Raw genomic sequence first — 114105 nt, forward strand, 5'->3', positions numbered from 1 at the left:
CAAGAACCAGACCATTGGAAGTGCTTGCGGATTCTGCTTATGATGAGATACAAATCAGGAAATATCTGAGACGCAGAGCGATCAAAAGTAATATTCCTGTTAATATCAGGAATAGGAAATATCCTAAAAGAGGAAGACCTACAAGACTTGAATATGAGTCATATCGGAAAAGAGGGACAATTGAACGATTCTTTGCATGGTTGAAAATGGGATTCAGGAAAATAGCAAGTCGATATGAAAGGCTTAATGTTGTTTTCAAAGGACTACTGGATATTGCATGTTTTCTACTATGCTGGAAAAAGTTTCAAGAGGCGTTTTGAGATAGGTTCTTTCATTAATCTCACCAGCTACCTGGCTCATCAGTACGTCTGCAAACCCAATAACAGAATTAAGAGGTGTGCGCAGCTCGTGACTTATATTGGCAAGAAACTCGGTCTTTGTTCTGTTTGCAGCTTCCGCATGGATCTTTGACTGAATTATTTCCTCTTCTGCTTTTTTCCTTTCCGTAATATCTGTGCACATTGTAAGAATACGATTATCCGGTATTACCAGGGCTTCGATTACAAGATAAAGTTGATTTCCATTCTTGTTTTCCACTGCAAACTCACCAGTAAATCTACCATTAAGTTTCAGTTGCTTGAAATCATTTTCATAATGGATCTTTTCATTTTTAGGGAACAATTCATAGAAATGCATATTAAGTATATTTTTTCTGGAATATCCTGTAATTCTACAAGCTACAGGATTCACATCTATGCATTTTCCTTCAAAATCAAGAATAAAAATAGGTTGAGGTGAGGCATTTACATATGTCCTGTACTTTTCCTCGCTTTCCTGCAACGCTTTTTGTGCTATTCTTTCCCTGTGAATGTCGACAGCCATCTCGAATCTGACCATGCGTCCGTCAGGCCATTCAATAGCTTTGTCGATGCAGCGATACCAGCGTTTATTTTTACTATTCTGTGTTTCCCAGACATGGGCTTTTCCAGTATTTTCTCCGAAAATCAAATGATTTGTACAGAATGAGCATGGAAAATCAATTCCCTGAAGGGCTTTGTAGCATTTTTCACCTACAATATCGTCTCCCATATCTTTTTTAATTGCCCGGTTAGCAAAAAGAAGTTCGTAGGTAGCAGGGTCAGCAACGTATGCTGGGTCATCGAATGCTTCTATTACTGAAAGAAGCTGTTCATGCGCTCTGGCAAGGTCCTCCTCTTCTTTTCTTTGAAGAGTAATGTCCCTGCTTATTCCCATAGTGCCAATGAATTCATTTTTTTCAGTATAAAGAGGTGCCTTATAAGTTTCAAAGAACCTTTTTATTCCATCAGGAAAAGTAACCCACTCTTCATTTCGATTGGGTTGTTTTTCCATGATGACTTTTTTATCAATTATTCGAACTGAATCAGCATCATCTTTGCTGAGGAAATCGTAATCTGTTTTGCCGATAATATCTTCTATTTTCATTCCGAATGATTTTGCCAATTCAGAGTTACAAAGAAGATATTTTCCATTTTCATCTTTCCAATAGACAAGTTCAGGTACTGATTTTAATAGTCCTTCAAGCAAGACATTTTTCCGGGTCAATTCCTCTTCTTTATCTTTTTTAAAGGTATCAAAGGATAACTCTAACTCATTAACCAGTTTCTTAAGATCTTGATTCTCTTTCTCAAGTTTTCCATCCGATAATTCATCCGTTGTCATAGTAATTCCGGGAATAAAATTTATAGCCTATTTCTTTATGAAATCGATTATTTCGATGACAAGTTCCATTGTTTCTTCAATTTTAAGAGCCTGAATGTTTTCTCTTTTAGGGATAGCTCCGAAGCTATGAGATTCCGGTTTTTTCTTAGGTTCCATCGGAATAATAAGTTCTATCAAATAATCGATAGCTTCAGGGTTTATATCGAAGTCCTGTTTTTTTTCAGAGAGCGCTTTTAGCAATTCTTCTGTACCCCTGAAATCTTTTTTCAGATAATCGTAGTAAAGTGACCTGTGGCCTTCACTTGGAAGGGGAAAATTACTTCTGATGAGGTCTACCAGAAGGCTATTTATGAGTCTTTTTGATAATTCAAGACTTGCCATGTAAAATCCCTGTTTAAAACAGGTGTTTATTTCTGTGCGGATAGAATTGTAATGCTCATCAAAAAAATCAAGATCTATCAATTTATTCTGTCTTATAATTGATGATGAGTCCACTCTATGTATCGGGTTAATTTTGACAAAACTTTCCATGTCGAAAGTAAAATCGCTAGTTCTTGCAACGGATGCCTGTAAAATGGATATCTGCTCATTCACTCTTTTAGAGATTATAGTATCTGTATAGTTTTTTGGTCTGTCCTTAAAATAGATTCCATGGATATAGTCCTGTACAGTATATGTGTATTCATTCATTCCTGAACGTTTGTTAGTATGATACAGACTTTCAAATCTGGTAGCCTTGTCCGGCACCATACTACGAATAAGCGGAAGGCATTTGTTATACCATTTTACATATTCCGAAGTGAAGATATTACGATTTTTCTGGTATTCATACTCGTTATTAGCAGACATCTCTTCAAGCAGTTCCAGCAGCCTTTCTCCTGTATTCAAAAGACCAGAGATATCTTTTCTTGACATGTCGATCGAGTTCTGTCCCATCACATAATATATTACATTTCTTATAATATATAATATATATTCACTAAAAAAAGAATGAACAGAGTTTTATTCTATCATACCAACATATTTCATATATTTTGAATAGAAGGAGTGTTGTGGAAATGGATGTTCTTTGGCTTGACCAGTCTGATGTCAGAAGTGTTATAGATATGCCTCTTACCCTGTCTGCTGTGGAGAATGGTTTCAGGGAGCATGGCCTTAAAAAAGTGCAGATGCCTCCGAAATCCTATCTTTATTTTGAGAAGCACAATGGTGATCTGCGTACCATGCCATCGTTTATGGAAGAAAAGGACATTGCAGGTGTCAAAATTGTCAACGTTCACCCTGATAACCGTGAAAAAGGTCTTCCAACGGTGATGGCTGTGATAGTTCTCAATTCCACAGAAACCGGTGCTCCTCTTGCGATCATGGACGGTACGCATGTAACTGATATGAGAACCGGTGCTGCAGGCGGAGTTGCTGCAAAATATCTTGCACGCAAAGATTCACATGTGGTCGGAATGGTTGGCACAGGAGGCCAGGCCAGAACTCAACTGCTGGCATTGTCAGAAGTTATGGATGTAGAGGAAGTTAAGATCACCTGCAGGAATATTGCTCACTGTGAGTCCTTTGAAAAGGATATGAAAAAAGTGGTCAATTGTGACTTTACTCGAAAGGAAAGTATTAAGGATGTATGTAACTGTGATGTCCTTGTAACGACCACTCCTGTGAGAGAACCGGTTGTGAAGGCCGAATGGATCCATGAAGGCACACATATCAATGCCATAGGTGCTGACGCCATGGGTAAGCAGGAACTTGAATCCTCAATTATGAAAAAAGCAAGGATAATTGTTGACGATATTGTCCAGGCATCCCATTCAGGAGAGGTGAATGTACCGCTGTCTCAGGGAATTATCTCTGAATCAGATATCCATGCCGAACTTGGTGAAGTGGTCGCAGGAGTAAAAAAAGGTCGTCTTTCTGATGAGGATATTACTATATTTGATTCAACGGGGCTTGCAGTGCAGGATCTTGTGACTGCAAATATTGCTTATACAAAAGCTGTGGAGCTGGGTATCGGGAAAAAGATGAAGTTGTTCTGATCACTGTTGATTGGAAAACGATATTTTCTATTTTTTATTGAACTCATATCAAAACTATAAATGCTATTTCACAGGATTTTATTGTGGAAATACTAGTGGAATTCAGAGAACTCTCTGATGAGTAATGGAAGCTTATTCGACTGCATTTACCACCATAACCAATAAATGAGAGAAAGAGAGCTGATGACCATAAGGTCATCAATGGTATTCTCTTAATTCTAATAACTAGATGGAGATGGGGGAGATATGCCAACTAGTTATGCTTCTCTCCAGTCATTGACTTGAAAAAGTTTAAAAGATAGTCAAAAGTAGGAGTATGGAGTGAGATAATAGAATACCTAAAGGATTGTCACTTATCAGAAAGGTAAGTTTTCTATGGATATTGTTTGTGTTGATAGTGTTTCATGGAAATTAAAAATGGGAGAGAATTCCTAATGCAATGCATACAAAAAAGAAGGGACAATAGAACTATTCTTTGCATGGTTGAAAAAGGTATTCAGGAAAATAGCAAGCAGATACTAGAAGGCTAAATATGGTTTTCAGAGGACTGCCGGACATTACATGTTTTTTACTGTATTGGTATAAATTTCAAAAAGAGTTTTGAAATTGGTTCGAGTAATAGTTGGTTAATTCAGTAACAGTTTGATAATATGGCCATAAGTTTTATTATAAATTGTGTAAATCTTTTTTTGCTGTATTATAAATACAGTGGGGTTGTTGTCGACTGACAAATCCATAAAAAACCTTCTCTGTATGAAAATCTATAAAGTTATGGGTTTTTGTCAAAGAGGTATGGGGTACTAAGGTTTTTGTCAAAGAGGTATGGGGTACTAAATATGAATACAAAGAAAACAACTTTAAGCACACTGCTTGTTATTATGCTTGTTTTGGGCACTGTATTAATTCCAGCAGTAAGCGCAAAAAACACAAGTAAAGAAAAGAACCAAGAATCCAATATAATATTGGATAAAGACGAAATTGATATAAGTAAACTTTCAACAGATGAAATTCGTGAACTAGCGAAAACAAATGAAAGTGTGAGAAAACTTGTTGAAGAGGATATGAAAATTCAACTTGTCAACATCGAAAGCTTTGAAGATATAAGCTGTCTTCCTGATAACTATCCTGAAGACCTCAAAAACCAATCCATAACTCAAATGAAATCAGATCAACTGGCAAATTCTGATATTTCAACAAGAAGCACAATTAATGTTTATGTATGGATTGTCGCAGACGAAGAATACAGGAGTTATTTTGGTGACGACTGGCAAAGCAAAGCATACAACACAATCGAAGGCGCAGACGATGCATTCTATAGTAATCATGACATTAACTTCATAGTTCAGAAATACTCTGAATGGGATAGTTCATATACAACTGATACATTAGAATTAATGGCAGAAGCACAAAGCGAAATGGGTTGGGATTCTAATCAACAGGGTTGTGATATGATGGCCATTTTCACAAACCAATATATCGATCATTGGGGTCGTGCAGAATCTATCAATTACTATGGAGGCGACGCATGGATAATGAAACATCAAGGAACTGCCTCAACAGATTGGCATCTAGCACAGCATGAAGCTTCTCATAACTATGGTTGTCCAGACCATGGATATGTCACTAGCCCAACTTGCATAATGACCTATACGTACATGTTCTTAACAGATGACTGGTGCAGTACTTGTGATAGTACTATCGAAACAAACAGAAACCACCTTTAAAACCTTTTTGATGTAGAACCCTCTACATCATATTTTTATAAAGTATTGCCAATAATTATGTATCATAATAAATAAAAGAACAAACATTTTGTAAATTCCATCAAAAAAAACATGTATGATGTTTAAACATATTTCCTTTTTATATGTGAGGGTAACAAAATGACAAACAGAAATTTAAAAATCATTATAATCGGGATTATAGTCGTTATTTTATTATTGTTTGTTTTTCTGGCAATACACAATTCAAACCCTGGTCTTTCAATTAAAGCAAAACAACTCTCGGAAGAACCAAGTTCTTTCTTAGAATTAACGCCTGATGAACTAAATACCTACCCCTATATACAAAAAGCGATATCCTCGCCAGGAGAAGAAATTAAAGTACCAATAAAAGATCAAGAAGCCATTAATAGAGTCGAGAATTTTGGCTCCCTCTTAGAAGACAATAATACTCATTTTATCAAAGTTAATGATAAATATTATACTCTTTATGTTGGGTGGGCAACTTAGTCACTATATTTAAATCATATATTGGAAAGATATAGATTCTCATGTTTTCCTGTCAAAACAATGCATAAATTTAAAACTATAAAAAACATTGAATATGATGGTAAATATTCTTATACTTTTTCATACGTGTCTCCTGTAGAAAGGTTCTCGATCTTATAAGCTATCATTACTTTTCCATTGATACCTATATTTCCTCCATATTCCATTGAACCGGCAATACGGAGTCTGTCATTTCTCACCACAGGGCAGATGCCATAATATAATACAACAAGCCTGTGCGCATCATGTTCAACTGAAAAGATGCTCACATATTTGTTTTTAAGCCATCCAAATACTATTATTATCGGAATCCCCCAAAAATATGATATTCTATAGATTATATTAGAGTCTGTGACTGCATAGGCTTCTATTGGTTCGTCTTCATTCATAATTTTTCATCTACGGAGTTTACTTTTTATCAGAAGATGTATGTAAATCATCATTTATAAAATAATTTATTGATTATGCTAATTATTTACATTTATCTTTTTTTTGTGTTTCTTTCAGATTTTCTGATGCATGAAATACTTATACAAAAAACAAACTATGATTATTGTGGAAGAACCTGAAGAAGATAATGAAGAGGATTTCGAAACTGAAAACTTCTCAGAACTTATTAAATATACACTTCCCGGATATGTTGTGGGTTTGATTGCAGGGGTACTTCTGGATGTATATGGTTACCAGCGAAGTCCTGTAGGACAATGGCTGGTAAGGACCCTGGCAGGTGAAGGAGAAAGTATATTCGAGGGAATCTATTCCATACGCCAACATTTCAAACCCAGCAGTCAGACAATGGCAGAAGCTTATGGATGGGGTAAACTTTTTGGTATTGCTGTTCCCTGGGTAATTGATCTTGGAAGCCGGCTTGCAGGGGTTGATGTCTACGGCATTGAAGGATTCTACATACCTTATTTCTATGCTCTCAGTGATCAGATAGGAGCTAACATATCAGGCATGTTTTTCTTGAAAAGAAAGGAAGGTTCATGGAATGAAGCTTTTAACAGATACATTCATCATCCGGTTATGCTTGCAAGTCTTGGTGTTATATTAATTGTCCCGATAGGTCTTTTAAGTGCACGTTTTCTCGGATTCAGTCCTACTACACAGACTTTTACAGCTCTGGAAACAATCACAGCTAACCTCTGCTGGATCCCACCTCTTGTAGGTTGGTATATAGAACGGCAAAAATAATACATTTTCATGCTTTTTTGTAATCTAATTAACCTCTTTTTCCATAACTGCTAAAAACAGGTATAAATTTGCAGTTAAACATAATCTTTATATACTCATCTATCATACATATGTAGCATCAAGGCTACATATGCAGGATGATATATTTCTGCAATTCATGAAGGTGTAAAAAATGAGAAAAACTACAACAATACTCCTTGCTGGAATGCTCATTGCAGCAATTGCAGGGATTGGAATGGCAAGTGCAGCAACAGATGAGAACGGTGACACTACTTTCTTCGGGCAGATGTATGGATGGGCAGGACAATGTGTCGGATATGCTAACGGATATATGAACGGTTATGGATATGCTGACTGTCCGGTATACGGAGCATATGCAACTGACGGGGAAGCAGTTGATATTGCAGTAGGCAATGTCAATGATGCTATTGCGATCGCAGAAGATACAACAGGACAGGCAATATCAGAATCCGATGTCTACCAGATGGGCAGATGGTGGGTATTTTCCTATACTGAAAATGATACTGTCAAGCAGGGCCGTATCGATGCGTATACCGGTGATGTCATAGAAGATTTCTATGCAGGTTCCACATATCAGGGTCAGTACTATCAGGGCGGACGTGGAATGCGTGGGAGCAGCTATGGTGGATACGGTGGCTGTGGTTATAGATACTGATTCTTGCCTGTCGATTCAATAAACGAGTGTGGAAGGCCAAAAAGTAGTAATACTTTTCTTTCCATATACTCTTTGTTAATAATATAATTTTTAAAGGTGAAAATTAAATGATGGGCAGCAGCATGTATGGTTACGGAATATGGGGTCTTCTTTTGAACATACTGATCATCATTGCCATTGTATGGGTGGTGGTTGCAGTTCTCAATAAATCCGATTCCGGAAGTTCTGATAATAATGATCGTCTGGCAAGGGTTGAAAAAGATGTGGAAGACGTAAAGAAGATGGTTCAGGACATTAAAGAAAAACTTGATGAGATCTAGGTCTATTATCTATTCTCTAATTCAACATTACAGAACTAAGTACAGCAGGTTCTCAAATGGCAAAAACACTTCAGCAAATAATAACTATCGGAGAGGCGATTTCTCATCCGGTCAGGTTAAAACTCCTGTATCTGCTCTCGGAGAGAGAGAGATACATATATGATCTGGCGAAGGATCTTGAAATTTCCCGTCAGGTTGTCCAGCTGCATCTGAAAAGACTGGAAAAGGCCGGGTTTGTTGAAAGTGATCTGAGACTTGAGGATAACGACAACCGCGCCAAGAAGTTCTACAAGCTGAAAGAATTCGATGTTGATATCTGCCTCAAAGACCTGAATGAAATATTTGCTTGATTTAAGGTCTTGATTTTATCAATCTGAAAACATCTTTCAGGGCCATATTTTTAACATCAACAACATTAAGACCTGCTTTTTTCACATTCTCTACAGTTTCTCTGTTGATATTCACACCTGTCATTGCAACAGTAAGCGGATTGAGCAGGTCTTCAATGAAAGCAATAGTCCTGTTATCACTTTTCATGTGCTCCAGATTGATGACCATTCCATCAGGTTTGCATACACGTTTCATTTCTTTTAATGCAGAAACAGGATCTGGTATCGAGCACAGGACAAAGGTAGTGATCACATAATCAAAGCTGTCATCCTCAAATCCCAGTTTTTCAGCATCCATCTGGAACAAGGAGATGTTATCCTTATGAGTAGCTTTTTCCTTTGCATGGGAAAGCATCATGTCACTGATGTCAACACCAACAATTTCGCATTCATCCGAATAATAGGGTATATTTTTCCCGGTTCCAATACCTACATCTAGCACTCTTCCAGACAATCCGGATAAAATATCTTTTCTCCATTTACTGAACCATATGTATTCCATAGGAATTTCCATGATATCAAAAACATAGGATACACGGTTGTACTTGGAGATAATTGACATATAATTTTCTTTGATGTTATTACTTAAACAATCTATGCTTGCTTTGTTTCTGATGTTCTGGCATATGAAACCATACTGATCTTTAAGGTGTCTGCTTTCATGCAAACATTCAAATGCTATTTCTGCTGCATTTAATGTAATGAAAGTTTCAGGAAACTTCCAGTTTTGTTAACTTCCCTGCAGAACCGAGTCAGTTGTCTGTTGAGATACGTGAGGAATATTATGAAGATAATCGGTATACAATCAAGCCCAAGAGGCAGGAACAGTAATACTTTGAAATTGTTGAATGCAGCCCTTGAAGGAGCAGCTGCGGCAGGAGCAGATACTGAGATTATCGATGTTGCAAAGCTGAATATCAAATACTGCATAGCATGTGACGCCTGTCATAAGAGCGGTATCTGCCCTATAAAAGATGATTATAATGCTGTAATGGGAAAACTGCTTGAAGCAGACGGGATAATCTGCAGCAGTCCTAATTACATTACAAACGTAACGGCACAACTTAAAACACTATTTGACAGAAGTCCTCTTGTTATTCATGAACAGCTTTTTGAAGAAAAGTATGGCTTTTCTTTGACTACTGCAGGCAGCCTGAATGTGGATTTTGTGCTTGACATCATGAATGCGTTCCTGAAAAGCTGTGGTGCCATTGTCACCGGAGGTGTTGGTTGTGCCATGGTACAGGGTCCTGATGAACTGAAAGCTGCTGTAAGCAGATCGCATGAGATGGGCATGGACCTTGTGGAGGCCATCCGGGAAAAAAGACAGTATCCTGAACAGGAAGCAGAACACAGAGCCTGGAGAGAAGGATTCAAAAATGTAATAATGGCAAACAGGGAAAAATGGCCTCATAATGTGGAACACTGGACGGAAAGAGGCTGGCTGTAAGATAATATTTACTCAGGGAATATTTGCTCAGAGGAGCGGGTTTTATGTATAAAGATGCCATGTTGAGTGTTCGGGAACTTGGAAACTGGCTTGTGGAGGCAGGAAGATTGAAACTCCGGCCGTTGTGTGTGTATGGTACGGATGAGATTCCGCAGGGAGCCATACCTTCATACAAAATAGATCGCTGTATACCGAAGGTCGCCTATACTGCATCACTGATTGAAAAAACGCCTCCTGTATATATAGAGGCGGGTCATAAGCAGTGTTGTGGCGGTGGGCTGGTCTGGATGGGGTTTGCTGAGCCACATCCGAAACTGAAGTATTTCGTAACTGTGGGCACACCGGACTTCCATGGCGGTGCTGCCGAACATCTGAAGGCAACAGCGGAACTATTCGATGAGCAGAAACAGCGTGCCGGAAAGATTACTCCTCCCGGCAGGTACATCGTCCTGGCTCCGTACACCGATAACATACCATCAGATGCTGTAAGGTCGGTAATACTCTTTGCAGGTGCCGAACAGATAAGAAATCTATGCGGCCTGGCACAGTTTCGCAGTTCAGATCCCTTTTTCAGAACACTGGTTCCAGCTGGTTCCACTTGTGCTATGATGATAACTTTCCCGGCGGGAATGGCAGAAAATGCGCCGAAGGATTCAGCTTATGTAGGTTCTACTGACCCCACGGGTAATCTATGGCTTCCGCATGATCTGATGATCATGGGTATTCCGGCATCTGTAGCCTGGCAAATGGCTGCGGATAAAGATGATTCTTTCATAGGCAAAAGGAATAAATTGACATATCCTGATAAACGTATTGAAGTCAATATGAAGGATATAGAACATGTTTGAAAATATATGAATGCTGTAAAGGCTTTATAGAAAACGCTTGCTATTTCACTATTTTGTATATTTATTAATATTCGTTATTTTCTTTGTCAGATAGTTAGGTTAGTGCATTATCTTTCATCTGGACTTGATTTTTATTTTTTGTTGGAGTAATAATGTCATTCAAAACCGGATATTTTTTATACCATTATGTTTGTTTGAACATAACGCATGAAGTGCGGAAAGTCAGGCACACAATGCTATGAATGTAAAAAGGGTACGATATTTCTGACATTGCTTTACTTCTGGCCGTGACATCGTGCATATGCATGTAACCGGCAGACCAGCGGGTTATGCAGGATACAGAATATGCTTAGAGCAACAGTGGAAGCTATAATGCACTTCCTGTTCTCTTGCAGATGCTCAAGTCCATTCATTGCAGATTGCAGACTTACAGGTATAAATTACTTGGAAGGTGGAATCTATATGAATAAAGAAACAAAAGTTCTTCTGATAACCATAATGATGGTAGTTGCAGTCTTTTTTAGTGGCTGTGTGGATAGTAAGTTGGTAAATGAAAGTGATCCAGTTTCTGATAAGATCACAGAAAACAATGATTATGTAGTTGAAAAGGAAAACAGTACAGATCAAAAAATGATGAGTGTCAGAGATGATATTGAGACTGATAAGAATACTACAGACTTTTCTTTAAATAATACCACTTCTGATTATACATCTGCCTCTTCTTATTACACAAGCAGTGGCAGTTCATCCAGTTCCAGTAAATCCACTTCTGATGAAACTGTGTCAAGTGATAATTCTACTACTACAGATAATAGTACGACAACCTGGAATATTACTGATATGGCAGGAAGAACATCAGAGATCCCAACCCCTGAAAATCTTCAGAAAGTAAGCTGCTTGCATCCGATCCCTACTTATATGACATGGAGGCTGGCACCGGAGAAACTTATCAGCATCGATATGGTCTTTAATGCAAACCCTCGTCTTGTGCCTGATGATGCGAATGATTTCCTACATAATCTTCCCGTAACGGGAGTCTATTTTAAAGGCATGAATCAGGAACAGATGCTGGCACTTGATCCGGATGTAATAGTATCCATGACCAAGGATCCAAACATAGATCAGGAACAGATGGACTATGACGCAACAATTGTTGCCATATCCAAAGATAGACTTGGATATTACGAAGAGTCTTTTAGATTCATGGGGGTATTACTTGGTAATGAGGGAGAAGCGAATGAACTTGCAGACTACTGGAACAGTTCAATCACAAAAGTGACGGACATCACATCAGAGATACCTGAGGAACAGCGTCTGAAAGTCTATTATGCATCCCACGACGGCCCTCTTTCAACTGTTGGTCCGGAGACAGTAATGAACTCGATTATCAACCTTGCAGGAGGTACTGGTTTATATGACACGAACAGTTCACTAACATCTGCCGATCTGGTAAACGAGCATCTGGCTGTTAACATCGAGCAGATTATTCTGTGGAATCCTGATGTTATCATTACAAAAACAGAGACAGAGAAAAATTCGATTCTTAATGACACTCAGTGGGAACCTATAACTGCCGTGCAGAATGGCCGTGTCTATGCAGCTCCTCGCTGGGAATCATTGGATGGTGTACAATCTATCATGGGTCTTATGTGGACGGCAGAAACTCTGTATCCGAGCGAGGTTACATTTGATTTCAATACCGAGACACGTGATTTCTATTCAAAGTTCTACCTCTACGACAACATGACTGATGAACAGATCGCGGAGACGGTAGCATGACGGATCTGGCAATGGACTACACAAAGATTCTTCAGAAAGCTCTTGATGAGCCCATTGATTACGATGAGGCTCTTTACCTTTTTAAAGAGACTGAGAATGCTGTAAAGGCACAGGATCTTTTCCGAACCGCACTGGCTGTAAGGAATGCAGAGATCGGTAACACTTTCAGGTGGAGCGGTGGGATAGCCTCTGTTCTTCCATGTAAACTGCAGCCTTTATGTTCGTATTGTCCATACTGGACAAAGGACACAACACAGCCACTGACAATTGATGAGATCAAGATTGGCGTGCAATATATAGAAGAGCAGGGTTTGAAGGAATTCCATCTAAGCGGTGGCACAGACCGTCGTTCAGATGGCAGGGACATTGTAGATATAGTAAGGACAATCGCACCAATGACATCAGCTGACATAACAGTGAATGTAGGTGCTGCCATATCAGAGGCAAACATTCAAGAATTGAAACGACTTGGTGTGAAGCGCATAGGTGCTTCTTTTGAAACTGTTAACCGTGATCTTTTCCGTAAGGTAAAGGCAGGAGATAGTTTTGATGCCAAGGTGGAGCTGGCAGAGATGATCAGCGATGCCGGGCTGGAATTTGGTACGGGAATGCTTGCCGGACTTACAACAGGTCCTGAACGTTACAAGGACTATGCGGATTTCATGTTCTTTGTCCGTCAGTTCAGGAATCTGAAAAGCGTTTATGTAAGCCGTTTCTTCCCTGTCACAGGAACTCCAATGGCAGATCATCCGCGCTGCTCGACAATAGAAGGCTCACGTATAATCGCGATAATGCGTCTTATTCTAAGGAATATTGATATTGGCCCGGCAGCAGGTTGGAGCTACGATGATATTCCCATGTGGGTCATGGCTGGTGGTGGTAATCGCATAGGTGGTGTGCATATCAATCGTGTTCCCGGGTACAAGAATAACTGGTTCCTGCACTCGGCACTAGAATATCGTGACCGTATGGAGTATCGCAATACTATCGCAACTGCTGAAAAGCTACTGAAAGAAGCAGGTATTGAAGAGGTTGTTTATTGAAAATACTTTTTGATAAATGAACATTGATTTTCAGATATAGCTCAGAAATCATGGGACAAGTGGAAATGATAAATATGAAAAAAACGTGGAGCCTGTGTAACGTTACTCTGATCAACCGAGTGAAACTTACTTCACATCTGAGTAAAGCACCTATCAATTTCACTTTGTTCCTGTTGCTTTTATGTGTTCTCATCATAGCTCTCTTTGTTGGCAGATATCCAATAGACCCGGTCACAGTGGTGATTATTCTGGTTGCCGGTATCATGGAATGGATAGGAAATATGATAGCGGTCATTACAGGTGTGAAGGTATCCTTCTTCTGGTCGATACGGCATACATGGCCAACAGCTATGAACACTGTTGTCTGGGATGTGAGATTACCCCGGGCGATGGCTGTCATTCTGGCAGGATCAGGACTTTCAGTGTCGGGTGCGACCTATCAGGGTGTTTTCCGCAATCCTCTTGTCTCAGAGTCCATTCTTGGTGTTTCTGCCGGTGCCGGGGTCGGTGCAGCTCTCGCGATTCTGATGGATCAGGGGAACAGCGTCATCCAGTTATCAGCATTCATATTCGGGCTGCTGGCCGTTGGTATGACCTTTGCAATAAGCCGTGTCTATCGCAGTAATCCTACGCTGGTTCTCGTGCTGGCAGGAATCATCGTGGGTGGTCTGTTTTCCGCAATCATTTCCCTCATGAAATTCGTTGCTGATCCATATAGCAAGCTTCCAGATATAGTATTCTGGCTTATGGGTTCTTTCTCAAAGGCTTCTTCTGCAAATCTACTTCCTATCATGCCGATTTTCATAATTGCTATGCTTATAATCATTTTACTGCGATGGCAACTTAATGTCCTTTCAATGGGTGATGAAGAGGCAAGGTCATTGGGAATCGATACGAAACGTTTTCGTCCAATAGTTATTGTTTGTTCCACTCTTCTGACAGCAGCTGCAGTTTGTATAGGGGGTGTGATCGGCTGGGTGGGACTTATAATTCCTCATATTTCCAGAATGGTTGTCGGTCCTGACCACAAAGATATGATAATTGCATCCATACTGCTGGGAGGTTCCTATCTGCTTGCTGTAGACACAATATGCAGGACATTGGCATCTGTGGAGATACCCATCAGTATAATCACTTCTATCCTAGGTGCTCCGATATTCCTGTATTTGTTATATAAAGCTAAAAAGACGTGGTCATGATGTGTGCAAGACTTGAAGTAAAGAATGCCACTTTTTCCTACGACGGCAAAAGGAATATCTTTGAGGATATCTCCTTCTCTGTCGACCCGGGAGACGTGTTCTGCATTCTGGGAACAAATGGTACCGGTAAATCCACATTGCTTCGCTGCTTATGTAATTTATATAAATTGAATGCAGGCAGTATATGTATCGATGGAAAGGAGATAACTACATATGCACCTAAAACCCTGGCCCGGAAGATAGGTTTCATTCCTCAGATCCACACACCCACTTTTCCATATTCGGTACTGCAGGTGGTCATGATGGGCAGAACACCACATCTGAATACTTTTGCAACGCCTTCAATGAATGATATGGATATTGCACTGGAAGCTCTCAGAACGGTAAACATCGAACATATAAAAGACAAACCATATACCGAACTCAGCGGTGGACAAATGCAACTTGTGCTCATGGCCCGTGTGCTTGCCCAGGAACCCGAGATCCTGCTGCTTGATGAACCGACTTCTCATCTGGATGTGGGTAATCAGATCAGTACTATTGAAATGGTCCGCAAATTATCACGTAAAGGTCTGTCTCTGATTATGACTTCACATTTTCCAGACCACACTTTCCTTTCATCCAGTAAGGTTGGCATCATGAAGGATAAAAAATTCCTTGCCATGGGGCATGCCGATGAGGTTGTCACCGAAGAAAACCTGCAGGAAACCTATGGAGTACCTATAAAAATTGTCAGAATTGACGGAGAGATCAATCGCAAGATTGCAGTACCGGTAATAAGAGAATAAAGCCGTAACTATGTTCATTATTATTTTTTAAAAATCCTTTTTGAAAAAGAACTTAAACCATCAGATAATTGGTTTGTTTGCATAATTTCAGGAAGGATAGCATGGTTACAAAGCAGGAAGAATTCTGGAAAAGAGACAATTTCCTTGTTATAACAGATGGTACAAAGCCTGCCATCAAGTGGACAATAGATGAACTCAGGAAAAAAGGAAAAAGTGTATGTGTACTTGATTACTCTGATAAGCCCCTTGAAGGCTCAGTTCAGGATACATCAGAGGTTCCAGAAAGCGTGGAAAATGCAATAATTGGCATTACAAAAAGAGAACCTGCCAGAATAATTGAAAAGCTGGCTGAAAAAGGTATTGTTAACTTTTGGGTTCACTGGAGAACAGATACTTGTGATGTCAATCATCTGGAGTATAAGCAGGATCTGAAGATAATAACTGGAAGATGTCCGATGATGTATCTTGGCAGTAGTGGAAGTATTCACGGTTTCCACAGGTTTGTTTCGAAAGCTCTTGGAAAATACTGAGTTAATTAATCATCCAGCACCCTGCAAAAATATAAAAAGAAATAGTGCCATCTTTTATACTGGGTGAGGATGACAGGATGGTAAATACACTGTCCCATCTGGGAATCGGGTTACTGATAGCATCAGTTGCAGGGTTTAATAGACGACAGATCAAGATAGTTGCTTTTATGTCAATACTGCCTGATCTGGATTTCATATTGAATGCATTGTTCCTTGCAATAGATGGACACCTTGATCACCAGATGTATAATGGTCTCTACTACATGATGGGTCACAGAGAGTTCATGCATTCACTCATTTTTGCTTTGATCGTAACTTTCTATATCTGGTATAGAGAAAAGGATCGCATGCTTACTATCGCTTCCGGTGCTGCCATATTCAGCCATATTTATCTGGATTATGTCACAAGCTGGAAAATGAGGCCATTTTTTCCTTTCATAAAAGAAACTTCAACGATAGGTGCAATTGATTTCTTTGATCCCATGGTTACGGTCATCTCATTTATACCATTGTACTATATTCTGGCAGGCCGTGTCCGTGAAAGCAAAAACAATGGTGTTCTAAATGGGAATAATATCTCTTCGCAAGTAAATGGTCATATTAGCGCATTTTTTCAGGGCAATGGTAGCTGGCTTACCGGTATTTCAAAAGGTGAACACAGATCACTGTACAGGAAAATGCTGGTGATCTTTGTAATATGGTGTGCTTTTAATCCATTGGCAAAAGCAGTTTTAATATCAGATATTGAAAGAGCAGAAGGTCATGATATTAGCTATCAGGATTCTTATCCTATATTACCGGGGATCTTTCTCTCGGCCTATGAATTCAATGATACTACATACAGGATATTGACTTTCAGCTACTGGTCTGGTGTAGAGAAAGAAGGATTTGTGGAAAAATGTTATTGTGACAATGCTTCTTCTGAGCCATACATACAAAGGACACAATTCCTGTACAGTTCCAGTCTTCCGGGTGAGGTGGATTATCCGGTTTATAATGTGTCTAATTATGGTTCTAATGTCACAGTGGTACTTAGCGATGCCCGCAACCCATTTGCTCAGTACTGGGCATACTTTAAAACTGAATATATATTTGTATTTGATACTGCTAGTGAAAATTATGAAGTTTATGTGAAAAGGGATGTTCACTATAGTAAACCAATGCCTAAAGGCATGTTCGAATGATTCTGTGAACATGATATTCCGTATTAAGTACATGCTAATTTTATTCGTGTACATCATTCTATATATAATAACAAACTACTTTTATATGAGTTCATGCAATGTAGTGATTGCAATCAATTACAAGGAGATTGTGACATTGAGGGAAAATGAGAGCAATTTGGTTATGGATATTAAAATTCATGAGTTCGTTGACAAGGACACATGGCATTTGCATCTTGCCTTGCACGCAAACAATCTGTTGCTTGGCGTAGCATTTGCAAACCTTGGCAATTCGAAGTATGATAACGAAACCGTGGTAGCGGCAATACAGAGCCTTAAGAATGAATATTACAAGGCTATCGGATCTCCTATGAGATACAAGAATGGAAGTCTTATATTCCTGCCTGCTGACCCGGGAATCGTCGCAAAAGAGTCACAAAAAGCATCTGAAATGGAGATAAAACATGTCTGCCATCCGGAAAAAGCAGTGGCTTGATCACATTAATATAAATGCTGGCACCAACGATCCCCTCAGATAAAATGCACCCTCTTGCATTAACAAAATTGTTTGCTTTCAACAACAAGCCAGCATTTATATTCTCCTAAATATTAAAGGAATATGAAAGCAAGCACCTGAATTATTTTCAATGAATTATTATGGATCTGATTTTCTAGATATTCTATTCTGTGGCTTCTGATCACATCCCGTTCCATCATTCAAAAGTATTTCCTGCACAACACTTTTTACACTATACTTGCATACTGAAATTAGGAGGAGTAGGAAATGCTGGATGATGATCTTGATGACTTGCCTGATGTACAGCCTTCTGAAAGAGAACGGGTCAAAGCAGAGCATGAGCTTGCCCACAAGGCAGCTTCACACCCAATCAGGCGCCAGCTTATAAGAGCTATCGGCGCATTCGGAGCTACAAGGAGTGAACTTCTGGAAAGTACAGAACTTGATGAAAAGGTGTTCAAGTATCACACAGAGTTCCTTATTAATGGGGAATTTCTAAACATAATCGAGGATAAATATTTCCTGAGTGACAGGGGAATAGAACTTCTTGACTGCATTTGAACCGGAGGTTAGTTCATGGCTCAACTCAGGCAATATAGTTTCTTAATTTACTGTCTAGTAGCCTTAATTCTTGTTTTAGCTGGCGGATGCGTTGAAAATTCACCCCAGGAGGTTAATACTTCCGGCGAAGCTACCGTTTTTGAAGGACAGGAACTGACCCCTATCTCAGAACAGAGAAATAATGCTATTCAAGGTACTCAGTACATAGATCCGGATACATATGAGCTAAGAATTTATGGCCTGGTTGATAATCCTGTCAACCTGAGCTATGATCAGTTGCTTGCATATCCTTCAGTTTCAAGATTCGTGCGCATGGACTGTGTTGAAGGCTGGGGATTCGATGCAAAATGGACCGGTGTTACGCTGAACACATTGTTCAATGAAACTGGCATCAACAGTAGTGCAACGACGGTCGTATTCTATTGTACAGACGGCTATTCAACTTCACTTGAGCTGGATTATCTTGTGGACAATGACATCATGCTTGCCTATAAACTCAATGACATAACCCTGCCTGCAGACAGAGGATTCCCTCTGCAGCTTGTGGCCGAGGATAAGTATGGTTACAAGTGGGCAAAATGGATTACTGCCATTGAAGTTATCAATGAACCCTACAAGGGATACTGGGAAAGCGTGGGTTACAACAACAACGCGGATGTTGGTGGTCCAGCGTTTGAGAGAAAATAATTCTGAAAATCAGTTTTTTCCGTTTTGTCCTGAAATCAACACTTCTGGACAAAACGTTAATCTATATAACCAATAAATATAGCTCCAATGGACAGTATCATCTCTATCACCGGTCTTTCAAAGAGCTTTGGGCGAAGGCAAGCATTGAACAATATCGATCTTGAGATCAAAAAAGGTGAGTTCGTTGCCGTATTCGGTCCCAACGGGGCCGGAAAGACCACTATTCTAAAGATAATGTCCACGATCATCAATCCTTCCAGAGGAAGTGTGCTTGTTAATGAAATTGACGCCAAAAAACACCCTGAGAAAATAAGGGGTATGATAGGTGCAATCTCTCATGAGACTTACCTTTACGATGAACTGACAGCAAGAGAAAACCTTGTTTTTTTCGGACGCATGTATGGAATTGAGAACAATAATATTGATGAAAAAGTTGATTCCATACTCAAAAGTGTAAATCTCCTTCAGCGTGCAGATGAACGTGCCGGTTCATTTTCAAGAGGTATGAAACAGAGGCTTTCTATTGCAAGGGCATTGTTGCATAAGCCTGAGATTCTGCTCATGGATGAGCCATATACCGGACTTGATCAGCATGCTGCTGCTAATTTTGAGCGTGTGCTCATGAGTACCGGAGATTCTGATGTTACAAGGATAATGATAACCCACAACATCGAGCGTGCCTTTGAACTATGCGACCGCATGCTCATAATGGATAAGGGAGAAATACGCTTTGATAAACTAAAAACTGAAATTGAAAGCGTGGATGATTTCAGGGAACAGTACCTTTCCATAGTGGAAAAGGATACCGATGCAGAGGGAATAAGTAACGTTTAATCTGCCTGTGGTGAGATAATGAAGAAAAGCCTCTACATTGCAGCAAAAGACCTGAAATACGAGTTTCGCACAAAACAGATGCTCAATTCCATGCTTATCTTCTCGCTTATCGTCATAGTTATTTTCAGCATCTCGTTCGTTGATGTTCTCAGTCAGACAGAACTTGTAGGAAAACTCGCACCTGGTGTTCTTTGGGTGGCTTTCACCTTTGCAGGCACTCTGGGACTTTCACGTTCCTTTGCAGGTGAGATGGAGAACGGCTGTCTTGAAGGTTTGAAACTTTCACCAATTGACAGGAGCTCGATCTACATCGGGAAGACAATATCAAATGCTGTCCTGATGTTCATTGTGGAATTGCTCACAATACCAATCTTCATAGTTTTGTTCAACTACAATATCAGTGGCATTCCGGGACTTGCACTTGTAATTTTTCTGGGAACGTTTGGTTTTGTCAGTGTGGGAACCCTGCTTTCAGCATTGTCAGCAAGCACAAGGGCAAGGGAGATCATGCTTCCGGTGCTTCTGCTTCCGTTAATTATTCCTGTGATCATTCCTGCTGTTATGGCAACCGGGACGATACTCACAGATGGCGGAATTAGTAGTATTTCTTCGGAACTCAGGTTGCTTATAGTGTATGATCTGATATTCTTCGTTGTAGGACAGCTTGTGTTCGAATATACTGTGATGGATTAAGACACTCTGAAATTCACTTTCAAAAGCCTGAGAAGCAAATGTCATTTACACATACCTTACAATCGTTCCGATTAGTTGTCATATAGGTTCAAACGCTACCAATATTAATTAATGGATACAATATCTCTAGTAATGGGGTAAAAGGGAGGATTATGGTTATGGCTGAAAGCAATTGTGCAAACTGTAAGTTGAGACAAAAATATGATGAAAAATCAAAGTCGTTTCTAGGACGATTCTGGCGCTGGCACATTAACTTTTGTCCTGGCTGGAAAAAGTATTTTACTTCACTTCCATCAGAGGAAAAATCGAAAATTGCTGTTAAATACTATTTTAATAAGTACCAATAATAAATCACACCTGATCTGTTAAGTGACTCTAATCAGAGTCACTTTTCATTTTATTCAGAGTTCTTGTTGTATCTGCCGTTTAAGTTAAAATTCATGGAGGAAAAATGGAAAACAATCTGATATATTCCGATAAACTTGTAGACGTAGATGATAAAGGTATACGTCTTAAGAAATACTATTTTCCATTAGGACAGGCAAAGTTCGTGAAGTTCCAGGATATTTTTAAGATGGAGAAAAGACAGGCAACTTTAACTACCGGTAAATGGCGAATTTGGGGATCCGGCAATCTTATGACCTGGTTCCCTCTGGATTGGTTAAGGCCAAAGAGAGATATCATATTCTTTATCCAGATGGCAACTCAAAGTACACGAATTGGTTTTACTGTAGAGAATACAAAGGCTTTTATTGAAGCTGTTGAGTCAAAGGACATTAGGATCGAAAATTCATAACAAGCTATTTTGAGAATCTTCAATAATTTTCTGACTCATGTTTGATGTATGAAAAGCATTTAAACAAGGAGTTTTAATAAGGCAGAAGAACAACCATGCTCATTGACAGGAAAAAAGAACGGATACTTGCAATCATCACAGCTCCTGTTATGCTAATTGCCATCGGGATGATCTTTTTCTATCTGCCCCAGATGAAAGGCAATGCCAGTGAGATACTTGACAGCAGTTTCAAGATATTCTATTTCCACCTGCCAATAGCTATGGTATCATATCTTGCGTTCACTGTTGTTTTTATTGCCAGTATAATGCACCTTAAAGGAAACAGCAGCAAATGGGACATCGTTGCCCATTCTGCCGCTGAGGTAGGCGTAGTATTTGCATTCCTCGTACTTGTCACAGGTTCGATATGGGCCAAAGCAACATGGGGCTGGTACTGGATATGGGAGCCGAGGCTTACAACTTCACTTGCACTGTTCCTTGTATATCTTGCCTACCTGATGCTGCGTCAGGCACTTGAGGAACCTGAAAAAAGAGCTCGTCTTGCGGCTGTATTTGGAATTGTAGGATTTATCTCTGTCCCACTTAGTTTCCTGTCTATCAGATTGTGGCGTTCAGCCCACCCACTGATGTTCGGTGGTTCTTCATACGGAAGCAGCGGCGGTGGACTTGAAGGAACTTCACTTCAGCTTACACTTGCTGTTAATATGCTGGCTTTTGGTTTGCTATTTGCATCAATGCTTGTTTACAGGATCAACAATGAATCATTGAAGGAAGAGCTTGAAGAAATGAAGTACAGCTCTTCTTAAGCTAAGAAAAAGCATATAAGCTCCTGCTATCAATATTCCTGCATGTTGTTCGAACCTATTATGCTGGGGAATATGGAAGTTCCCAATCGTTTTGTACGTTCTGCTACCCATGAGTGGATGGCAGAGCCCGATGGCACGCCAACCGACAGGATTGGTGACATGTATGAAGAGCTTGCCCGTGGAGAAGTGGGGCTTATAATCACCGGATATGCATATGTCAATCCTAATGGGAAAAGTGATACTCTTCAGCAGGGAATCTATGATGATAAGTTCATAGAGCCTTACAGGAAGATCGTCTCAAGGGTACATGAGCACGGAAGCAAGATCGTTATCCAGATAGTTCACGGTGGCAGGCAGACCATGATGACTGCGGATAATCCCGTGATTCTTGCACCATCTGCTGTGACCAATAAAAAGAACGGTGTGACCCCTGAGGAAATGACCGAAGAGGAAGTTCTTCAGACGATCGAAGACTTTGCCAACGCTGCAAGGAGAGCAAAGGAAGCAGGTTTTGATGGTGTTCAGTTACATGTTGCTCATGGTTTCCTGCTCAGCAATTTCATTTCTCCATACACGAACAGGCGTAAGGACAGGTGGGGAGGTTCCACAGAGAAGAGAACACAAATCATCCTTGACATTATCGACAGGATACACGAGATGATAGGTGATGAGTTCCCGATACTTGTCAAGCTCAATGCAACCGATGGTTTTCCTAAAGGAACGAAGAATGTCCTTGATGCTCCTGAATGCGTTGAGATTGCGAAGATACTTGCTGCAAATGGTGTGTGTGCAATAGAGGTCAGCGGTGGAATTGTCGAAGCAGGACAGGAGATGTTCAGGACTAAAATAAAGAGTACTGATGCAGAGGCTTATTACAAGGACTATTCCAAAATGATAAAGGAAGCAGTAGATGTTCCTGTAATGGTTGTAGGCGGTATACGCTCAAAGGCTGTCATGGAACAGATGCTTGATGAAGGATATGCCGATATGGTATCTCTTTGCAGACCTCTTATTTGTGAACCTGACCTTGTGGCAAAGATTAAAAATGGCGAGACAGAGGTCGCAAAATGTGTATCATGCAACCTTTGTTCCGATGAGAGTGGTATAAAGTGCAATTATAATTTTAACCGTGCACAATCATAAGACGGTTCCAGTTCATTCAGGAACTCTAAAAGGCGGGTGTGGTTCTCAATGACCATGTCTGCCTGATGGAATTTTTCAGCATCAAGGTATGTGGGAACTGCCAGACAACACAAGCCTGCTTTTTTGGCAGACTCAACTCCCATGGGTGCATTTTCGATAACAATAGCTTCATGGCTTGAAATCCCTAGCATTTCTATTGCTTTTAGGTATGGATCCGGGTCTGGTTTTCCACGCTGTACATCATCGGCTGTGACAAGTTCTCTGAAAATTCCGGGATATTCGGATTGAATGATATCCTGAACAATAGGTTTGTCAGAACCTGATACTACTGCAAGGTTGAATTTATCTTTAAGACCGAGGAGACACTCCGGCATCCCTTCAAAAACCCTGAATTCTGCTATCCTGTTAAATTCTGCAATGTATCTCTCAACGATATCCAATATGTTAAACCTGGATGCATCTGCGCTTCCTTTCTCAAGCAGGAATCTCATGATGTCAACAGTTCTTTCTCCTTCTCTCTCATAGATATCCTGTTTATCCATTTCAACGCCAATTTCGTCAAAAATATGCTGGACAGCTTCTGCATGATCTGACATAGAATCAACAAGCACACCATCCATATCGAATATTACAGCCTTTAACAAATCATCACCATTGTGGATGAAGCATCGGTTTGCATTCTATAAACTTGTTTTGTCATTGTCAGATGACCAGTAAGCAGCAAGAGCAGACCCTGCAATATTATGCCATATACTAAACAAAGCACCCGGAAGAGCTGCAAGCGAAGAGAAATACTTTACTGCAAGTGCAACGCTCAGCCCGGAATTCTGCATTCCAACTTCAATTGCTATGGTTCTTGCATCCTTCTCGTCAAGTCCCAGTGTCTTTGAGAACAGGTAACCGCTGGCAAATCCAAATCCGTTGTGCAGTATGACTGCAACTATTACCAGTTTTCCGGCAACAAGTATGTTGTCTTTGTTCAGGGCGATTATAATTGCAATAATGAAGACTATCGTAGCTACTGACAATGCAGGGAATGCGTGTCTGAATCTTTCGATGTGTTTGCCGAAGAATGTGTTCAGGAATATTCCAAGTGCCACAGGCACAAGTACTATTTTCACAATACTCAGCATCATGCTTCCAACTTCTACGGGCACTGCCTGGCCTATGTAAAGCCAGGTGAGTGCAGGTGTTAGTATGAATGCAAGCAGTGTGGACACCGATGTGAGTGTAATTGACAGTGCTACATCTCCCTTTGCAAGATAGCATATCACATTTGATGCAGTTCCTCCGGGGCAGGTTCCAAGCAGCACCATTCCTGCCATTATTTCAAGAGGGAGGTTCAGGGCGTATGAAAGGATGAATGCGATAAGCGGCATCAGGATATATTGCAATGCGGTTCCGATAACAATCACTTTTGGTCTTTTGAGTACCAGCAGGAAATCATTTGCAGAAAGGGTGATGCCCATTCCGAACATTACAACTCCCAGCAGTGGGGTTATAGCATCCTTATATGGTGAGAAGATGGAAGGATAAGCAAAGGCCACAACCGAAAGCAGGACCGCCCATAATGGGAAGAGTGAAGTGAATTTCTTTATCATAGTATTGTTCATGAGAACCGCATCTCTGAGTAAAATTTACCGATATAGTCTGGAACTGATACTATAAATAGTACGTTTCCTTATTAATTGAACCATGAGACTGGACGCATACCTTGTTGAAGCAGGACTCTTTAAGTCACGTGGGCGGGCCAAGACCGCCATACTCAACGGAAGTGTCAGGGTTGACGGCACAGTCGTCAAGAAACCATCAAAGGACATCAGTGCTGATTCTGAGGTTGATGTGGATGAGGGGCTTGATATGCCACGTGGTTACTTCAAGCTCAAAAGGATACAGGATGCAACAGGTGTGATATCTCCGGGTGACCGGGTGCTTGACCTGGGTTCCAGTGCAGGAGGATTCCTTATGATGGCATCTGAGATAGCCTCATCTGTGAAGGGTGTGGAGTTTAGCAGGGATTTTGATGACGAACTTGGCAAAGTTGTCAGTGAAAAGGAAAATGTCGCTGTGATGTTTGGCGATGTGTTCCGGATTCCTCTGGATGAAATGTCACCGGAGCTTGTTGATGTGATTCTCAGTGACATGACACTTGAACCAATGGACTCACTGGCAGCTCTTGAAAGAGTGTTGCCGCTTCTAAGGGACAATGGTAAATTACTTCAGGTCATCAAAATGGGGAAAGAGAAGAACAGTAAACCCATAATTGCTAAAATTGAGTCTCTTGGTGTAAAGATACTGGACATTCTGGGATCTGACAGGCAGGAGATATACATAATAGCACAGAAAAAATAGCACAGAAAAAAGTGCGATCATCAGAGAATGGATCTGAAGTATTAAACATAAGTTGAGGTCAATATGACATACAGGATACTTGGAGAAGGAAAACCTGTCAGGTTATTTGTGGCGGGCCTGCATGGTGATGAGTGGAAAGATACTTCAGACATCCTTGAAAGTATAGAAGCACCGCAAAAAGGTACTCTCGCTGTAATTCCGCTTGTGAATAATGGGAACTATGTCTCTACTCTTGATGACAGTTATTTTACTGATATAGGAACAGTTATCATAGAAGCTGTGGAAGAACTGGAGCCTGAAGTCTACATTGAGATTCATTCCTATTCTGCTGAAAACCTCGAAAAACTGACCGGTGCTGAAAGACTGCAGCGCATCGGTGTGCCAGCATTCAGCAAACTTGACCATGATGTGCTTCTTGGCTCAGTGGCACCTTATATCCGCAGGAAATACTTCCCACAGGATGCACTTTGTCTTACTTTTGAGATTCAGAAAGAGAATCCTTCATCAAAGGAATATGCAACAAAGATTATCAACAGGATGAAAGAATTCACTACAAGGGATGAGTTCCTTAGTTGCATGCTTGAAAAGTATCCTAAGCAGGCAAAAAAAGCAATTGATGATTATAAGAAGTTCTATGGTCTTTCAGATGATCAGATATGATATATTAAATCAATTAATACCAATTAATGTTTTTATGGTTCCCAGTTTGGCCAAAGTGGGTTTGGAGGAAAGAAATTATTGTAATTAAAATGTCTTCATGGCAGATTCGAGATCATGCCATGAAGGAATAGTATCCTACCATCGTAGCGGCAAGAGCTGTCAACATCGCTGCAAACTTACTGAGATTTATGTTGTTGTTGTAGTAGTGTTCTGTCATGATTTATCATGATATACTACATATCAATAGTATATATACGTTTCGCCATTTATCATGATTAATCATTTTAGTCATGTGTTCTAATAATTTCAACCGCCTATTGCTATCGATTCAATGAAAGGTTAATGTTTCTTAAATCCTGAAACAGGGATAATCAATATGAGAGTCAGGAAGTTCCAGGCGAATCTAAAATGGACACCACTATCCAAACTATCAATCGGTTGTCTTCAGAAGAAGGCTTAGCCTGTTTTTTACATTGGACAAATAGGAACTGAATAACTGATAAGAAAAAGAAAAGAGAAAAAGAAAGAATGTAAGAGGGCTAACCTCTTTACAACATTCCTGCCATATCGTAGTTGTGTACGTTGTGCTCAGGCTTGACATCCATCATGGCCTGTTCCTTTGCGCGGAGCATATCATCAACACGAAGCACAATAATTGCTGCTTCTGATGCGGACTTGATAGCCTGTGTCTTGACTCTGAGAGGATCTATAATGCCTTTATCCAGCATGTCAACAACATCTCCGGTCTCAATGTCCAGACCTGCGTTCTTCACAGTACCGTGTTTTGCACGGAGATCGATAATAGTGTCAATTGTGTCGAAACCACAGTTCTCAGCAATTGCTTTTGGAAGCTCTTCAATTGCATCAGCAAATGCACTGATAGCAAGTTGTTCACGACCTTCAACACTTGATGCATATTTCCTGAGTGCCTGTGCAACCTCTATCTCAGAAGCACCGCCACCAGCTACGATAGTACCGTCCTCGTAGACTGATTTGACCACATGGAGCGCATCATCGAACACACGCTCGATGTTGTCGGTAACATGCTCAGAACCTCCTTTAATGAGGATTGTCATGGTCCTTGCATCCTTGAAGCCCTTAATGTAGGTCTTCTCCTCATGCTCGTCTTCCTGTTCAACAAGTTCTGCGTATCCAAGGTCATCAGCTGTGATCTCATTGACATTTCTCACAAGAGCTGCGCCGGTTGAGTATGAAAGTATTTCCATATCCTCATCCTTGACACGTCTTGTTGCATACATGTTAGCTTCCTTAAAGAAGTGAAGCGCGTAATCGTCCATCTTCTTTGAACAGAATACAACGTTTGCTCCTGTGTCTATGATCTTCTGGATAACTGCCCTGAAGTTTGCTTTTTCCTGTTCCTTGAAATCGAACAATTGTTCAGCACTGTCAACATGCAGTTTTGAAGTTGTGTTTGTCTTAGCAAATACAAGTTCAGTGTCAATAAGAGCGATCTTTGCATTCTCGATGCGGCGTGGCATCTCATTGTGAAGTGCTTCTTTCCTGATGGAAATACCGTTAATGAGCTCAGTGTCGTGAATGGTTCCGCCGACTTCCTTTGCCATTACAATGTCCTTATCAACATCAACCTGTCCTTCATGCTCAATGGCATAGATAGCATCAACACATATCTTTGCAAGATGGTCGCCTGCCATTTCGGATGCTTTTCCTGTGATGGATGTGTTTGCGATCTTCTCAAGCATTTCCCTGTCTGTTTTCTCAACGGTGACTGCGTAGTTCTTGAGTGTTTCAAGGGCTTTCTCGGTTGCCATTGTGTAACCTTTCACAAGGACTGTTGGGTGAACACCGGTCTCAATGAGTTTCTGTGCTTTGTCAAGAAGTGCGCCTGCCATTACAACAGCACTGGTTGTACCGTCACCTGCCATCTTTTCCTGTGTCTTTGCAACCTCGACGATCATTCTTGCGGTTGGGTGTTCGATCTCCATTTCCTCAAGAATTGTTGCACCGTCGTTTGTCAGTGTAATGTCACCCATGATGTTTACCATCATCTTGTCCATACCTTTTGGACCAAGGGTTGTTTTCACAATACTTGCAACTGCTTTTGCAGAGGCAATATTCATTGATAATGCGTCTTTACCTGTTGTGCGCTCTTTACTTGGATCAACGATAATGATTGGTTGCTGTTGTTGATTACCATATCCTGCCATGACTTCGGACCTCCAATAGTATAAATAAATTATAGTAGTGTAATTTGTCAGTATAGTATTATATACGAGTGAAACTAACTGTATGTAGTTCTATAAAAACATTGCGACTCTTGTTTTCATTTACACTCACTCAACTGCCTCTCAGGCTACACATCTATAGTTCTTTAATTGTTCCCTGTGCATTCTCAAAGCATTTATCACATAAGGACATATCTGCGGATTATGCTCACTTTCATAGGACTTGGCCTTTTTGACGAGAAAGATATCTCCCTGAAAGGACTTGAAGCTATAAAAAATGCTGATATGGTATTTGCTGAATTCTACACATCAAGACTGATGGGTAGCTCACCGGAAGAACTTGAATCACTATACGGGAAAAAGGTCAATCTACTTTCCAGGGAAGACGTGGAAATCTCTCCTGACTGGCTTTCAGAGGCTAAAGATAAGAATGTGGCTTTCCTCACAGGAGGGGACACCATGGTTTCCACAACCCATGTTGACCTGAGACTGCGTGCAAAGAACCTTGATATCGAGACCAAACTTATACATGGTTCATCTATTGCCTCAGCTATCTGTGGACTCTCGTGTCTCCAGAACTATCGATTTGGAAAAGCATCAACAATTCCCCATCCATATACCAGCAGTCGTGGAGTCACAGTAGTATCCGAAACACCTTATGATACTATTAAGCTTAACAAAGAGAACAATATGCATACCCTTGTTTTCCTTGACATCGACAAGGATAAAGGTTACATGACAGTTAACCAGGCACTTTCATTGCTTCTTCAGGTAGAGGACAAACGAGGCGAAGGCATCATGGAGAATGCAATTGCTGTGGGTATTGCCAGAGCAGGTTCAGAAGCTCCAATTGTTAAGGCAGGGTATGCTCATGCTTTAAAGGACGAGGACTTCGGAGAACCTCTTCACATACTGGTCATCCCTGCATCTCTTCATTTTATCGAAGCAGAAGCCCTTGTGGAATTACTTGGAGCACCAGCTGAGATACTTGAAGGTCTTGATGACTGAGGGAAGATATAATAATACATAATAAACATAATACCGAAGACCATGAATTTGAGGGATGAAAAATGGTAAGAGGTTCAGTAGGCGTTATTTTTGGAGAAACAGGAACCTTTGAGTTCAAAGTAATGGTTTTTGACAGTTCCAAAGTATACAGGGGCGCATACGTCAAAGTATGGCATGATGCGTCATCGGACGAGAAAGATCACACATGGGTACTTGGTCAGGTAATGGCCATCAAACGATACAGTGATTCATTTTCTATCGAAGAAGCCATGAAGGGGCAGCGTGCTGATAAAAGCGATGATAAAATAGTTGCCGAGGTAGTGATCATCGGTTCAAGGGATGAGACCGGAATGCTTCGTGCACCTGTGATCCCATTCAGTCCGGGAAGCCCTATATTTGCAGCAGACGAGGGACTTACAAGATCAGTGCTCGGACTTACAGGCAACGAAATGAATATCGGTATGCTTGAAGGTACCAATATCAAAGTACAGTTAAGTGTCAACAGTCTTGTGCAGAAGCATTGTAGTATCCTTGCAAAGACCGGAAGTGGTAAGTCCTATACAGCATCCGTACTGCTGGAAGAGCTGCTCGATCATAATATTCCAATGCTTATTCTGGATCCTCATAGTGAATATTCATCTTTGAAAGTAGAAGGTGAAGGCAGTTCTGAGGATTTCGCTCGGTTCGGTGTCAAACCAAAAGGTTACGGCAACAGTATTAAAGTATATACTCCTGCAAGCAAGGCAATAAACCCTGATGCTGATGAGCTTTTCAGACTTAATGGAATGAACCTTACTGTAAGGGACCTGACATCAATTTTCCCTGATAATTTCTCTACCACGCATACCGGAATATTGTATGAAGCTATACAGAAACTACGTGTGGAAATGGAGACATATACCATCGAGGATATTATTTTCGAAGTGGGCAACGACAAGAGCAAGGCAAAGTGGAATGTTATCAATGTTCTTGAACAGATAAGGGATACAAATATCCTATCGCCAAATCCTACTTCCATAACCGAGTTGTTCCAGAAAGGAAAAGCTGCTGTAATAGACTTTAAGGGAGTTGCTCCTGAACTGCAGAGTATGATAGTTGCCAGCCTTTGTTCAAGTCTTTTTGAGGCTCGTAAGCTGAATCAGATCCCACCTGGAATGCTTGTTGTTGAGGAAGCTCACAACTATGCACCTGAAAAAGGTTTCAGCAAGACGAGCAGTACGGATATTCTCAGGACTATTGCATCCGAGGGACGTAAATTTGGTCTTGGAATGATGGTTATATCCCAAAGACCTGCCAGGGTTGACAAGAATGTGCTCTCACAGTGTGGAACGCAGGTAATAATGAAGGTAACAAACCCTAACGACCTTAAGGCTATAAGCAAGGGTCTGGAGGGTGTTACATCCTATGTTGAGGAAGAACTTATGCGTCTGCCTCCCGGCGTTGCCATGCTTGTGAGCAATGAAATAGAAAGGCCAGTGCTTGTTGATATCAGAATTAGAAAATCCAAGCATGGTGGTGAATCTGTCAATGTTCTCAAGGCCGCAAGGACTCCAACTCCCCCACCCCCTGAGTTTGCAGCAAACCAAATCCCTGAACCGGTAACTCCTACTCCGGTTCGCAGGCCTGTACCGGCTGTAAACACAGTTGAGATACATGAACATGATGTTCTGGACATTCCAGTAGTCGATTCTCCGGGACAGGACACAAATTTCACACCTCCTCCTAAGAGACAACCTTCAAGACCACCACGGGTTGAAGCCACAAATGGTGAAGAGTCTGAGGGTGGAGGTAAATTGTTCAAGAAGCTTTTCCGGGCGAACAGATAATAACTATGAATACCGTTGAACAGGGTGATCGATATGGCTGCTGACCTGAATGAAAAAGTTAAGAGATATGAGCGACTATTAAGGGAAGCTCTGGAAAAGGCTAAAGTTGCCCCGATCCCGCAATCTCATATGTATACAGTGGCCGGAGATTATCGTAATATGGCAAATTCATACTATAATGATGGTCTTCACTTTATTGAAATTGATGACCCTGTCAATGCCCTGGTCTGTTTCAGTTACGGACATGCATGGCTTGACGCAGGAGCAAGACTTGGCCTGTTTGACGTCGATGATGACGTGTTGTTTACGATATGAAATATTAAATTGAAGAAGAAATGAAGTATAAATCGGAGAGATCTAATGTCAAATTATCATGTTACACTTGAAGCCGCCTGGTTGGTTAGAGACGTAAAATCAGCAGATGATGCAATAGGAGTTGCTATTTCTGAAGCAGGAAAGCGCCTAAATCCTAAACTGGATTACGTGGAAGTGGATATAGGAACAACCTTCTGTTCTGCGTGTGAAGAACCATTAAGCAGTGTTTTTATTGTTGCCAACACTGCAATTGTCGGTCTTGTTCTTGAAATGAAGGTATTTGATGCTGAAAGCCCTGAGCATGCATCAAGGATTGCAAAATCCGTCATCGGCCGTGCATTAAGAGATGTTCCTCTTGCCGTTGTCGATGTTCAGGAATTCGAGTAAGGTGTTCACATGGACCGGGCAATCACTGTTGTAGGACATGCAGCTATTGATCTTCTTTTTGATGTAGAGAATATTGCAGTCCACAATGAATCCCATCCTATAATAGATTACAACCAGTACTATGGGGGCGGAGCTGCCAATATTGCAGTTGCAATAGCAATACTTGGCGGAAATGCCCAGCTTATATCCGCTGTTGGAGGTGATTTTGCTTCTTCAGGATATGAGGCTGAATTTGAGAAATACGGTGTTGATCTTTCACTTCTCTACAAATTCCCTGAGCACAAAAGCACAAGAGCTTTCGTGTTCACTGACAGAGAGCACAATCAGAGCACATATTTCCACTGGGGAGCATCCATTAAGCTAAAGGAACTGGAACCACCGGAAGTGGATTTCGTACATCTTGCAACATCAGATTCAACATACAATGCAAGGATTGCTAAAAAGGCAAAGTTCGTTTCATTTGATCCGGGACAGGATCTTATAACATATTCAAGAGAAAACCTTGAGAGCATTCTTGAGAACACCAATATCCTTTTTACGAACAAGCATGAGATTCAGCGCGTCTGTGACATGACCGAAAAGTCCATGGACGATATTCTCAGCATGATCGAGACTGTAGTTGTCACTTATGATGCAAGTGGCAGTAAGATCTACAACAAAGGAACTGAAGTAACGATTCCTGTGGTCGCCGTGAAAGCACTCGACCCAACAGGTGCAGGCGACGCTTATAGAGCCGGATTCCTGCTTGCTTATACACGTGGCTACCCACTGGAAGTATGTGGCAAGATCGGTTCCACAGTTGCTTCTTTCGCTGTTCAGAGCATCGGATGCCAGACCGACCTTCCAACATGGGATGTCATGAAGGCACGTTACGAAGAGAATTTCGGCAAACTTGAACTTCCGGCTTAATTTCAGGATAGTTCTTTTTATTTTCCTTTTTACTCTTTTTTAATCCACATTTATGCTTTTTTATGCAGTCTGTAAATTAAAACATCAATGTTACATATGTAATTTATTCCGGGCATATTTAAATAATTTCAACTTACTATTTACTTCATTGTAGTGTGGAGTGGAGTTAAATAACATCTAAAAATATTCCTTTTTCCTTAATTGCAATTGTATTGGTCATATTTGCAGTTTCAGGACTTTTATACACAAATTTCTCACCTGAAAATAAAATCATCAATGATGCAGATTATATGATAGCTGAAGAAGATGTGCAAGCTAATTGGGACGAATATAAAGCCGTTACTGTGGATGTTGACAGGTTAAGGGAATCATTGGATAGTGGCAATTTTAGTCTCATGCTGCTGGATGAGGATGTAAATATTATGATCTTTAAATCTGACAAAACAGAAGGTTACTACCGTGGATATGCCAATGGGGTGGCTGCCAATGAAGCTGAATTTTACTGTGGAGATAATTTATGCTCTTGCTATGTTGATTTTGGTACACATTTCTATCAGATATCACCTACTGGAGACACGGCTGGTAATGAAACAATATACGTTCTTTACATGACCGATTATGAGAAAGAAAAGCAAAGGCATGACAAGTATCCTATCGATCCGTTGACTTTTGAGATAAGCAATGAGGATAGTCTGGGACATAATATTTCCATTGAGATATTCGATCCTTCAAACTCATTGATATTCAGTGAGAATTATTCCATATCTCCGGATGAGATTATAGTATCTCCAGATATTAGTGAAGTTCTGGGAAGACATCGATATGTTGTGATATTAGATGATGATCACAGATTTGAGGAATTTGCAACCGTAGCCAGAGCTGCAGAACTGGTTTCATCTGAGAAATTATACTTCAATATCGTCAATAATTCGGAATCTCCTATGGACGTGGCTGTTGCAATAGCTTGATCATTTGATAATAAATCCATTCCACAATGATTATAATAATAAATAACAAAGACTTTTTATATACTAGGGATTATATAATAATCGATGATGGAACCCCGGGATCTAATTATTGAGGAAACAATTCCAGTTGAAAACGAAGAAGTCTATAAAAGAGAAAAAGACCCTTCCAGATTATCCACTTTAGTTACTAATATCAAGTCGGGAATCCATTCAATCAGACACCCACGTACCAGGCTTCCTGATTATGATCCTGAATTACATGGACCTTTAGTGGAATTTGAAGTTCCTGATGGCTATCAAGAGGTTGAACGTTACTGGGTAAATGAACCTTATTCATTCATCATTATATTAGAACGAGGAAACATCAATTATTATCATGTGATTGAGCCAAAGCTAACCTTATATGAAAAGGACATTCTTGAAAGGGTATATGATGATCTTCAGGACATTCTCAGTCTTGGAGGTGTCAGCACAGATAGAAACAAAGAAACCGTGCTCATTGAACATGCTCTAACTCTTTTCAACAGGTATCATGCAAGTCTGGAAATATCTTCAGCTTACAAAATATTCTATTATCTGAAACGTAATTTCCTTGGTCATGACCGTATAAACTCACTGATGCTGGATCCTGGTATAGAGGATATCTCATGTGATGGAATAGATATCCCGGTTTTCATGTATCATAACAAGTACCGCAATATCAAAACAAACATTTCTTTTAGCGAAGAGGAACTTAATTCTCTTGTAATAAAGCTCTGCCAGAAAAGTGGTAAGCATATCTCTGTTGGTGAACCAATGGTAGATGCAACCCTTCCTGATGGTTCTCGTCTTCAGGCAACACTTGGAAAAGAGATCACAACAAGAGGCAGCTCTTTTACTATCAGGAAATTCCGTGGCGATCCTATCACACCTATCGATCTTGTAAATTATAATACATGTAACATTGAAATGATGGCATATTTCTGGCTTGCAATGGAAAACGGTGATTGTGCCATATTCGCAGGGGGTACCGCATCAGGAAAAACATCTCTGCTCAATGCAGTTTCGCTATTTGTCCCGCCTTTATCAAAAGTTGTATCTATTGAAGATACGAGAGAACTCACACTTCATCACGATAACTGGATAGCAGGTGTCACACGTAAACCATTGAATGCAAACAGTGCAGGCGAGATATCCATGTATGACCTGTTGCGTTCAGCCCTCAGGCAAAGGCCGGAATACATACTTGTGGGAGAGATCAGGGGAGAAGAAGCCCTCACATTGTTCCAGGCCATATCCACAGGACATGCAACTTATTCCACAATGCACGCAGGTGATGTCCAGACCGTTGTCAACAGGCTTGACAGTCCACCGCTTAATGTTCCTCATGTGATGCTTCAATCACTTGATATCCTGAGTATCCAGATGCAGACATTCGTGAATAATAAAAGGGTTCGCAGAACACAGAGTCTTGTGGAATTTACAGGTATAGATGCCAAGACCGGCTACATAAGAATAAACGAACTCTATCGCTGGGACCCAATTAGTGATACTTTCATTAAGACCGGCGATTCGTACACCCTGAACAAGGTTATGATCGCCAGGGGATGGGACAGGAACAGACTTGCAGATGAACTGGATAATAGAGTCCGCATCCTCACGTATCTTCGCGAGAAGAACATGAGGGATTATGTAAGAATATCTCTTGTAGTGCAGGCTTATGATGCAAATCCTGATAGTGTTATTGAAGCCATGGAAGCAGATACCCTGCAGACAATGATAGAACAGAACATGTAGGAGATTCTGGTATGGATATCATTGACTCAACTGCCCACTTTATATTTGGAAAATATGTGAGGAGAAACATCGATCGATATGAAGACCAGCGTTTGTTGATACGCAAAGCAGGACTGGGTATGCTTGTTGAGCAATATATTGCCCAGACCTATTTCTTTTCCCTTGTCATGGCACTGTTTGCAGGTTTTGTAGGGCTGTTTGCCGGATACTATCTTCTTGGGAACGTAAGGCCATATATGTTAGGTATTGGAACTGGAATTCCATGGATCTGGTCCAATTTCCATTTGTTGCTAAGTATAGGAATGGCTGCTCTTTTTTCTGTGATAGCCTGCTCATTGACATATTACATTTTCATGTCTATACCTGAAGTTCAGGCAAATGTAAGAAGCTCTCTTATAAATCAGTCCCTTCCCCACACAACTGCATATCTTTATGCAATGAGCCACGGCGGTGGAATGAATCTTATTGATATTATGAAATCACTGGCACAGAACTATTACATATATGGTGCTGCAGCAGAAGAAGTTGGTTATATTGTAAAGGATATGGAATACTATGGGACCGATCTTCTTCATGCTTTTGACCGTGCAGGACAGAGAAGTCCTTCCAAGAAATTCAAGGACTTCCTGGATGGAATGACATCCATTGTGAACAGTGGTGGTGATGTAACCTCATATCTCAAGGCTAAGAATGACCAGTATCGTCTCACAGCTACAAAGGAACAGAAAATATTCTTTGAGACTCTTAGTGTACTTGCAGAAGTATACATCTCAGCTTTTGTTGCAGGTCCGCTATTCTTGATAACTATCCTTGTAGTTCTTGGACTTATTAATTCAAGTTCAGCCGGCATTCTTAATCTAATAGTTTATCTGATAATCCCAATTGGAACAGTGATATTCCTTCTTCTGTTAAATTCACTTACAAATGATAATCCCAAGATTCCCGATTTCTATATGGTAGAAAAGAAACTTGATGTTTTTTTCCATGTGGAATTAATGGAGGGTGAACCTGATGAGGAAGTTAAAAGGAAAAAGATGCGCAATTATGCCAGGATCGTAAAGTTCATGGACAAAGTCACTCATCCGCTGGCACTTTTCACAAATAATCCCTCTTATGTCCTATTAGTCACTGTACCTGCTTCACTATTGTACTTGTTCTATACAGTTAATCAATACATAAATATTGCAAATATTCTCTATATCAACAGCTTCAATGTTCTGACATTAAGCATAGTCGATGATCAGATATTTATTGCCCTCATCATTCTGCTTGTGCCTTACATCATATTTGATGAGTTACGGAATTATCGCGTAAACCAGATAGAAGCTCATATTCCGGATTTTCTCAATAATCTTGCAAGTATAAATGAGGCTGGAATTCTTCTTGTTGATGCTATTGTCATGAGTATGCAGCTTAAGATAGGAATCCTCCATTCAGAAGTAAAACGTCTTGTCAATGATATTTCATGGGGAGCAAAACTTGATGATGCATTGAAAAAATTCGAGTTCCGGATACGCACTGAAATGACCAGACGCATCATTAACCTGATAATTAAAGCCAATGAGGCAACCGGTGACATAAAAAGCGTACTTGCAATTGCAGCTCATGATGCTGATATTCAAAGACAGCTTAAAAAAGAACGTAATGCAGAGATGTTTGTTTACGTTTTTATTATCTACATTGCTTTTATGGTCTTCCTGTTCATTGTTTATATACTGGCAGCTTATTTCCTGCCGGCAATGCCCGCATCTACTGAAGGTACTATTTCAGGTTTGAGTCTGTCAAATGCTTTTGACCTTGAAAAATACACTTTGATATTTTTCCATGCTGCTATGATACAGGGTTTCTGTTCAGGTCTGGTAGCAGGAAAAATGGGAGGGGGAACCATTCATTCAGGTTACAAGCATTCCATCATGATGATGTCTATTGCTTACCTGCTGTTTGCATTCTTCATCTGAGGTGAAATACATGGGAGCACAGCTTGATAATGTAAAATCCAAAGTCATGGAAATCTTCCATGATGAAAATGCAGTATCCGAAATAATCGGTGAGGTTCTTTTGACAGCCATAGCCGTGCTTGCATTTTCAGTAATAGCTGTATTCGTGTTCTCATATCTTCATGCAGATAATGTAGTGCATGCAGATGTTGATGGTTGGGTGGATGTCAATTCAGATACTGTCTACCTGAGACATTCAGGCGGTGAGAATATTGACCTCAATAAAGTGAAAATAATTCTCAATCTGAACGGTACACGCAGGGACATGTCCTCATCTCAGCTTAAACAGATAACAGGGGACAATAGCTGGCATCTTGGACAGACAATAGCTATTGATACGGATGTCCTGTGGAATACCACGATCAATGAAAATGATTATGTTGGAATGATACTACTTCAGACCGATTCAAATACCATTATTGAAAGCGGTTCTCTTCTTGGAGAAGAAATAGGAATGGTTTCAGGATCAAATGGAAATGTAACTGGGCAACAATATGCTCCAGTTGCTGATTTTACATATTCACCTTCAAACCCCGGCACATTTGAAACAGTTACCTTCACCGATCGGTCATCTGATGCTGATGGAACTGTTGTTGGCTGGTCATGGAACTTTGGTGACGGAGGAACTTCCATCAGCCAGTATCCTTCATATCATTATTCTTCAGCGGGAACCTATACAATAACTCTTACTGTTACTGATAATGATGGCAAGACAGATGTTACTTCTCAGAATGTGGTTGTAGTGGCTCCTCCAGGTATCTTTGCAAACCAGATAACCCTGAACAAACCATCAAAGGGTGGTGTAATTAAAAATGGAGGATATATCAGTTTTACAAATGATGGTAATTACCGATATGTAGACATAGACAGCATCAGGTATAATTTGAACCAAAACGATGAGGTCAAACTTGAAGTTGTAAATGACCAAACATCAGGTACCATTTCTATGAGTATCACTAATTCCCAGATATCAACATTTGATCTGAATGTTAATCTGTACATAAATGGTGTTTTGCAGGATACAGGCCAGGTTACTAATATCTATGTCCAGCCAATATCAAATTACTATTCAACTTTAAAGTATGAGCTTCCATCTGATTCCAGCCAGACTTATCTTGAAGCAGAAGGTAATACGATCATTAACTGGGAAACCAATAATTCCGCGATTAACATTTCGAATATAGGTTTCTATGGTTCAGGCAACACTCAGGTCAATTTCAATCCTTCAAGCACATATATTAAGTGCAGTGGCTATTACGAGCTTTCATCTCCTGAAGTGTTGGCAACACCATCAGTTATTCCTGTTTCAAGATGGAAGTTCGATGAGAATTCAGGTTCTATTGCTTATGACAGTGTTGATGGTAACGATGCATATATCAACAATGCTCATTGGTCCAGTACAGCAATAAACGGAACCTCTATGAGGTTTGACGGAAATGGTGCCTATCTTGTGGTCTCCGATAATGATTCACTGGATTTCGATCAGAATATGAGTCTGGTTTTCTGGTTGAGGCTTAATACCAACAATGATGTGTGCTTAATTGGAAAGGGAATGGATGAAGTGGATAATTTTGACCTTTTTGCCACAGGTGGAGAACTCTATTTCGAGTGGACAAATGCAGGATATCATTATATACAGACATCAGCTATGAACCTTCAGAAAAATGTCTGGTATCAGATTGGTGTTGTTGTTGATGGAAGCGATGTGAAATTTTACAAAGATGCTACATTTGTCGAATCACTTTCAATGGACGGTTTCCCTCTTGTACCCAATAATCACGATCTTTGGATGGGGAGGCAGAACTATGGCAACAATGACTATTATTTACGCGGTTATCTTGATGAGGTCGAGATATACAATGTAACGCTGAGTGAGTCTGATATGGCTGCTTATTATGCGAGGACGAACCCATGAGTAAAATGGAAAATGATTCTTGTAGGAGCAAGCAAATGGGTGTGAAAGATTTCCTGTCCAGTGAACAAGCAATCTCTGCTGCTGTCTCTGCTGTCCTTCTATTTGGTATAGTGGTATCTGTGATCACACTTGTTTATGTCCAGTACATACCTGAATGGAAAACCTCTGCCGAGCAGTCACATATGGATGATGTCTTTTATGATATGTCAGGAATGAAAAATGAACTGGATATCCTTTCAGGTTATGCCAGGACTGATCCTTACATAAGTCTTTCTGTAAGTGTTCCGATTAAAATGGGTGGAGCTTCATTGCCCATATTCAGCCCGGAAAAATCGAGTGGAAGACTCACTGTGAATGAGGATAATTTTGGAATTAATATTGTGGGAACTACTCCAGGAATAGATTATAATAGTGATTCTCTGCTACTTAACCTTGGAACCGTGAGTTACAAGTCTGACAATAATTATTTTGTCAATCAGAAATATGCTTATGAGGGTGGCTCTCTCATTCTGGCACAGAACAGTTACTCTTTGATGCGTCTTGGTCCCCAGATGGATATCAGAAGGACTGATAATTCCACCAATATTACTGTGGAATTTAATGTAATTGATCTGAATGGTCCAAGAAAAGCTATCAGTAGTAATTCTATAGAGGAGGTTAATTTCAGAACAAATGGTTCTGATTCCCTGTATTGGGATGGTGTCATGTTTACTGATATGACAATGACAATCCAGACCTTATATCCTTCTTCCTGGAAAAGTTATTTTGAAACTTTGGCTGCTGATGCAGGACTTGGCGATACAGAATACTCTGTCAGTTCTAATGACACAGCAGTTGTATTTTTTCTGGCGGGAAGTTCCGGGGAAGATATCAAAATAAATGTTACAAAGACCTTTTTTGATGCAAGGCTGAATCTTTTGTCCTGATGATTTATTTATGATTCCCGATCTTAGGCAACGATTAGTTTTGGAAATACTTAGTTTCATCAATGATGAGATCAAATATTTAAATGGGGATTTTTGATGATAAAGGAAGCTATGCTCTATGAGAAACTTGATGACGATAAGGTCCAGTGCAAACTATGTGCTCACAGGTGCAGGATATCACCTGAGAAACGTGGTTTTTGCGCAGTGAGAGAAAACCGCGAAGGAACTCTTTATACGCTGAATTATAATGTGGTCTCAAGTGAAGCTCTTGATCCTATTGAGAAAAAACCTTTGTATCATTTTTACCCTGGTTCAGTTGTTTATTCTCTTGGGACGATCGGATGCAATTTCAGGTGTAAGCACTGCCAGAACTGGACAATTTCACAGATAAGCATAGATGAGGCAGATGCTATTGAGATTACTCCTGAAATGGCTGTAAGAAGGGCAGTAGCTTCCGGTGCAAGATCAATAGCATGGACTTATAATGAGCCGACAATATGGTTTGAGTACACCTATGATTGTGCCAGGCTTGCAAAGGAAGCGGGACTTGCTACAGTTTATGTTACAAACGGATACATCACTCAGGAAGCTCTGGAAACGATTGCTCCATATCTTGATGCTTTCAGGGTGGATATCAAGGCTTTTACTGAGAATTTCTACAGGGATATTACAAGTGCAAAGCTTGCTCCGGTTCTTGAGTCTGCAAAACTTGCAAAGGAGCTTGGAATGCATGTGGAAGTTGTGAATCTGGTTATTCCAACTCTTAATGATTCTGAGATTGAGATACGTGAAATGTCTAAGTGGATCTTTGAGAACCTGGGCGCAGACACTCCTATCCATTTTACACGTTTCCATCCATACTACAAGTTGCAGGATATTCGCTCCACCCCTCTGGAGACACTTGAGATGGCTTATTCTGTTGCCAGGGAAGAAGGCATGAGATATGTGTACATAGGCAATGTCCCGGGAAATGGTCACGAGCATACTTTCTGTCCAGAATGCGGAGAACTTCTTATAAAACGAGGAACGTTTGGGCTGGACACATACAAACTGACAGGTAAGGGTACTTGCCCACGTTGCGGCACTCCAATCAGTGTTGTGTTGGATGATTAGAGCAGGTTAGGGCATTTTCTCTAATATTATCTTTGTGAAAATAATGTTCCTGTAACTGTATGGTGTTACTGTATATTAATACTATACTGCTCTCGACCCCTTTGTTTCTACTGGAACATATATTTTGTATGATATATAATCATTATCATAATGATGAAGTAAAATTTACGGATAAATATTGAATGAAAATTGGGTCAAAAATGGTTCAAAATAGGACCAAAAAAGCCCTGCAATCAAAAGGTTTAAAAGCAATAAGTGCATTAGAAGGATTCGCGCGTGAGCGCCATGCTGAGAGCCGCAATAACTCAGTTGGTAGAGTGTCTGGCTGTTAACCAGAATGTCACAGGTTCGAGCCCTGTTTGCGGCGCTTCAAACTTTTCTCGTATTGGGCCTGTAGCTTAGCCAGGTTAGAGCGCTCGGCTCATAACCGAGCGGTCACCGGTTCGAATCCGGTTAGGCCCACTTAAAAACATTATATTCTCTCTTAATAATTGTGTTACTCGCTTTTTTCAATTAAATAAAATTACAAAATGAGCATTCTACAGAGTTTACGCAGAGAAGGACCAATTCATATACAAAACGCTTAATATGTAAGTTCATCCAATGGAAGAGAAATTGTGAAAGTACTGCCTTTTCCAACTTCACTTTCTACCTGAAGAGTTCCTCCATGCATCTTTACATATTCTTTTACAAGAGTAAGTCCAAGTCCAGCACCTCCATATTTGCGTGTGGTTGAATCATCTGCCTGTACAAATGGCATGAATATCTTCTTTATATCTTCATCTGTGATGCCAATTCCACTATCTATTACGGATATTTCAAGGCTGTTATCTTTTTTTCTAACAATGATATTAACCCTGCCATCTTCCGGTGTGAACTTAATAGCATTCTCGACCAGATTAAAAATGATGCCTCTGAACTTGTTGAAATCAGCTTTTATAATAGGTATATTTTCTTCGATGCTGCTATCTATTGATATGTTCTTTTTTGAAGATAAGAATTTAGCTCTTTTTTGTACGTCTTCGATAACATTCTTGATAGTAATCAATTCTGGTTTGAATTCCAGACTTCCACATTCGATCTCAGATAGATCAAGTACCTGATTAACAAGATTTAATAGTGATTTTCCACTGTTATATATTATCTGAAGGTATTTCTCCTGTTCTTTATTAAGTTCTCCAGTAGTTCCTTCTATCATAATATCTGAAAAGCCTAATATGGAATTAAGAGGGGTCCTTAATTCATGGTTCATGTTCGATAAAAGATGTGATTTAAATCTGTTTGCATCTTCAGCACTTATTCTTGCAAGCAACATTTGTTTCTCTGCTTGCTTACGCTCAGTGATATCAAAAACGAAACCATCAACTATGAAAGAATCTCCATTTCTTTCATCACTCATCTTTATGTTGATCAGTATCCAAATTTGTTTTCCATCTGCCCTTAAAGCCTCATATTCATAATTTTCTACAAATCCCTGTTCTTTAAGTATGCCCAATATTTCTGTTCGAGACCTTGAGTTGTGATCTATTTTTCCCATATATTCTAAATAATCAATAGTTTCTTCAATAGTATCCAGCCCTAGAATTTTTGTCATTTCAGGATTTATCTGGATTATTGTACCATCTGAATTTATGCGAAACATGCCTACTGGAACATTATTGATAAAATCCTGAAGCATACTCTCTTTTTCTTTTAGAGCATCCTGTGTTATCCTACGGGATAAATGATTCTTCAAAAGATTTCCTAGTAACATTGTTCCAATAGGATATATCAACATCACTGGAAAACTTATATTTTTTAAGACTTCAAATGCAAATGGCCAGGGTAACAATAACATGCAAAAGAGCATGACTATGTGAACAAGAAGACCAAAAACGTAGAAATCAAAAATACCTAAATATTTTTGTAATTTCTCATTGTTTCGCTTCCAAAACAATCCAAGTATCACAGAGGTCAATGTTACGGAAATACCAGCTAGTGTTCCCACACCACCCAGGTAAAGACGATATAGGGCTATGATCAGTGCTCCTGTTATAGCAGGAACAAAGCCAAAAAAGAGACTTACGACAGATAATAGAATAGAGCGTGTATCGAAGAATAATCCAAAGGAAAGTTCCCATGGATTTAGCATCAATGCAATACCTATCAGGCCAATAAGAATGCCAGAAATTATACTTTTCAAATGAGTATTGATCTCCACATTGGAGACAAAAACATCATATAGAACACCTATGGAAAGAAGTAATGCTGCATTATTTATTAGTGCGATTATCATTTCGGAATTCATAATAATCCTTGTTTTGAACAAAATTAAGAATCCAATATTTTTTTATGTATATACATTTTATTATCATTTATTGGATATATTCTATAGTTAGCATGAAGTTTTTAATTTAAATAGTAATATGTTATATTATACATTTTCCGTAAAAACCAAATAACTTTTTCCAGAGTCGAAGATTACTCAATGATTACTCATATTCCAAAAAAATGATAGCCAATACATATGTGGACCTTAATCCTTAGTTAGTATAACATTGGCATAAACAGGTGAAATAACTCATGTTGCAGGGAACTGTTCATTATCCAGATAGTAACTGACGTAATCCACGATTCTTACATCTGCTTTACAATTTGAAAAGCACGATCTACTTCCACAATAGGAGGATTGGCCAATTTTAATGGAAGGTCTTGGTACATGAATTGGCCAATATCAACAGGTCAAACAAAGCAGTTACGCTTGAACTGCCTGATTTGTTATACAGAATATATTTCGGAGAACTTTCTAGTTATTGTTGTAGTAGTGCTTGACATGTCTAGTTGTTAATAGGAATTCTTTGTATATCAATATTACGAATCTCTTAAAAAATAACAACTAATAACTATTTATTAGTTTAAGTTATTACTAACAATCGTAAATCAAATGGTGATACATATGGAATTAAAACCATTCAAAAGAGAATCAGTAATGCCTCTGCCAGTTGCTTTTATCTCTACAAAAAGCACGGATGGGGTAAGGAATATCGCTCCCTATGGCTGCGTTATGCCGGTGCTCAGGCCTCTTGACCTTATATGCATAGCAACAGCAAAAAGAAGGGACACACTTGACAACATCAGGGAGACCGGAGAATTTGTTGTTAACCTTGCAGGCGCAGACTTTGCAGACAAGGTTATACCAACTGCAAAAGCTATTCCTGCAGACCAGGATGAGTTTGAATTTGCAGGTCTTGAGGAAAAAAGCTCAAAAAAGATCAGTGCTCCCGGAATAAAAGGATGTTATGTCTGGATGGAATGTGAACTTTTCAAGCTGTATGAAGAACCCAGCTACATACTTATCATGGGTAAAGTTGTCCATCTGGAAGTTGCAGATGAAGTATATGGTGAAGACGGATTATGCAATGTGGACAAAGCCCGGCCTTTAATGATGATGGGTGCTGATAATGGCATGCATTTCTGCACGGTTGAAGAAATCGGCAAATTTGAGCCTTTTGCTGCAATGTTCCCTGAAGGAAAAGACCCGCTTGCCAAAATGTATAAGGAAAACGATTCTGTTTAATATTTCCTGAAATTGTTTTAGCCATTTACACTTTTTACCTTTCTTTTTATTGGTATTTTAGTAAATTACAATATTACTGATGTCACATTATTTGCTTTATCATATGATGAATTCCATTTGAAGTCCGATTATAGTTGTCATTATAATATTCACGTAGAAACAAATAACACAAAAAGTATTATATGTATTACTACATTTTACAGTCAGTGATTATCATGTCATCAGATTGTTCTACCGAAAATACAACAAGAGAATTTGCTTCTTTTGAAGATGCTGCAAAGTTCCACGGACATGTCTGTCCAGGCCTTACTATTGGTTACATTGCAGCAAAAGCAGGTATTGAGAAACTGGAAACAGAAAGGGATATTGACGAGGAACTTGTAACCATCGTAGAAAACGATGCCTGCGGAGTAGATGCAGTACAGGTACTTACAGGCTGCACAATAGGCAAAGGCAACCTCATCTACAAGGACCATGCCAAACAGGTATTCACATTCATCTGTCGTGAAAGCAAAAAAGCCGTAAGAGTCGCTCTCAAAGCCAGTTTTAATATTGACAGCATCGATCCAAAGGTCAGCGAACTTCGTCCTAAGGTAATGTCAGGCACTGCAACCGAGGAAGAAGTAAAAGAGTTCAGGGAAAGAATGGATGGCATCTCCGTAACAATGCGGAACACTCCTGTTGAAGAGATGTTCGAGGTCAAATTTGTTGATGCAAAGATTCCTGGAAAAGCAAGGATATTCAATTCTCTTCAGTGCGCCAAATGCGGTGAAATGATGGCAGAATCACGGACCAGAGTCCAGAATGGTGAATATATCTGCATCCCATGCTATGAAGAATATAACAGAGGATGGTAAGGATGAAATTGAGTGAACGATCAATTTCTCTTTTCATATCATTACTTCTGGTCAGTACAATATTATTCGTACCTGCATCCGCTTCAAGTGAAGACAGTAGTGAAGAAAGAGTATTTACAGCCAGCTGGGGCACAAGTTCAACAGCTGACTGGGGTTTTCCTTCCCCATTGACATTCTATCCACGTGGTCCCGGATACATCATGACAAGCTATTGTTTTGATGCACTCGTATGGCCTGAAGAATCAGGAGATTTCACGGGTCTTCTAGCGGAGTCATGGGAAAGTTCCGATGACGGCCTTGAATGGACATTCCACCTGAGAGAAGGAGTTACCTGGCATGACGGCGAACCTTTCACAGCAGATGATGTTGTTTTCACAATGGATTACATCAAAGATAAGGCTGCCATAAGTCCGATAGGCTCAAGCTGGTACAATACTGCGGTAATTAAAAGCGTTGAAGCTACTGATGATTATACCGTAGTAATTACCCTGAATTACCAATATGCACCTTTCATACAGCAGGTTGCAGCAGTCATCCCTATCATGCCAAAACACATATGGGAAAATGTAGAAGACCCAAGCAAATACATGGAAGATGAGGCTGCAATAGGTACAGGACCTTTCATTCTTGAAGATTATGATACGGATCAGCAGTCTTACAAATACACAGCAAACAAAGACTACTTCCTTGGCGAACCGATCATAGACACACTCATCTATGTCAAAACATCCGATGCTGTTATTTCCCTGAAAACCGGGGAAATAGATGAATCAGGTCTGACTCTTGATCAGGTCCAGGCACTTGACGAATCTGATAACATGGAAGTTATCAGCGGACCAGGATACTGGGTTTACCGCCTGAGGTTCAATATTCCTTCAAACACAATACTAAATGATACAACAGTTAGGCAGGCAATCTATTATTCACTGAATTGTTCTGATATCGAGAGCAGAGTACTCCACGGTGGTGGAATCGGAGGAAACCCCGGATATGTTCCTCCTTATTCAAGCTGGTATAACCCAGATGTAACTCAGTACGAATATGATATCAATAAAGCCAATCAGATGCTCGATGATGCAGGCTATTCCGAAACTAACAGTGATGGAATAAGATTGGATTCAGAAGGAAATCCACTTGAGTTCCAGCTGTTGTATTCATCTGATCAGCAGAGCCAGAGGATCGCGGAACTTGTCCAGACCTACCTGAAAAAAATAGGTATTGGAATCACTCTTAAACCGGGAGATACCAAGACCGTTGACGGACTTGTCACAGCAGGCAACTTTGATCTGGCAATATACTCACATGGTACATCCACTGACCCTGCCAGAATGCTGAACTCATTCCCGACATCAACCGGATGGAACAATTCAGAGTTCATGGCTCTTGCAGAAGAGCAGATGAGCACAATGGATGAGAACAAGCGCAAGGAACTGGTTGATGAGATGCAGGTCCTTATCGCTGACAACGTGCCAACAATCCCACTCATGTACAGAAACGTTTACAGTGCAAGCAGCAAGGACACAGTAACCGGTTTCTTCTACACGGATGGTGGAGTAGGTGGCGGTGTGCCAACCGAATACAACAAACTTGTTTTCATCTATGGAACCTGGAACGGGGACAGTGATGAAACGACTACAACGAACACAGAGAATTCAGTTGACAGCATAGGAATACTTGAATCAGTTGCAATTCTTGCATGTGCTTTTATCCTGATACTCCACGGGAAACGCTAAACAGGGAAAACGCAAGGGAGATTAAGAACAATGGACAGGAAAAGGTCTGGGCATATAATATCCAGAGGGTTGGAGTATGCCATCACTTTTTTCCTGATCCTTGCAATCAATTTTTTTCTTCCCCGGGTAATGCCCGGCGGACCACTACTCAGTATCACAGGCAGCCAGAGTTCTGATCTTCCTGTGGTCATTGACGAAGAAACAAAATACAAGCTGATGGAATACTATCATCTTAATGACCCTCTTCATATCCAGTTCATACATTACATCTCAGATGCGTTGCATCTTGATTTCGGTTATTCTATTTTCTATAATGTGCCTGTAGTTGACATTCTGGTGGGAAGGCTTCCCTGGACCATACTTCTCATGGGTACTGCTCTTGTATTTTCAACTATTTTCGGGATTATAATTGGTCTTGAATCTGCCTGGAAACGCGGGGAAAAACTGGACCATGCACTACTTGTAATAATGCCATTCTTCAGGTCGATACCTGCATTCTTCCTTGGCGCTATAATGATATTTGTCTTCGGATACAAAACCGGGTGGTTCCCGACGTCAGGTTCAATGACTCCGTATATGAATTATGCAGGATTCATAGATCATGCACTGGATATCATTTCCCATCTTGCACTGCCGATGCTCTGCCTTGCCGCCTTTGAAATGCCGGGTACATACCTGCTTGTGAGAAATATCTGTGTCCAGCAACTCGGAAAACCGTATGTATTGATGGCAGAAGCCAGGGGACTTAAAGAGAGAACAATAAAAAAACATGTGCTTATCAATTCAATTGTTCCCGTGATAAACCAGATAGCAGCGATGCTTGGTTTTATGGTGGCAGGTACAGTATTCATAGAAACCGTATTCTCATATCCGGGAATGGGAATGCTGGTATACAATTCTTTCATAGAACGTGATTATCCGGTACTGCAGGGAGCTTTCATATTCATGTCACTGGTGGTGCTGGCATGTAACTATGTAGCTGACATTGCATGTTCATATATTGATGGAAGAACGGGGCAGGAGTGAAAATGCACGAAAAAACGCTGTTTCAGAGATTGAAAAGTCCGAAAGGTATTACCGGACTTGCCATACTTTGCTTTTTCATTTTTATTGCCGTAGCAGCACCGTTTATAACATCTTATTCACCTGCCGACGTGTCCAGCAGTCCTTTACTTGAACCAGGCAGTGAACATCCTCTTGGCACCGATGATGTTGGAAAAGATATATTTTCCAATCTCGTCTACGGGTCGAGAACTTCGCTGATGGTTGCCCTGCTGGTTTCTTTCGGCGTGCTCATCATTGGTACTCTTGCAGGTGTATTTTCAGGTTATACAGGAGGGAATCTTGACAGGGTCATGATGCGAGGAGTTGATATTTTCCTCATGATACCTGACCTCCCGCTCATTCTTATCCTTGCAGCGTACCTGAGTCCAAGTCTCTGGAATATTATTTTCATTCTTATCTTAATGGGATGGCCGGTTGGCGCAAGAATCACCAGAGCACAGACAAAAACATTAAGAGTATCAGGTCACGTGGACTTTGCCAGGGTCTCAGGTGCAGGTAACTGGTATGTAATCAAAAAACACATTATTCCTGACCTGTATCCGATTATGATTACAACAGTTGTCATGCAATCTATCCGGGCCATACTTTCCGAATCAGGACTTGCATTCCTTGGGCTTGGAGACCCTTCGTATCCAAGCTGGGGAACCATGATAAAATATGCTATTTCGTATCCGCTGGTATTTTTCACGGATGCATGGATGTGGTGGCTAATGCCTGCCGGATTATGCATCACTTTGCTTGTACTCTCTTTTGTGCTTGTGGGACAGGCACTGGAAGGTGATAAATGATGTCATTACTCGATGTTCAGGGATTAACTGTAAATTTCTCAACAAAGGAGGGCATACATTATGTTCTCAAAAATGTGGATTTCAACATAAACAAAGGCGAAATTGTAGGTCTTATCGGTGAGTCCGGTTCTGGAAAATCCACACTTGCCATGACAATTCTGGATATAAATTCCCGCAGTCGGGAGATGTCAGGAAATATTAGCTTCAGTGGAGAGAAAATCGATAATATCAAAAAGGAAAAGATGCGTCAGCTCAGAGGAAAACGCATCGGATTTGTGCCACAGTCTTCCATGAATGCACTTAATCCACTTGTTAAAATAAAGTCACAATTCTTTGAAAGTATTAAAGCCCATACAAATATGTCACGGGAGGAAATGCTTTCTTTAACTACAAGATCACTTGAAATGGTAGGTATCACTCCTTCAAGGATGAATTCATGTCCCTATGAATTCAGTGGAGGACAGCGACAGAGGATAATGATTGCACTTTCAATGCTCCTTTCGCCTGAACTCATAATTGCTGATGAGCCAACTACCGCGCTGGATGCAACGGTACAACTGAAGATAATCGAGTTACTAAAAAATGTGGTACAGCAAAAACAAACTTCCATGCTTGTGATTTCCCATGACCTGCATACGATTTCCAAAATCTGTGATCGGATTTACATCATGTATGCAGGAAGAATCGTTGAAACGGGTACAAGGGACGAAATTCTTAACAATCCTGTTCATCCGTACACCCAAAAACTTCTGGCTTCGAGATTGCCACTGATGTGTGAGCCTGTGCGGGTAAAAGGAATATCAGGCACTCCGCCTTCAACTTTGAAGAAGTATGAAGTCTGCGAGTTCATGGAACGTTGTGACAGGGTTTCAGAAATATGCCGGACAGTCAGGCCTCCTGAGTGTACAGGTAGTATGAAAGTGGCCTGCCATCTGGGGTGTAATTTAGAGTGCCATCCGGAGTGATGATAATGGACGATTTCTGGCTCATAAAAATAGACAACGTCAGTAAGGTGTTCAAAGGTAGAGGCATGTTCAGGAATGAACCTGAGGTTAAGGCTCTTGATAATGTTTCCCTTACTGTTAAAAAAGGTGAGGTGCTTGGAATTATTGGTGAAAGCGGAAGTGGCAAGACTACTCTTGGAAAACTGATACTGGGACTGCTGAAACCGACTTCGGGAAATATATCTTTTGCCGATATCAACAATAATTCTACAGAAAACAGAAAACCTCTTGTCCAGGTGATATTCCAGGACCCTTATGATTCACTGAGCCACATGATGACAGTTGAACAGCTTGTGGCAGAACCCTGTATTATCAATAATGGCAAAAATGTTGACCGGAACAGGATTATTCGTGCTCTTGAATCGGTGGGGCTCACACCTGTTGAAAGTTTCCTTCGTAAATATCCACATACACTGAGCGGGGGGCAGCGTCAGAGGGTTGCGATAGCAAGGGCAATGATTAGCGAACCTGACATGATAATTGCCGATGAGCCTATATCCATGCTGGATGCATCCATTGGAGTTGACATCCTCAACCTGATGCTTGATATGAAGGAAAGGACAGGTATCACTTTCCTGTTTATCACACATGATATTGCAGCGGCGGCGTATATATCAGATAATATTGCTGTCATGAAAGAAGGAAAGATCGTTGAATACGGTTCCAGAAAACAGATCATTTCTGATTGCTGTCATGAGTATACGAAATCACTGCTCTTGTCTGCAACCGGTGCAGGAACAGAAAATGAATATTTCTGTTCTGAATTCTGATTTTGACGGTTTTTTAACCAGTATATCTATTTTCTAGTTATTTCCTTCCGCTTAAGTAAACAAATCTATGGCTCTGTAGAAATCCTACCATTAAAACTTTAAAGTAACTAAACCAGTTTTGTCATGTCAATAAATCTGTTCTATCGTAGGTCATGAATTACTAGAGTGATCCCGGAGGGTCCGGCGCAGCCGGCGCTTTCCCACAATACAAAACAAAATAATCTGCAAATCATTGTACTTTCTTCTCAGTACTTCTGTAGAATTCTCTGTAAAATACAATCTTCTTTGTAATTATCTTCTGTGCAGCAGCATTGGAATGTGCCGCCTTTGGCGGATGATTACTTTGTTTTTAGCTTGCAAGTTGTTTTTGTGTCACTGAAAAAGAGCAAAGTTTGTGTTACTTGTATAAACAGGAATTCTACATAGGCAAATCTATTGTTATTTAATCAAGCAACCTGCTAACAGACATTGAAGCAAGGACTATGAGGAAAAAAGTGATCACAGACAGAAATGCTATGTCGTTAGGGATATTTGAATAATCTCCTGTCAGAAGCAAGGCTCTGAGTGCGTCAACTACATAGGTTAACAGATTTAGTTTAGATATAGATTGGAGCCATGATGGCATCAGGTCTATAGGATAGATTGCGTTGCTGCCAAAAAAGAGCGGCATGGTTATCATCTGACCTATACCCATCATCTTTTCCCTTGTCTTAAAAAATGATGCAAGGCACATTGAGAAACTTGAGAAGCACATTGCAAGCAGGATAACTACAACAAAAACGCCTATCATATTCAAGAGATTGTGCCGCAGGTTCACACCAATAAACACTGCCAGGGTAAAGAACATTATTGCCTGGAATACGCCTCTTACACCTGCAGCCAGAGCTTTCCCAACTACTATTGAAGAACGGGGTGAGGGAGTTGAAAGCAATTTGGCCAATAATCCCACATCCTTTTCCCATACAAGGGTTATCCCATAGAATATTGCAATGAACAAAACAGACCAGACTGTGCCAATACGCCAGGAGTGAGAAACTGAATATAATCATAACCAGGGATTGATAGGTCACGAACCCTGTTGAATACTTCACCAAATAAGAGAAGCCATAGGGCAGGCTGGACTCCTCTTGTCCAGAGTTCAGTTGAATCATGGCGGATTTTTCTTATCTCCATTTCAACTATTGAAAGAGAACTGTATGCAAAATTATAGATGTCATTTGTATAGTTCATCTTCCACGCCTCACAAAACTTCTGCGTACAGAGCGGATATCCTTCATGGAACTCTGGGACTGAAGGCTGGATTTTGCATACTTCATAAAAACATCGTCCAGTGTTTGTTTGTTAACAGTTACAGAACTGACAACAATTCCATTGCCTTCAAAATGCCTTATTATCTTAGGAATAGCAGTTTCGGCATTGTCTGTAGAGATAAGGAGACGGTTATCATCGTTGCCGATTATCATTCCTAAATCATCAGGAATCGATACATTCAGGGCACTTTCCATTAAGCTTAGCGATATAATATCTCCACCAATAGATTTCTTCAAAAGGAAAAGTGTATCTATCACTGCTATTTTCCCGGAATTCATTATAGCTATCCTGTGACAGAGTTCATCTGCTTCAAGCATATCATGGGTTGTAATAACTACGGTCATTCCGAATTCTTCATTCAGTCTTTTAATGTATTTCCAGACCTGCCTTTTAGAAGAAGGGTCCAGTCCTATGCTTGGCTCATCAAGAAAAAGTACTTTAGGTCTGTTTACCAGAGCCTGGGCGATCTCAAGTCTTCTCATCATACCGCCTGAATAGTGTTTTACAAGATCATGACTTCTGTCTGAAAGGCCCATGTACTCAAGGGCATTGTTTATCCTTTTGTCACGTTCATTCTTATTCACGTAGAATAATTTGGCAAATATGAGAAGGTTCTCATAACCTGTAAGGTCTCCATCTGCAGATACTGCCTGTGGAACATATCCAAACATCTTCCTGGCTTGCTTTGGTGATCTTACAACATCTATACCAAAAGCTGTGATCGAACCAGAACTTGGCTTTCCTAAAGTTGTTATTGCTTTGAGGGTTGTAGTTTTACCAGCGCCATTTGGTCCCAGAAGACCAAAAATTTCACCACGATTAATATGAAATGAGACATCATCCACTGCAGTGAAATCCCCGAATTTTTTAGTCAGGCCGTTAATTGATATTGTATTCATATTAAGCAAGACGTTAAACAGAGATCTTTGAACCAACAAGTCTTTTTGTGTACTCATGGGAAGGTGAAAGCATCACATCATGGGAATTACCCATCTCTACGATCCTTCCATGATTCATAACACAGATTCTGTCAGCAATTTTCAGCGTCATAGACAGATCATGTGAGATATAAATCATTGCAAATCCTCTCCTGTTCTGAAGTCCCTTTAAAAGACGCATTACATTTGCAGATGTCGAAACATCCAGAGCTGAAGTAACCTCGTCTGCAATAAGGAGTTTTGGCTGCATTACCATGGCTCTTGCAAGTGCGACTCTCTGTCTCTGACCACCACTAAGTTCACCACAGTATTTACTGAGGAAAATATCATTATTCGGAAGATGAACAAGCTCAAGGCAGTCTTTTGCCATTTGTACCCGTTCTTCCTCAGATCCTATCTTATTGATATCAAGAGGTTCTTTGATAGCATCAATCACGGTGAACCTGTTACTGGTTGAGTTGAACGGATCCTGAAATACAATCTGTACTCCATTAAGCCTGCTTCCATAATTTTCAGCGTTGGTGTTCTCACCCATGAACGATACGTTCCCTGTCGCTGGTTGTATCACGTTTGCAAGAATGTGTGCAAGCGTTGATTTGCCTGAACCTGTCTGTCCGACAATTGCAAGCACCTCCCCTTCCATTATTTCCAGATCAACATCATCAACTGCTTTCAGGTATTGTCCGTCCGGGAGACGATAACTGTAACTCAGGTCGCTTGCCTGCAAAAGTCCTGCTATTCCTCCCCGGTGGCAGGCGATTTCCCTTCCTCCGCCAACAGGGATCAGAGCAGGTGTTGTTTCATTGCATTTACTGGTCTTTTGTGTGCATCTTGAGAAGAATGGACAACCCTTGAAACCGCTTCCAGCAGAAATATCACCGGGAATTCCCCAGAGGTCTTTATATACAAAAATATCTGGTGTTGAATGTATGAGTCCTCTTGTATATGGGTGTCTGGGTGATATCAGAACATCCTTTACAGGACCTGTTTCCACGACCTTTCCGGAATACATGACAACAACTCTGGATGCCACGGAAGAAACAAAAGTGATATCATGTGATATCATCAACATTGTGTACCCGTTCTTCTCCTGAAGTTCAACCAGAAGGTCCCTTATTTCCTTCCTTGTGAATGCATCAAGTGCTGAAGTCACTTCGTCAAGGATGAGTAATTTAGGATCACATGACAGGGCCATTGCCAGAATAACTCTCTGTCTCATGCCTCCTGAAAGCTGATGAGGATATGAATCCATCCATTTAGGGTCAAGATGAACGGTCGTGAACAGATCAGCACATTTGCTACGTGCTTCATCGGGACTGATATCGAGGTGCTTCAACATTGGTTCTATTACCTGAACCCCAACTCTCATAACAGGATTCAACACTTCAATCCCATTTTGAAAAACAATTGCAATATCCTTCCATCTGAATCTGTCCATTTCGGCTTCAGATAATGAGGAGATCACATTATCCTTGTAGGTTATTTCACCTGTAATCGCCGTGTTTTCCGGCAGAAGTCCCATGATACTAAGTGCAGCAGTGGTCTTTCCACTTCCTGATTCTCCCACAATGCCGAGAATCTCCCCTTCTTCTATTTCAAAAGAAACACCGTCAACTGCCTTTACAGTGTTGATCTCAGTTTGATAGTGACATTTAAGATCATTGATTTTAAGCAGACTCATGATTAAACCCCTTTCTTTATCTTTAATTTGGGATCAAGTATTCTCTCCATATCCCTGCTAATAAACGCGAGACACAGCAGGAGGAAAATAAGTATGAATAGCGGAGGCAACAGCCACCATTTCCAGTAAGGTGTGAAATATATCGCGCTAAAACCGGTTGCACTATTAAGCATCATACCCCAGCTCTTGGATGTTGGATCGCCCAGTCCCAGAAATGCAAGTCCTGCCTCGGCTATGATTGCATGTGAGGATATGCCGATGATAAGCACGAACAGAACAGGCATAACCTCAGGGAAAATATGCCTGCGGAGAATGTAAAGTGGTTTTGCGCCGTAGTTTTTGGCAGCAATAATATAGCTGTTCTTCTTTATTGCTAGTGTCTGTGAGCGCGCGATACGTGCGGGTTTTGCCCAGCTGAATAGAACGAGTATAAGAATAACATTAAGAATGCTCGGCCCGAGAAAAGCAGATATTACGATCAGCAACGGAAAACTTGGAAGTGCCATTGTAACATCGATAATTCTCATAAGTGCCTGATCAACGTGTCCTCCGATATATCCGGCCAGTATACCGATAGCTCCGCCGCCAAAACCCGAGATAAATGCCACTGCAAGACCTATTGTAAGGCTCATTCTTGCACCGTAGCATATCTGTGACCAGATATCCATTCCAAGCTCATCGGTACCGAGTATGTGAACCGATCCGGGTGATTCAAGGGAGTCGCCTGTGATCTTCTGTGGTGGATAAAGTGTTATCATTGGGGCAAAAACAGCCATCAGGATTATTACAAGAATTCCAAGGACGCCGATCTTACCTTCTGTACTGAACTTCGAGAATGTATTGTTCAGACTGAGACTGATTCTGTAAATACTCAAAGCCTGAATATAAACTATTATTCTGGCATACCCGGAGACATTGACATTCTCGATCATATTGCAACCCTCGGATCAAGTTTACTGTATATTTTGTCAACCAGCAGGTTGCAGATAAGTATGGAAACTGCAATTACCAGTAGAATTCCCTGAATGAGCGGATAATCACGACCAACAACGGCACTTCGCAGTGTCATTCCAATTCCCGGATAAGAAAAAACACTCTCAACCAGCACAACACCTCCCATCATTATCCCAATCATAAATCCTGCTCTGGTCACCACCGGAAGCAGTGCGTTTCTGAGTGCATGCCTGGTCCATACAGTCTTTTCACCCAGTCCTTTGGCTCGTGCGGTTCGGATATAATCTTTCGTGGTTACTGTGATCAATGTATTTCTTGTGAGCAGGTAGACTCCGGTTAGCTGTGCCAGTGACAGGGTCATAACAGGCAGGAAAGCATGGTATAAGATATCCCATAGCTGTTCCACAGGTCCGCTATAGTGTGCGAAGGGAGTAATAGCACCTGCAAGTGGAAATAATCTGAAATGTACGCTAAAGGCCAGAAGAAGTATCAGTCCGAGCAAAAATGAAGGAATCTCAGCAAAGGCTATCATGCCAGCCATCATTAGCCTGTCACTGCCTTTTTTACGGTTCTTTGCCGAAAATGTACCAAGAATCACACCGGCAACTGTGCTGATAACTGTTGATCCAAAGACTATCATCATAGTCCAGGGAAGATGCAGCATTATCACATCGCTGACCGGCATTTTGTAATATATGCTCCTGCCAAGGTCAGCCTTTAGCAGGTTCTTCAAATATACTAGGAATTGTTCGTGCACTGGTTTGTCCAGTCCGTAGTAGCTCATGTAATACAGTCGCTGTTCTTCTGTCATTATAATGACCTCATCTCCTGAATCATCTTCGGAAGTTGTGGAGAATGGGTCACCCGGCATAATTCGCGGAAGGAAGAAATTAATGGCAAGAATTACAAAAAGGGTTATCACTAACCTGAAAACAAATGAATTCCTGTCATTTTTCATAATATCATCCTGCCGTTAAACTTCCCAGACCATCATGCCAGTGTACACATCTGACTCTGAAAGGTACATTCCATCAGTCGCAGCGTTTTGATAATAATCCATTATCTTTTGTTTTGTCTCATCATCAAAATCCCGGCCACGCCCAATGAAATCTATTGCACGGTCTGCTGTTTCCTGCCAGCTTGCTTCTTCTTTCCATTCGGCATGGTTGATTTTGACAGACGGCCTGTATCCTGCAAGATAGAGATACATGAAAGGGAAGTTCATTCCTCCATTCATATTGTTCTCTGAACTTTCGCCAAGTATTGAGCTTCGGATATCACGATATGCTTTATCTTCCTCTCTTCTCAGGAAGTTGCTGTAATAACAGAACTTCTTTGAGCAGGTCATCATCCGGTCAAAGTTCTCAGCATCCTTTATTCCAGGGGTCATGGAGGCAATTACAAGATCGAATTCATTCCTGAATCCAAGCTCATCTATGTCCGCGGTCCACCAGGAACATTCAATAATGTTTATAGGAAGTGATTCTTGCTTTACTGAATCTTTAAGTCTGTCAAGCATTCCGGAAGATATGTCAAGGGAAGTAACATCTGCTCCCATTCTTGAAAGAGGAAGGGAGAGGGTGCCGGGTCCGCACCCGATATCCAGAACCTTTGCTCCATCTGGCTCAAATCCACATTCATCAAGAAATTCAAGAATTTGGTCCGTTTTCTTCTGTCTTCTATCCTGTTCCATATTTCTGGCATAGCTCACTGAACGTTTGTTCCAGACCTCTGCCATCCTGCCTTCGTCCTGTATATTCTGACGGCTGCCGGAGGCTTTATTCCAGCAGTCGACCAGATTTTTGATATTATCTCTTTGCTGCAATTCCATCCCTCTCAAGATATGATAGAATACTGTGTGTTCTTGCGTGATGGTCGTACATATTTATCCATCCGTCATAGGTAGAGATGCGCCATGCATCGTATTTTGTGGTGTAATAGAGTGGTATTGCAGGTATGTCCTCAGCAAGTACGGTCTGCATTTCGTAGACAATCTCCTTGCGTTTCTCATCGTCAAGTTCCTGCATCTCATGAGCTCCAAGAGCATTCAGGGTTTCATTGTGATAACCAAACACTGATGCGCCGGATGATACACTGTTTGTTTCTGTAGTGTCATCACAGTATCTTGTACGGAGGTAATCCGCATCTTTTCCCCATCCCCCAAAACCACTTATTGCAAGCTCGAAGTCTCCGGTTTTCAGATTTGCATCACGGGATTTACTTTCAAGAGCTTCGACCTGGACATCAATTCCTACTTCGAGGAGTCTTGCTTTTATAAGTTCTCCAATACGGACTTCGCTGCTTCCAAGTGACAATACATATGACAGTTTTTCACCATCTTTATCACGTATTCCGTCGCCGTCCGTATCGGTCCATCCTGCTTCGTCCAGCAATTCACCGGCTTTTTCAGGGTTGTATGCATATTCCGGTTGGTCAGGGTTGTACCAGATGTGGTCTTCAGAAAGTATACCCATTTTACCAGCTTTTCCTGCGCCTCTGCCAATCTTTTCCACAAGTTCTTCACGGTCAATTGCATAAGCAAATGCCTGTCTTATTTTTTTGTCATCAAGCTCTGTGCATTTGTTCATGTTGAAATAGAACTGGTATCCCCAGAAAGCAGGCTGCTGTTCAACTCTTATTTCAGGATCTGATGTGAAGCGTTCAAGAGTATCAGGTGATATACTTGTGAAATCGATCTCACCCTGTTCAAAAGATACCAGCGCATCACTGACAGGAACGAATTCGACTGCTTCAACAGCTGTGTCCGGCCCCCAGAAGTTCTCGTTTGTTACAAACCTGTATGTTCCATGCTCCTGATTATATTCCTCAAGAAGGAATGGCCCGGTACCTGTAACAGCTTCCGGCTCAAGGTAACTGGCAGGATCTGTTACATCTTCGTATATATGCTGAGGTATGATCCTAAAACCGGTCATCTTGTAAAGGAATGTGCAAACCGGCTGAGTAAGTATGAATTTGACAGTATTGTCGTCCACAACCTGGACGCTGTCTACAACTCCATTTTCCATACCGCCTGATATAGGCACATATTCCTGCTCATAATCAAAAGTAAATTTAACGTCATTAGCTGTGAATGGCTCTCCATCACTCCAGGTTACGCCTTCGCGGAGATTGAATGTGTATTCTGTTCCGTCTTCATTAACATCCCAGCTTTCAGCCAGCCATGGAATTATGCCAACCTCATCTCTTTCTACCAGACTGTCGAAGATCATTCCAACCTTTGATGATCCAGGACCTCTCGGATATATCGAGAATGGTTGCGGATAACCATAATCTCCACCGCTCAAACGAACAACATCCACTTTCTCTGATCCTGCATCAGTATCATAAGTCGTAATGCTGGACTGAGTATCTTCCTGATCAACACAACCTGCTGTCATTAAGACCAAAGATATCAGGAATGCTGAAAATAGTACCAATAACCTTTTTTTATCCATTATTTAAACACCTTGTATTTGTGATATATCTAAAAATCAACTGTAATTCTAATTGAACATATGAATGGGAGTTGATAATACATTCTTCTATAAAAGTATTACTTATTAGCTACTAATTAGAATATTATGTGAATTAATAATTTTTCTAGTCAAACTATATCTACTTTTTACCGGCAAATATTTTCATTTTAACAATATTAAACCCACATTTATATAATGAAAAATCTAAATCCCGAAAGAATTCGGGATGAAACGGCAATTTTGGAACTACTTATTGTTCTTTCATTTCCATCAAAAAAGATGCAATAGAGTTAACATCAGGTGAATCCACATCAAATTGTTCACCAAGCAGTCCTGCCTTAAAAACCGAAACCATTACAGGCAGGGTTGCCAGAATCCTTTCTTCCGGGATTTTTTCTCCAAGAATCGTTTTGCTTTCCCCTTCAACCCTGTTAAGTACATAGTAGAGGTCTTTTCAGGCAGTTTCTGCCAGACCGCTTATCTTTTCAGAAAGGCAGATTGATTCATAAGAAGGATCAATGACCATTAGCAGTGCATCGCAGCCTTCTTCCACTCCCCTGCCGAAATGTTCGATTCCGGCTTCAGTGTCAACTAAAACAATGTCGTTACTTCCGACATCTATATTCTTGAGAAGATGCTTAGAAAGAACTCCCATGGGGCAGGCACATCCTTCTCCAAAATCGTGTATTTTTCCAACAGCCATCAGTGAAATGTTATCTGTTTTTGAGACATACTCACCGGGTATGTCTGCAATCTCCCATCTTTTATCAAAGAACTTTACTTCTTCACCTGTTGAAAAAGAAGCTTTCATTCTTTCAACAAGGTCTTTTTTCCCGCCAAAGAAGTTCAGGAAATCTTCAGGCAGTTCGAGTCCCAATTGCCTGTGAAGTCCGAAATTGGATTCATCGTTGTCAACCACCAGTACATTATATCCTTCTCTGGACATTGTCTGTGCCAGTAAAGCTGTTAATGTACTTTTTCCGCATCCGCCTTTTCCGCATATCAGTATTTTCAAAATATCATCTCCTAGTTGTTTTGTTTCTTTTCCCAGCAGATCCGCACGCGGGTTGAATTACCTTTTTCAGAGATCTGTCCGTTGTTCCATGAGAGTTCGTCCCTGAGGTAATTGTAAAGAATAGTTTCCTGCTCAGGTGTCTCGATCATGTATCGTGATCTGAAGAAATCCATGGCTTCATCCATGGATGCAAAATTGTTAGTGTATTCCAGAGGGAATACCTGCATATCAGGATATATTCCCATGTCGTAGAGAACGTTGTACAACACATCGCATTTAGGACCACATGTATAATTAATTCCGTACAGGTATGGCCAGAGATTTACAGAATGCTCTTCCCATGGAGTTGTTCCTGCAAACCAGTAGAGATAAACATGTTTTGAAGAAGCCTGTTCCATTTTCCGGATTGCATCTTTTATATCCGGCATACCAAGGGAGAATGATGCAATGACAATATCATAAGAACCATCGAGGTCATTCCCGACGTCGATATCTTCCCAGCGTTTGCTTACACAGTCCAGATTAGTTATTCCTTTTTCAGCGACATTTTCAAGGAGCAGATTTTTCATGCCTTCTGCAGGTTCTACAGCGGTTACATGTGCAACCCTTTCTGCAATAGGTATTGAAAGCCTTCCGGGTCCTGCGCCGATATCCAGTACTCTGGATTCTGGTGTAAGAGGAAGCTCTTCCAGAGTTAGCCGTGTTCTCTCTGAGTTTTCCTGTGTTCTTTTCCAGAACCTTTCTGCATTATCTTTTTTGTTCCACAGGTTCTTTTCTACTTCTTTGTTTGCTGCCTGCTGGGCAGCCATGAGTTTTTTCCATACTTCATTCCAGTCTATTTTTCCGTGTTCCATTTAGAAATCCTTCTTTTTGTTTTTATATTGAAATCGAGTAATGTTTGTTTTTCAGTATTATTAATATCAATAATATTCTATTTTCATGCTACTTTCTAAGTTATTCGTAGCACAATACATCATGTAATATATACTTATGTATTAACAACGTGAACCATAAAAAAATAATATTCAGTAATAAACAAAATAAAAGGACACTAAATTGAATATTTATTTTATATGTGGTAGCAAATACATGCAAAAAAGAATAAACTTCAGGATATAGTCCCTGAAGTCATACTGACAAAGTAAATTGAGATACTTCTTTAATAAATCAATTAACTCAGGTCAACTTTCCCATTTAGCTCCTCATACTTTGCCACAGCATTCGGAGTATTAAGCAATATCTTTCTTATCCTGTTATACACACTCGGGTTGTTCTCAGGGTCGAGCTTGTTCAGGAAACCAAGCATCATTTCCACAAGTGGAACATGATATTCTTCTTCCATCCTGTCGATGTTGGCAAGCACGTTGAGAGTGTTTACAGTATTATATTCATTCACCGTAGCCAGTTTTGGAATAATTTCAGTTAGAAGTTCCCTTCCTTTTTCAGTTTGCAGGGATCTCTTCCTGTTGAAAGAGAAACTTGCAAAAAGAGCTCTCTGGTCATTTGCCTGCTCAATCCTGAAAGTTTCCGATTTTTCAACCTGCCTTACAAGGTCAGTTACATCATCTCCGCTGCTGCTTCCAATAACTCTCAGGTAAGCTTCCCAGCTGACCGGATTCTTTTCAGCTTCTTTCTGGTAATTCTGCATAAGCCCAATTTTGTCAGATGCGGAACTATCAAGGTAAAGACCAAATGCCACCAACTTGTCAGTGGCATTTTGTGCAGTTTCGAACTGCTTTCTGATAATCTCATGGATGACCGGAGTATCAAGAGTTGAAAGAATAGACAGGCATTTGTTCTTCAATTGTCGACACTTGATTTCATGAACCTGCTGCTCAAGGTAATCTAAACTATCAACTATCTTTGCATTGCAAGCCTCATAGAGTGACATGAGACTATCTTCATGTTTGCTTGCTATTGCTTTGAGTAGTTTCTGTTTTACTTCATACAACAACTGGTAGCTGTGTGAGAACTTCTCATCTTCCACAGATTCAAAGATTGTCAGGAACTGTGCACCTGTCCTCTCCATCAGATCAAGATCCATAATGAGTTCGTGGAAAAGATCTGTGAACTCTTCAGATGGCAAATCACTGCCATCTTTGATCAGCTTCATCTTCTCGGAATCTACTATCCTGTAGAACGCAAGGAACCTGTTAATAAGGTCTGAGTCTGTTTTAGCTTGCAGTATCAATTCATCGATAGTTGCATCATGAACGAGTTTTCCAAAGAACGAATAGTTACGGTTAAGGGACAGGAATGCAGGTTTATCAACATTGTTGATAATAATTTCCTGTTCCTCGGCTGTCATGCGCTCCATGACTTCAGCAAGGTCATTACCGTTCTCATCCACAAGTGCAGCACATATTGGCAATTCCCAGAAGGACGCTCCTTCCGGAACTTCCTGTTTAAAGGATAAGGTGCATTTTCTTTCCTCTTCACTGTATGAAGAATCAACATGAAGTACAGGGAATTGTGTCTGTTTCAACCATATGTCCGCCATATCTTTGAAATCTATGCCGGAAACTTCTTTCATAACATCGATCCATTGCCAGCTTGTAGCATTAGAATGCTTATATCTGGAATGATAAGCATCCAGAGCTTTTACAAAAGTCTCTTTTCCCATCATGGTCTGTATCATATTCACAAATTCAGGAGCTTTGACATAGGTAACTGAACTAATGAGATCATCAGGGTCATTGAACCCATCAGGGATGATAGGCATTGAAGCTGCTCCCCTGTCAAGTGCAAAAGTTCCGGAACCCGGTGCAAGAAGTGTAAGCACTTCACCAAGACGGCTGTATTCCTCTCCGAAATGATATGCATGGTACATTCTTTCAATATGGACGGTAACAGCTTCGTTTAGCCAGATTTCAAAAGGGCTCCATCCTGTGACTTCTGAACCGTTCAGGTTGTGGTAGAACTCATGCACCTTAACTCTCATGAGATATTCAAAAGCATTGTCTGTCATCGCAGGGAATGGCATAATACGATTGGTGCTGATTGTGGTATTTCCCACATTTTCCATTCCACCGAAATTAGAATTCTGCATGCCGATCTCTCTGTAAACAGTACCGGTATATTTGTATCCAGGTTTAATTGACGCAATTGCCTTTTTTAGTTCTTCCCTTATCTTTTTCAGCTTCTCACCGGCAGCTTCTCCTTCGTTTTTAAGAAGATCCCTTTGCTTGACCATATCCATGATCTCTTTGCGCTTTTCAACCTGATCATATTGTTCAGGACCAGTGAACAGGTGGATCCACATAATTGAATCATAAAGTGCATCCAGTGATTTTCCGGCAATTACAGGATCAGAGTTGGGTGGTACAAGCAGTTCCAGATCAAAGGTATCGCCATCCGGGTATTCAAATTCCTTTTTGAACGTATCATATGTACCTACGCCAAGGAAGAAAAGATAAGTTGCCATCGGGGTTACAGAGTTATCGTAGACAATCTTATCTCTGCCATTTCCGACAGAGTGTCTTTCTATTATGATATCTCCGTTTGTGATGAGATTTGTGTATCTCTCATCAGCAATGATGGTGGTAGTATAGGTGCACTTTGCGGTCATGTCATCAATGCATGGCACAATACGCTGGAATCCCCACTGCTGGCATTGGGTGATCTGTTGTGGTGGAGCACCTGCAGGTGTTTCATCGTAATAGAGTCCTTCAAGTATGTTGTCTGTTGGCCTGCAGATAGTTTCCGTACTGATTACTATTTCAGTGTTCTCAGGTACGGTTTTCTTGAATTTGATAAGAAGTATGTCCTCTTTTATTTTGTATTCGTGATCAATTTCACGTTCATTGCAGCTTACTGATAGTATCTCCAGTTTCTTGCAGTTAAGTTCAAGTTCATCAATGGGTTTGCCGAGGGTTTGCAATTTCAGATCAGATGTCACTTTTGTATGTTCATCAAAGACATCGAAAACAAGATCCATATGAATGACTTTTACACTCAGTTCGCCAAAATCTTCAGGATAATATTTGTATATTCTTTTCATCAAATTCCCTCTTTTATGCTAATCCATTGGCTTTTTAACATTATAAAGTAATCTTCAATTCCAGTATATGGTTAAAATAGGGTTTTAAAAATAGCGCTTTCTTATTAGTTTTTCACAATGGACAGACCTTGATGCACATTCCGCACCTGAGTCCTCCAAGTGTGTTGAACATGTAATCAGCACACTTATGCTTGTCAATTGTTCCATCTTCTGACAATGCGCCTGCCGGACATATCTTTATGCATTTCAGGCAACTGCTGCAGTGTTCATGAACAAAAGGTAATGTGATCTCAGTCTCATTATCAAGCTCAGCATCTGTGAGTATTGCAGTCATGCGGACCTTTGGACCGTATTCCTTGCTTATAAGCAGATGGTTCATGCCGAAATTACTGAGTCCTGCATAATATGCAGCATATTTGATTGACATATTGGCTTTCAATGTCTCTTTATTGGCATACCAGTACCCAAACTCACTTCCTTCGGATGGCAATATGGTTGCTTTGTAGCCTTTTTTCTCAATAAGCTTTGCAAGCTGGAATGCTATTACTCTCAGCGTTGCAGTGCCTGCCATGAGTGTATTTGTGTACTCTGCTCTTCCAGCAGGTAATGTTTCAAATGCACCATGTGGAACACTTACCCCAAGAACAATAACCGATCTGACATCAGGCATAACATCCTGTGGCTTGTTTCCTGTATAATCAGGATTCAAAAAACATGTTGGATCTGCAAATCCAATAATGTCGGCATTCATTTTAAAAGCGCTATCCTTTAGTGATTTTGTCAGATCTCTGTCAGTCATGTTTTTTCTCCTTTCCGGGTTGATTCTGAATTTTTGAGTCCGTTATCGGCATATATGTTGTAGCCAATCCTACTTTAAAACTTGTAATGACAACCGTATGCATTTTTTCACCAAAACACCTAAGTAAAGTCCCCACGTCCTTGAGCTAAATGAGTGCTAACTTATTTTTATAAACTGAGTTGATATTTTTGGCAATAAAAGACGGAGATACAATAAAGATTTCATATACCGGCACACTTGATGACGGTACTGTTTTTGATAGTTCTGAAAACCATGATGCACCTCTGGAATTTACCGTAGGTTCAGGTCAGGTCATTTCAGGTTTTGATGAGGCTGTTAAAGGAATGGAAGTCGGGGAAGAGAAGACATTCAGGATCGAAGCTGCAGATGCATATGGTGAACCAAATCCTGCTATGACACAGACAGTTCCAAAATCCATGCTTCAGTGTGACACCGAGATAACAGCAGGTATGACGATTGTGGTGGGTACTGCAGATGGTCAGCAGATGCCTGCAAGAATAAGTGAAGTGACAGACGAAACACTCACACTTGACATGAACCATCCTCTTGCAGGAAAGGCACTTACTTTCAGCATTAAGATTGTTGAAGCATAAATTTACTCAAATTAGTCTGAAATTGAACTCATCGATGGGTTCAATTCTTTTTTATCTCTGGTTATTGATTCATTGATTCATTCATTTTGTTCCGCAGAAATCCTGTTTTTATGATTTATCGTAGATCATAAATAACTTGATGAATCCCGAAGGGTCCGGCGAAGCCGGCGTTTTCCCACAAGATGAAATAAAAAAATCTGTGCAATACTCTGAATATGTCTTTTTAGAACTCCTGTATTATTAGAGCATAAATGCAATAATCTAAGGAATACTCTTCTGTATAGTATCATAGGAATGTGCCGCCTTCGGCGGATGGTTACTTTATTTTTAGATTGCATATTGTTTTATTTTGTAATTTTGGAAGCAGATTTTTCCCTGAGTTCTTTCAGTTTAGCATCATCAGGCTTTTCTTTAAGTGCTTCATCGAACATCTCTACTGCACCAACAAAATCACCGAGACGGTGCAGAGCTATTCCCTTGTGCTTCCATACAACGCTTTTTGCATATCCCTGACTTATGAGTTTGTTAAAAATTGTCAATGCCATCTGGCTCTGTCCCAGTCGCAGGCATGTCATACCTTTATTCATAAGTGCTGTTGCGTTTGAAGGCTGAAGTTGCAGGGCAGCCGAGAAACACTCAAAGGCCAGTTCATGGTCTTTTCCCTTTCCGGCTTTGATACCTTCCCGGATCCACTCATCAGCACTCTTACGGTCACGTTGCCGGAGTTTTCTCCTTGCTCTGTTAAGTGCTGCAGTATGGTCAAATGGCCTGTCTTTAGGATCTCTTTGCACAGGCACGTAAGTTTCATCTTTCAAAGGTCTTTCAACCTTTCTTAGCACTTTCTTCTTCTGCGGTATATATGCTGGTTTATCGAGCATCTTTCTCAGGATCATTATTGCAGCATCCTTATCCAGCGGATTGTTGTTGTTCCCGCATTTTGGAGACTGGATACATGAAGGACATCCATCATAGCATGGACAGCTCTCTATGGATTTCAGTGTGACCTCTAACATCTCTGAGATTCTTCCATAACCACTTTCAGCGTAGCCTACACCACCGGGATGTCCATCGTAAACAAAAATACCGCTGTTTCCTGAAATATCAGGGTGTGATGGCGTTGAAACTCCGCCAACATCATTTCTGTCAGCTAACAGATGCAACGGGTACATTGCAATAATAGCGTGTTCTATTGCATGAATTCCGCCGGCAATTTCACGGTCATACTCATTCACAAGCTCGGTGAATGAATATGGAAGCTCAAGCCATATGGCCTCGGTCTCAAGCTTAAATTCCGGCATATCAAGTGAATGTTGTCCTAGTTCTGTGTCTGACCTTTGCTGTATTTTTCTGTAACCTGTTACCTGTTGTGTGACATCAACATCACCAAAACCTACCTTTACTTCAGGACATGTAAGCAGGTCTTTTGTTTCAACAACTTCCTTTACAACAATATCTGAATCGACCATGGCCCTGGTATAGTATCCATCACTTGCCTGTTCCACATGGATCTCTTTTTTATCGTGGTCAAGTTTTGTGACACAATAGGGCTTACCTTTATTGATGTAGACTGCACCTTCAAATGCTTCTCTGTATGCTCTCAACCTTTCGATATCTTTCTCAAGTGGTTTTCTATTAGTTTTATCAATTATGGTGTAACTGTCATTTTCAATATTCCTTATAGATATTTTCATGTGAGGTGCAGGGTCACGTGAACGCTTCTCAAGTTCTCCTTCCAGCAATCCTTCCTCTTCAAGAACCTGCACAATAGTATCAAATTCAGGTCCGAAATATTCTTTGTCTTCGGGTTTCAGTGGTAATTCCCTTGCTGCACAGAGAAGGTGGCCTGCCTGTATATAACGGTTTGATACATTTATGACAGCTTCCTCACATTCCCGCCTGAAAAAATCTCCGGGATTTCTCATGTAGTACTGGTCAAGAGCGTTAGAATCTGCTACAAGGGTAACTATGCTTTCCCTGCTTCCACGTCCTGCTCTTCCTGCCTGCTGCCTGGCACTCATAATAGTTCCTGGAAAACCATCCATAATACAGGCATCAAGTCCGCCGATATCAATTCCAAGTTCAAGGGCGTTGGTGGAGATGACACCATCGATCTCTCCGGAAGCAAGTGCTTTTTCGATATCTTCACGTTCGTTGCCGTGATAACCTCCGCGATAGGGGCTGACATTTTTATCGATTCCTCTCTCTGCAAGTGTATTTCTTGCCTGTACGTACATTCTTTCAACTTTCTGTCTGGACCTTGCAAAAACAATTGTCTGAAGGTTGCTCTGTACAAAGGTTGTAAAAAGGTCCACTGTTTCCCCAAAACTGGCTTTTCTCTGGGTGAAATTTTGTGCACGTGAGTACAGGGGTGGGTTCCAGAACACAAATTTCTGTGCACCCTGACCAGAACTATCGTTATCTATTAGTGTCATTTTCCTGCCTGTCAGAGCAGAGCTGTGTTCTACCGGATTTCCAATTGTGGCGGTACAGCAGATGTAAAGTGGGTTAGCACCATAATTGTCACATATACGATTCAGTCTCCTGAGAAGGTTTGCCATATGACTTCCCATGACACCACTGTATGAATGACTCTCATCAATGATGATATAATTAAGATTGGAAAGAAACTGCCTCCATTGTTGTTTCCATTGCAGGAAGCTCAGGTGGAGCATTTCAGGGTTTGTGAATATTATCTTTGTATTTCCATACTTGACAGCATCTTTTTCGGCTTTTGTCATTGAGCCTACGAATCGGTCGATTTTTACATTCAAACCCATTGTATGGCTCAGTTCCCTGAAAGTATCAAGCTGATCGTTTACAAGAGCGTTCAGGGGTGATATATATAGTGCAGTTGCATGTGGTTCCTGCAAAAGGCTTTCAAAAACAGGGAGCATGTAGCATAATGATTTTCCACTGGCGGTACTGGTAGAAAGAACGATGTTTTCCTTACTTCTTGTTCTTTCAACTGCTTCTGCCTGATGTGCGTATAGTTGCTGAATTCCTTTTTTATTCAAAGCGTATCTTATAAGTGGATTCATTTCCAGCTCTTTGTAAGATGCTTTTCTGGCGGGCACATCTTCTGTGTGTGTAATTTGTCCCTCATACCTTCGGGATGATTTTATTTTTTCTATCAGCTGGGAAATGTCCATTTTTAGCTTGCTCCGCCCTCTGTTAAGGAACTCATCCTTTAATATATTACACCTAAATACATCAGTATCCAAAAAATGACTCTGATTCCATGAAACAACATTTAAAATCTCTTGAACTGCCCGGTTCTATATAAATTATTTTTAATAGGAAACTATCTCCTATTATTGTTTTTCGGGCACTCATAATCTTCTTATATGAAGATACAATTTCAAGTATGATTGTGGATTGATGATATCAGTTTATATTCGAAAACGATAAATTTCTGTAAAACAGATGCATAATATATTAAACGATGATTGAAATGGTTCCAAAAAAATGCTTTTTGACCAAAGGTGTTGGTGTTCACAAGGATAAGCTTGCATCTTTTGAATTGGCACTGCGCGAGGCGCTTATTGAGAAATATAATCTTGTTACCGTTTCCAGCATACTTCCACCAAATTGTAAACTGATATCCAGAGATGAAGGAATTGGATACCTGCCTGCCGGGGAGATCGTACATTGTGTAATGGCACGCAATGAAACAAAAGAACCTCACAGGCTTATAGCAGCAGCAGTGGGCACTGCAGTTCCTGTAAATGAAAATAATTATGGTTATATCTCCGAGCATCATTCCTTTGGTGAGGATGAAGAAACAGCCGGAGAATATGCCGAAGATATTGCAGCAACGATGCTTGCAACAACTCTTGGAATAGAATTCGATTCAAACTGTGCATGGCATGAAAGGGAACAGGTCTACAAGGCAAGTGGCCATATTATAGATACTACACATTATTGCCAGACTGCATATGGCGACAAGGATGGCAAGTGGACAACTGTTATTGCTGCCATGGTATTTATTGAGTGAAAGGATTCAGCTTTTACTCATGGTTATTTTTTACGTTCTCTTTCTATTTTCAAATCACAAGTCTTATTGAAACATGCTTAATTCCTGCATCATCAAAATCTTTTAGTCTTTCCAGCCACATGCTCTTCAGATTCATTTGATCCAATTTAGAGTTTCATATGAGTCTATTTTATATTTACCTACTACGTCTCTGCATGTTTTTTCTACTTTAAATATGGCATCAGGAACCATCATTTATCGAAAAACTTAAGTAATTTATGGTTTATCCGTAGACGTCTATAGAATATATAGATCAGTAGTGATCGGAGACGTAACATGAAGAAATTCTTAAGTATACTTATGGTTTTCCTGATGATCGGACTTGTAGCCGTATCAGGTTGTGCAGACACAACAAAAGAAGCAACAACAGATGAAAATACAGCAGAGAATGTTGCAGAGAATGTCACAGAAGATGCAGAACATGCAGCAGAGAACGTTACTGAAGAAGTAGCAGATGTAGCAGAGAATGCAACTGAAGATGTAGAAATGGTAGCAGAGAACGTCACAGAAGACGTAGAGATGGCTACAGAGAACGTTACTGCAGAAGCAGCTACAAACGACACTGCAACTGAATAATCTCTTTTATTTGGATCACACCTGGCATTACATGGTATTTACTAAAATGCCAGGATACATGATCTCTCTCAAACCACGATCTTTGTTTTATTTTTGATTAATTTATTTCATTTAACTTTCATTATCACAGAGTAGATATAATTCTTTACTTTGGAAAGTAATTGCTGCCTATTGTTCTTTGCTTTTATTTCTAAATTTTTATTTCCGTTCAGCAAGTTCTTCTATGCCCTTTTCATCCAGTCTGTATAAAAGCCACTCTTTCTGGTGCTCTCCACCCATATGTTCATAGAACTTTCTGGCAGGATTCCAGTCAAGTACGCTCCATTCCAATCTTCCGCAATTCCTTTCCCTTGCTATTTTTCCACAGTGAACCAAAAGTGCCTTGCCAACACCTTTACCACGATACTCAGGATAGACGAATATATCCTCAATGTAAAGTCCCGGTCTTCCTACAAAAGTAGAGAAATTATGGAAGAATACAATAAATCCGACAGCTTTGCCGTCCATCTCTGCAACAATCGCTTCTGCGTATTTGTTCTTTCCAAACATTCCTTCTTTGAGGCTCTCTTCAGTTGCAAGAACATGGTCATTCAGTCCCTCGAATTCAGCCAAAGCTTTTACAAGTTCCATAATAAGAGGGATGTCATCTATTTTTGTTGTTCTCACGCTTACGGAACTTGTGTTTTCGGGTTGCATACTCATATTTCCTCTCTGATTTTATTTGTTGGCATATAATTTCATACTTCAAGAAGCGTTAACTTCTCATTCTATCAGGTTACTAGTATTTTTACTAAACCAGTGAAGCGACAATCTATTGTAAAAAGTCATGAAATTGAGGATTAAGAGATAATATGCATATTGTAAAAATGGTTATAATAAGTCTCATCATTTTTGTTCTGGTTACTATATTGGTCACTCAGGCATTGCAGGATAAAATATTTTTCTCACTGTTTGTAGGAATACCTTCCGGAATTGTAGCTTTTGTACTGAGCTTTGTATATATGTACAGGCAAAAGAGTGAATAACCAATAACATGTAGGGAACATTATGCCATTACTGACGATACTGTCGTGCAAGATACTTCAGGATGAGATCGTGCACATACTTGAAAACGATAGTTCTGTAGATGAAATTCTCGTAGTTGGTAACGGTCAGGAAGATGACTTTGTCTCAAAACTCAGGAAAGCTGGTCTGGAGTTTCGTTTACTTTCACCTGCAAAACTCCGATCTGATACTGAGACTTACAGGAACGATCCTGAAAAGTATACAGTAATGATCTATATGGTTGAACTTGCACTTCATGAGTTCCCCAAAATACTCAAAGCTGAGATATACAAGTTGATAGATGAGCTAAGTACATGTTCAAATGCTATCCTTATGTTCTACGGTCTATGCGGTAATGTGTTTGATAAGATAGGAGTTGATTTTGCACATCTTGAAGAAACCTGTCCTGTCAGGATATTGAAGGACGATACACGTACAGTTGATGATTGTGTTGGTGCAACTCTGGGAGGTTGCGCAGAATATCTGGCTACGCTGAAAAAGTTCAGCGAGCATGGAACGTTCCTTTTTACGCCGATGTTTGCTCATGCCTGGCGTGAGATCATGAGAGTTGATCCTGAGAAGCCTGAAAAGACCATAAAGATGCTTAAGAAGGTCAATAAGGTCACAGGATATAAACGGGTTGCAAAGGTCCAGACCGGACTTAAATATACTGAGAATTTTGATGAAAAGGTGGATGAGTTCGCAGAAATATTCGATTTTGAAGTTCTTGAGATCGAAGGTGGACAAAGCCTTTTTGAGAAATGCTATTTAGACATTAAGGAAGAAGTTCTTGGTAGGTCCCAATAACAGAAACATTTATGGCTTATGTCTGCTCACCATTTCATAGGTGATGAGATGTTGTCACAAGAGGAATTACTCGGCAAAGGCTATGAAAAAGCAACTTTTGCAGCAGGTTGTTTCTGGGGTATAGAAGCAGTATTTAGAAAAGTGCAGGGTGTTGATTTTACACAGGTGGGTTATACCGGGGGAGACAAGGAAAATCCGACCTATAAGGAAGTCTGCATGGGTAATACGGGACATGCGGAGGCAGTGGAACTTCTTTTCAATCCAAAGATAGTTCCATACGAGAAGCTGCTGGAGCTTTTCTGGGAAATGCATGATCCTACAAGTCTTAATAAACAGGGCCCTGATGTAGGGACTCAATATCGTTCTGCTATATTCTATCATAATGAAGATCAGAAGAACAAAGCTATGTCTTCCAAAAAAGAACGCGAATATTTGCACCGTTCCAAAAAGCCCATAGTAACACAGATACTACCTGCAGGTCCGTTCTACAGGGCAGAGGAATATCACCAGCAATATTTTGAAAAGACAGGTAATGAAGGCGGTTGCATACTAAAATATTAAATCTGTAATTTCATACGTAAATATAGAAAATACCCAAAAGTCTATTAATTTGAAGGATGATTCTAGAGTGGTGAGGATATGAAGGAATTTACACTTGAAGAAGTAGCCATGTACAATGGTACTGATAATGAGAAAGTTTATGTTGTTTATGCAGGACAGGTCTATGATGTGAGCGAAAGTGAGTTCTGGGAATCAGGAGAGCACATGGGCTTGCATGAAGCAGGAACCGATCTGACCGAGTCTCTGGATCTGGAAGCCCCACATGAGGTAGATGCACTGGACAATTTCCCGATTGTCGGAAAAATTAAAGAGTGATTATCAGTCCTTTTTTAGCTTATTTTTGAGAACTGCCATAAATAGGCAATTCAAATATGAATGCTGAACCTGCATCAGGTTCGCTTTTAACCCTGATAGAACCTTTTTGCATTTCAAGATACTTTTTGACAATTGCAAGTCCTAATCCAGAGCCTTGATAATTTCTGTTTAGTGCAGAATCAACCTGTCTGAAAGGTTCAAAAAGATTATTCTGGTCCTGCCTGGATATACCGATACCAGTGTCCTTTACCTCTACTTCGATTCTGTTAAGGACTCTTTTTGCTGTTATCTTGATACTTCCACCTTCCATTGTGAACTTAATTGCATTGCCTATCAGATTGTACAATATCTGTTTGAATTTGAGTTTGTCTGTATCTATAACAGTAACATCATCTGCAACATCATATTCAAATGTCAGGTTTTTCTGTGCAATTAGTGAAGACACATTTTTCATGATCTCATCCATGATCTCAACAACATTTGTCTCTTCAATTGAAAGGTCCATTCTGCCAGCTTCTATCTTAGAAATATCCAGAATATCATTGATAACTTCAAGCAGGTGTTTCCCACTATTGGATATGTTGTTAAGATACCTTGTTTGTTTCTGGTCAAGTTCATGTTCTCCAATATGGAGCAACATATCTGAGAAACCGATGATAGAGTTTAAAGGTGTGCGAAGTTCGTGGCTCATATTTGTCAGGAACTCGCTTTTAGCTCTATCGGATGCTTCTGCCGCCATTTTTGCCTCAATGAGTGCTTCTTCAACTTTCTTTCTTCCGGAAATATCGTAGAAACTTTCAACAAGGTATTCTCTTCCTTTAAGTTTTACAGAAACTACGGATTTTATAACAGGTATTTCATTTCCGTCTTTGTCCAGAAGGATCCTCTCTGATTTGTCTACTTTTTGGTGCAGATCAATTATAGGACATTGATTTTCAAGTGCAGTACAAACGAATTTGTGGCAGACATTGCCTATTATCTTCTCTCTGGGCAATCCTATCATTTTAGCAGCAACAGGATTTACATCTGCTATCGTCTTATTCTCTTTGTCAATAAGAAGTATGCCGCTGTTGATATTGTTGATGATAGTTGTCAGTCTCTCAAGAAGCTCATGTTCCATCTTATCGATCTTTTTTCTCTCAGTAACATCACGTATAATAGCTACTGCATTCCACGATCCGTCTGAAAGCTGCATGGAAGACAGGGAAAGCTCAATTGGGAACTCAGTTCCATCCTTGCGTTTACCTTCCAGCTCAATAGTATTGCCGATGACATCTCCATGTCCGGTTTCTGTAAAATTCTTAAAACCTGCTTTGTATCCATCTAAATATCTATCAGGTGCAATGAAGGTATGTACTTCCCGATCCATGATCTCATTCTCAGAATATCCGAACATTCTGGTGGCTGCTTCATTCCAGAATATTGTTTTACCCTCATTGTTGACCATTATTATTGCATCTTTGGCTGACGTGGCAATTTTTGAGAATTTCTCTTCGCTAAGCCTTAACTTTTCTTCAGCATCTTCTCTTCTGGATATTTCATTTCGAAGTTCGTTCTCATGAAGAAGTATTTCTGTAATATCGTTATGGGTATATATCCTGCCATAGATTTCGTTGTTAACTACAAGTGGAATTGAATATGTCTGAATTGTTCTTCCATCTTTGAGTTTCAATAATGATCTATTAGAACTCGTTGAATATCGTCTTTTATTGATTTCATTTTCAACAGCTTCAGGATTTTCGGCCAATTTTAAGATCTCATTAAGTATTGTGTCTCCGTTAGTTCTTGGTCCGATATCAGATGGAAAATTAAATATACGCCTGTATTCAGGATTCATAAAAAGGACCTTTAAGGACCTTTGAATTTTTATCAAATGCAACAAGTCCGTAGGATACAGATTCAATTGTTGACTGGAATATTATGCTTTTTTCCTGCAATGAATCCAGCATCGAATTGATATTTTCTGCAAGTTCAGAAAGCTCATCATTCCCCTGAATTTTTATTCTGGAATTGATGTCTCCTTTAAAGTCAATTTCATTGATTCCATTACGCAGGAACGTAATTCTTGAAAGCAGATTCTTTTTTAGGAGGAATGACAACAAAACGGCAAACAAAATAGAGATCAGAAGTGTAAGGTAGAATGTGACTGATATGGCATCGAGTCCTTCTTTATAGATAAGCCTGGGCATTTCAGTTCTTGCAATTAAAACAGGTTTCCCATAAATATCTTCAATCAAAAAGTAACCTGATACTCCATTCTTGTCTTTATTGACTCTGGTGACATATTTTTCATCCAGTAATTGATTCCTGACTTCCGCAAAGTCATAAGGCATATTATTATTGTTAAGTGGATATATTTCAATTGGAAGTAATATCTGTTCTTCCATTGGATGTATAAAGGACCTATCAAGGAAACGTCCCATGATTAGTGTTCCATGAATAGGGCCAGAGTAGTCACTTTTTATAATTGGTTTTGATGCTATTATTGTTGGTGAATCTCCAATCATGACAATTCCTGATACAGTGGAATCAATAGATGAATGGTTTATCAGGATGTTATTTTTGGGAATAGCGTCCAGTATCTCTTCACTGAGTGGCACTTGAATTCCGTTCTCAAGATCACAGGCTTGTCCATACACCAGAGTACCATTTGTGTTGTAGTAAAGTACAAAATTAATGTCAAGAGTCAGGAAAGTTTCAATATCATCCAGATTTGAGATTATGTAATCCGAATTGTTATTTGTCATATACTCATAGGTTGCATCCCATGCAGCCCAATCGTAAACAGTTGAATCCATATGTGATATTTCATTATCAAAGGCTCTATGTACTCTGAGTGTATTATCATTCAGGACATTACGTTCTATTTCTTCGGTATGAGTTAAAAACACATAATAGGTTACGGAAGCTGTAAGCAAGAATAGAAACACAAAAACAATTCCAAGTGTGATGGCAGTTTTTCTATAAATTCTCATGTGGTCACCAGTGGTTGAAATTATGATTCTGATTATTCTTGTCCGAAAATGTTTATCAAAATATTATAAGTGGTTAAGAGAGCACTTAAAAATCATATTTATGCAAATGTTGCATACTTGGATACTTTTATATTGATTATATACTATATTAATATTAATGTTGTTTATATAATAGCTCCGATAAACATTTGAACATATACTTTTTTCCGGATGAGCTATTTTACAAAATAAAATTATTTTTTTATTTTTTAGATTTAAGCAGTTCATTTTCTGGATATTTTTCTGGGTGGAGCTACCTTTATAAAAGATGCTTGTTTATAGGAGGCAGCACACAGGTGATGTTTTGGTAAAAGTACTTGCAACAGGAACATTCGATCTGCTTCATCCGGGACATATCCACTATCTGAGCGAAGCAAAAAAACTCGGTGATAAGCTTTACGTAATCGTTGCCAGAGAGTCCATGATAAGACATAAACCAAGACCAATAATACCGGATGAGCAAAGACTGGAAATGGTCAGTTCCCTGAAAATAGTGGACAAAGCTCTTCTTGGTAGTGAATCTGATATTTTTGATCCTATTATGCAGATCAAGCCGGATATCATTGCACTTGGATATGACCAGGGTTTTGATGCAGGTCAGCTTGAAAAGGACCTGCACTTGAGAGGCTTTGATTGCAAGGTTATCAGAATAGAGAGTTCACTTACCTGTTCTTTATGCGGCAGTGCCAAAATTGTGAAAAAGGTGCTTGAAAGATATCAGGAGTAATCTGTAAACTTCTGAATTAACTAGAAATGAATATGGATAAAAAGAATCAGACAAGTGCTGCCTTGATCCTTTCCAGTCCTTCCTGTATCCTCTCGATTGATGTGGCATAGGAAATTCTGATGAAGTTCTTGCCACTTTCTCCGAAAGCTGATCCCGGAGTGACTGCTACATGTGCATCCTGCAGGAGTTTTTTGGCAATGATGTTTCCATCCCCGTACTCACTGACATCTGCAAATGCATAGAATGCACCGCCAGGTTTCTGACATCTGATTCCTATTTCATTAAGGCCATCCACAAGAACATTCCTTCTGGCCTTGAACTTTGCAACCATTTCAGCTACAGGTTCCTGTGGTCCTTCAAGTGCTGCAATACCGCCGTACTGCACAAAACTTGTTGCACTGCTGACTGAATGTGACTGTATCTTTAACATGGGTTTGATGATATCTGATCTTGCATGAACATAACCAAGTCTCCAGCCTGTCATTGCATAGGCTTTTGAGAAACCATTAACAGTGATGGTCCTGTCCTGCATTCCTTCAAATGAACCGATGCTGACATGTTCCTGGTCATAGATTATCTTTTCATAGATCTCATCTGAGAGTACAAGGATGTCATTGTCAATAGCAATGTCAGCTATATTTTTGAGGGTCTGTTTATCGTAAACAGCACCTGTTGGATTCCCGGGACTGTTGACAACAATGAGCTTGGTTTTCTCGTTGATATACTCTTCAATATCAACAGGTTTGAAACCATTTTCAGTATCAGTTGGAACCCATGTTGTATTTGCACCTGCAAATTTTATGGCAGGATCATATGAGACCCATGCAGGATCAAAGAGTATAGCTTCATCATTATCATCAAGAACTGACATCATGACTTCAAAAATAGCCTGTTTTGCACCGGGTGTTACAATAATTTCTGAAGCTTTTGCATCCAGTTTATTCTCTGTGCAAAGCTTATCTGCTATAACCTTTTTCAATTCGGAGATTCCTGCTCCGGGTGCATAGTGTGTCTCCCCCCTGTACATCGCATCTGCGGCTGCATCACAAATATGTTTCGGTGTATCAAAATCAGGTTCACCTAATGTGAAACTGATAACATCGATACCATCCTCTTTCATTTTGTTGGCAGTATTTGCAGCTTTCATCGTTGCTGATTCTTCCACCCTCTTTAATCTTGATGATGCCATGCAATTAACACAACCATTTTTTAGTTTTGCACTTTGAAACTCTTATCATGTAATTTTGTAGTTATTTCATATTTACAAGCGCTGCACCAGTTTGACAGCTGCTTCAACACCACGCTTTGCATAATCAACACGCTGGTGTGCTTCCATCCTGGTCATTCCAGGTCCTGCAATTCCCAGTGTGACAGGCTTGTTGTATTCCAGTGAAAGATCTGTGATCTTTCTTGCTGCATGCTGGACAACGATTTCATCGTGCTGGGTTGCACCTTCGATGACAATTCCCATGGTGACAACAGCATCGATGTCATCGCGCTGGCAGAGTTTCTTGATAGCCAGTGGCATATCATATACTCCTGGAACCAGGATCTTTTCTACAACCTCTGCTCCGAGGAACTTAGCATGCTCTTCACCAAGCATTTCCATCTGGAATGTAAGATCCCTGTTAAATTCAGCTATTACAAATCCCAATTTTATGGTCATAATAATCACTTAAAGTTTAGATTTAAATTTAATATTAATCTTCTGTTGATTTCTTCCGGTATTACATCCTTGCAGGGCCAACGTCTTCAAAGCCCTGTCTCTGACCGGTACCCGCTTCCTTAATCATTTTCTCAGGTCTGCACAGCATTTTTACAACATTGAGTGCATGTTCCCTTGATCTCTGGTCCATGAGGAACACAAGTTCATTCTCGTCCTTTGCTTCATCCTCATGGACAAAGACCTCTATGATATGGGTGTTTGTCATAAGCTGTGCCTGGATTATTCCAGTGGATGCTTCGTGGGCACAGATCTTATCCTGTTCTTTTCTGCCTGGCATACCAAGAGCCATGACTATATCGCATCCTTCTTCTTCTATGAGCTTCTTAGCTGCAACCGGAAGATCCTTGATACCGGGAACAGTCCTGCGTATAATCTTTGCAGAGATGTTCTGCTGTATCTCATCTATGGCTGCTTTTCCCATATTGAAGCGTGCAAATGTTGTGTCAACGACTCCTATTGTTGCCATGCTTTACCTTTTTATTAATTATCAGGATGTTTAAAGAAGTGTGTCCAGCACTTCGCTGGCAGCTTCTATTCCTGGGCCGAGATCGGATACTACTCCTCTCTTCTTAAGAACGACTTCAAGTTCCTGTATTGTCAGCATGATGTCCTTTGGCTGAACATTACCCATGCTTCCTATCCTGAAGATCTTACCACTAAGGTGTGACTGTCCGCCTGCAATGGTAATTCCCCTTGCCATCATGTCCTTCTTAATATCATTGCCTGTAACTCCCTCTGGAGCCTTCATGGCTGTAACTGTATTGGAATAGTGACTGTACTTATCGTTAAGCTGGGGGAACATCTCAAGACCCATTGCAGTTGCTGCTGCACGGATTGCCTTTGCACCGGTCGCATGGCGTTTGATCCTTGCTTCCATGCCCTCTTCTTTTACGATGTGCAGAGCTTCCTGCAGACCAAAGAATAAAGGAACTCCTGGTGTGTATGGTGTTTGTGACTTGTCAGCACTCTTCTTGTGTGCCTTAAGATCAAGGTAATATGGAAGTGCATCTTTTTCGTTCATTGCTTCAAATGCTTTTTCACTGACTGAGATCATGGAAAGTCCTGGTGGTGCAGCAAGGCATTTCTGGGAACCCACTACTGCAATGTCAACACCCCACTCATCAACTTTTACAGTGTCTCCTCCAAGGGTTGTGACACCATCCATGATGAAAAGTGCATCGTATTTCTTTGCAAGTTTTCCTATTTCTTCTGCAGGGTTCTGTATACCTACAGATGTTTCATTGTGGACAAGGGTGATTGCCTTTGCTCCTTCCTCAAGTTTCTTTTCAACATCTTCGAGGTTAAAGGAGTGTCCCCATTCGTTTTCAAGAGCATTTACCTTTCCGTACCTTGCAGCAATATCCTTGAATCTTTCACCAAACTTACCGTTTTCAAGGGCAACTACTACATCATCTTTGCCTACTGTACATCCAACAGCTGCTTCCATTGCAGCTGTGCCTGAGCCACTTAAGATAAAAATATCATTTTTTGTCTGGAAAACATCGGCAAGAATTTCACGGCAATCATCAAACATTGCTGAAAACTCTGCTCCCCTGTGATTAATCATGGGCTTTGACATTGCCCTGAGAACGCGAGGTGCGACCGGAACCGGTCCTGGCATCATAAGAAGTGTATCTTCAAGATCCATATTAATCTCCTGATCATGTTAATGTAAATGAAATCTGAAATTTATTTGCCTCTGGGTACGTTGTCCATACGGCAACTTTTGCCTGATATGCAACCCTATTATATAAACCTATTATGAACTCCAAGTTAAAATCTGCTCTATAAAGGGTAGTTCTATATTTCAGTCAATTTCCATACAGCAAATAACATCATAGAATCTTTAAATTTATAAGAAACATTCGCTTTGCAAGCAATTATCTTTGGAATGAATTGTTTTTCAGATTTAAAAAATACTCCACAGGATAGATATTGAAAAAAGGTTTGTGAAAAATCAAAAAGAAAAAAGAAGAATGGCAGAGAATTACTCTCTCCATTCGTATATGTAGTTTGTTCTGTATACTCCACCATTGAGGTATGAGTAAAGTATTCTGAACGAGCCACCATATGCATTTGCTTCCGGTGCATTCGCTTTGAAAGTACCTTCTTTGACATCACCTGTCGTGTCTTTCCAATCCATTGTGAAGGACTTTCCATATGTTTCATCTTCCAGCTTATAATGGCTTGATGAAACTCCATCAACTCCGATATCTGCCATGTCTATGTCTATGTTGCTCGTATCACCAAGTCCGAGACCATCGGTTGCTATAAATACAGCTTCTTTTCTGACTTTAATTGCAATCTCTTCTTCAGCAGCGTAGAAGTCTTTTGGTTCTTCACTGATCGTTCTTACCTGTGCTGTTTCGCCTTCGTCTCCTGTATCAATGGTCAGGACGTTACCTCTTTCGTATTCGACATCGTATGTGTAGTAGTCATTTGTGCTGATTACTTTGTCTCCGTAGTCTTCAACTTTAACTAGATACCAGCCAGGTTCTACGCCAGATGATGTTGTGGTTGTTTCAGTTGTTGATTGTTCTACTCTGGTTCCTGTCCAGCCGCCGCTCCATGATGAGCTACTATCAGATCCATATCTCCAGTTTCCTTCGAATGAATTACCGTCTTTACTTAGTTTAAGTTCTACGTCGCCTGAATCGTTCGGTTCTGCGTATGAAGGGCTTTCTGACCAGGTTCCTATGAATACGTCGCCATTTACAACACCTTCGAGCTTACCTTGATCATGTGTGTATTCACCGACTATTTTGTTACCTGATTTCCTGAATGTCATGTCACCCCAGTTAGAGGTCCAGTCTCCGATAAAAGTGTATGTTGTACTTTCTGCTGTAAATCCGCTTTGCGGAGTTGGGAGTTCTCCTGTTGTTGCTGTATTTTCAGTTCCAGATGTCTGGATGTCTGTTGTTGTACCGTTTGAAATATCCAGCGGAACTGAAACAGTTGCTCCGTCTATTATTTCAAAGTCAACTGATTTTTCGACACCTGCACCACTTATTATTACTCTGTAGTTTCCAAGAGGCCAGCCATCATCTGGCTTTTCGAGTATGAACGTTCCACGTCCGAAGTCTTCACCGGTTTCAGATTCGAAGGTGTAAATGGAATAGTCATTATCAAGGTAGATCCATTCCACACTAATTATGTCATTGTCAAAATTGTCATAGATGAACCATGCATACAATTTTTCAGAATCCTTTGAGTATTTCAACACCTTATCAACAGGTATGAAGTTTTCAGTTGATGATGTCATCATAACTTCAAGGAGCCTTGGTTCTCCACTGGCTGTCATGTCGCCATATTTTTCAGTAACTGCAGCTACAATCTGTTGTTCTTCTGTGGTTGCTCCGAAACTTCCGGGTTTGTAGGAGTCAGTGATATCAGTACAACCTGAAAGTGCCACAATACCTATCAGGAGTAGTGCTATTAATAGTTTTGATTTCATTTTTTTATCCAGCCTAAAAAATCAATCATTTAGATATAATTTAGTCAGTTATCCGTTAGACTTCCTTATATTTAAATTTATTAGAATTTGCCAGAATGTATCAAATAACCCTTATATCTATTAGTATCGTGAAGATAAGGAATAAAATTCTTTTGCTATAGCACTAATATCTACTATATGTCATTTTAACCAGCTGTTCTTCTCTGTTTGCGTTGCCGTATATATATAATGCAATAAGAAGTAACCAGAGATCAGTGAACAGACCTAAAATACCTAGAAGCACTGCAAATATCTTTCCAATTAAAACAGCTTTTTCAGTTGCTTTTACATAATCCATGTATATTGAAAGAAATGCACGGAGTACTCGTCCTCCATCCATTGGGAATGCTGGGATCAGGTTGAAAAGCCCCAGAAAGATATTTACATATCCGAGGATGAAAACTACCAGAAACAAAGAATTTCCATCTTTGAGGGATACCGGATTTAATGCAAAACCTAAAAAAAGAAGCATCACACCCAAAACGATGCTTGAAAGTGGTCCCGCAGCTACAATCATTATCACTTTTAATGGTTCATGCACCTCTTTTCTCATGGCGGCAACACCTCCCAGCAGATGAAGCCTGATCTCCTTGATACTTCCTCCGAATCTCAGGGCGAAATATGAGTGGGCAAGTTCGTGTATCAATACCGATGCAAAGAGAAGGAGTGCAGTTAGCAATGAAAGGATATATTTCATTATTTCAGATTGGATACCTGCAAATCCAAAGGGTTCTGACTGTATGGAAAAGAACCATGCAAATAAAGGCAATACTATTAGAAATGAGAGATCTACTTTTATTGGAATCCCTATTATTTCTCCTATTCTGTAAGCTTTACTCATCATTTCTCCTGCAACCTGTCCTAAACAAAATCATTCACTCAGCAATTTCAGGATATCATATTTGGTAACAACACCTGCAACCTGTCCTTTTTCCAGCACAAGGACAGCAGGATGTTTTTCAAGCATGTAAGATGCGGTCTTGATATCAGTGCCGGGAGAGAGCGTTGGAAATGAATCTCCCATTATATCTCCGATCTTCATGTGGGAAACCTCTGAAGCTTTTTTATTAGACATGGATCTGACGATCATGTTTTCTGATATACTGCCAACTGAAATTCCATTCTGTATTACTGGTATCTGTGATATGTTGTATTTCTCCATGATACTGACAGCTTTATCTATACTCTCGTTCGGATCTACGGAAATGAGTTCTATGTTCATTATATCCCTGAGATAAATATCCTCTTTTTCGATATCATTGAAAACATCAATTATTTTCCTGAGAGTTGATAACCTTGGATCTACATCACCTGCTTCTATTCTTGCAATCAGTGGCTGGCTGACACCTGCACGTTTTGCAAGATCACTCTGTGTCATGCCGAGATCGATCCTTTTCTGTTTCAGTTCATCTGGGGACGGTAATTGCATAGTTATTACTCATGGTAATTATCATATTTAAAATCAATTCAGGAATCATTAAAGCGTAATAAAATAAGTTTAAACGTTAGCATCAAAAGATAAAATAAGGGAAAATAATTATTCTCCCATTCCCATAGTCATATCAAAAGTCTCACCGTTCTCGTCTGTCATGGTCATTTTACCATTCATGAATTTCATTTCAGACAGAACATTACCATCCACATCGTAATAGGTCATAATGAAGCTTTCATCGTTCTCATTGATCGGAGTGTACATCTCTATTTTAGCTACATTATCATCTGCAGGCACAGTTATTTCAGCCACCATATGGCACATCTCTATTCCATCAACGACCTCAGTACCCATAACTTCCATCACCATACCTTCGCCGGTGTTTGGATTGCTCATTGTAATAGTTGAACCTATGGGGCAGACATCATCTTCTGCACCTTCCGTATAGGTAACATCTATATCCTGACCATCTTCATTTTGAACAGTTACAGTCTGTTCTTTGTCGCTACATCCGGATACTGCCAGGGACAGCACCAACAACATAATGAATATCAGATACTTATTTTTCATAAATATACCACCTTTTTTCATAGTGATGTAGCTAAAATCCGAATTTAAATCTATCGATTTATCATTCTATTCTTCATTAGTTGAATAGCGTGAACAGACCAGCTACATATCCGAAATAGACTCCGAGAATAATTGCTCCTTCCCATCTTTCCAGCTTCTTTCCGGTAATACCGAATATTATAAGAATTATCATTAATGCGATCATGAATGGAAAATCATAATTAAGGGACTGGGGAAGTATTGTAAGAGGTCTTATCTGTGAAGATGCTCCCAGGATCAGTGCGATATCCATGGTATTTGCACCAAGTATGTTTCCTATGGATATGTCCTGATGTCCTTTTAAAGTGGCTGAAACCGCAGTTATCAATTCCGGTAATGATGTCCCAAGTGCAACAAGTGTTAGGGCGATGATCATTTCAGGAACTCCAAGCCACTCTGCAATAGTAATTCCGGCATCAACAAGGATGCGGCTGCCAATTACTACAAGTAATGCACCTGCAATAAAAAGAAGTATATCTTTCTTTAACTGACTTAAAGGTACTTTTTCCCTGAATTCCTCATTTCCATCAAAAACAGCACTCTGAAGGCGGTAGTTATAATACAGGAATCCTATGAACACAAGTAACAGCAGTATTCCGTCAAATGAACTTACCACTCCATCATATGAAACAGCAAATAACAACAAAGCAGAACCAAGCATGAATCCGCTCTTACGTGTAAAACCATGAAGCTCTACTGGTATTGCTTTGATGACAATTACTCCTCCAAGCACAAGTCCGATATTGCATATTGCAGAACCAACTGCATTACCTACTGTCATTTCAACATGGTTAAGATAGGCTGCCATAGCTGAAACGGTGAATTCCGGTGCAGTGGTGGCAAAGCTGACAATAGTAGCTCCTATTATTATTTTCGGGATCCCGCTTTTCTCGGAAATAGTTACAGCAGACTCAACGAACCAGTCTGCTCCTTTTGTGATCATCACAAGGCTTACAAGCAATAATGCAACCGTTTCAAGCATGAGGCTCTCTATATATGTCCATGTAATTTAAACATGAGTGAAAAACTGAAAAAACAATATAAAAAAAAGCCAATAGTGAATTTCACTATCAGATTATGTTGAATTTGTTTTACTCCAGTCCAAGTATAGTAACTGCTGCAACGATCATTATGCCCAGTCCGACCATGCGAACTGAATGTTTTATCATACTCTGCTTTGCAAGCTTACCCGAATACACTCCAAGTATTGAGAGGATCGCTATACTCAGTACGACTGCCACTTCAAGTGCGTGTTCTTCCAGAAGCAAGAAAGGAAGTATAGGGACCAATGAGCCGCAGAAACTTGACCCGCCGTGAAATATGGAATCGCTCCATATTTTCTTTTTAGTTTCTTCCTCTATCTTTGTCCTGTTAAGGCTTCGTAGTAGTGGTTTTTCAAGTTCTGCTAATTTGCCGAACTCAACGGCACTTTCAGCAAGATACGATCCTACTCCGTTTGTAAGTGCCAGGGCAACTGCTCCTCCGAGCGCTGCATTTATGACAATTGCCGGGTCATCTGCCACATGGGAAGTACCTATGACTACGCCCAGAATTGCGAGTATGCCATCTATGCTGCCAAGTATAATATAACGTCCGTGTTCGGTTTTTAATTTGAAACGTTTGAATTTAGTAATACTTTTGTAGTTCATAATTATCTTAAATCCTGATCAGGTTATAGATACACACAAAGGTTTTTTTCTTTTTCGGATATTAAACAAGGTTAAGCTTATAGCAGATGATAAAAATACACACCCGACAACTCACACAGGAATGGTCCGATGAAAGTTCACCCAAGATGTTCATATTGCCTGCTTTCCAGGGTTCACCAGGAAGCGGAACTGTCAACCGATGACGAAGAGCTGATACAAAAAGCAATTCTCGGAGGAATAAAAGTGCTCAATTCCCTCTATGAACCGGGGATGTCTGCGGCAGAACTGTCAACCCCAATGCACAGGAAAGCCTATGAGATCCTGGATGACAATGATCCGTACAAAAGCATGAAAGAACTCAGTAGTAAAACCGCTTCCAGATTCATGCCTGTGATACGTTCACATGTTTTCAACGGTGATGGGGATGATGTTGCAACTTTCAAACGTGCGGTGCTTGCTGCAGTCATAGGTAACTATTTCGACTATGGTGTAATGGGCCTTGAAGTCCCTATTGATGTGTTCGATGAAACTTTTAAGGAACACTTCCAGCGCGGACTGGATATAGATGATACTGATAAAATACTTGATAAACTCAGCAATGTTGTCTATCTTGCAGATAACTGCGGTGAGATCCTTATTGATACACTTGTCTTTGAGATTATCAAAAAGATGGGTGGTAACATCACCCTTGTTGTAAGGGGTGCACCAATACTGAACGATGTGACCATGGAAGAGATTGAAGAGTTCGGAATTGCTGATAAGGTCGACCGTGTTCTGACAACCGGATCTAACGCCATAGGTGTCCGTTTGCAGGAAGCTCCACAGGATCTTAAGGATGCCCTTGATAATGCTTCACTTATAATCAGCAAGGGTATGGCAAACTATGAGACCATGTCAGAAGAGAATTATAGACCAATAGCATATTTACTAAAGGTGAAGTGTGATCCCGTTGGAGAAGATATCGGGGCTCCAAAGGGCTGTTCAGTGGCCCGCTTATTTGAATAAACAATTAAGGAGGGAAAAAGTATGTGTGAGCTAAAGGTCATCCTTGTTGACGGTGATAACCGTGAAACAGTTATGGAATCTGTAACAAGACTTGTCGTTGATGGGGATTCGGTCACAGTCTACGGCATATTCGGAGAGAGCGAGACTGTAAAAGGATCTGTAAAAGAGATCAACTTTGGGACAGGTGAAGCTATACTTCACAAATGATTTTATTATACATAAAAGACATTGTATATTTAAGTGGATTTTAGATTTCACTCACAATTATTGAGGTACTAATATTAAAATTAAGGACGAAAAGATAGGAAGGAACTGAATATGTCAAAAGTAAAAGTTGCAATAAATGGGTATGGTACGATTGGTAAACGTGTTGCTGATGCTGTTACCATGCAGGACGACATGGAAATAATAGGTATTGCAAAGACAAGACCAAATTATGAGGCTTTCGTTGCACACGACAAGGGCTACAATGTCTATACCTTAGCTGACAGGGTAGATGATATGAAGAAAGCAGGAATTCCTGCTGCAGGATCAGTAGAGGACATGGCAGCAGAGGCAGATATTGTTGTGGATTGTACGCCTGGAGGGGTTGGGGAGAAGAACAAAGCACTCTATGAGAAAGCAGGTGTTAAGGCGATCTGGCAGGGTGGCGAAGATCATGAACTTGCAGGCTGTTCATTCAATGCAGAGGCAAATTATGCAGAAGCACTTGGCAGGGACTTCGTAAGGGTTGTATCCTGTAACACAACAGGTCTGTGCAGGGTTATCTATCCACTTGACCAGGAATATGGAGTAAAGAAGGTAAGAGTAACGCTTATGAGGAGGTCTGCAGATCCGAATGATATAAAGACCGGACCTATAAATGCTATTATACCAAATCCTATCAAACTTCCTTCACATCACGGCCCTGATGTAAAATCCATCATGCCTCACATTAACATTACATCAACAGCTGTAAAGCTTTCAACCACACTGATGCATGTCCATACACTTAACATGGAACTTGAGAAGGACTGTACAAGTGAAGATGTAAAGGATCTTTTCGCAAAGCAATCCCGTATACGATTCATAGAACAGGGTATCAGTTCAACTGCCGAAATAATGGAACTTGCAAAAGATATCGGACGCCCAAGAGGTGACATGTGGGAGAATTCAGTCTGGAAGGATTCTGTTACAATGTATGAAGGAGAACTTTACTTCTTCCAGGGTATTCATCAGGAATCTATTGTCATTCCGGAGAATGTGGATGCTATCCGAGCTATGATGGAGCTTGAAAAGGACGGCGCAAAGTCTATAGCAAAGACCAACAAGGCAATGGGACTTTAATTTAGTCTTACCAAACCTTAGTAGTTTACATGCACGTGCGCAGTGATTTCCTGGAACTGAGTGAAAGGATAGCAGAAGCGGTGCATGTCTCTATCAGGGATATTGTCGGCACATCTGAGGCCGGCAAAACCCTTTATACCGGTGCCGATGGCACACCTACGAAACTCATAGATGACGTTTCGGAAAAAGCTATTTTTGAAATTCTGGGAAATGAAGATAGTCCTTTCAGAATTATCAGTGAAGAAGCCGGAGAAAAGATCGTAGGTAAGTCTCCTGAGCTTCCAGAACTGACAATTATAATCGACCCTATAGATGGCACTTATAATGCTGTACAGGGAATTCCATTTTATAGCGTTTCACTTGCCATAACATCAACTGACCTTAACAACATAATATTCGGATACGTTCAGAACCTTGCCAACGGGGATACATTTTATGCGGAAAATGGTAAAGGGGCTTATTATAATGGTGCAAAACTGAAAGCATCTGATAATTCGGATATTCGTAAGTTCTGTGTCAGTGTTTATGGTTACAGACGCAACATTGTGGCTGCATCAAGTATTTCCGGGAATGTAAGAAGGACCAGGTCATTTGGAAGTGTAGCTCTGGATCTATGTTATATTGCGGCAGGAAAAATTGATGCTTTTGTAGATGTCAGAGGTACAATGCGTATTACTGATATTGCAGCTGGCAAGCTCATTATAGAGGAAGCCGGGGGAATTGTTACCGATGGAGACGGTGACTCTTTAAAGTTAGAGAACCAATTATTAAACAGGGTTTGTGTGATTGCATCTAACGGACGTGCACATGAGAGTATCTTAAAGCTTTCAACAGGGATGATAAATGAAGGTAAGTAAAATAGGTATCGTATCGCGATTTGACCAGCAGGATGCTCTTGATATGGTCAGGAAGATCTATGATGAGTTCAACTCAAAAGTGGAAATCTTCTTTTCACCAAAGACTGGAAAACATCTTGGTATCACAGAGAATTGTCTTCCGGTTGAGCAGATGCAAAGTGCAGGTGTACAGCTCATTATTTCAGTTGGAGGAGATGGTACAGTACTTCGCAATATTTCAAAGATGAAAGACCCTCTCCCTGTTCTGGGAATAAATATGGGAACACTGGGTTTTCTGGTAGATGTTCCTCCTGAGGATGCCATAAAGGATATTGCTGATGTTCTAAAAGGTTTCAGTTACACGGAGCGTTCACGTCTGAGTGTTCATTTAAATGATAGACGATTGCAGGATGCAACAAATGAGATAGTTCTTATCACTGCAAGACCGGCAAAGATACTCACTTTCAGAATTGCGATTGATGATTCGGAAATAGAGGATATGAGGGCCGATGGTATTGTAGTTGCAACACCCACCGGCTCAACGGCCTATGCAATGAGTGCAGGAGGGCCAATTGTAGATCCACGTGTGGATGCTTCGATCATTGTGCCCATAGCTCCTTTCAAGTTGTCTTCAAGACCATGGATCGTACCTGGAAATAGTAATATCAAAGTAGAAATGACAATTCCTGAAAAAGAAGCTGCACTTGTAATCGATGGGCAGCATTCTTACAATATGAAGGAAAATGATGTTGTTACAGTTACCAGGGCTGAGAATCCGGCAAGGTTTGTGAGCAGTTCTATTAACGGATTCTATGAAAAGGTGCAGAGCAAACTATCATGAAGTTTAAGTTTGCGCAACCTTTGGTGTGACTCTCTTTTAGATAGAAAATACATAAAATCAGCATAAAACTGCCTTCTAATTTCTAAATAAACATTGCTCTTAGACATTTGAGGAAAAACCGGAAATTATCTTAAAAAACCTAACAGTTATATAATGGAACTGGAAATTGACCAGCAATCAATGGAGTCAAAAGCATGTCAGAAAATAAAGATTACTCAAGAAACAAGCTTATGGATTATTTGAATTTGCCACCTCTTGATATTGAGATCTGTGATGTGACACTCAGGGACGGTGAGCAGACACCTGGAGTGGTCTTTACAAGGGAGGAAAAGATTGCCCTTGCTACAAAGCTTGACTCAGTTGGCGTTGATATTATCGAGGCAGGTTTTCCGGTGGTTTCTACATCTGAAAAGGATGTTGTGAAAGAGATTGCCAATATGGGACTCAATGCCAGAACATGCTGTCTTGCCAGGTCAAGGGTAAGTGATGTTGAAGTTGCAGTTGACTGTGATGTCGATTTTATCAGTATATTCATTGCAATGTCAGACCTGCATCTAAAGTACAAATATCATAAAAGCTGTGAAGAGATGTTCGCAGCTGCAATGGAAGCTGTTCAGTATGCAAAGGACCACGGAGTTGGTGTTAGATTCGCAGCAGAAGATGGTACCAGGACTGATATTGAAGTTCTCAAAACGGCATTCAAGGCCGCTGAGGAATACAAGGTGGATTATGTGAGCATTGCAGATACAATTGGTATACTGAATCCAAGCAGCGCATACTATCTTGTAAGTGAGATCAAAAAAGTCGTAAACACTCCGATCTGTATCCACTGTCACAATGATCTTGGAATGGCAACGGCAAATACCCTTGCTGCAGCAGAGGCAGGTGCCAAGCAGCTTCATACAACTGTAAATTCAATTGGGGAGCGTGCCGGAAATGCTTCACTTGAAGAGGTGCTTGTTGCACTCAGGATACAGTATGGAATTGACAGGTATGATACTACTAAACTGACAGAACTGTCAGAAATGGTGAACCAGTATTCCGGTCTCCGACCTTCAGTTACCAAGGCAATTGTTGGCGAACATGCATTTTCACATGAATCTGGAATCCATGTTTGCGCTATTCTTGAGGAACCACGTACCTATGAACTGTTCAGTCCTGAAATGGTAGGTGGAAAGCGTCATCTCATTGTAGGCAAACACACAGGAATGAAAGCCCTGAAAGGTATTGTAGAAGAGATGGGTCATAAACTTTCCAAGGAGGAGCTTACCGTACTTCTTGACAGGATCAAGAACTGTACCGATACGAAACATGGTATTTCTCCTTCCAGACTGGAAGCTATGATCAATGAAACTAAAAATCAATAAAAAGCATTAATAATCAATTAATGCCTCTTTTTTTCTATGAGTTTTTCGGCCGACATCATTGTCAGCAGTATACTCAATATCGTCATCATCTTCCTCCTCGAAATGTGAATCATCGTAGTAGTTCATTTCATCATTTTCCAGTAAGATGACATAGTCTGCTGAATTTCTAAGGGCAGTGGAAAATCCGGGTTCTACGCCAAAAATGATTGTTTCTTTTCCATGTTCATTGGCTTTGTTCAGAAGCGGTTTGAAATCCGCATCCCTGGTAACCAATGCCATGGTGTCGATCGTTGGATTATAGACAAGTTCCATTCCTTCCACGGCAAGCCTGACATCCACATCGCTTGAACATATGATAGGTTCAAATCCGTTGTTCTCAATGGCTTCCACAAGTTTATCAGATGCGTACTGGTTCAGAAATACTCGTCCTATTTTGACATTACCGTACTCCTTCAGCACATCCCTGATCTCTTCCAGATTTACATTGAACTCCTTGCGGAGCACGTTAGGGCCATCGACAAGAAGACCAATACTTCGCCTCCCGGTCTCTTTCTTTGTACTAAGGTATTTGACTATTGAATTAAGTCCTGTTTTAACATTGGCCATGATGCCTCACTATAATTATGAATACATGTCATTACCGGAAAATTGTTTTCCGATAGTTTTGATAATTTTGATAATATACTAGGCTTATATTGATAAATATTATAATTGTTAATAATGGGGTAACATCTAATTTAATATAATAATTACTGATATGCCCCTGTAATGGCACTATTTAATAGTTTACTATAATATTATCCGCTTTGTTGCAGCAAAAGGGTCTTAATGATCCATAATCTCTGCAAGATAATGCTTTTTAATATCTGATCGTGACCTGGTTTCATCACCAAGGATGAAGTAGTTTACAAACCTCCCACCAATTCTTTTTCTTGTAAAAAGAATTTCACCGCCATCTTTTATAAACATATCCATTACTTCTTCAAACCGGGCTTTTTCCATGTCTGAAAGTTCAATAAGACTTTCACCATCAAGAAGCCAGTTGTAAACTCTAAGTAAGTGTACTTCCCTTACACGTTTCAGGCCATCGGTATCTTTAAAATCGTCTACATAGACCGACCTTTTAAGTTCAGGTGACCAGCCAGCCAGTTTTTCCTGCATGTCAATGAACTGGATAGGTATTACCTCGCCTTCTTCCGGCCGTGGGAAAAGTCTGGCAAGGTGAGAGGCTGCAGCCAACAGATCACCTTCTTCTGTAGTACATATTGTCATAGTTATAGCGTATCTGCGCTCTTCTTATCCTGCTTCCCAGAAGAAGTCCCACCAGGGCCCCACTAAGATGGGCTGTATGGGCGATCATATCATTTGATCCCAGCAGGAAGAAGTCCAGAAGTACGAATAATATAAGTGCATACGTTATCGGCATCGGGATGAAGTATACATATACTTTTATGTCGGGCGCTATAATTGCAAGGGCTGCAAATATTCCCATAATTGCACCACTGGCTCCGACAACCGGGGTATAGGGGCTGCTACTGGTCAGTGTATATGCAATGGCAGCCACAAGGCCCGCAGTGAAATATACATATATGAATATTTTCTTTCCGGCTCTTCTTTCCAGTTCCGGTCCGAAGAAAAACAGGACCAGCATATTGAAGAATATGTGTGTGAAACCTGCGTGGATAAACATGTGGGTTACAAGAGTCCAGGGTCTTTGCAATACTAATGCCGGTACCAGCTGGAACAACTGCGTATATCCGGGTATCACTTGCTGAAGTATGAAGGAGAAGATGCACAGATATATGATGGCCATTGCGGGGCTGCTCTTCATGGAGTACTTAATGTTATTTCCAACACCTTTCACTGCGCTCTTTGCTGCATATTTTGCAGTGCTCTTTAAAGCGTCTTTGAATATGTCATCAGTACTATTATTAGCTCCATAGCCAGAACTTCCGCTACTAAATCCATCTTTTTTTAGCTGCTCCAGGCCTTCACAAGCATGCTGCTCAGGGAGTCTGTGTCTGGAACAAAACGTTTTACCGCAAAAACGGCATTTAAAAGGAATAGCTTCTTCTTTGCCACATATCCAGCATTTTTTGTCCAAATGATTCACCGTGATTTAAATGCTTCTTAAATGCTCCTTTATGGTAGAACGGCATTAAATAAAACCGTTTCCGAAAAACACACGATTACAGGGTATCGTATATCAAGAATAATCGTGACAGTTATCGGAACACTTATATGTTAAAATCGTATATTGTTGTCACTTATTACTCATATGTACGTATATACCCTTTTGGCCAGACTCTTGATGTGAAACATTGGAGGAATGGTAACAAATAATCATGATAAATTCCAGAAACTTTTTTATAGGGGATAGTGTTATTAGAATATCCTACACTACAGTTTCATAAATATTACGAATTGTTAAATTGGTAATAATCTATAATAATATAGTGTTTTTTCGTAGCACTTCTACATCTACAAAAGGAGGACAAAACAAACATGAGCGACTTAGAAACTGGACACTTTTCCATTGATGATTTGGAAAACGTTCAGATCACAATCGGCAAGATCGTAGGTGCCATTGAGAAAAAGGCGAAAGAAGAAGGAGTTGAAGTAGGTCCAACTCCAAAGCCTGGCATCTCTGGTCTGAGAGACTGGGACTATACACTTCTGTCACGTTACCAGCCAGTTTACACACCAGTCTGTGACCAGTGTTGTTACTGTACCTTTGGTAAATGTGACCTTTCAGACAACAAGGAAGGTGCATGTGGTATCAATATGGAAGCACACCAGGCACGTGAAACCCTGCTCAGGGTAATTACCGGTGCAGCTGCACACGCAGGACACGGACGTCACATCCTTCACCACCTGATACACCTATACGGTGAGGACAAGCCCATAGAGGTAGGTCCTTCAAACCTGATAGCACCAAATACACAGGCTGTAACAGGTATCAAGCCTGAGACACTTGGTGACCTTGAAGAAGTTATGGACTATGTTGAGGAACAGCTCACACAATTGCTTGCAACAATCCATGCAGGTCAGGAAGGAGCAGCAATCGACTTCGAGTCAAAGATCCTTCACGGTGGTATGCTTGACCACGTAGGTATGGAAGTATCAGACCTTGCTCAAATCTCCTGTTTAGGAATGCCAAAGTCAGACCCTGAAGCTCCTCTTGTAGAGATCGGAATGGGCTGTATTGACTCAAGCAAGCCAGTACTTGTCGTGATTGGTCACAATGTAGCAGGTGTTACTAACATTATGGATTACATACATGATCACGGTCTTGAGGACAAGATGGAACTTGCAGGACTTTGCTGTACTGCGATCGACATGACACGTTATCAGACAGACCAGGGCCAGAAGCCACAGGCAAAAGTCATCGGTACCCTTGCAAAGGAACTCAAGATGATAAGGTCTGGTGTTCCTGATGTAATCGTTGTAGATGAACAGTGTGTCAGGGCAGATGTCCTTGATGAAGCTAAGAAACTCTCTATCCCTGTAATTACTACTAATGAAAAAATCATGTACGGCCTGCGCAACAGGTCAAAAGACAGTGCTGCAGACATTATTGAAGACCTTTCAACCTTCAAAGAGCCGGGAGCACTCATTCTTGATTTCGATGTTCTCGGAGAAGTTGCACCTGAGCTTGCAATAAAGATGTCAAAGATACGCGAGGAAATGGGCATCAAGGCACTTCCAAGCGAGGAAGAGCTCCAGGAGCTTTCTGCAAAGTGTGTCCAGTGTGGCGCATGTGAAATGGACTGTCCGGACAACCTTCCGATCATGGCAGCAATGAGGGCAGGAGTTGACAAGGACTTCAGCAAGTTCGAGTATTTGCATGACAAATGTATCGCCTGTGGACGCTGTGACCAGGCATGTCCAAAGGATATTCCTGTACTTAATATGATAGAGAAGGCATCCCAGAAACTCATCCGTGAGGAGAAGGGCCTTATGCGTGCCGGAAGAGGTCAGATCAGTGACCCTGAGATCCGTGAGGAAGGTGTAAACCTTGTACTGGGAACAACACCTGGTATTGTTGCAATGGTAGGATGTTCCAACTATCCGGATGGAACAAAGGACCTCTACACTGTAGCAGATGAAATGCTCAAGAGAAACTACATCGTTGTAATGTCAGGTTGTTCTGCAATGGACCTTGGTATGTACAAGAACGAAGATGGTGAGACCCTTTATGAGAAGTATCCGGCAAAGTTCCTTGCAGGTAACCTCATTAACGTAGGTTCATGTGTTTCAAACTCACACATAACAGGAACAGCAATCAAAGTAGCTGCAATCTTCGCACAGAGAAATGTGTCCGGTAACTACGAAGAGATTGCCGATTACATCACAAACCGTATCGGTGCTGTCGGTGTTGCATGGGGTGCATACTCCCAGAAGGCAGCATCTATCGCATCAGGATGTAACAGGCTTGGTATCCCTGTAGTTGTAGGGCCACACGGTTCCAAGTACAGAAGGGCGCTTATAGGTAAGCCTTACAAGGAAGATGACTGGAAGGTATATGATGCAAGAGATGGTTCTGAAATGCCAATACCTGCATCACCTGAGTTCCTGCTCACAACTGCAGAAACTATAGAAGAGCTTCTTCCAATGCTTGCAAAGAACTGTATCCGTCCATCTGACAACAATATGGGAAGGATGATCAAACTCACTCACTACATGGAGCTCAGTCAGAAATACCTTGGTCACAGACCGGATGACTGGTACAAGTTCGTAAGGACAGAAACAGACCTCCCACTTGCAAAGCGTGAAGAGCTACTTAAGATCCTTGAGGCAGAACATGGATGGGAAATCGACTGGAAGCGCAAGAAGATCCTTTCAGGCCCATCAATGAAATCAGATGTTTCAGCCCAGCCAACAAATGTCAAGAGACTCTGCAAGGAGGGATGCTAAAATGGTGGACACAACCAAGAACACCCAGATATACACAACATGGGGAAGAAAAATGGCAAAACCTGTCAATCCAAATGTGGCAGGCAAAATGATTGCCAAGGCAAAGAGGCCTCTTCTTGTTGTAGGTTCAGAGATCCTCAAAGATGAGAAGCTTGTAGAGAAGACAATTGCCATTGCAAAGAAGGGTATCCCGGTAGCTGCTACCGGTCACTCTATCACTGCATTGGTTGACAAGGATGTCGATGCAAAATACATAAATGTTCATTCACTTGGTCACTTCCTGGGAGATAAGAACTGGGCAGGTCTTGACGGACAGGGTCCTTATGACACAGTTATTTTCCTCGGACACAAGAAATACTATCTTGACCAGGTGCTTGCAGGTCTTAAGAATTTCACAGATCTGAAGAACCTTGCAATTGAGAGACATTTCATGCAGAACGCTACACTGTCCTTTGGTAACCTGAAACCAGAGGTGCACCTTGAAGCGCTTGACGAATTAATTGAGAATATTTAATTTTTTGTGACAATACGGAGAACTAATCATGGCAGATGAATTCCCTTTTGAAATATCTCCTATGTTTGAAGGAGAGAGGATTAGAAAAGACGGTATGTACGTGGAACTCGGCGGTCCTAAATCCAAAGGATTCGAGCTTGTAAGGGCAGCAGAGATGAGTGAAGTTGAGGACAACAAGTTCACACTCATCGGTCCTGACCTTTCAGACATGGAAGAAGGTTCAAGATATCCTCTTGCAATGGTCTACAAGATCGCAGGAGAGCTTGTGGAAGCTGACCTTGAGTCAATCGTTGAAAGAAGGAACCACGAATTCCAGAACTACATACAGGGTTTCATGCACCTTAACCAGAGAGACGATGTCTGGATGAGGGTAAGCAAGGATGCTGTTGCAAAGGGCATGACCTCATTCGAGTCCGTTGCAAAGGCTATCATGATGCTCTTTAAGAATGAGCTTCCATTCATAGAGGCTGTAGAGGCTATTTACATTACAGATGAAGCTGAGATCGACAAGGAGATCGACAACGCAAGAGCAGTTTATAAGGCAAGGGACGAAAGGACCCGTGACCTTCACGATGAGGATGTTGACACATTCTACGGATGTACTCTCTGTGCATCATTCGCTCCAACCAACGTTTGTGTCGTTACACCGGACAGGATCTCACTTTGTGGTGCTATCAACTGGTTCGACGGAAGGGCAGCTGCTAAGGTAGACCCTGAAGGTCCTCAGTTCGCAATTCCAAAGGGCGATGTCATTGACGCAGAATCCGGAGAATACACCGGTGTCAATGAAGCAGCAAAGAGACTTTCAAGTGGCGAATACGACCGTATCAAGCTCCACTCATTCTTCGAGTACCCACACACATCCTGTGGATGTTTCGAGGTAGTAGGTTTCTACATCCCTGAAGTAGATGGTATCGGATGGGTAGACAGGGACTTCGCAGGCACAGCACCAAATGGTCTCCAGTTCTCAACCATGGCAGGACAGACAGGTGGAGGTAAGCAGGTTGTTGGCTTCCTTGGAATCGGTGTCAATTACTTCCGTTCACCAAAGTTCATCGAAGCAGATGGTGGTTGGGACAGAGTTGTATGGATGCCAAAGATGCTCAAGGACAAGGTAGTCAACGATATTCCTGAAGATATCCGCGACAAGATTGCAACCGAAGAGGATGCAGCAGATGTTGAGAGCCTCAGGAACTTCCTCAAGGACAAGGAACACCCAATTCTTGAGAGATGGGTAGAGGAAGAGGAGGAAGCACCAGAAGAGGAAGAGGCAACTGAAGCAGCTCCACAGGCTGGATTTGCTGCTCCACAGATGATGCAGATGCCAGGCAACTTCATGCCGTCCATGCCTATGATGAGCGGCGGTGGATCAGGCGGCGTCAAGATCGTCCTTAAGAACGCAAAGGTAAGCATCGAAAAAGTGATCATTAAGAAACAGGACTAAGAGAGGTCTTCTGTGGCTAAGATTATTGCAGTAACAGGTAAAGGCGGAACAGGGAAGACGGCAACGACCAGTCTTCTCATTCGCCACCTTACAAAGGGTGACAAGGTAGTCCTTGCCGTTGATGCGGACCCTGATACAAATCTTCCGGAAACTCTCGGGTGTGATACTACCAAAACAATTGGTGACATCAAAGAGTACATGCATGAAGAACGTGATAACCTTCCTCCTGACATCAACAAGGAATCAATATTAGAAGGGAAACTCTATGAGATTCTTGAAGAGATGCCGGGATATGACCTGCTGGTCATGGGAAGGCCTGAAGGTTCAGGATGTTACTGTTATGTTAACAACCTGCTTCGTGGTATCATGAACAAGCTCGTGGCAAACTATGATATACTTATCATCGATGCTGAAGCCGGTCTGGAACATTTCAGCAGGAAAATTTTCAGGAACGTTGATGACCTTGTAGTTGTTACGGATGGTTCACGCAGGGGTCTTAGGACCGCTGAGCGTATCAGGGAACTTGTGAACGAGTTGGAAACCGATGTTTCCAACATCTATGTTATTGCAAACAAGGTCACAGATGCAAACCGTGAGAGGATCTCCAGTACTGCTGAAGAACTCGGTCTTGAACTAATAGGAATGATTCCTGTGGACGAGATGATAGTGGAAAGAGATCTCGCCGGGGAACCTTTATTTGATCTTCCTGACAATTCCGTTGCAGTACAGGAAGTTGAAAAAATCGCTCAGAAACTTGGTTTGTAACAAATATATCATAAGGTGGAATGCACATGACAAAGAAAATGAAATTATCACAGCTCAGTGATATGTTGCAGGACCTCAATGTGGAATCACTTGAAGGTGTGACCATTGAAGGTGACATTGAGCTTAATATAACAGGCGGTGGCGGACTTAACCCTGCACTTGCCTATGCTATCGGAAGTGAGATATCACAGATCTCTCTTCACATGGCAAACATTGGAAGGATACTTGGATTCCCTGCTGAACAGCTGTTCGCATCTGCTTTTGGAATGGCAGAGGCACCACAGGCAGGACAACTCCCAACTTCTCCTAAGATACAGGAACTTCTTGCTTCCAAATTCGAGGTTGCAAAGGTAGATAACTGGAAGAACCCGATCCAGGAAGTAACACTTGGTGCAACATCAGGTGACGGTGGTTCAAGAAAGAGCACCGTAACCATTGGTGGGGAGAACGCACTTCCATATTACTTCGATGCTGAAATGCCACACAGAAACTACGTCACAATGGACGTTTTCGACATGCCAATCGGTATGGCAAAGGCAGTAAAGGGGAACTATGAAGATGTTATCAACGACCCTGCCGAATGGGCAAAGAAGGTCGTGCGTGACTTTAACGCAGACATGGTAACAATTCACTTAATTTCAACTGACCCGCTCATCAACGACACCCCTGCAAAGGAAGCAGCAAAGGTTGTCGAGGATGTACTCCAGGCAGTTGACGTACCAATCGTTATCGGTGGTTCAGGTAACCCTGAGAAGGACCCTGAAGTACTCGAGAAGGCAGCAGAAGTTGCAGAAGGAGAAAGAGTACTCCTTGCATCCGCAAGTCTGAACCTTGACTACGAGAGGATTGCAAAGGCAGCCATGGACTACGGACATAATGTACTTTCCTGGACACAGCTTGAGATAAACGCTCAGAAAGAGCTTAACAGGAAGCTTATGAAGCAGTGTAATGTCCCAAGGGAAAGAATTGTAATGGACCCAACCACAGCAGCACTGGGTTACGGTCTTGACTACGCTTACACTAACATGGAGCGTATAAGACTTGCGGGTCTTATGGGCGACGACGAACTGACATTCCCAATGTCATCCGGTACCACCAATGCATGGGGTGCCCGTGAGGCATGGATGGTCTCATCACCACTCAACCAGGATTCTGACTGGGGACCAAGGGAATACCGTGGACCTATCTGGGAGATTGTCACAGGTCTTGCACTCTCACTTGCAGGTAACGATATGTTCATGATGATGCACCCAACATCCGTACAGGTGCTCAAAGAGATCACACAGACACTCTACGGCTCCATCGAGTCCGAAGAGATAGACATTACCAACTGGATTGGAGCGGAGGTGTGATAAATGAAAATTAACAGTCCACTCGAAGCTTACAAATTCCTGCCAGCCACTAACTGTGGAGAATGTGGTGAAGCTACATGTATGGCTTTTGCAGCACACCTTATCGACAGGTCACACAAACTGACCGACTGTAAGCCTATCCTTGAAGAAAAGTTCAAGAAGAAATACGAAGAGCTCGATGCACTCCTTGCTCCTGAGATCAGGGAAGTCGAGATCGGTGTCGGTGACAAGATCGCAAAGATCGGTGGAGACGATGTTCTCTACAGGCACAAACTTACATTCTTCAACCAGACACAGTTCGCATATGATGTAACCGACAGCATGGATGAGAAGGACCTCGTTGAGAGGGTGAACTACATCCAGGACTTCAAGAAGTTCTATGTAGGTAACTTCCTCACCGTGGATATGATCGCAGTACGCTGCACATCCAAAGACCCTGCAAAGTTTGCAGCAGCTGTCAAAAAGGTTATTGAAACAACAGACCTGCCAATTATTCTCTGTTCATTCGATCCTGCAGTCTTAAAGGCTGGTCTTGAGGCATCCAAAGGAAGAAACCCACTGCTCTATGCAGCAAACAAGGACAACTGGAAGGAAGTCGGGGAACTTGCGCTTGAGTACGATGTACCTGTAACACTCTTTGCACCAGATGACCTTGACATGCTTAAGACACTGGCAAAGACCTTTGCAGCAATGGGTACCGAGAAACTTGTACTCGATCCTGGAACGTATCCGACCGGCAAGCAGCTCAAAAAGACCTTTACAAACTTTATCAAGGTACGCAGGGCTGGAATTGACGGTGACCGCGAGATCGCTTACCCGATTATGGCAGTTCCATTCACAGCATGGATGGCACACGATGACCCTGTAAGTGCTTCTTACTGGGAAACTGTGGTTGCTTCAGTATTTACCATCAAGTATGGTGATATAATGATTCTCCACAGCACAGAGCCTTATGCAATGCTCCCTGAACTGCACATCCGTGATACTATCTACACTGACCCGAGAAAGCCGGTCACAGTAGATCCGGGTATGTACAAGGTAGGAGAGCCAACTGCAGATTCACCAGTTCTCGTCACAACCAACTTCGCTCTTACATACTACACAGTAGAGAGTGACATCGCATCCAACAAGATCGACTGTTTCCTCTGGGCAATCGATACCGACGGTATCGGTGTAGAGGCTGCAGTAGCTGGTGGACAGCTTACTGCTGAGAAGATCAAGAAGGGAATCGAGGAATCCGGATTTGATCTGAAGAAGGACACAACACACAACACCGTTGTTATCCCTGGACTTGCGGCACGCCTGCAGGGTGATGTGGAAGATGCAACAGGTGCTAATGTGATGGTAGGTCCTGCAGACTCAGGTAGGATCCCTGGCTGGATGGAAAAGAACTGGCCACCACAGAAGAAATGAAATTACAACTCTAAAATGCTTTGGAAGATGCTATGATCTTTGCATAGCATCTATTCCTTCATTTTTTGTCTATCATTTTTGTATTTTGATCAATTTGAAAATAATTTTTGAACAATAATTTATTATACTATTTGTATGTCGTTTTATCTTGGGATAAAATGGACTTGATTGTAAGAACTCACAACAGCATCGAACTTACACGTAATGGGATGCATTGTGTCATTATGGGTGACATTGAGGATGTGAAAGATGAGCACATTGAAAAGATGGCAGAATGGGCAAACTGTTTGTGGGATTATTCTAAAATAAGCATGTGGAAAAAATCAGAGTCAATGAGTTCTGGTTATTTTATACGTGACAGTGAGAAAGGGCAATATAAAGTTCATGTTCTAGATGATAAGCAAAAAGCAGATATCTTTGGTGGTGCCAGGAAGAATAGTCCTCAAAAGCTTGATAACTGGGATAAAAAAGAACTACTTGCTTACGTGGACTGGTTCATAGAATAATATAAACAGACTGCGGTTTTGTTTTGTATTAAAAACCGCAATCATCGATCAATATTTCCTGGAAATATTCATTGTTCAGATCTGCAGTTATCTTTGATTCAAGATAATTCAGGAATTCACATTTTCCTGTTCTCTGGAAAATAATGCAGCTTGTACAATAGATCTTTTTGTTCTCCTCAGAATACCCAAGTTCTTCTATCATACACATGCTTTTACTCCGTCTTCATTTATTCTTATCGTTACCATATCTTTTGCGGCAGTGATCCTTCCACAATCCTTACAGTAGTAGAATACATTTGATCCTATCAACTGTCTTTTAAGTTTGGTATTGCAAAATTCACAGCACAGATTTTCTTCTCTTTTCATGTTTCTTCCACGCTTAAAATTGGCAATTATAGGCCGATATGTCTGCTTTTACTTTGCACCCATTCCACCTATCATGAAACGTGCAAACTCTATGTCTTCTTCATCCATGTTGTTTCTATAATGACCGTTCTTTATCAGCTTGAGCCCGGTTTCAGGTGTGTCTGCTGTGAGATTTGTATTATTTGTATATATTTCCATACACTTTTTGATATTTTTCATTTATTTCTCTCCTTTTTTCTTATCTCAAGCTCTAATACTCCACGCACAGATATATACAAGATGCATGTAATCTATTTATATATGTGAAATATATATAGATTATTGTTTTTCGGCATTTTTTTGATAAGCAAATTATAAACTTTGTTGATTTGTTTTTAAGAATATCTTTGTATTTGTACTGCATCTGCCACTGAATAATTCATGGGGCCTGCATAAGCACATATTTAATATATTTATTATTATGTATTCTATTATATATAATAACTGGTCAGTTCACATAATTGAATTATGTATAAATAGTGAGATAGCACATCCTATACTGGAGAATTATCATGAGTCAAGTATTTTTCAAACCCTCAGAAAATATTGGTCCGATGAACACACAGATCGATCAGATAACTGACCTGTTCCCGGCAATATCGCCAGTTTCTGAAGGTGATATAGTTGCCATAAAAATACATCCTGGAGAATTAGGAAACACTACTTATGTTCGTCCGGTGATTATAAAAACGGTAGTAGACCTCGTTAAAGAAGCAGGTGGCATTCCCTTTGTCACAGATACTACCGTACTTTATCCCAGTAAGAGATTTAATGGTGCAGATGTTCTTTATACGGCTGCGACCAATGGTTTCACTTTAGGAACTATGGGTGCTCCATTTATCTGTGCTGATGGTCTCCGTGGCGATGATTCTGTTTCTGTTGATATAGGTGGGGAAGTGATTGACAGTATTACAGTTGCATCTGCAATAGCAAGCGCAGATTCCATGATCGTGATATCTCATTGTAAAGGACATCCCGCATCAGGTTTTGGTGCTGCTGTTAAGAACTTAGGGATGGGATGTCTGGACAAGGCAGGAAAAACTGCAGTGCATGAGGTTGGAATACCATCAATTGATATTGAGAAATGTACAGGCTGTAGAAAGTGTGTTAAAACATGTCCCTGGGATGCAATTTCTATGGAAGATGGCAAGGCCCGTGTTAATCGCGATCTTTGTCATGGTGAATTAGCATGTTTTGCCAGTTGCAATTTTGGTGCAATTATCCCTCCTGCGGATGCTCCGGTAAGGATGCAGGAAAGACTTGGTGAAGCAGCTTTTGGTCCTGTAAAGGTCCTTCCTGAGAAAATAGGGTACATAAACTGGATATTTGACCTGACACCGGGATGTGACTGTTTCAATTTCTCATCTCCTGTTTTTGCAGGTGATATTGGAATTACTGCATCTAAGGATCCTGTTGCTCTTGATAAGGCCAGCCTTGATCTTGTTAATGAAAGGATGAAGCATGACGGAGGAGGTTGTGTCAACAACGTGTGGGGAATAGATCCGATGATCCATCTGGAATATGCTGAGAAGATAGGCGTTGGAAGCATGAAATACGACCTGATACGTAAATGATGTTTACCTGGGATATAATCAGAAAATAAGAAGAAAGATGTCAGAACAGAAATATATCTAAGCGAAAACAATATCTAACTAAGCATGGTATCAGAGCCGATGAACAATACCGTATGTCCCAAATGCGGAAAGCCGACGACAAAACTGTTTCAGGGTAAATGCAAGGAGTGTTTTCTGGAGAACTTTACTCTTGCTGAAATTGCACCTGTGCTTCATGCAAAGCTATGTCCTACCTGCGGTGCCCGTAACGTAAAGAACAAATGGGTGGACCAGGGCAGTCTTGAAGAGATAGTCATTCACACAGCAGAGGATGCTCTCTTTGTGCATGAGATGGCAGAGGACATAGAGATATATATTGAGCCAAGGGCACTGACACCTTACATGTATAAGGTGCACATTGAAGTCGATGCTTTGTTACTTGATGAGATGTTCCATCAGGAACTTGAAACAGAAGTTCGTGTGGTCCGTGAATCATGTGACATGTGCAGCCGCATATCCGGCGGATATTTTGAGGCTATCATACAGATCCGTGCAACCAATCGTATTCCTGGTGATGAAGAAAAACAAGAATGTATCAATATAGCTAATTCCGTTCTTGAAAGACTTGTTAATAAAGGAGACAGGCTTGCTTTCATCTCCAGTTCACTTGAAATCAAGGAAGGTGTCGATCTTTATGTCGGCTCTTCCAATGCTGCGAAGCATATCTGCAAGGAAATAAATTCCCGTCTGGGTGGCAGTTTCACAGAATCTGCCTCTTTGCAGGGAAGAAAAGATGGAAAGGATATGTATCGTATAACCTATTCCCTGAGGCTTCCGGAATTTATGCCACAGGATATTATCGATTACAAGGGCAGGATCATAGAGATACGGAAATTCTCTAAAAATGTGACAGGAATGGATGTCGAAACAGGTGCTCGTTTTACAGCTACTCCTGATGAGCTGCAGGGAGCAACACTAATCGCAAAGAGAAATGATCTTCCAAAAACAATGCTTGTTGCAATAGAAAATGATGACCTGATGGTACTTGATCCGGATACATATGAAACGGTAACAGTCAAGAGACCTGTTATGTTCTCGGCAGAACCTGGAACTGAGGTACCTGTTGTCAAGACAGAAAAAGGTCTTCTTGCCATTGCCGATCTGTCGTGATCAAGAGTTGTCATTCTTTTGTTTGTGGGAATATGATAAATATACTTGTAATTGGTTTCAGCACCCGTAATATTGTATGTTCCGGTTCCAGGGCCGGTTACAATATGTACGCTATCGATGCTTTTTGCGATCATGATCTACAGCAATGTGCCAGGGATTTTGCAAAACTGGATATTGATGAAAGTTTTGACGCGAGCAAAATAAGTCTGGATGAGATCTCAGAGCTTATCGAGGGGTTCGGTGTGGAATTCGACGCTATTATCCCTGGTTCAGGTTTTGAGACAATAGGACTTGAAAGACTTCCATATTGGATTCTCGGAAATGATCCCCGTATAATGGCAGAGGTATCTGACAAACATCTGTTTTCTATTTTTCTGAAAAAAAGAGGGGTAGCACATCCTGAAACCGTGCTTCTTCATGATATTGGAATGCTTGAGTTTCCGATAATGGTAAAACCTGCCTGTTCTGGTGGTGGAATATTCAACATGAAAGTCGAAAGCCCGGAAGATCTGTTGCTACTGGGGAATAGACTGAAGAAAGCAGGAATGCCGCCCGGAAAGAGCAAAATAATAGCTCAGGAGTTTGTAGAAGGGCTTCCTGTTAGTGTTTCAGTTTTGTCTACAAAGGACAGGGCCGTTGCAATCGCTGTAAATGAGCAGCTTATTGGAACAACCTGGCTTACTGAAATGCCGTTTGCATATTGTGGTAACATAACTCCCTTTGACACGCCGTATGCTTCTGAAATGAAACAGGTAGCTGAAAATATAATACTTGAACTGGGACTTGTGGGCTCTAACGGTGTTGATTTTATTATTACTGAGAGCGGACCTGTTGTTATTGAAGTTAATGCACGTTTCCAGGGAAGTCTGGACAGTGTTGAAATGGCAACAGGAATGAATCTTCTGGAATCTCATCTGAAAGCATTTGAAGGAATTATTGAGATACCTGCTGAAATCACAAGTCTAAAAGAAAAAGGCAGTGTAAATAAGTATGCAGGGCGATGCATTTTGTATTCGGAAAGAAATATGGTGATGACCGAAACTGTCCGGGATATGCTGCTTGAAAGGGATGTATGTGATATTCCTGTTGCAGGTCAGGTTATCGGGCCTAATGAACCTGTAATATCTGTACTAAGTTTTGGAAATGATCGTGATGAAGTTATTTGTGGGATGAAAGATAGCGTCATGTTTATACGTGAATCATTGAATTTACTTGAATCCTGAATAATGACTTCAAACAGGTATTGATGTTTTGTATCGGGCAGAATTTCCAAGCAAAGGTTAATATTTAAGTAAATTGCATTAAACATGCACATCATGAGGTGAAATTTTTTGATAGATTTGAATGATCCGGTTGTCAGAGGTTATCTCGTTCGGCTGGTGGGTGAAGACGGACTGCAGATGATTGAGAATATGCCTGAAGGCGAGGTTACGGATGAACAAATAGCTGAGGCAACAGGGATTTTGCTTAACATTGTCAGAAGAACCCTTTTTATCCTTAATGAGAACAAACTTGCAATATGCAGGCGTGAGCGGGACTCCAGCAGTGGATGGCTTACTTACCTCTGGACACTTGATATGACCGATATAGGACCCCAACTTCTTAAAGAGAAGAAAAGACTTGTAAAGAATCTCAAGACCAGGGTTAAGTTCGAAGAGGATAATGTTTTCTATGGATGTCCTGAAGGCTGCATCCGCATGAACTTCAATGAAGCTACTGAATGTGAGTTCCTTTGCCCTTACTGTGGTGAGGATATGATGTATGAGGACAACGCTGAATTTATCAATAAGATAGAAAAGCGTCTTGCATTCCTTGACAGAGAAAAATGATTTCCCGAGAGGCTGCTATTAATATCCTGAATAAATCAGGTTGCAATGAAAAAGTTATAGCTCATTGCATTGCAGTTTCTGATCTTGCCCTTGAGATAGCAAGCGTTCTAAAAGCCCGGGGAAAAGATGTTGATCTGGATCTTGTGGAAATAGGAGGTCTTCTTCACGATCTTGGCAGAGCTCAAAGCCATGGCATCGATCATGCGATCCTTGGTGTCGAACTTGCAAGGTACTATGGTCTTGAACCTGAACTGCAACAGATTATCAAAAGGCATATCGGTGCAGGAATTTCCCGGGATGAAGCAAAGGAAATGCATCTTCCGGATGACGATTACATTCCTGTAACACTGGAGCAGAAGATTGTGGCCCATGCTGATAACCTTTTAGTTGGTACTGAAAGGATATCCATTGACAGGCGTATTCGTAAAATGGAAAAGAAGAATATCAAAAGGGAAAGTATCGAGCGTGTAAAGGCACTTGCTGAGGAAATTGGTATTATACCTGGCAAGGGATAAATATATATATAAAAATTGCTAATGAGTAACTGATGCATTATCATGCATAGCGCATTTTTCAAATTTATTTTCTCATTTTTGTATGAGGTATATTAATGGTTAATGATAAACATTACAAAGGTACAACCACTGTAGGGATAGTTTGCAAAGACGGTGTTGTTCTTGCAACCGAACAGCGTGCAACAATGGGGAATTTCATTGCAAGTAAAACTGCAAAGAAGGTATACCAGATCGATGATAGGGTTGCAATGACCATTGCAGGCTCCGTGGGAGACGCACAACAGATCGTCAGGGTCATGAGTGTGGAGTCTAAGTTGTACAAAATGAGGCGTAAAGAGTCCATGACCATTAAGGGTCTCACAACACTCTTATCCAACATGCTCAGTGGACAGAGATACTATCCTCTTATGGTGCAGCTTCTTGTTGGTGGATATGACAAGAACGGACCTTCAATTTATTCACTTGATGCCCTTGGTGGAAGTATCGAAGAAACAAAAGCTGTGTCTACAGGTTCAGGTTCTCCTTTTGCATATGGTGTACTTGAGGACAGATACAGAGAGAACATGTCCACAGAAGAAGGTGTTGAACTGGCTGTAAGGGCACTTCACAATGCAATGAAGAGAGACTCTGCATCCGGTGAGAACATTGACGTGGTTGTAATTACAAAGGATAAATATACAAGACTTGATATGGATGAAGTTAAGAAAATGAGGGAAGAATTCTAAATCAATTCTAAATCCTTTAATTTCTCATTTAACTAATATTTTCAATATAGTTCTTTTAACTATATCATTTTTTACTTTTTTATAAGGAAGGCTGTTTTAATGGCGGTAGAAGAAGTACTATCTGATCTGAAGAAGAAAATAGAAGAAAAACTACCTAGCGGTACTACTATTTCTAGTGTTGAGTTTGAAGGCCCCCAGCTAGTTGTTTATACAGAAGAGCCCAAAAAGTTTGCAGATAACGGTAATATTGTCAGGAACCTGGCAAAAGCACTGAGGACCCGTATTGTTGTACGTCCTGATCCAAAGGTGCTTATGCCTCCTGAGGAATCAATTGATAAAATATTACAGACCGTTCCGGATGAGTCAGGTGTTTCCAATTATCACTTTGACCTTGATGTGGGTGAGGTTATCATTGAAGCAGAGAAACCTGGTCTTGTAATAGGAAAACATGGAGAGACTTTAAGAGAAATAACTAAAAAGATAGGCTGGACCCCAAAAGTAGTAAGGACGCCCCCTATCAAATCACGTACTGTACAGAACATACGTGAGTTCATGCGTACCAATCATAAAGAAAGGAAGGACATCCTCAAATCTGTTGGAAGAAAGATCCACAGAGGATGCACTTCTAAAGATGAATGGGTAAGGGTAACTTCTCTTGGTGGTGCAAAGGAAGTAGGAAGAAGTTGTTTTATCATCTCAACTCCTGAATCCCGTATAATGATCGATTGTGGTGTCAATGTCGGTTCTGATGATAACATGACTCCTTATCTCTATGTGCCTGAAGCATACCCGATCAATCAGATAGATGCTGTGGTACTGACACATGCTCACCTTGACCATCAGGGTCTTGTGCCACTGCTTTACAAGTATGGTTTTGAAGGACCAATTTACTGTACTCCTCCGACCAGGGATCTCATGGCACTGTTGCAGCTTGACTACATCGATGTGGCTGCAAAGGAGGGCAAGAGACCTCCATACAGTTCAGCAGATGTAAGGGAAGGACTGAAACATACAATTGTCCTTGATTATGAGGAAGTAACTGACATAGCTCCAGATATCAAACTTACATTCCACAATGCAGGACACATTCTTGGTTCAGCGGTATCTCACTTCCATATTGGTGACGGTCTTCACAATGTTGTTGTCACAGGTGACTTCAAGTATGAGAAGACAAGGCTTTTTGATGCGGCAGTTAACAAATTCCCGCGTGTTGAGAGTGTTATCATGGAATCCACATATGGAAACTCCAATGCAACACAGCCATCACTTCAGGAAGCTGAGAAGAACCTGCAGAACATTGTAAATTCCACATTGAAGAATGATGGAATTGTTCTTATCCCTGCCTTTGCGGTAGGTAGGAGTCAGGAAGTAATGATCGTTCTTGAAGATGCTATTCGCAAAGGAATCATACCAAACGTTCCTGTTTATCTGGACGGTATGATCTGGGAAGCAACTGCTATCCATGCAACATATCCTGAGTATCTTAACAACGACCTGCGTAAGCTCATTTTCCAGAAAGGACAGAACCCATTCCTTTCAGAGTGCTTCAAGCCTGTTGATTCTAATGAACTTCGCCAGAAGATCATTGAAGAGCCACATCCATGTGTGATCCTTTCCACATCAGGTATGATGAATGCAGGTCCTGTTATTGAATACTTCAAGGCATTTGCTGAGAATGAGAATAACACTCTTGTTTTCGTAGGTTACCAGGCTGACGGAACTCTTGGTAGAAGAATCCAGAAAGGATGGAAGGAAATCCCACTCTCTACAAGAGAAGGTACCCATGTTGTTAAAATGAACATGAATGTTGAGGTTGTTGACGGTTTCTCAGGTCACTCAGACAGGAGACAGCTTATGTCTTACATCCAGAAGATGAAGCCACGTCCGGAAAGAGTCTACACCGAGCACGGTGACGAGCGTTCATGCATAGACCTTGCAAGCTCCATCCACAAGAAAAACAAGATGGAAACAAAAGCACTTACAAATCTTGAAACAGTACGGTTGGTATAACCGTACAATCTTTTTTTAACCTTAATTTACGCATCAGTCTGTAGATGACAAATTTGTAATATTAAACTCATTAAAGTCTGTGATATTGTACCAGTATACCGGTGCTTTTATAGTTCCACAACGAACAAATCTCACAGGCACATTATAAATCCCTTTCTTTCTTGCTTCGGTGTCATAGATTTGGTAGATCTCGTTCATTACATCAGTGTCAGGTTTCACATCGCTTGAAATCTCTATATACCCGCTTTTGATATTATAATCAATCAGAATAGATGTAGCATTTTTAATATATGGGTAAGTACCATCAGCTCGATATGCACCTTTTATTTCACTCAAATTGTTCCTGTAGACTCTTTGTTCTTCACTCAAAGGGTATGGAAGCTTTCCATAGCTTGCATAAACGTTTTCTTTATTACCTTCGATCTGATCAAAGACATATGCAGCATGGTAGAGGATAAGTCCGTCATCGCCATAACTCAGATTTCCAAGAGAATAGATCATGGTTTTGTTGCCAATCTCTCCAAGAGCAATTATTGATGCCATCCTCACTGTTTTCTCTTCTCCTTCGTCCAGGGAAATGTTAAGCAAAAGTTCAGATGCATTGTTATTTCCAGTTGTACCAAGGACTTTGATTGCATTTTTCCTTTTTTCAACTGTGTTGCTATTATTATTGGCCGCCTGCATCAGGGATGAAATTGTGTCCTCATCATCAATTTGTGAAAGATTCTCTATTGCAGCATTCCTTATACTCACATTTTCATGGTCCAGGTTATTTATCAGAGCATCCACAGAACTGTCTTCAATGCAGCCGGACAATATTGCTAATAGAGTACACAGAATTAGTATGGTGGGATAATACTTCATGCAGGGATTAAAATATGCAAACTAAATAAACTTTATGAGCAAACGTTTTGTTTTTTTTAATTTATGCGAAATAGTCTCTCAAACCTGTCAGGCAATCTATAAGTTCAGCATGATTTTTAACTACAAGATCAGCTTGCTGAAGTTTTATTTCATCAAGATAGGTCGGAACTCCTACACAAAATACACCTGCATTCTTAGCAGATTCAACTCCTAAAGGTGCATTCTCTACAACAAGACACTCATCTTTACTGAGACCTAATTTTGCAATTGCTTTTTCATATGGTTCCGGGTCAGGTTTTCCATTTTTAACATCTTCTCCGGAAATAATGACATCGAATATTCCGGGATAGAACTTATCCATAAGTGATGTAACAATTGTCCTGTCAGCACCTGATGCGACTGCCAGTTTAAAATTGCCTTTCAATGAAAGGAGACATTCATACATGCCTTCAAAAACTTCGGCACGGTTATTTTCAAGGAAATGAGTCCTCTTCTTTTCGAGTATTTCATCATATATTCCGGGTTCAGGAGTCCTGCCAGCCCTGCCAAAAAAGATGTTAATGACTCCCACATGGTTTGATCCTTCTATCTCATATATGTCTTCCTCAGTCACTTCTATGCCATATTCAGCAAAAACTTCAACCCATGCCTTTGCATGAAACGGCATTGAGTTAACCAGAACTCCATCAGAGTCAAAAACAATTCCTTTGAACATAAGCCTTTCTTGAAGATGTTTTCTGATAAACGTTTTGGATATGTCATTCTTTTTTTAGTAATGTGCTTCACTTATTACAACACTTCTCTAACAGGTTCAAGAATATCATTCACGTATTGTGCAGCACAATTTTTCAAATCTACAGGGTGAAGTGTTTCGTTTAAAAAAGCAGATTCAAGTTCCTGATAATCTTTGAATGAGATCTCACCACCATATTTATCCGACCTGTAGATAATGACTTCATCATATCGAGGGAATATATGATACTTGAACAACTGAAGCACAGGATTGTCTTCAGTAACACCTGCTGGACAGTATGCTTTTTTAATCTTCTTTGAAATGGAATCTGCAGTATCATCTATGGATATGTAGTTATCATTAGAAGATGCCATTTTAGTGCCATCCAACCCCAGCAAAATTGGAATATGTATACATAAAGGTGCTTTGTATCCTAATCCCGGTAAACCTTCCCTTGCAAGCATGTGAATCTTTCTTTGATCAATTCCTCCAACGGCCACATCAATCCCCAGCATGGCAATATCAACAGCCTGCATCATAGGATACACCATCTGAGATACTTTCGGATCATCCATCTTGCGACCAACCTCATTCATGCTTCTTCTTGCCCTGTTAAGAGATGCAGTGCATGTTAGTTTCAGTACATTTAACGTATATTCAGGATCCAGCTGGAAATCAGTGCCATAAACAAATTTTGTCCTCTCAGGATCAAGGCCAAGTGCAATGAAGCAGCGCTTATTATAATCCGCGATTTCACGAACCTCTTCCATAGTTCCCTTTTGATTCATGTATGCGTGTAAGTCAGCCAGTAACACCGTAATCTCAAATCCGGTATTTTGAAGGTCCAACAGCTTATTCACAGTAAGAACATGACCCATATGAATTTTGCCACTTGGTTCATATCCAACATATGCTGTTGGATGTTCTTTTTCATTTAGTAGGCTTTCAAGTTCTTCTTCAGTTACTACTTCTTGTACATTTCTTTTAATCAGTTCCATTTTATCCATGTGTTCACCTTATAAACAATATTATAGCTTTAGAATGTTACATAATCGAAAAATCATCTGTAACTTCAAAAATGAAATGTTACTTTAATTTACCATGCTACTTCTTTTTCTTTATTTTCAAGATACTGTGATTCATTGTCTGCTCTGGACAGATAATCTCGCAGCGCCTGCAACTCGTACCAAGGCAGTGCTGACTATCGATATTGACGATCCTTGCACCGTTTTCCTCAATAATTTCCAGTGCATCCTCAGGGCATTCTTCAACACACTCCTGGCAAAGTATACATTTTTCCACCGGAGCTTCGAGTGTGATACCGATATCCTTCACAATATCCAGTCCAAGATAACCGACGTCATCGATATCCCTGGAAACCCTTCTTTCGATTTCAACTTTCTCAAGGTCCTGCGGGAACACGGGAATACCATACATTTCCAGCATCTGGGCATACATTTCACTAGGCATTCCCTGCTGCCATGTTGAGAGTTCGCAGACATAGATATCCTTAAAAGTCTCACTTGTTGCCATCATCAGGTGATCTGCATGTATCTTCTTTGCAACTGCAATGACCTCATCCAGTTTTGAAACATCGATGGCAAGCTTCCTTGCAAGTCCGATGGAAGTGTTACCGAACTGAATTATTCCCTTTGAAAAACCAGGAACTGAACCTATGTGTCGTGC

At 40.7% G+C, this 114105-nt stretch carries 115 protein-coding genes and 2 tRNA genes; 73 read left to right on the plus strand and 44 right to left on the minus strand.

Going from position 1 to position 114105, the window contains the following annotated elements:
• A partial coding sequence (locus BLP52_RS12120) for a transposase (protein ID WP_091710756.1) occupies nt 1-320 on the plus strand: 320 nt, incomplete at its 5' end.
• On the opposite strand, the gene BLP52_RS12125 is transcribed toward BLP52_RS12120, so the two are convergent.
• Nucleotides 256-1701 (minus strand): PAS domain-containing protein, encoded by a 1446-nt coding sequence (locus BLP52_RS12125; protein ID WP_091710757.1) that lies wholly within the window; start codon nt 1699-1701, stop codon nt 256-258. The two genes, BLP52_RS12120 and BLP52_RS12125, sit on opposite strands and share 65 nt — an antisense overlap.
• Nucleotides 1702-1728: 27 nt before the next feature.
• Nucleotides 1729-2637 carry a hypothetical protein gene (locus BLP52_RS12130; RefSeq protein WP_154717874.1) on the minus strand — a complete coding sequence of 303 codons (909 nt, stop codon included), beginning with the start codon at nt 2635-2637 and terminating at the stop codon, nt 1729-1731.
• 122 nt (nt 2638-2759) lie between these two features.
• Between BLP52_RS12130 and ala the strand changes: the two genes are divergently transcribed.
• The 3 genes from ala to BLP52_RS12145 all read left to right on the plus strand — a co-directional run bounded on the left by ala (nt 2760) and on the right by BLP52_RS12145 (nt 5971).
• On the plus strand, nt 2760-3740 hold the full coding sequence (gene ala / locus BLP52_RS12135; protein ID WP_091710856.1) for an alanine dehydrogenase: 981 nt from the start codon (nt 2760-2762) through the stop codon (nt 3738-3740).
• 836 nt (nt 3741-4576) lie between these two features.
• Entirely contained in the window at nt 4577-5464 is an 888-nt protein-coding gene (locus BLP52_RS12140; RefSeq protein ID WP_091710759.1) for a zinc-dependent metalloprotease, read from the plus strand.
• Nucleotides 5465-5623: 159 nt separating this feature from the next.
• On the plus strand, nt 5624-5971 hold the full coding sequence (locus tag BLP52_RS12145) for a hypothetical protein (protein WP_091710760.1): 348 nt from the start codon (nt 5624-5626) through the stop codon (nt 5969-5971).
• Between the two features lie 110 nt (nt 5972-6081).
• Here BLP52_RS12145 and BLP52_RS12150 read toward each other — a convergent pair whose 3' ends face one another.
• Nucleotides 6082-6399: a hypothetical protein gene (locus tag BLP52_RS12150; RefSeq protein WP_091710761.1), complete on the minus strand. Its 318-nt coding sequence runs from the start codon at nt 6397-6399 to the stop codon at nt 6082-6084.
• A gap of 157 nt (nt 6400-6556) precedes the next feature.
• Between BLP52_RS12150 and BLP52_RS12155 the strand changes: the two genes are divergently transcribed.
• The 4 genes from BLP52_RS12155 (at nt 6557) to BLP52_RS12170 (ending at nt 8550) form a co-directional block, all read left to right on the plus strand.
• Nucleotides 6557-7204 (plus strand): hypothetical protein, encoded by a 648-nt coding sequence (locus tag BLP52_RS12155; protein ID WP_091710857.1) that lies wholly within the window; start codon nt 6557-6559, stop codon nt 7202-7204.
• Nucleotides 7205-7376: 172 nt separating this feature from the next.
• Nucleotides 7377-7880 carry a PepSY domain-containing protein gene (locus BLP52_RS12160; protein ID WP_091710762.1) on the plus strand — a complete coding sequence of 168 codons (504 nt, stop codon included), beginning with the start codon at nt 7377-7379 and terminating at the stop codon, nt 7878-7880.
• Nucleotides 7881-7987: 107 nt separating this feature from the next.
• The gene (locus tag BLP52_RS12165; protein WP_091710763.1) at nt 7988-8200 is read left to right on the plus strand and encodes a hypothetical protein; all 213 of its coding nucleotides are present in this window, start codon (nt 7988-7990) and stop codon (nt 8198-8200) included.
• 56 nt (nt 8201-8256) lie between these two features.
• The gene (locus BLP52_RS12170; RefSeq protein WP_091710764.1) at nt 8257-8550 is read left to right on the plus strand and encodes an ArsR/SmtB family transcription factor; all 294 of its coding nucleotides are present in this window, start codon (nt 8257-8259) and stop codon (nt 8548-8550) included.
• A 1-nt stretch (nt 8551) separates the two neighbouring features.
• Here BLP52_RS12170 and BLP52_RS12175 read toward each other — a convergent pair whose 3' ends face one another.
• On the minus strand, nt 8552-9256 hold the full coding sequence (locus BLP52_RS12175; RefSeq protein ID WP_394328638.1) for a class I SAM-dependent methyltransferase: 705 nt from the start codon (nt 9254-9256) through the stop codon (nt 8552-8554).
• A gap of 117 nt (nt 9257-9373) precedes the next feature.
• Here BLP52_RS12175 and BLP52_RS12180 point away from each other — a divergent pair, with 117 nt between their 5' ends.
• From BLP52_RS12180 to BLP52_RS12260, 16 genes are all read left to right on the plus strand, one after another.
• A complete protein-coding gene (locus tag BLP52_RS12180) occupies nt 9374-10039 on the plus strand; it encodes a flavodoxin family protein (RefSeq protein WP_091710765.1) in 666 nt (221 codons plus the stop codon).
• A 44-nt stretch (nt 10040-10083) separates the two neighbouring features.
• Nucleotides 10084-10887, plus strand: a complete 804-nt coding sequence (locus tag BLP52_RS12185) for a DUF169 domain-containing protein (protein WP_091710766.1) — start codon at nt 10084-10086, stop codon at nt 10885-10887.
• A gap of 462 nt (nt 10888-11349) precedes the next feature.
• Nucleotides 11350-12666: an ABC transporter substrate-binding protein gene (locus BLP52_RS12190; protein ID WP_162272985.1), complete on the plus strand. Its 1317-nt coding sequence runs from the start codon at nt 11350-11352 to the stop codon at nt 12664-12666.
• On the plus strand, nt 12663-13709 hold the full coding sequence (locus BLP52_RS12195) for a radical SAM protein (protein WP_202905790.1): 1047 nt from the start codon (nt 12663-12665) through the stop codon (nt 13707-13709). Before BLP52_RS12190 ends, BLP52_RS12195 begins: the two co-directional genes overlap by 4 nt.
• A gap of 74 nt (nt 13710-13783) precedes the next feature.
• The gene (locus BLP52_RS12200) at nt 13784-14908 is read left to right on the plus strand and encodes a FecCD family ABC transporter permease (protein WP_091710860.1); all 1125 of its coding nucleotides are present in this window, start codon (nt 13784-13786) and stop codon (nt 14906-14908) included.
• Nucleotides 14905-15696: an ABC transporter ATP-binding protein gene (locus BLP52_RS12205; protein ID WP_238380830.1), complete on the plus strand. Its 792-nt coding sequence runs from the start codon at nt 14905-14907 to the stop codon at nt 15694-15696. The genes BLP52_RS12200 and BLP52_RS12205 overlap by 4 nt, the downstream gene beginning before the upstream one ends.
• A gap of 101 nt (nt 15697-15797) precedes the next feature.
• The gene (locus tag BLP52_RS12210) at nt 15798-16226 is read left to right on the plus strand and encodes a hypothetical protein (protein WP_091710769.1); all 429 of its coding nucleotides are present in this window, start codon (nt 15798-15800) and stop codon (nt 16224-16226) included.
• Nucleotides 16227-16270: 44 nt separating this feature from the next.
• Nucleotides 16271-17410 carry a metal-dependent hydrolase gene (locus BLP52_RS12215; protein ID WP_162272986.1) on the plus strand — a complete coding sequence of 380 codons (1140 nt, stop codon included), beginning with the start codon at nt 16271-16273 and terminating at the stop codon, nt 17408-17410.
• A 163-nt stretch (nt 17411-17573) separates the two neighbouring features.
• On the plus strand, nt 17574-17885 hold the full coding sequence (locus BLP52_RS12220; RefSeq protein WP_154717875.1) for a hypothetical protein: 312 nt from the start codon (nt 17574-17576) through the stop codon (nt 17883-17885).
• A 288-nt stretch (nt 17886-18173) separates the two neighbouring features.
• Nucleotides 18174-18467: a hypothetical protein gene (locus tag BLP52_RS12225; RefSeq protein ID WP_091710772.1), complete on the plus strand. Its 294-nt coding sequence runs from the start codon at nt 18174-18176 to the stop codon at nt 18465-18467.
• A 15-nt stretch (nt 18468-18482) separates the two neighbouring features.
• Nucleotides 18483-19154 (plus strand): molybdopterin-dependent oxidoreductase, encoded by a 672-nt coding sequence (locus BLP52_RS12230; protein ID WP_091710773.1) that lies wholly within the window; start codon nt 18483-18485, stop codon nt 19152-19154.
• 87 nt (nt 19155-19241) lie between these two features.
• Nucleotides 19242-19988 carry an ABC transporter ATP-binding protein gene (locus BLP52_RS12235; protein WP_091710774.1) on the plus strand — a complete coding sequence of 249 codons (747 nt, stop codon included), beginning with the start codon at nt 19242-19244 and terminating at the stop codon, nt 19986-19988.
• Nucleotides 19989-20006: 18 nt separating this feature from the next.
• Nucleotides 20007-20681 carry a heme exporter protein CcmB gene (locus BLP52_RS12240; protein WP_091710775.1) on the plus strand — a complete coding sequence of 225 codons (675 nt, stop codon included), beginning with the start codon at nt 20007-20009 and terminating at the stop codon, nt 20679-20681.
• Between the two features lie 451 nt (nt 20682-21132).
• Nucleotides 21133-21477, plus strand: a complete 345-nt coding sequence (locus tag BLP52_RS12250; RefSeq protein ID WP_091710777.1) for a hypothetical protein — start codon at nt 21133-21135, stop codon at nt 21475-21477.
• A gap of 95 nt (nt 21478-21572) precedes the next feature.
• Complete coding sequence (locus tag BLP52_RS12255) at nt 21573-22283, plus strand: cytochrome c biogenesis protein (RefSeq protein ID WP_091710778.1); 711 nt, start codon at nt 21573-21575, stop codon at nt 22281-22283.
• A gap of 42 nt (nt 22284-22325) precedes the next feature.
• Nucleotides 22326-23426, plus strand: coding sequence for an NADH:flavin oxidoreductase (locus BLP52_RS12260; RefSeq protein WP_091710779.1), 1101 nt, complete (start codon nt 22326-22328; stop codon nt 23424-23426).
• Here BLP52_RS12260 and BLP52_RS12265 read toward each other — a convergent pair.
• The gene (locus BLP52_RS12265; RefSeq protein WP_091710780.1) at nt 23399-24070 is read right to left on the minus strand and encodes an HAD family hydrolase; all 672 of its coding nucleotides are present in this window, start codon (nt 24068-24070) and stop codon (nt 23399-23401) included. The genes BLP52_RS12260 and BLP52_RS12265 overlap by 28 nt on opposite strands.
• 36 nt (nt 24071-24106) lie before the next feature.
• The gene (locus tag BLP52_RS12270; protein WP_238380831.1) at nt 24107-25039 is read right to left on the minus strand and encodes a bile acid:sodium symporter family protein; all 933 of its coding nucleotides are present in this window, start codon (nt 25037-25039) and stop codon (nt 24107-24109) included.
• 82 nt (nt 25040-25121) lie between these two features.
• On the opposite strand from BLP52_RS12270, the gene BLP52_RS12275 reads away from it, so the two are divergent.
• Both BLP52_RS12275 and BLP52_RS12280 read left to right on the plus strand, forming a co-directional pair.
• A complete protein-coding gene (locus BLP52_RS12275) occupies nt 25122-25778 on the plus strand; it encodes a S4 domain-containing protein (RefSeq protein WP_091710781.1) in 657 nt (218 codons plus the stop codon).
• Nucleotides 25779-25841: 63 nt separating this feature from the next.
• Nucleotides 25842-26438, plus strand: a complete 597-nt coding sequence (locus tag BLP52_RS12280) for a DUF2119 domain-containing protein (RefSeq protein WP_091710782.1) — start codon at nt 25842-25844, stop codon at nt 26436-26438.
• A gap of 548 nt (nt 26439-26986) precedes the next feature.
• Here BLP52_RS12280 and thsA read toward each other — a convergent pair.
• Nucleotides 26987-28624 (minus strand): thermosome subunit alpha, encoded by a 1638-nt coding sequence (thsA, locus tag BLP52_RS12285; RefSeq protein WP_091710783.1) that lies wholly within the window; start codon nt 28622-28624, stop codon nt 26987-26989.
• Between the two features lie 222 nt (nt 28625-28846).
• Between thsA and dph5 the strand changes: the two genes are divergently transcribed.
• From dph5 to BLP52_RS12350, 13 genes are all read left to right on the plus strand, one after another.
• Entirely contained in the window at nt 28847-29650 is an 804-nt protein-coding gene (gene dph5 / locus BLP52_RS12290) for a diphthine synthase (protein WP_091710784.1), read from the plus strand.
• 62 nt (nt 29651-29712) lie between these two features.
• On the plus strand, nt 29713-31476 hold the full coding sequence (locus BLP52_RS12295) for an ATP-binding protein (RefSeq protein ID WP_091710785.1): 1764 nt from the start codon (nt 29713-29715) through the stop codon (nt 31474-31476).
• 33 nt (nt 31477-31509) lie between these two features.
• Nucleotides 31510-31791 (plus strand): DUF357 domain-containing protein, encoded by a 282-nt coding sequence (locus BLP52_RS12300; protein ID WP_091710786.1) that lies wholly within the window; start codon nt 31510-31512, stop codon nt 31789-31791.
• Nucleotides 31792-31836: 45 nt separating this feature from the next.
• On the plus strand, nt 31837-32178 hold the full coding sequence (locus BLP52_RS12305; protein ID WP_091710787.1) for a DUF555 domain-containing protein: 342 nt from the start codon (nt 31837-31839) through the stop codon (nt 32176-32178).
• Nucleotides 32179-32187: 9 nt separating this feature from the next.
• Nucleotides 32188-33087, plus strand: a complete 900-nt coding sequence (locus BLP52_RS12310) for a carbohydrate kinase family protein (RefSeq protein WP_091710788.1) — start codon at nt 32188-32190, stop codon at nt 33085-33087.
• A gap of 290 nt (nt 33088-33377) precedes the next feature.
• Nucleotides 33378-34055: a hypothetical protein gene (locus BLP52_RS12315; protein WP_154717876.1), complete on the plus strand. Its 678-nt coding sequence runs from the start codon at nt 33378-33380 to the stop codon at nt 34053-34055.
• 84 nt (nt 34056-34139) lie between these two features.
• Complete coding sequence (locus BLP52_RS12320; protein WP_091710790.1) at nt 34140-35831, plus strand: type II/IV secretion system ATPase subunit; 1692 nt, start codon at nt 34140-34142, stop codon at nt 35829-35831.
• A gap of 11 nt (nt 35832-35842) precedes the next feature.
• Nucleotides 35843-37789 (plus strand): type II secretion system F family protein, encoded by a 1947-nt coding sequence (locus BLP52_RS12325; RefSeq protein WP_091710791.1) that lies wholly within the window; start codon nt 35843-35845, stop codon nt 37787-37789.
• Nucleotides 37790-37799: 10 nt separating this feature from the next.
• Entirely contained in the window at nt 37800-39743 is a 1944-nt protein-coding gene (locus BLP52_RS12330; RefSeq protein WP_091710792.1) for a LamG-like jellyroll fold domain-containing protein, read from the plus strand.
• Complete coding sequence (locus tag BLP52_RS12335; RefSeq protein ID WP_091710793.1) at nt 39740-40669, plus strand: hypothetical protein; 930 nt, start codon at nt 39740-39742, stop codon at nt 40667-40669. The genes BLP52_RS12330 and BLP52_RS12335 overlap by 4 nt, the downstream gene beginning before the upstream one ends.
• A 96-nt stretch (nt 40670-40765) precedes the next feature.
• Nucleotides 40766-41782: an AmmeMemoRadiSam system radical SAM enzyme gene (gene amrS / locus BLP52_RS12340; protein WP_091710794.1), complete on the plus strand. Its 1017-nt coding sequence runs from the start codon at nt 40766-40768 to the stop codon at nt 41780-41782.
• 294 nt (nt 41783-42076) lie between these two features.
• Nucleotides 42077-42149: transfer RNA gene (locus tag BLP52_RS12345), tRNA-Asn, on the plus strand.
• A gap of 20 nt (nt 42150-42169) precedes the next feature.
• Nucleotides 42170-42244: transfer RNA gene (locus BLP52_RS12350), tRNA-Ile, on the plus strand.
• Nucleotides 42245-42365: 121 nt separating this feature from the next.
• On the opposite strand, the gene BLP52_RS12355 is transcribed toward BLP52_RS12350, so the two are convergent.
• On the minus strand, nt 42366-44069 hold the full coding sequence (locus BLP52_RS12355) for an ATP-binding protein (RefSeq protein ID WP_091710795.1): 1704 nt from the start codon (nt 44067-44069) through the stop codon (nt 42366-42368).
• Between the two features lie 648 nt (nt 44070-44717).
• Here BLP52_RS12355 and BLP52_RS12360 point away from each other — a divergent pair.
• The 7 genes from BLP52_RS12360 to BLP52_RS12390 all read left to right on the plus strand — a co-directional run bounded on the left by BLP52_RS12360 (nt 44718) and on the right by BLP52_RS12390 (nt 51555).
• A complete protein-coding gene (locus BLP52_RS12360; protein WP_091710796.1) occupies nt 44718-45338 on the plus strand; it encodes a flavin reductase family protein in 621 nt (206 codons plus the stop codon).
• Nucleotides 45339-45553: 215 nt separating this feature from the next.
• Nucleotides 45554-46195 (plus strand): FmdE family protein, encoded by a 642-nt coding sequence (locus tag BLP52_RS12365; RefSeq protein WP_091710797.1) that lies wholly within the window; start codon nt 45554-45556, stop codon nt 46193-46195.
• Between the two features lie 2 nt (nt 46196-46197).
• Complete coding sequence (locus tag BLP52_RS12370) at nt 46198-47928, plus strand: ABC transporter substrate-binding protein (protein ID WP_091710798.1); 1731 nt, start codon at nt 46198-46200, stop codon at nt 47926-47928.
• A gap of 30 nt (nt 47929-47958) precedes the next feature.
• A complete protein-coding gene (locus BLP52_RS12375; RefSeq protein WP_091710799.1) occupies nt 47959-48954 on the plus strand; it encodes an ABC transporter permease in 996 nt (331 codons plus the stop codon).
• A 2-nt stretch (nt 48955-48956) separates the two neighbouring features.
• Nucleotides 48957-49781, plus strand: a complete 825-nt coding sequence (locus BLP52_RS12380) for an ABC transporter permease (RefSeq protein ID WP_091710800.1) — start codon at nt 48957-48959, stop codon at nt 49779-49781.
• Entirely contained in the window at nt 49778-50746 is a 969-nt protein-coding gene (locus BLP52_RS12385) for an ABC transporter ATP-binding protein (RefSeq protein WP_091710801.1), read from the plus strand. Before BLP52_RS12380 ends, BLP52_RS12385 begins: the two co-directional genes overlap by 4 nt.
• A gap of 5 nt (nt 50747-50751) precedes the next feature.
• Nucleotides 50752-51555, plus strand: coding sequence for an ABC transporter ATP-binding protein (locus BLP52_RS12390; RefSeq protein WP_091710862.1), 804 nt, complete (start codon nt 50752-50754; stop codon nt 51553-51555).
• 442 nt (nt 51556-51997) lie between these two features.
• On the opposite strand, the gene BLP52_RS12395 is transcribed toward BLP52_RS12390, so the two are convergent.
• The 12 genes from BLP52_RS12395 to BLP52_RS12445 all read right to left on the minus strand — a co-directional run bounded on the left by BLP52_RS12395 (nt 51998) and on the right by BLP52_RS12445 (nt 65729).
• Complete coding sequence (locus tag BLP52_RS12395) at nt 51998-52552, minus strand: ABC transporter permease (RefSeq protein WP_202905791.1); 555 nt, start codon at nt 52550-52552, stop codon at nt 51998-52000.
• A complete protein-coding gene (locus tag BLP52_RS14615) occupies nt 52525-52785 on the minus strand; it encodes a hypothetical protein (protein ID WP_202905792.1) in 261 nt (86 codons plus the stop codon). The genes BLP52_RS12395 and BLP52_RS14615 overlap by 28 nt, the downstream gene beginning before the upstream one ends.
• Nucleotides 52782-53765 (minus strand): ATP-binding cassette domain-containing protein, encoded by a 984-nt coding sequence (locus BLP52_RS12400; protein WP_238380834.1) that lies wholly within the window; start codon nt 53763-53765, stop codon nt 52782-52784. Before BLP52_RS12400 ends, BLP52_RS14615 begins: the two co-directional genes overlap by 4 nt.
• A gap of 13 nt (nt 53766-53778) precedes the next feature.
• Nucleotides 53779-55485, minus strand: a complete 1707-nt coding sequence (locus tag BLP52_RS12405) for an ABC transporter ATP-binding protein (RefSeq protein ID WP_091710803.1) — start codon at nt 55483-55485, stop codon at nt 53779-53781.
• Between the two features lie 2 nt (nt 55486-55487).
• Nucleotides 55488-56417 (minus strand): ABC transporter permease, encoded by a 930-nt coding sequence (locus tag BLP52_RS12410; RefSeq protein ID WP_091710804.1) that lies wholly within the window; start codon nt 56415-56417, stop codon nt 55488-55490.
• Nucleotides 56414-57397: an ABC transporter permease gene (locus BLP52_RS12415; protein ID WP_091710805.1), complete on the minus strand. Its 984-nt coding sequence runs from the start codon at nt 57395-57397 to the stop codon at nt 56414-56416. Before BLP52_RS12415 ends, BLP52_RS12410 begins: the two co-directional genes overlap by 4 nt.
• Nucleotides 57398-57412: 15 nt before the next feature.
• Nucleotides 57413-58270 (minus strand): class I SAM-dependent methyltransferase, encoded by an 858-nt coding sequence (locus BLP52_RS12420; protein ID WP_091710806.1) that lies wholly within the window; start codon nt 58268-58270, stop codon nt 57413-57415.
• Nucleotides 58248-59894 carry an ABC transporter substrate-binding protein gene (locus BLP52_RS12425; protein WP_091710807.1) on the minus strand — a complete coding sequence of 549 codons (1647 nt, stop codon included), beginning with the start codon at nt 59892-59894 and terminating at the stop codon, nt 58248-58250. The genes BLP52_RS12420 and BLP52_RS12425 overlap by 23 nt, the downstream gene beginning before the upstream one ends.
• Nucleotides 59895-60369: 475 nt before the next feature.
• A complete protein-coding gene (locus BLP52_RS12430) occupies nt 60370-60930 on the minus strand; it encodes an ATP-binding protein (protein WP_238380832.1) in 561 nt (186 codons plus the stop codon).
• Between the two features lie 11 nt (nt 60931-60941).
• Complete coding sequence (locus tag BLP52_RS12435; RefSeq protein WP_091710808.1) at nt 60942-61784, minus strand: class I SAM-dependent methyltransferase; 843 nt, start codon at nt 61782-61784, stop codon at nt 60942-60944.
• A 317-nt stretch (nt 61785-62101) separates the two neighbouring features.
• Nucleotides 62102-64930, minus strand: coding sequence for a M1 family metallopeptidase (locus BLP52_RS12440; RefSeq protein WP_091710809.1), 2829 nt, complete (start codon nt 64928-64930; stop codon nt 62102-62104).
• Nucleotides 64931-65042: 112 nt separating this feature from the next.
• Nucleotides 65043-65729, minus strand: a complete 687-nt coding sequence (locus BLP52_RS12445; protein ID WP_091710810.1) for an epoxyqueuosine reductase — start codon at nt 65727-65729, stop codon at nt 65043-65045.
• Between the two features lie 188 nt (nt 65730-65917).
• On the opposite strand from BLP52_RS12445, the gene BLP52_RS12450 reads away from it, so the two are divergent.
• Complete coding sequence (locus BLP52_RS12450) at nt 65918-66343, plus strand: FKBP-type peptidyl-prolyl cis-trans isomerase (RefSeq protein ID WP_091710811.1); 426 nt, start codon at nt 65918-65920, stop codon at nt 66341-66343.
• 344 nt (nt 66344-66687) lie between these two features.
• Here BLP52_RS12450 and BLP52_RS12455 read toward each other — a convergent pair whose 3' ends face one another.
• On the minus strand, nt 66688-69492 hold the full coding sequence (locus BLP52_RS12455; protein ID WP_091710812.1) for a DEAD/DEAH box helicase: 2805 nt from the start codon (nt 69490-69492) through the stop codon (nt 66688-66690).
• A gap of 302 nt (nt 69493-69794) precedes the next feature.
• On the opposite strand from BLP52_RS12455, the gene BLP52_RS12460 reads away from it, so the two are divergent.
• The gene (locus BLP52_RS12460; RefSeq protein WP_091710863.1) at nt 69795-70337 is read left to right on the plus strand and encodes a pyruvoyl-dependent arginine decarboxylase; all 543 of its coding nucleotides are present in this window, start codon (nt 69795-69797) and stop codon (nt 70335-70337) included.
• 315 nt (nt 70338-70652) lie between these two features.
• On the plus strand, nt 70653-70952 hold the full coding sequence (locus BLP52_RS12465; RefSeq protein WP_091710813.1) for a hypothetical protein: 300 nt from the start codon (nt 70653-70655) through the stop codon (nt 70950-70952).
• 198 nt (nt 70953-71150) lie between these two features.
• On the opposite strand, the gene BLP52_RS12470 is transcribed toward BLP52_RS12465, so the two are convergent.
• Entirely contained in the window at nt 71151-71654 is a 504-nt protein-coding gene (locus BLP52_RS12470) for a GNAT family N-acetyltransferase (RefSeq protein WP_202905793.1), read from the minus strand.
• Between the two features lie 345 nt (nt 71655-71999).
• On the opposite strand from BLP52_RS12470, the gene BLP52_RS12475 reads away from it, so the two are divergent.
• The 3 genes from BLP52_RS12475 to BLP52_RS12485 all read left to right on the plus strand — a co-directional run bounded on the left by BLP52_RS12475 (nt 72000) and on the right by BLP52_RS12485 (nt 73679).
• Nucleotides 72000-72803, plus strand: coding sequence for a DUF1638 domain-containing protein (locus BLP52_RS12475; RefSeq protein WP_091710815.1), 804 nt, complete (start codon nt 72000-72002; stop codon nt 72801-72803).
• A 48-nt stretch (nt 72804-72851) separates the two neighbouring features.
• Nucleotides 72852-73364: a peptide-methionine (S)-S-oxide reductase MsrA gene (msrA, locus tag BLP52_RS12480; RefSeq protein WP_091710864.1), complete on the plus strand. Its 513-nt coding sequence runs from the start codon at nt 72852-72854 to the stop codon at nt 73362-73364.
• A gap of 78 nt (nt 73365-73442) precedes the next feature.
• Nucleotides 73443-73679, plus strand: a complete 237-nt coding sequence (locus BLP52_RS12485) for a cytochrome b5 domain-containing protein (RefSeq protein WP_091710816.1) — start codon at nt 73443-73445, stop codon at nt 73677-73679.
• Nucleotides 73680-73698: 19 nt separating this feature from the next.
• Here BLP52_RS12485 and BLP52_RS12490 read toward each other — a convergent pair whose 3' ends face one another.
• Nucleotides 73699-75516, minus strand: a complete 1818-nt coding sequence (locus tag BLP52_RS12490; RefSeq protein ID WP_091710817.1) for a PAS domain S-box protein — start codon at nt 75514-75516, stop codon at nt 73699-73701.
• The gene (locus BLP52_RS12495) at nt 75506-76654 is read right to left on the minus strand and encodes a CHASE4 domain-containing protein (RefSeq protein ID WP_091710818.1); all 1149 of its coding nucleotides are present in this window, start codon (nt 76652-76654) and stop codon (nt 75506-75508) included. The genes BLP52_RS12490 and BLP52_RS12495 overlap by 11 nt, the downstream gene beginning before the upstream one ends.
• A gap of 307 nt (nt 76655-76961) precedes the next feature.
• On the opposite strand from BLP52_RS12495, the gene BLP52_RS12500 reads away from it, so the two are divergent.
• Nucleotides 76962-77420 carry an FAD synthase family protein gene (locus BLP52_RS12500; protein WP_091710819.1) on the plus strand — a complete coding sequence of 153 codons (459 nt, stop codon included), beginning with the start codon at nt 76962-76964 and terminating at the stop codon, nt 77418-77420.
• 46 nt (nt 77421-77466) lie between these two features.
• On the opposite strand, the gene BLP52_RS12505 is transcribed toward BLP52_RS12500, so the two are convergent.
• The 10 genes from BLP52_RS12505 to BLP52_RS12550 all read right to left on the minus strand — a co-directional run bounded on the left by BLP52_RS12505 (nt 77467) and on the right by BLP52_RS12550 (nt 86329).
• Complete coding sequence (locus BLP52_RS12505; RefSeq protein ID WP_091710820.1) at nt 77467-78609, minus strand: pyridoxal phosphate-dependent aminotransferase; 1143 nt, start codon at nt 78607-78609, stop codon at nt 77467-77469.
• Between the two features lie 72 nt (nt 78610-78681).
• On the minus strand, nt 78682-79086 hold the full coding sequence (gene ribH / locus BLP52_RS12510; RefSeq protein ID WP_091710821.1) for a 6,7-dimethyl-8-ribityllumazine synthase: 405 nt from the start codon (nt 79084-79086) through the stop codon (nt 78682-78684).
• Nucleotides 79087-79147: 61 nt separating this feature from the next.
• Complete coding sequence (ribC, locus tag BLP52_RS12515; RefSeq protein ID WP_091710822.1) at nt 79148-79612, minus strand: riboflavin synthase; 465 nt, start codon at nt 79610-79612, stop codon at nt 79148-79150.
• Nucleotides 79613-79642: 30 nt separating this feature from the next.
• Nucleotides 79643-80794 carry a pyridoxal-phosphate-dependent aminotransferase family protein gene (locus tag BLP52_RS12520; protein WP_091710823.1) on the minus strand — a complete coding sequence of 384 codons (1152 nt, stop codon included), beginning with the start codon at nt 80792-80794 and terminating at the stop codon, nt 79643-79645.
• A 339-nt stretch (nt 80795-81133) separates the two neighbouring features.
• Nucleotides 81134-82600 carry a hypothetical protein gene (locus tag BLP52_RS12525; RefSeq protein WP_091710824.1) on the minus strand — a complete coding sequence of 489 codons (1467 nt, stop codon included), beginning with the start codon at nt 82598-82600 and terminating at the stop codon, nt 81134-81136.
• A 163-nt stretch (nt 82601-82763) separates the two neighbouring features.
• A complete protein-coding gene (locus BLP52_RS12530; RefSeq protein WP_091710825.1) occupies nt 82764-83483 on the minus strand; it encodes a site-2 protease family protein in 720 nt (239 codons plus the stop codon).
• A 27-nt stretch (nt 83484-83510) separates the two neighbouring features.
• Complete coding sequence (locus BLP52_RS12535; protein WP_091710826.1) at nt 83511-84068, minus strand: CBS domain-containing protein; 558 nt, start codon at nt 84066-84068, stop codon at nt 83511-83513.
• Nucleotides 84069-84176: 108 nt separating this feature from the next.
• Nucleotides 84177-84641: an EexN family lipoprotein gene (locus BLP52_RS12540; protein WP_091710827.1), complete on the minus strand. Its 465-nt coding sequence runs from the start codon at nt 84639-84641 to the stop codon at nt 84177-84179.
• A gap of 76 nt (nt 84642-84717) precedes the next feature.
• Nucleotides 84718-85662 (minus strand): calcium/sodium antiporter, encoded by a 945-nt coding sequence (locus BLP52_RS12545; protein ID WP_091710828.1) that lies wholly within the window; start codon nt 85660-85662, stop codon nt 84718-84720.
• Nucleotides 85663-85771: 109 nt separating this feature from the next.
• Complete coding sequence (locus tag BLP52_RS12550) at nt 85772-86329, minus strand: VIT1/CCC1 transporter family protein (RefSeq protein WP_091710829.1); 558 nt, start codon at nt 86327-86329, stop codon at nt 85772-85774.
• 129 nt (nt 86330-86458) lie between these two features.
• Here BLP52_RS12550 and BLP52_RS12555 point away from each other — a divergent pair, with 129 nt between their 5' ends.
• The 6 genes from BLP52_RS12555 to BLP52_RS12580 all read left to right on the plus strand — a co-directional run bounded on the left by BLP52_RS12555 (nt 86459) and on the right by BLP52_RS12580 (nt 91704).
• A complete protein-coding gene (locus BLP52_RS12555) occupies nt 86459-87334 on the plus strand; it encodes a damage-control phosphatase ARMT1 family protein (protein ID WP_091710830.1) in 876 nt (291 codons plus the stop codon).
• 21 nt (nt 87335-87355) lie between these two features.
• Nucleotides 87356-87541 carry a CooT family nickel-binding protein gene (locus BLP52_RS12560; protein ID WP_091710831.1) on the plus strand — a complete coding sequence of 62 codons (186 nt, stop codon included), beginning with the start codon at nt 87356-87358 and terminating at the stop codon, nt 87539-87541.
• A gap of 111 nt (nt 87542-87652) precedes the next feature.
• Nucleotides 87653-88660: a type II glyceraldehyde-3-phosphate dehydrogenase gene (locus BLP52_RS12565; protein ID WP_091710832.1), complete on the plus strand. Its 1008-nt coding sequence runs from the start codon at nt 87653-87655 to the stop codon at nt 88658-88660.
• A 29-nt stretch (nt 88661-88689) separates the two neighbouring features.
• On the plus strand, nt 88690-89517 hold the full coding sequence (locus tag BLP52_RS12570; protein ID WP_091710833.1) for a bifunctional fructose-bisphosphatase/inositol-phosphate phosphatase: 828 nt from the start codon (nt 88690-88692) through the stop codon (nt 89515-89517).
• On the plus strand, nt 89504-90337 hold the full coding sequence (locus BLP52_RS12575) for an NAD(+)/NADH kinase (RefSeq protein WP_091710834.1): 834 nt from the start codon (nt 89504-89506) through the stop codon (nt 90335-90337). Before BLP52_RS12570 ends, BLP52_RS12575 begins: the two co-directional genes overlap by 14 nt.
• A gap of 194 nt (nt 90338-90531) precedes the next feature.
• Nucleotides 90532-91704 carry a homocitrate synthase family protein gene (locus BLP52_RS12580; RefSeq protein ID WP_091710835.1) on the plus strand — a complete coding sequence of 391 codons (1173 nt, stop codon included), beginning with the start codon at nt 90532-90534 and terminating at the stop codon, nt 91702-91704.
• A gap of 6 nt (nt 91705-91710) precedes the next feature.
• Here BLP52_RS12580 and BLP52_RS12585 read toward each other — a convergent pair whose 3' ends face one another.
• The 3 genes from BLP52_RS12585 to BLP52_RS12595 all read right to left on the minus strand — a co-directional run bounded on the left by BLP52_RS12585 (nt 91711) and on the right by BLP52_RS12595 (nt 93817).
• Nucleotides 91711-92310, minus strand: coding sequence for a TIGR00288 family NYN domain-containing protein (locus BLP52_RS12585; protein ID WP_091710836.1), 600 nt, complete (start codon nt 92308-92310; stop codon nt 91711-91713).
• A gap of 219 nt (nt 92311-92529) precedes the next feature.
• Nucleotides 92530-92976, minus strand: a complete 447-nt coding sequence (locus BLP52_RS12590) for a hypothetical protein (protein WP_091710837.1) — start codon at nt 92974-92976, stop codon at nt 92530-92532.
• Nucleotides 92948-93817: a rhomboid family intramembrane serine protease gene (locus BLP52_RS12595; protein ID WP_394328639.1), complete on the minus strand. Its 870-nt coding sequence runs from the start codon at nt 93815-93817 to the stop codon at nt 92948-92950. Before BLP52_RS12595 ends, BLP52_RS12590 begins: the two co-directional genes overlap by 29 nt.
• Nucleotides 93818-94209: 392 nt before the next feature.
• Between BLP52_RS12595 and cdhA the strand changes: the two genes are divergently transcribed.
• From cdhA to BLP52_RS12630, 7 genes are all read left to right on the plus strand, one after another.
• Nucleotides 94210-96621 carry a CO dehydrogenase/acetyl-CoA synthase complex subunit alpha gene (cdhA, locus tag BLP52_RS12600; protein ID WP_091710839.1) on the plus strand — a complete coding sequence of 804 codons (2412 nt, stop codon included), beginning with the start codon at nt 94210-94212 and terminating at the stop codon, nt 96619-96621.
• A gap of 1 nt (nt 96622) precedes the next feature.
• Nucleotides 96623-97135: a CO dehydrogenase/acetyl-CoA synthase complex subunit epsilon gene (cdhB, locus tag BLP52_RS12605; RefSeq protein ID WP_091710840.1), complete on the plus strand. Its 513-nt coding sequence runs from the start codon at nt 96623-96625 to the stop codon at nt 97133-97135.
• 28 nt (nt 97136-97163) lie between these two features.
• A complete protein-coding gene (cdhC, locus tag BLP52_RS12610) occupies nt 97164-98579 on the plus strand; it encodes a CO dehydrogenase/CO-methylating acetyl-CoA synthase complex subunit beta (RefSeq protein WP_091710841.1) in 1416 nt (471 codons plus the stop codon).
• Between the two features lie 12 nt (nt 98580-98591).
• Complete coding sequence (locus tag BLP52_RS12615; protein WP_091710842.1) at nt 98592-99344, plus strand: ATP-binding protein; 753 nt, start codon at nt 98592-98594, stop codon at nt 99342-99344.
• Between the two features lie 26 nt (nt 99345-99370).
• Entirely contained in the window at nt 99371-100696 is a 1326-nt protein-coding gene (cdhD, locus tag BLP52_RS12620) for a CO dehydrogenase/acetyl-CoA synthase subunit delta (RefSeq protein ID WP_091710843.1), read from the plus strand.
• Nucleotides 100697-100699: 3 nt separating this feature from the next.
• Complete coding sequence (gene acsC, locus BLP52_RS12625; protein ID WP_091710844.1) at nt 100700-102109, plus strand: acetyl-CoA decarbonylase/synthase complex subunit gamma; 1410 nt, start codon at nt 100700-100702, stop codon at nt 102107-102109.
• 158 nt (nt 102110-102267) lie between these two features.
• Complete coding sequence (locus tag BLP52_RS12630) at nt 102268-102615, plus strand: hypothetical protein (RefSeq protein WP_091710845.1); 348 nt, start codon at nt 102268-102270, stop codon at nt 102613-102615.
• A 28-nt stretch (nt 102616-102643) separates the two neighbouring features.
• Here BLP52_RS12630 and BLP52_RS12635 read toward each other — a convergent pair whose 3' ends face one another.
• From BLP52_RS12635 to BLP52_RS14470, 3 genes are read right to left on the minus strand one after another with little or no spacing between them, the layout of a single operon-like run.
• On the minus strand, nt 102644-102823 hold the full coding sequence (locus BLP52_RS12635; protein WP_091710846.1) for a hypothetical protein: 180 nt from the start codon (nt 102821-102823) through the stop codon (nt 102644-102646).
• Nucleotides 102814-102981, minus strand: coding sequence for a hypothetical protein (locus tag BLP52_RS14465; protein WP_154717877.1), 168 nt, complete (start codon nt 102979-102981; stop codon nt 102814-102816). The genes BLP52_RS12635 and BLP52_RS14465 overlap by 10 nt, the downstream gene beginning before the upstream one ends.
• Nucleotides 102982-103029: 48 nt before the next feature.
• Nucleotides 103030-103200, minus strand: coding sequence for a hypothetical protein (locus tag BLP52_RS14470; protein ID WP_154717878.1), 171 nt, complete (start codon nt 103198-103200; stop codon nt 103030-103032).
• A 332-nt stretch (nt 103201-103532) separates the two neighbouring features.
• Between BLP52_RS14470 and BLP52_RS12640 the strand changes: the two genes are divergently transcribed.
• The 7 genes from BLP52_RS12640 to BLP52_RS12670 all read left to right on the plus strand — a co-directional run bounded on the left by BLP52_RS12640 (nt 103533) and on the right by BLP52_RS12670 (nt 110822).
• Entirely contained in the window at nt 103533-104594 is a 1062-nt protein-coding gene (locus tag BLP52_RS12640; RefSeq protein ID WP_091710847.1) for a DUF362 domain-containing protein, read from the plus strand.
• 84 nt (nt 104595-104678) lie between these two features.
• On the plus strand, nt 104679-105743 hold the full coding sequence (locus tag BLP52_RS12645) for a 60S ribosomal export protein NMD3 (RefSeq protein WP_238380833.1): 1065 nt from the start codon (nt 104679-104681) through the stop codon (nt 105741-105743).
• 32 nt (nt 105744-105775) lie between these two features.
• Entirely contained in the window at nt 105776-106966 is a 1191-nt protein-coding gene (locus BLP52_RS12650) for an ATP-grasp domain-containing protein (protein ID WP_091710848.1), read from the plus strand.
• A 108-nt stretch (nt 106967-107074) separates the two neighbouring features.
• The gene (locus tag BLP52_RS12655) at nt 107075-107572 is read left to right on the plus strand and encodes a transcription factor (RefSeq protein WP_091710849.1); all 498 of its coding nucleotides are present in this window, start codon (nt 107075-107077) and stop codon (nt 107570-107572) included.
• Nucleotides 107569-108087 (plus strand): TIGR00295 family protein, encoded by a 519-nt coding sequence (locus BLP52_RS12660; protein ID WP_091710850.1) that lies wholly within the window; start codon nt 107569-107571, stop codon nt 108085-108087. The genes BLP52_RS12655 and BLP52_RS12660 overlap by 4 nt, the downstream gene beginning before the upstream one ends.
• A 95-nt stretch (nt 108088-108182) precedes the next feature.
• Nucleotides 108183-108812: an archaeal proteasome endopeptidase complex subunit beta gene (gene psmB, locus BLP52_RS12665; RefSeq protein WP_091710851.1), complete on the plus strand. Its 630-nt coding sequence runs from the start codon at nt 108183-108185 to the stop codon at nt 108810-108812.
• 99 nt (nt 108813-108911) lie between these two features.
• Nucleotides 108912-110822, plus strand: coding sequence for a beta-CASP ribonuclease aCPSF1 (locus tag BLP52_RS12670; protein WP_091710852.1), 1911 nt, complete (start codon nt 108912-108914; stop codon nt 110820-110822).
• A gap of 33 nt (nt 110823-110855) precedes the next feature.
• Here the strand turns inward: BLP52_RS12670 and BLP52_RS12675 are convergent, their stop codons facing one another.
• From BLP52_RS12675 to BLP52_RS12690, 4 genes are all read right to left on the minus strand, one after another.
• The gene (locus tag BLP52_RS12675) at nt 110856-111686 is read right to left on the minus strand and encodes a HEAT repeat domain-containing protein (protein ID WP_154717879.1); all 831 of its coding nucleotides are present in this window, start codon (nt 111684-111686) and stop codon (nt 110856-110858) included.
• A 61-nt stretch (nt 111687-111747) separates the two neighbouring features.
• On the minus strand, nt 111748-112401 hold the full coding sequence (locus tag BLP52_RS12680) for an HAD family hydrolase (protein WP_091710854.1): 654 nt from the start codon (nt 112399-112401) through the stop codon (nt 111748-111750).
• 74 nt (nt 112402-112475) lie between these two features.
• Nucleotides 112476-113426, minus strand: coding sequence for a tyrosine--tRNA ligase (locus BLP52_RS12685; protein ID WP_091710855.1), 951 nt, complete (start codon nt 113424-113426; stop codon nt 112476-112478).
• A 97-nt stretch (nt 113427-113523) separates the two neighbouring features.
• Nucleotides 113524-114105: ASKHA domain-containing protein (locus tag BLP52_RS12690; RefSeq protein WP_154717880.1), on the minus strand; the 582-nt coding region annotated here is incomplete at its 5' end.

Origin of the sequence: Methanolobus vulcani (assembly GCF_900100715.1) — an archaeon.
In the GTDB taxonomy this organism is placed as follows: domain Archaea; phylum Halobacteriota; class Methanosarcinia; order Methanosarcinales; family Methanosarcinaceae; genus Methanolobus; species Methanolobus vulcani.

Bases quoted from the DNA above. Each gene is read 5' to 3' on its own strand.
- psmB (WP_091710851.1), top strand. From the start codon at position 108,183: ATGGTTAATGATAAACATTACAAAGGTACAACCACTGTAGGGATAGTT.
- BLP52_RS12410 (WP_091710804.1), bottom strand. From the start codon at position 56,417: ATGATCGAGAATGTCAATGTCTCCGGGTATGCCAGAATAATAGTTTAT.
- BLP52_RS12140 (WP_091710759.1), top strand. From the start codon at position 4,577: ATGAATACAAAGAAAACAACTTTAAGCACACTGCTTGTTATTATGCTT.
- BLP52_RS12575 (WP_091710834.1), top strand. From the start codon at position 89,504: ATGAAGGTAAGTAAAATAGGTATCGTATCGCGATTTGACCAGCAGGAT.
- BLP52_RS12675 (WP_154717879.1), bottom strand. From the start codon at position 111,686: ATGAAGTATTATCCCACCATACTAATTCTGTGTACTCTATTAGCAATA.
- BLP52_RS12200 (WP_091710860.1), top strand. From the start codon at position 13,784: ATGAAAAAAACGTGGAGCCTGTGTAACGTTACTCTGATCAACCGAGTG.
- ala (WP_091710856.1), top strand. From the start codon at position 2,760: ATGGATGTTCTTTGGCTTGACCAGTCTGATGTCAGAAGTGTTATAGAT.
- BLP52_RS12420 (WP_091710806.1), bottom strand. From the start codon at position 58,270: ATGGAATTGCAGCAAAGAGATAATATCAAAAATCTGGTCGACTGCTGG.
- BLP52_RS12415 (WP_091710805.1), bottom strand. From the start codon at position 57,397: ATGAAAAATGACAGGAATTCATTTGTTTTCAGGTTAGTGATAACCCTT.
- BLP52_RS12565 (WP_091710832.1), top strand. From the start codon at position 87,653: ATGTCAAAAGTAAAAGTTGCAATAAATGGGTATGGTACGATTGGTAAA.
- BLP52_RS12275 (WP_091710781.1), top strand. From the start codon at position 25,122: ATGAGACTGGACGCATACCTTGTTGAAGCAGGACTCTTTAAGTCACGT.
- cdhC (WP_091710841.1), top strand. From the start codon at position 97,164: ATGGCAGATGAATTCCCTTTTGAAATATCTCCTATGTTTGAAGGAGAG.
- BLP52_RS12360 (WP_091710796.1), top strand. From the start codon at position 44,718: ATGGAATTAAAACCATTCAAAAGAGAATCAGTAATGCCTCTGCCAGTT.
- BLP52_RS12250 (WP_091710777.1), top strand. From the start codon at position 21,133: ATGGAAAACAATCTGATATATTCCGATAAACTTGTAGACGTAGATGAT.
- BLP52_RS12260 (WP_091710779.1), top strand. From the start codon at position 22,326: ATGTTGTTCGAACCTATTATGCTGGGGAATATGGAAGTTCCCAATCGT.
- BLP52_RS12270 (WP_238380831.1), bottom strand. From the start codon at position 25,039: ATGAACAATACTATGATAAAGAAATTCACTTCACTCTTCCCATTATGG.
- BLP52_RS12155 (WP_091710857.1), top strand. From the start codon at position 6,557: ATGATTATTGTGGAAGAACCTGAAGAAGATAATGAAGAGGATTTCGAA.
- dph5 (WP_091710784.1), top strand. From the start codon at position 28,847: ATGCTCACTTTCATAGGACTTGGCCTTTTTGACGAGAAAGATATCTCC.
- BLP52_RS12460 (WP_091710863.1), top strand. From the start codon at position 69,795: ATGGTTCCAAAAAAATGCTTTTTGACCAAAGGTGTTGGTGTTCACAAG.
- BLP52_RS12640 (WP_091710847.1), top strand. From the start codon at position 103,533: ATGAGTCAAGTATTTTTCAAACCCTCAGAAAATATTGGTCCGATGAAC.
- BLP52_RS12425 (WP_091710807.1), bottom strand. From the start codon at position 59,894: ATGGATAAAAAAAGGTTATTGGTACTATTTTCAGCATTCCTGATATCT.
- BLP52_RS12465 (WP_091710813.1), top strand. From the start codon at position 70,653: ATGAAGAAATTCTTAAGTATACTTATGGTTTTCCTGATGATCGGACTT.
- BLP52_RS12555 (WP_091710830.1), top strand. From the start codon at position 86,459: ATGAAAGTTCACCCAAGATGTTCATATTGCCTGCTTTCCAGGGTTCAC.
- BLP52_RS12645 (WP_238380833.1), top strand. From the start codon at position 104,679: ATGGTATCAGAGCCGATGAACAATACCGTATGTCCCAAATGCGGAAAG.
- BLP52_RS12455 (WP_091710812.1), bottom strand. From the start codon at position 69,492: ATGGACATTTCCCAGCTGATAGAAAAAATAAAATCATCCCGAAGGTAT.
- BLP52_RS12435 (WP_091710808.1), bottom strand. From the start codon at position 61,784: ATGGAACACGGAAAAATAGACTGGAATGAAGTATGGAAAAAACTCATG.
- BLP52_RS12220 (WP_154717875.1), top strand. From the start codon at position 17,574: ATGGATATTAAAATTCATGAGTTCGTTGACAAGGACACATGGCATTTG.
- BLP52_RS14465 (WP_154717877.1), bottom strand. From the start codon at position 102,981: ATGAAAAGAGAAGAAAATCTGTGCTGTGAATTTTGCAATACCAAACTT.
- BLP52_RS12490 (WP_091710817.1), bottom strand. From the start codon at position 75,516: ATGAATCCTGAATACAGGCGTATATTTAATTTTCCATCTGATATCGGA.
- BLP52_RS12685 (WP_091710855.1), bottom strand. From the start codon at position 113,426: ATGGATAAAATGGAACTGATTAAAAGAAATGTACAAGAAGTAGTAACT.
- BLP52_RS12530 (WP_091710825.1), bottom strand. From the start codon at position 83,483: ATGATGAGTAAAGCTTACAGAATAGGAGAAATAATAGGGATTCCAATA.
- BLP52_RS12570 (WP_091710833.1), top strand. From the start codon at position 88,690: ATGCACGTGCGCAGTGATTTCCTGGAACTGAGTGAAAGGATAGCAGAA.
- BLP52_RS12300 (WP_091710786.1), top strand. From the start codon at position 31,510: ATGGCTGCTGACCTGAATGAAAAAGTTAAGAGATATGAGCGACTATTA.
- BLP52_RS12370 (WP_091710798.1), top strand. From the start codon at position 46,198: ATGAAATTGAGTGAACGATCAATTTCTCTTTTCATATCATTACTTCTG.
- BLP52_RS12320 (WP_091710790.1), top strand. From the start codon at position 34,140: ATGATGGAACCCCGGGATCTAATTATTGAGGAAACAATTCCAGTTGAA.
- BLP52_RS12130 (WP_154717874.1), bottom strand. From the start codon at position 2,637: ATGGGACAGAACTCGATCGACATGTCAAGAAAAGATATCTCTGGTCTT.
- BLP52_RS12255 (WP_091710778.1), top strand. From the start codon at position 21,573: ATGCTCATTGACAGGAAAAAAGAACGGATACTTGCAATCATCACAGCT.
- BLP52_RS12325 (WP_091710791.1), top strand. From the start codon at position 35,843: ATGGATATCATTGACTCAACTGCCCACTTTATATTTGGAAAATATGTG.
- BLP52_RS12505 (WP_091710820.1), bottom strand. From the start codon at position 78,609: ATGGCATCATCAAGATTAAAGAGGGTGGAAGAATCAGCAACGATGAAA.
- BLP52_RS14470 (WP_154717878.1), bottom strand. From the start codon at position 103,200: ATGAAAAATATCAAAAAGTGTATGGAAATATATACAAATAATACAAAT.
- BLP52_RS12405 (WP_091710803.1), bottom strand. From the start codon at position 55,485: ATGAGTCTGCTTAAAATCAATGATCTTAAATGTCACTATCAAACTGAG.
- BLP52_RS12630 (WP_091710845.1), top strand. From the start codon at position 102,268: ATGGACTTGATTGTAAGAACTCACAACAGCATCGAACTTACACGTAAT.
- thsA (WP_091710783.1), bottom strand. From the start codon at position 28,624: ATGGCAGGATATGGTAATCAACAACAGCAACCAATCATTATCGTTGAT.
- BLP52_RS12400 (WP_238380834.1), bottom strand. From the start codon at position 53,765: ATGAATACAATATCAATTAACGGCCTGACTAAAAAATTCGGGGATTTC.
- BLP52_RS12180 (WP_091710765.1), top strand. From the start codon at position 9,374: ATGAAGATAATCGGTATACAATCAAGCCCAAGAGGCAGGAACAGTAAT.
- BLP52_RS12390 (WP_091710862.1), top strand. From the start codon at position 50,752: ATGGACGATTTCTGGCTCATAAAAATAGACAACGTCAGTAAGGTGTTC.
- acsC (WP_091710844.1), top strand. From the start codon at position 100,700: ATGAAAATTAACAGTCCACTCGAAGCTTACAAATTCCTGCCAGCCACT.
- BLP52_RS12165 (WP_091710763.1), top strand. From the start codon at position 7,988: ATGATGGGCAGCAGCATGTATGGTTACGGAATATGGGGTCTTCTTTTG.
- BLP52_RS12670 (WP_091710852.1), top strand. From the start codon at position 108,912: ATGGCGGTAGAAGAAGTACTATCTGATCTGAAGAAGAAAATAGAAGAA.
- cdhB (WP_091710840.1), top strand. From the start codon at position 96,623: ATGGTGGACACAACCAAGAACACCCAGATATACACAACATGGGGAAGA.
- BLP52_RS12225 (WP_091710772.1), top strand. From the start codon at position 18,174: ATGCTGGATGATGATCTTGATGACTTGCCTGATGTACAGCCTTCTGAA.
- BLP52_RS12635 (WP_091710846.1), bottom strand. From the start codon at position 102,823: ATGTGTATGATAGAAGAACTTGGGTATTCTGAGGAGAACAAAAAGATC.
- BLP52_RS12520 (WP_091710823.1), bottom strand. From the start codon at position 80,794: ATGGATCTTGAAGATACACTTCTTATGATGCCAGGACCGGTTCCGGTC.
- BLP52_RS12170 (WP_091710764.1), top strand. From the start codon at position 8,257: ATGGCAAAAACACTTCAGCAAATAATAACTATCGGAGAGGCGATTTCT.
- BLP52_RS12310 (WP_091710788.1), top strand. From the start codon at position 32,188: ATGGACCGGGCAATCACTGTTGTAGGACATGCAGCTATTGATCTTCTT.
- BLP52_RS14615 (WP_202905792.1), bottom strand. From the start codon at position 52,785: ATGAACTATACAAATGACATCTATAATTTTGCATACAGTTCTCTTTCA.
- BLP52_RS12365 (WP_091710797.1), top strand. From the start codon at position 45,554: ATGTCATCAGATTGTTCTACCGAAAATACAACAAGAGAATTTGCTTCT.
- BLP52_RS12160 (WP_091710762.1), top strand. From the start codon at position 7,377: ATGAGAAAAACTACAACAATACTCCTTGCTGGAATGCTCATTGCAGCA.
- BLP52_RS12580 (WP_091710835.1), top strand. From the start codon at position 90,532: ATGTCAGAAAATAAAGATTACTCAAGAAACAAGCTTATGGATTATTTG.
- BLP52_RS12355 (WP_091710795.1), bottom strand. From the start codon at position 44,069: ATGAATTCCGAAATGATAATCGCACTAATAAATAATGCAGCATTACTT.
- ribH (WP_091710821.1), bottom strand. From the start codon at position 79,086: ATGACCATAAAATTGGGATTTGTAATAGCTGAATTTAACAGGGATCTT.
- BLP52_RS12240 (WP_091710775.1), top strand. From the start codon at position 20,007: ATGAAGAAAAGCCTCTACATTGCAGCAAAAGACCTGAAATACGAGTTT.
- BLP52_RS12475 (WP_091710815.1), top strand. From the start codon at position 72,000: ATGCCATTACTGACGATACTGTCGTGCAAGATACTTCAGGATGAGATC.
- BLP52_RS12535 (WP_091710826.1), bottom strand. From the start codon at position 84,068: ATGCAATTACCGTCCCCAGATGAACTGAAACAGAAAAGGATCGATCTC.
- BLP52_RS12495 (WP_091710818.1), bottom strand. From the start codon at position 76,654: ATGAGAATTTATAGAAAAACTGCCATCACACTTGGAATTGTTTTTGTG.
- cdhD (WP_091710843.1), top strand. From the start codon at position 99,371: ATGACAAAGAAAATGAAATTATCACAGCTCAGTGATATGTTGCAGGAC.
- BLP52_RS12585 (WP_091710836.1), bottom strand. From the start codon at position 92,310: ATGGCCAATGTTAAAACAGGACTTAATTCAATAGTCAAATACCTTAGT.
- BLP52_RS12470 (WP_202905793.1), bottom strand. From the start codon at position 71,654: ATGAGTATGCAACCCGAAAACACAAGTTCCGTAAGCGTGAGAACAACA.
- BLP52_RS12190 (WP_162272985.1), top strand. From the start codon at position 11,350: ATGAATAAAGAAACAAAAGTTCTTCTGATAACCATAATGATGGTAGTT.
- BLP52_RS12330 (WP_091710792.1), top strand. From the start codon at position 37,800: ATGGGAGCACAGCTTGATAATGTAAAATCCAAAGTCATGGAAATCTTC.
- BLP52_RS12680 (WP_091710854.1), bottom strand. From the start codon at position 112,401: ATGTTCAAAGGAATTGTTTTTGACTCTGATGGAGTTCTGGTTAACTCA.
- BLP52_RS12385 (WP_091710801.1), top strand. From the start codon at position 49,778: ATGATGTCATTACTCGATGTTCAGGGATTAACTGTAAATTTCTCAACA.
- BLP52_RS12440 (WP_091710809.1), bottom strand. From the start codon at position 64,930: ATGAAAAGAATATACAAATATTATCCTGAAGATTTTGGCGAACTGAGT.
- BLP52_RS12280 (WP_091710782.1), top strand. From the start codon at position 25,842: ATGACATACAGGATACTTGGAGAAGGAAAACCTGTCAGGTTATTTGTG.
- BLP52_RS12145 (WP_091710760.1), top strand. From the start codon at position 5,624: ATGACAAACAGAAATTTAAAAATCATTATAATCGGGATTATAGTCGTT.
- BLP52_RS12375 (WP_091710799.1), top strand. From the start codon at position 47,959: ATGGACAGGAAAAGGTCTGGGCATATAATATCCAGAGGGTTGGAGTAT.
- BLP52_RS12650 (WP_091710848.1), top strand. From the start codon at position 105,776: ATGATAAATATACTTGTAATTGGTTTCAGCACCCGTAATATTGTATGT.
- BLP52_RS12210 (WP_091710769.1), top strand. From the start codon at position 15,798: ATGGTTACAAAGCAGGAAGAATTCTGGAAAAGAGACAATTTCCTTGTT.
- BLP52_RS12545 (WP_091710828.1), bottom strand. From the start codon at position 85,662: ATGCTTGAAACGGTTGCATTATTGCTTGTAAGCCTTGTGATGATCACA.
- BLP52_RS12525 (WP_091710824.1), bottom strand. From the start codon at position 82,600: ATGAAATCAAAACTATTAATAGCACTACTCCTGATAGGTATTGTGGCA.
- BLP52_RS12550 (WP_091710829.1), bottom strand. From the start codon at position 86,329: ATGAACTACAAAAGTATTACTAAATTCAAACGTTTCAAATTAAAAACC.
- BLP52_RS12230 (WP_091710773.1), top strand. From the start codon at position 18,483: ATGGCTCAACTCAGGCAATATAGTTTCTTAATTTACTGTCTAGTAGCC.
- BLP52_RS12125 (WP_091710757.1), bottom strand. From the start codon at position 1,701: ATGACAACGGATGAATTATCGGATGGAAAACTTGAGAAAGAGAATCAA.
- amrS (WP_091710794.1), top strand. From the start codon at position 40,766: ATGATAAAGGAAGCTATGCTCTATGAGAAACTTGATGACGATAAGGTC.
- BLP52_RS12185 (WP_091710766.1), top strand. From the start codon at position 10,084: ATGTATAAAGATGCCATGTTGAGTGTTCGGGAACTTGGAAACTGGCTT.
- BLP52_RS12500 (WP_091710819.1), top strand. From the start codon at position 76,962: ATGCTTGTTTATAGGAGGCAGCACACAGGTGATGTTTTGGTAAAAGTA.
- BLP52_RS12485 (WP_091710816.1), top strand. From the start codon at position 73,443: ATGAAGGAATTTACACTTGAAGAAGTAGCCATGTACAATGGTACTGAT.
- BLP52_RS12150 (WP_091710761.1), bottom strand. From the start codon at position 6,399: ATGAATGAAGACGAACCAATAGAAGCCTATGCAGTCACAGACTCTAAT.
- BLP52_RS12305 (WP_091710787.1), top strand. From the start codon at position 31,837: ATGTCAAATTATCATGTTACACTTGAAGCCGCCTGGTTGGTTAGAGAC.
- BLP52_RS12560 (WP_091710831.1), top strand. From the start codon at position 87,356: ATGTGTGAGCTAAAGGTCATCCTTGTTGACGGTGATAACCGTGAAACA.
- BLP52_RS12315 (WP_154717876.1), top strand. From the start codon at position 33,378: ATGATAGCTGAAGAAGATGTGCAAGCTAATTGGGACGAATATAAAGCC.
- BLP52_RS12205 (WP_238380830.1), top strand. From the start codon at position 14,905: ATGATGTGTGCAAGACTTGAAGTAAAGAATGCCACTTTTTCCTACGAC.
- BLP52_RS12540 (WP_091710827.1), bottom strand. From the start codon at position 84,641: ATGAAAAATAAGTATCTGATATTCATTATGTTGTTGGTGCTGTCCCTG.
- BLP52_RS12295 (WP_091710785.1), top strand. From the start codon at position 29,713: ATGGTAAGAGGTTCAGTAGGCGTTATTTTTGGAGAAACAGGAACCTTT.
- cdhA (WP_091710839.1), top strand. From the start codon at position 94,210: ATGAGCGACTTAGAAACTGGACACTTTTCCATTGATGATTTGGAAAAC.
- BLP52_RS12590 (WP_091710837.1), bottom strand. From the start codon at position 92,976: ATGACAATATGTACTACAGAAGAAGGTGATCTGTTGGCTGCAGCCTCT.
- BLP52_RS12235 (WP_091710774.1), top strand. From the start codon at position 19,242: ATGGACAGTATCATCTCTATCACCGGTCTTTCAAAGAGCTTTGGGCGA.
- BLP52_RS12195 (WP_202905790.1), top strand. From the start codon at position 12,663: ATGACGGATCTGGCAATGGACTACACAAAGATTCTTCAGAAAGCTCTT.
- BLP52_RS12445 (WP_091710810.1), bottom strand. From the start codon at position 65,729: ATGACTGACAGAGATCTGACAAAATCACTAAAGGATAGCGCTTTTAAA.
- msrA (WP_091710864.1), top strand. From the start codon at position 72,852: ATGTTGTCACAAGAGGAATTACTCGGCAAAGGCTATGAAAAAGCAACT.
- BLP52_RS12660 (WP_091710850.1), top strand. From the start codon at position 107,569: ATGATTTCCCGAGAGGCTGCTATTAATATCCTGAATAAATCAGGTTGC.
- BLP52_RS12380 (WP_091710800.1), top strand. From the start codon at position 48,957: ATGCACGAAAAAACGCTGTTTCAGAGATTGAAAAGTCCGAAAGGTATT.
- ribC (WP_091710822.1), bottom strand. From the start codon at position 79,612: ATGGCAACAATAGGAGTCGTTGACACAACATTTGCACGCTTCAATATG.
- BLP52_RS12335 (WP_091710793.1), top strand. From the start codon at position 39,740: ATGAGTAAAATGGAAAATGATTCTTGTAGGAGCAAGCAAATGGGTGTG.